Source organism: Desulforhopalus sp. IMCC35007 (genome assembly GCF_005116575.1).
GTDB lineage: Bacteria > Desulfobacterota > Desulfobulbia > Desulfobulbales > Desulfocapsaceae > Desulforhopalus_A.
In genome coordinates this window covers 1-115,343 of record NZ_SWCN01000015.1, presented here as the reverse complement: position 1 = coordinate 115,343, position 115,343 = coordinate 1, and the positions used below count along the sequence as shown (strand labels likewise).

Annotated in this window: 101 protein-coding genes and 1 pseudogene (1 of these 102 running past the window's edge); 84 read left to right on the top strand and 18 right to left on the bottom strand. The window is 52.7% G+C overall.

All coding sequences use genetic code 11. The features are described from left to right. The 53 genes from FCL48_RS15975 to FCL48_RS15720 form a co-directional block, all read left to right on the top strand. A protein-coding gene (locus tag FCL48_RS15975; RefSeq protein WP_027182228.1) for an HK97-fold major capsid protein crosses the window boundary here: on the top strand, positions 1-153 show its 3' end. The gene continues 711 nt to the left of window position 1, outside the view; 153 of the gene's 864 nt are visible here — the last part of the coding sequence; the start codon falls outside the window, past its left edge; it ends in the stop codon at positions 151-153. An 18-nt stretch (positions 154-171) separates the two neighbouring features. Continuing rightward, positions 172-531: a hypothetical protein gene (locus tag FCL48_RS15970; RefSeq protein WP_136873436.1), complete on the top strand. Its 360-nt coding sequence runs from the start codon at positions 172-174 to the stop codon at positions 529-531. Further along, on the top strand, positions 518-982 hold the full coding sequence (locus tag FCL48_RS15965; RefSeq protein ID WP_015721246.1) for a hypothetical protein: 465 nt from the start codon (positions 518-520) through the stop codon (positions 980-982). Before FCL48_RS15970 ends, FCL48_RS15965 begins: the two co-directional genes overlap by 14 nt. Next, on the top strand, positions 969-1,328 hold the full coding sequence (locus FCL48_RS15960; protein WP_136873434.1) for a hypothetical protein: 360 nt from the start codon (positions 969-971) through the stop codon (positions 1,326-1,328). Before FCL48_RS15965 ends, FCL48_RS15960 begins: the two co-directional genes overlap by 14 nt. After that, positions 1,318-1,803, top strand: a complete 486-nt coding sequence (locus FCL48_RS15955) for a hypothetical protein (protein ID WP_136873432.1) — start codon at positions 1,318-1,320, stop codon at positions 1,801-1,803. Before FCL48_RS15960 ends, FCL48_RS15955 begins: the two co-directional genes overlap by 11 nt. Before the next feature lie 59 nt (positions 1,804-1,862). Further along, on the top strand, positions 1,863-2,411 hold the full coding sequence (locus FCL48_RS15950) for a hypothetical protein (protein ID WP_136873430.1): 549 nt from the start codon (positions 1,863-1,865) through the stop codon (positions 2,409-2,411). Between the two features lie 12 nt (positions 2,412-2,423). After that, positions 2,424-2,681 carry a hypothetical protein gene (locus FCL48_RS15945; RefSeq protein WP_136873428.1) on the top strand — a complete coding sequence of 86 codons (258 nt, stop codon included), beginning with the start codon at positions 2,424-2,426 and terminating at the stop codon, positions 2,679-2,681. A gap of 2 nt (positions 2,682-2,683) precedes the next feature. Beyond that, positions 2,684-4,213, top strand: a complete 1,530-nt coding sequence (locus FCL48_RS15940; protein WP_136873426.1) for a phage tail sheath C-terminal domain-containing protein — start codon at positions 2,684-2,686, stop codon at positions 4,211-4,213. Between the two features lie 15 nt (positions 4,214-4,228). Then, a complete protein-coding gene (locus tag FCL48_RS15935; protein WP_013219051.1) occupies positions 4,229-4,690 on the top strand; it encodes a phage tail protein in 462 nt (153 codons plus the stop codon). A gap of 15 nt (positions 4,691-4,705) precedes the next feature. Further along, the gene (locus FCL48_RS15930; protein WP_136873424.1) at positions 4,706-5,383 is read left to right on the top strand and encodes a hypothetical protein; all 678 of its coding nucleotides are present in this window, start codon (positions 4,706-4,708) and stop codon (positions 5,381-5,383) included. Between the two features lie 143 nt (positions 5,384-5,526). Further along, on the top strand, positions 5,527-9,162 hold the full coding sequence (locus FCL48_RS15925) for a phage tail tape measure protein (RefSeq protein ID WP_136873422.1): 3,636 nt from the start codon (positions 5,527-5,529) through the stop codon (positions 9,160-9,162). An 8-nt stretch (positions 9,163-9,170) separates the two neighbouring features. Next, positions 9,171-9,482: a DUF4406 domain-containing protein gene (locus tag FCL48_RS15920; protein ID WP_136873420.1), complete on the top strand. Its 312-nt coding sequence runs from the start codon at positions 9,171-9,173 to the stop codon at positions 9,480-9,482. Between the two features lie 3 nt (positions 9,483-9,485). Continuing rightward, entirely contained in the window at positions 9,486-9,956 is a 471-nt protein-coding gene (locus tag FCL48_RS15915; protein ID WP_011366981.1) for a hypothetical protein, read from the top strand. Next, positions 9,953-10,243: a hypothetical protein gene (locus FCL48_RS15910; protein WP_136873418.1), complete on the top strand. Its 291-nt coding sequence runs from the start codon at positions 9,953-9,955 to the stop codon at positions 10,241-10,243. Before FCL48_RS15915 ends, FCL48_RS15910 begins: the two co-directional genes overlap by 4 nt. Before the next feature lie 66 nt (positions 10,244-10,309). After that, positions 10,310-11,593: a phage late control D family protein gene (locus FCL48_RS15905; RefSeq protein ID WP_136873416.1), complete on the top strand. Its 1,284-nt coding sequence runs from the start codon at positions 10,310-10,312 to the stop codon at positions 11,591-11,593. Beyond that, a complete protein-coding gene (locus FCL48_RS15900; protein WP_136873414.1) occupies positions 11,586-11,960 on the top strand; it encodes a D-Ala-D-Ala carboxypeptidase family metallohydrolase in 375 nt (124 codons plus the stop codon). The genes FCL48_RS15905 and FCL48_RS15900 overlap by 8 nt, the downstream gene beginning before the upstream one ends. After that, complete coding sequence (locus FCL48_RS15895) at positions 11,957-12,376, top strand: DUF1353 domain-containing protein (RefSeq protein ID WP_136873412.1); 420 nt, start codon at positions 11,957-11,959, stop codon at positions 12,374-12,376. The genes FCL48_RS15900 and FCL48_RS15895 overlap by 4 nt, the downstream gene beginning before the upstream one ends. Then, positions 12,369-13,418: a phage baseplate assembly protein V gene (locus FCL48_RS15890; RefSeq protein ID WP_136873410.1), complete on the top strand. Its 1,050-nt coding sequence runs from the start codon at positions 12,369-12,371 to the stop codon at positions 13,416-13,418. The genes FCL48_RS15895 and FCL48_RS15890 overlap by 8 nt, the downstream gene beginning before the upstream one ends. 12 nt (positions 13,419-13,430) lie before the next feature. Next, on the top strand, positions 13,431-13,805 hold the full coding sequence (locus FCL48_RS15885) for a hypothetical protein (protein WP_136873408.1): 375 nt from the start codon (positions 13,431-13,433) through the stop codon (positions 13,803-13,805). Then, on the top strand, positions 13,802-14,065 hold the full coding sequence (locus FCL48_RS15880) for a PAAR domain-containing protein (RefSeq protein WP_011366988.1): 264 nt from the start codon (positions 13,802-13,804) through the stop codon (positions 14,063-14,065). The genes FCL48_RS15885 and FCL48_RS15880 overlap by 4 nt, the downstream gene beginning before the upstream one ends. A 10-nt stretch (positions 14,066-14,075) precedes the next feature. Next, positions 14,076-14,384, top strand: a complete 309-nt coding sequence (locus tag FCL48_RS15875; protein WP_049675259.1) for a hypothetical protein — start codon at positions 14,076-14,078, stop codon at positions 14,382-14,384. Further along, positions 14,381-15,391: a hypothetical protein gene (locus tag FCL48_RS25500; protein WP_136873406.1), complete on the top strand. Its 1,011-nt coding sequence runs from the start codon at positions 14,381-14,383 to the stop codon at positions 15,389-15,391. Before FCL48_RS15875 ends, FCL48_RS25500 begins: the two co-directional genes overlap by 4 nt. 12 nt (positions 15,392-15,403) lie before the next feature. Beyond that, entirely contained in the window at positions 15,404-16,294 is an 891-nt protein-coding gene (locus tag FCL48_RS15865) for a hypothetical protein (RefSeq protein ID WP_136873404.1), read from the top strand. Beyond that, positions 16,294-17,211: a GPW/gp25 family protein gene (locus tag FCL48_RS15860; RefSeq protein WP_136873402.1), complete on the top strand. Its 918-nt coding sequence runs from the start codon at positions 16,294-16,296 to the stop codon at positions 17,209-17,211. Before FCL48_RS15865 ends, FCL48_RS15860 begins: the two co-directional genes overlap by 1 nt. Before the next feature lie 99 nt (positions 17,212-17,310). After that, positions 17,311-18,720 (top strand): baseplate J/gp47 family protein, encoded by a 1,410-nt coding sequence (locus FCL48_RS15855; protein ID WP_136873400.1) that lies wholly within the window; start codon positions 17,311-17,313, stop codon positions 18,718-18,720. Next, positions 18,720-20,294, top strand: coding sequence for a phage tail protein (locus tag FCL48_RS15850; protein WP_136873398.1), 1,575 nt, complete (start codon positions 18,720-18,722; stop codon positions 20,292-20,294). Before FCL48_RS15855 ends, FCL48_RS15850 begins: the two co-directional genes overlap by 1 nt. A 10-nt stretch (positions 20,295-20,304) precedes the next feature. After that, positions 20,305-20,898, top strand: a complete 594-nt coding sequence (locus tag FCL48_RS15845; protein WP_136873396.1) for a hypothetical protein — start codon at positions 20,305-20,307, stop codon at positions 20,896-20,898. 10 nt (positions 20,899-20,908) lie between these two features. Beyond that, positions 20,909-21,898: a hypothetical protein gene (locus tag FCL48_RS15840; protein WP_136873394.1), complete on the top strand. Its 990-nt coding sequence runs from the start codon at positions 20,909-20,911 to the stop codon at positions 21,896-21,898. Positions 21,899-21,902: 4 nt separating this feature from the next. Beyond that, entirely contained in the window at positions 21,903-22,034 is a 132-nt protein-coding gene (locus FCL48_RS25680; RefSeq protein ID WP_256374292.1) for a hypothetical protein, read from the top strand. Further along, the gene (locus tag FCL48_RS15835; protein ID WP_136873392.1) at positions 22,021-22,482 is read left to right on the top strand and encodes a hypothetical protein; all 462 of its coding nucleotides are present in this window, start codon (positions 22,021-22,023) and stop codon (positions 22,480-22,482) included. The genes FCL48_RS25680 and FCL48_RS15835 overlap by 14 nt, the downstream gene beginning before the upstream one ends. Positions 22,483-22,494: 12 nt before the next feature. After that, positions 22,495-23,028 carry a hypothetical protein gene (locus FCL48_RS15830; protein WP_136873390.1) on the top strand — a complete coding sequence of 178 codons (534 nt, stop codon included), beginning with the start codon at positions 22,495-22,497 and terminating at the stop codon, positions 23,026-23,028. A gap of 15 nt (positions 23,029-23,043) precedes the next feature. Continuing rightward, positions 23,044-26,592 (top strand): DUF4815 domain-containing protein, encoded by a 3,549-nt coding sequence (locus tag FCL48_RS15825; protein WP_136873388.1) that lies wholly within the window; start codon positions 23,044-23,046, stop codon positions 26,590-26,592. A 12-nt stretch (positions 26,593-26,604) separates the two neighbouring features. Next, on the top strand, positions 26,605-26,862 hold the full coding sequence (locus tag FCL48_RS15820) for a hypothetical protein (RefSeq protein WP_022993020.1): 258 nt from the start codon (positions 26,605-26,607) through the stop codon (positions 26,860-26,862). Positions 26,863-27,111: 249 nt separating this feature from the next. Continuing rightward, the gene (locus FCL48_RS15815; protein ID WP_136873386.1) at positions 27,112-28,071 is read left to right on the top strand and encodes an amidoligase family protein; all 960 of its coding nucleotides are present in this window, start codon (positions 27,112-27,114) and stop codon (positions 28,069-28,071) included. An 11-nt stretch (positions 28,072-28,082) separates the two neighbouring features. Next, a complete protein-coding gene (locus FCL48_RS15810) occupies positions 28,083-28,604 on the top strand; it encodes a DUF5049 domain-containing protein (protein ID WP_136873384.1) in 522 nt (173 codons plus the stop codon). Beyond that, a complete protein-coding gene (locus FCL48_RS15805) occupies positions 28,589-29,386 on the top strand; it encodes a glucosamine 6-phosphate synthetase (protein ID WP_136873382.1) in 798 nt (265 codons plus the stop codon). The genes FCL48_RS15810 and FCL48_RS15805 overlap by 16 nt, the downstream gene beginning before the upstream one ends. Beyond that, on the top strand, positions 29,383-29,910 hold the full coding sequence (locus FCL48_RS15800) for a gamma-glutamylcyclotransferase (protein ID WP_136873380.1): 528 nt from the start codon (positions 29,383-29,385) through the stop codon (positions 29,908-29,910). Before FCL48_RS15805 ends, FCL48_RS15800 begins: the two co-directional genes overlap by 4 nt. Positions 29,911-30,067: 157 nt before the next feature. Next, on the top strand, positions 30,068-30,271 hold the full coding sequence (locus FCL48_RS15795; RefSeq protein WP_091778023.1) for a helix-turn-helix domain-containing protein: 204 nt from the start codon (positions 30,068-30,070) through the stop codon (positions 30,269-30,271). A 6-nt stretch (positions 30,272-30,277) separates the two neighbouring features. Beyond that, entirely contained in the window at positions 30,278-30,892 is a 615-nt protein-coding gene (locus FCL48_RS15790) for a DUF1819 family protein (protein WP_136873378.1), read from the top strand. 17 nt (positions 30,893-30,909) lie between these two features. Further along, positions 30,910-31,500, top strand: coding sequence for a DUF1788 domain-containing protein (locus FCL48_RS15785; RefSeq protein ID WP_136873491.1), 591 nt, complete (start codon positions 30,910-30,912; stop codon positions 31,498-31,500). Positions 31,501-31,514: 14 nt separating this feature from the next. Beyond that, a complete protein-coding gene (gene brxC / locus FCL48_RS15780) occupies positions 31,515-35,063 on the top strand; it encodes a BREX system P-loop protein BrxC (protein WP_169309248.1) in 3,549 nt (1,182 codons plus the stop codon). Then, positions 35,060-36,124 carry an ATP/GTP-binding protein gene (locus FCL48_RS15775; RefSeq protein WP_136873374.1) on the top strand — a complete coding sequence of 355 codons (1,065 nt, stop codon included), beginning with the start codon at positions 35,060-35,062 and terminating at the stop codon, positions 36,122-36,124. Before brxC ends, FCL48_RS15775 begins: the two co-directional genes overlap by 4 nt. After that, complete coding sequence (locus FCL48_RS15770) at positions 36,121-36,660, top strand: hypothetical protein (RefSeq protein WP_136873372.1); 540 nt, start codon at positions 36,121-36,123, stop codon at positions 36,658-36,660. Before FCL48_RS15775 ends, FCL48_RS15770 begins: the two co-directional genes overlap by 4 nt. Positions 36,661-36,664: 4 nt before the next feature. Beyond that, complete coding sequence (gene pglX, locus FCL48_RS15765) at positions 36,665-40,204, top strand: BREX-1 system adenine-specific DNA-methyltransferase PglX (RefSeq protein ID WP_136873370.1); 3,540 nt, start codon at positions 36,665-36,667, stop codon at positions 40,202-40,204. A gap of 12 nt (positions 40,205-40,216) precedes the next feature. Beyond that, positions 40,217-42,715 (top strand): BREX-1 system phosphatase PglZ type A, encoded by a 2,499-nt coding sequence (gene pglZ / locus FCL48_RS15760; RefSeq protein ID WP_136873368.1) that lies wholly within the window; start codon positions 40,217-40,219, stop codon positions 42,713-42,715. Positions 42,716-42,729: 14 nt separating this feature from the next. Next, on the top strand, positions 42,730-44,799 hold the full coding sequence (brxL, locus tag FCL48_RS15755; protein ID WP_136873366.1) for a BREX system Lon protease-like protein BrxL: 2,070 nt from the start codon (positions 42,730-42,732) through the stop codon (positions 44,797-44,799). Position 44,800: 1 nt separating this feature from the next. Further along, positions 44,801-47,377, top strand: a complete 2,577-nt coding sequence (locus FCL48_RS15750) for an AAA family ATPase (protein WP_136873364.1) — start codon at positions 44,801-44,803, stop codon at positions 47,375-47,377. 4 nt (positions 47,378-47,381) lie between these two features. Then, positions 47,382-48,623, top strand: coding sequence for an exonuclease SbcCD subunit D C-terminal domain-containing protein (locus FCL48_RS15745; protein WP_136873362.1), 1,242 nt, complete (start codon positions 47,382-47,384; stop codon positions 48,621-48,623). Between the two features lie 11 nt (positions 48,624-48,634). Further along, positions 48,635-51,910, top strand: a complete 3,276-nt coding sequence (locus tag FCL48_RS15740) for an AAA family ATPase (RefSeq protein ID WP_136873360.1) — start codon at positions 48,635-48,637, stop codon at positions 51,908-51,910. Between the two features lie 7 nt (positions 51,911-51,917). Next, the gene (locus FCL48_RS15735) at positions 51,918-53,072 is read left to right on the top strand and encodes a hypothetical protein (RefSeq protein ID WP_136873358.1); all 1,155 of its coding nucleotides are present in this window, start codon (positions 51,918-51,920) and stop codon (positions 53,070-53,072) included. 13 nt (positions 53,073-53,085) lie between these two features. Then, positions 53,086-53,319 (top strand): DUF2188 domain-containing protein, encoded by a 234-nt coding sequence (locus tag FCL48_RS15730; protein WP_136873356.1) that lies wholly within the window; start codon positions 53,086-53,088, stop codon positions 53,317-53,319. Positions 53,320-54,085: 766 nt separating this feature from the next. Next, positions 54,086-55,255, top strand: a complete 1,170-nt coding sequence (locus FCL48_RS15725) for a Fic family protein (protein WP_136873354.1) — start codon at positions 54,086-54,088, stop codon at positions 55,253-55,255. 439 nt (positions 55,256-55,694) lie between these two features. After that, complete coding sequence (locus FCL48_RS15720; protein ID WP_136873352.1) at positions 55,695-56,876, top strand: tyrosine-type recombinase/integrase; 1,182 nt, start codon at positions 55,695-55,697, stop codon at positions 56,874-56,876. Between the two features lie 246 nt (positions 56,877-57,122). Here the strand turns inward: FCL48_RS15720 and FCL48_RS15715 are convergent, their stop codons facing one another. After that, complete coding sequence (locus tag FCL48_RS15715) at positions 57,123-58,151, bottom strand: transposase (protein ID WP_136873350.1); 1,029 nt, start codon at positions 58,149-58,151, stop codon at positions 57,123-57,125. A gap of 602 nt (positions 58,152-58,753) precedes the next feature. Between FCL48_RS15715 and FCL48_RS15710 the strand changes: the two genes are divergently transcribed. From FCL48_RS15710 to FCL48_RS15645, 14 genes are all read left to right on the top strand, one after another. After that, a complete protein-coding gene (locus FCL48_RS15710) occupies positions 58,754-59,302 on the top strand; it encodes a cupin domain-containing protein (RefSeq protein WP_136873348.1) in 549 nt (182 codons plus the stop codon). Between the two features lie 459 nt (positions 59,303-59,761). Beyond that, entirely contained in the window at positions 59,762-61,264 is a 1,503-nt protein-coding gene (locus FCL48_RS15705) for a CoA-acylating methylmalonate-semialdehyde dehydrogenase (RefSeq protein ID WP_136873346.1), read from the top strand. Between the two features lie 40 nt (positions 61,265-61,304). Next, on the top strand, positions 61,305-62,678 hold the full coding sequence (locus tag FCL48_RS15700; RefSeq protein WP_136873344.1) for an aspartate aminotransferase family protein: 1,374 nt from the start codon (positions 61,305-61,307) through the stop codon (positions 62,676-62,678). Between the two features lie 441 nt (positions 62,679-63,119). After that, complete coding sequence (gene xsc / locus FCL48_RS15695) at positions 63,120-64,898, top strand: sulfoacetaldehyde acetyltransferase (protein ID WP_136873489.1); 1,779 nt, start codon at positions 63,120-63,122, stop codon at positions 64,896-64,898. A gap of 186 nt (positions 64,899-65,084) precedes the next feature. Further along, the gene (locus tag FCL48_RS15690; RefSeq protein WP_136873342.1) at positions 65,085-66,479 is read left to right on the top strand and encodes an aspartate aminotransferase family protein; all 1,395 of its coding nucleotides are present in this window, start codon (positions 65,085-65,087) and stop codon (positions 66,477-66,479) included. 105 nt (positions 66,480-66,584) lie between these two features. After that, complete coding sequence (gene ald, locus FCL48_RS15685; RefSeq protein ID WP_136873340.1) at positions 66,585-67,697, top strand: alanine dehydrogenase; 1,113 nt, start codon at positions 66,585-66,587, stop codon at positions 67,695-67,697. Positions 67,698-67,790: 93 nt separating this feature from the next. Then, on the top strand, positions 67,791-68,501 hold the full coding sequence (locus FCL48_RS15680; protein WP_136873338.1) for a GntR family transcriptional regulator: 711 nt from the start codon (positions 67,791-67,793) through the stop codon (positions 68,499-68,501). Between the two features lie 138 nt (positions 68,502-68,639). Beyond that, on the top strand, positions 68,640-69,323 hold the full coding sequence (locus tag FCL48_RS15675) for a GntR family transcriptional regulator (protein ID WP_136873335.1): 684 nt from the start codon (positions 68,640-68,642) through the stop codon (positions 69,321-69,323). A gap of 979 nt (positions 69,324-70,302) precedes the next feature. Beyond that, positions 70,303-71,610 carry a TRAP transporter large permease subunit gene (locus FCL48_RS15670; RefSeq protein ID WP_136873333.1) on the top strand — a complete coding sequence of 436 codons (1,308 nt, stop codon included), beginning with the start codon at positions 70,303-70,305 and terminating at the stop codon, positions 71,608-71,610. Between the two features lie 73 nt (positions 71,611-71,683). Then, positions 71,684-72,193 (top strand): TRAP transporter small permease subunit, encoded by a 510-nt coding sequence (locus FCL48_RS15665; protein WP_169309247.1) that lies wholly within the window; start codon positions 71,684-71,686, stop codon positions 72,191-72,193. 129 nt (positions 72,194-72,322) lie between these two features. Continuing rightward, on the top strand, positions 72,323-73,375 hold the full coding sequence (locus tag FCL48_RS15660; protein WP_136873329.1) for a TRAP transporter substrate-binding protein: 1,053 nt from the start codon (positions 72,323-72,325) through the stop codon (positions 73,373-73,375). 376 nt (positions 73,376-73,751) lie between these two features. After that, complete coding sequence (locus FCL48_RS15655; RefSeq protein WP_136873327.1) at positions 73,752-75,290, top strand: aldehyde dehydrogenase family protein; 1,539 nt, start codon at positions 73,752-73,754, stop codon at positions 75,288-75,290. Between the two features lie 220 nt (positions 75,291-75,510). Next, positions 75,511-76,170: a GntR family transcriptional regulator gene (locus FCL48_RS15650; protein WP_136873325.1), complete on the top strand. Its 660-nt coding sequence runs from the start codon at positions 75,511-75,513 to the stop codon at positions 76,168-76,170. Between the two features lie 313 nt (positions 76,171-76,483). Then, complete coding sequence (locus FCL48_RS15645; protein WP_136873323.1) at positions 76,484-77,389, top strand: multidrug DMT transporter permease; 906 nt, start codon at positions 76,484-76,486, stop codon at positions 77,387-77,389. Positions 77,390-77,511: 122 nt separating this feature from the next. Here FCL48_RS15645 and FCL48_RS15640 read toward each other — a convergent pair whose 3' ends face one another. From FCL48_RS15640 to FCL48_RS15610, 7 genes are all read right to left on the bottom strand, one after another. After that, positions 77,512-77,874: a hypothetical protein gene (locus FCL48_RS15640; protein WP_136873321.1), complete on the bottom strand. Its 363-nt coding sequence runs from the start codon at positions 77,872-77,874 to the stop codon at positions 77,512-77,514. A 106-nt stretch (positions 77,875-77,980) separates the two neighbouring features. Beyond that, the gene (locus tag FCL48_RS15635; protein WP_136873319.1) at positions 77,981-78,610 is read right to left on the bottom strand and encodes a hypothetical protein; all 630 of its coding nucleotides are present in this window, start codon (positions 78,608-78,610) and stop codon (positions 77,981-77,983) included. Next, positions 78,607-79,497 (bottom strand): site-specific integrase, encoded by an 891-nt coding sequence (locus tag FCL48_RS15630; RefSeq protein ID WP_136873317.1) that lies wholly within the window; start codon positions 79,495-79,497, stop codon positions 78,607-78,609. The genes FCL48_RS15635 and FCL48_RS15630 overlap by 4 nt, the downstream gene beginning before the upstream one ends. 57 nt (positions 79,498-79,554) lie before the next feature. Next, positions 79,555-80,040 carry a hypothetical protein gene (locus FCL48_RS15625; protein ID WP_136873315.1) on the bottom strand — a complete coding sequence of 162 codons (486 nt, stop codon included), beginning with the start codon at positions 80,038-80,040 and terminating at the stop codon, positions 79,555-79,557. Positions 80,041-80,063: 23 nt separating this feature from the next. Continuing rightward, positions 80,064-81,047: a phage replisome organizer N-terminal domain-containing protein gene (locus FCL48_RS15620; protein WP_136873314.1), complete on the bottom strand. Its 984-nt coding sequence runs from the start codon at positions 81,045-81,047 to the stop codon at positions 80,064-80,066. A gap of 5 nt (positions 81,048-81,052) precedes the next feature. Then, positions 81,053-81,328: an AlpA family transcriptional regulator gene (locus FCL48_RS25920; protein ID WP_136873312.1), complete on the bottom strand. Its 276-nt coding sequence runs from the start codon at positions 81,326-81,328 to the stop codon at positions 81,053-81,055. 72 nt (positions 81,329-81,400) lie between these two features. Further along, the gene (locus FCL48_RS15610; protein WP_136873310.1) at positions 81,401-81,670 is read right to left on the bottom strand and encodes a hypothetical protein; all 270 of its coding nucleotides are present in this window, start codon (positions 81,668-81,670) and stop codon (positions 81,401-81,403) included. 1,386 nt (positions 81,671-83,056) lie between these two features. Here FCL48_RS15610 and FCL48_RS15605 point away from each other — a divergent pair. From FCL48_RS15605 to FCL48_RS15585, 5 genes are all read left to right on the top strand, one after another. Continuing rightward, the gene (locus FCL48_RS15605) at positions 83,057-84,223 is read left to right on the top strand and encodes a Fic family protein (RefSeq protein WP_136873308.1); all 1,167 of its coding nucleotides are present in this window, start codon (positions 83,057-83,059) and stop codon (positions 84,221-84,223) included. Between the two features lie 957 nt (positions 84,224-85,180). Further along, a complete protein-coding gene (locus FCL48_RS15600) occupies positions 85,181-86,170 on the top strand; it encodes a MarR family transcriptional regulator (RefSeq protein WP_136873307.1) in 990 nt (329 codons plus the stop codon). Continuing rightward, positions 86,164-86,928, top strand: a complete 765-nt coding sequence (locus tag FCL48_RS15595; RefSeq protein ID WP_136873306.1) for a hypothetical protein — start codon at positions 86,164-86,166, stop codon at positions 86,926-86,928. The genes FCL48_RS15600 and FCL48_RS15595 overlap by 7 nt, the downstream gene beginning before the upstream one ends. A gap of 584 nt (positions 86,929-87,512) precedes the next feature. Continuing rightward, positions 87,513-87,761 (top strand): helix-turn-helix domain-containing protein, encoded by a 249-nt coding sequence (locus FCL48_RS15590; protein ID WP_136873305.1) that lies wholly within the window; start codon positions 87,513-87,515, stop codon positions 87,759-87,761. Beyond that, positions 87,761-89,068 (top strand): type II toxin-antitoxin system HipA family toxin, encoded by a 1,308-nt coding sequence (locus FCL48_RS15585; RefSeq protein WP_136873304.1) that lies wholly within the window; start codon positions 87,761-87,763, stop codon positions 89,066-89,068. Before FCL48_RS15590 ends, FCL48_RS15585 begins: the two co-directional genes overlap by 1 nt. 135 nt (positions 89,069-89,203) lie before the next feature. Here FCL48_RS15585 and FCL48_RS15580 read toward each other — a convergent pair whose 3' ends face one another. After that, positions 89,204-90,535 carry an alpha/beta hydrolase gene (locus FCL48_RS15580; RefSeq protein WP_136873302.1) on the bottom strand — a complete coding sequence of 444 codons (1,332 nt, stop codon included), beginning with the start codon at positions 90,533-90,535 and terminating at the stop codon, positions 89,204-89,206. 3 nt (positions 90,536-90,538) lie between these two features. Next, complete coding sequence (locus tag FCL48_RS15575) at positions 90,539-93,043, bottom strand: CHAT domain-containing protein (RefSeq protein ID WP_169309246.1); 2,505 nt, start codon at positions 93,041-93,043, stop codon at positions 90,539-90,541. Between the two features lie 535 nt (positions 93,044-93,578). On the opposite strand from FCL48_RS15575, the gene FCL48_RS15570 reads away from it, so the two are divergent. The 10 genes from FCL48_RS15570 to FCL48_RS15525 all read left to right on the top strand — a co-directional run bounded on the left by FCL48_RS15570 (position 93,579) and on the right by FCL48_RS15525 (position 104,927). Next, positions 93,579-95,216, top strand: a complete 1,638-nt coding sequence (locus tag FCL48_RS15570; protein ID WP_136873298.1) for an FGGY-family carbohydrate kinase — start codon at positions 93,579-93,581, stop codon at positions 95,214-95,216. A gap of 112 nt (positions 95,217-95,328) precedes the next feature. Beyond that, on the top strand, positions 95,329-96,102 hold the full coding sequence (locus FCL48_RS15565) for a DeoR/GlpR family DNA-binding transcription regulator (protein WP_136873296.1): 774 nt from the start codon (positions 95,329-95,331) through the stop codon (positions 96,100-96,102). A gap of 107 nt (positions 96,103-96,209) precedes the next feature. After that, positions 96,210-96,893, top strand: coding sequence for a deoxyribose-phosphate aldolase (deoC, locus tag FCL48_RS15560; protein ID WP_136873294.1), 684 nt, complete (start codon positions 96,210-96,212; stop codon positions 96,891-96,893). Positions 96,894-97,018: 125 nt separating this feature from the next. Continuing rightward, positions 97,019-98,059: an autoinducer 2 ABC transporter substrate-binding protein gene (locus FCL48_RS15555; RefSeq protein WP_136873292.1), complete on the top strand. Its 1,041-nt coding sequence runs from the start codon at positions 97,019-97,021 to the stop codon at positions 98,057-98,059. A 183-nt stretch (positions 98,060-98,242) separates the two neighbouring features. Beyond that, positions 98,243-99,742, top strand: a complete 1,500-nt coding sequence (locus FCL48_RS15550) for a sugar ABC transporter ATP-binding protein (protein ID WP_136873290.1) — start codon at positions 98,243-98,245, stop codon at positions 99,740-99,742. 4 nt (positions 99,743-99,746) lie between these two features. Beyond that, positions 99,747-100,724: an ABC transporter permease gene (locus FCL48_RS15545; protein WP_136873288.1), complete on the top strand. Its 978-nt coding sequence runs from the start codon at positions 99,747-99,749 to the stop codon at positions 100,722-100,724. Next, on the top strand, positions 100,711-101,730 hold the full coding sequence (locus tag FCL48_RS15540) for an ABC transporter permease (RefSeq protein ID WP_136873286.1): 1,020 nt from the start codon (positions 100,711-100,713) through the stop codon (positions 101,728-101,730). The genes FCL48_RS15545 and FCL48_RS15540 overlap by 14 nt, the downstream gene beginning before the upstream one ends. Before the next feature lie 22 nt (positions 101,731-101,752). Then, entirely contained in the window at positions 101,753-102,835 is a 1,083-nt protein-coding gene (locus tag FCL48_RS15535; protein ID WP_136873284.1) for an aldose 1-epimerase family protein, read from the top strand. An 8-nt stretch (positions 102,836-102,843) separates the two neighbouring features. Further along, on the top strand, positions 102,844-103,764 hold the full coding sequence (rbsK, locus tag FCL48_RS15530; RefSeq protein WP_136873282.1) for a ribokinase: 921 nt from the start codon (positions 102,844-102,846) through the stop codon (positions 103,762-103,764). Between the two features lie 932 nt (positions 103,765-104,696). After that, positions 104,697-104,927 (top strand): hypothetical protein, encoded by a 231-nt coding sequence (locus FCL48_RS15525; RefSeq protein ID WP_136873280.1) that lies wholly within the window; start codon positions 104,697-104,699, stop codon positions 104,925-104,927. Positions 104,928-105,415: 488 nt separating this feature from the next. On the opposite strand, the gene FCL48_RS15520 is transcribed toward FCL48_RS15525, so the two are convergent. The 7 genes from FCL48_RS15520 to FCL48_RS15490 all read right to left on the bottom strand — a co-directional run bounded on the left by FCL48_RS15520 (position 105,416) and on the right by FCL48_RS15490 (position 112,342). Continuing rightward, on the bottom strand, positions 105,416-106,729 hold the full coding sequence (locus tag FCL48_RS15520) for a multiheme c-type cytochrome (RefSeq protein WP_136873278.1): 1,314 nt from the start codon (positions 106,727-106,729) through the stop codon (positions 105,416-105,418). Next, the gene (locus tag FCL48_RS15515) at positions 106,726-107,253 is read right to left on the bottom strand and encodes a NapC/NirT family cytochrome c (protein WP_136873277.1); all 528 of its coding nucleotides are present in this window, start codon (positions 107,251-107,253) and stop codon (positions 106,726-106,728) included. Before FCL48_RS15515 ends, FCL48_RS15520 begins: the two co-directional genes overlap by 4 nt. Positions 107,254-107,687: 434 nt before the next feature. Beyond that, on the bottom strand, positions 107,688-108,572 hold the full coding sequence (locus FCL48_RS15510) for a 4Fe-4S binding protein (protein ID WP_136873275.1): 885 nt from the start codon (positions 108,570-108,572) through the stop codon (positions 107,688-107,690). Further along, positions 108,569-109,162, bottom strand: coding sequence for a 4Fe-4S dicluster domain-containing protein (locus tag FCL48_RS15505; RefSeq protein ID WP_136873273.1), 594 nt, complete (start codon positions 109,160-109,162; stop codon positions 108,569-108,571). The genes FCL48_RS15510 and FCL48_RS15505 overlap by 4 nt, the downstream gene beginning before the upstream one ends. Next, entirely contained in the window at positions 109,162-109,473 is a 312-nt protein-coding gene (locus FCL48_RS15500) for a chaperone NapD (RefSeq protein WP_136873271.1), read from the bottom strand. The genes FCL48_RS15505 and FCL48_RS15500 overlap by 1 nt, the downstream gene beginning before the upstream one ends. A 69-nt stretch (positions 109,474-109,542) precedes the next feature. After that, a complete protein-coding gene (locus FCL48_RS15495) occupies positions 109,543-111,930 on the bottom strand; it encodes a molybdopterin oxidoreductase family protein (RefSeq protein ID WP_136873269.1) in 2,388 nt (795 codons plus the stop codon). A 37-nt stretch (positions 111,931-111,967) separates the two neighbouring features. Then, complete coding sequence (locus FCL48_RS15490; protein WP_240744861.1) at positions 111,968-112,342, bottom strand: multiheme C-type cytochrome; 375 nt, start codon at positions 112,340-112,342, stop codon at positions 111,968-111,970. Positions 112,343-112,922: 580 nt separating this feature from the next. Between FCL48_RS15490 and FCL48_RS15485 the strand changes: the two genes are divergently transcribed. After that, positions 112,923-114,518, top strand: coding sequence for an ATP-binding protein (locus FCL48_RS15485; RefSeq protein ID WP_136873267.1), 1,596 nt, complete (start codon positions 112,923-112,925; stop codon positions 114,516-114,518). Between the two features lie 22 nt (positions 114,519-114,540). After that, a complete protein-coding gene (locus tag FCL48_RS15480; RefSeq protein WP_136873265.1) occupies positions 114,541-115,221 on the top strand; it encodes a sigma-54 dependent transcriptional regulator in 681 nt (226 codons plus the stop codon). Here FCL48_RS15480 and FCL48_RS25490 read toward each other — a convergent pair. Then, positions 115,222-115,343: pseudogene (locus FCL48_RS25490) on the bottom strand (IS1595 family transposase); the annotation flags it as partial.

The following is a 115,343-nucleotide window of genomic DNA, read 5'->3' as shown; positions in this document are numbered from 1 at the left end:
GAAGAGGTCGGAAAGATGCCGGTGCGCGAAAACCTGAAGACGGAGTCCATCGATCAGAAGACCCGCTTCAAGACCGGCTGGCTGGTGTGGTCCGAAATCGGCCAGGGCATTACCCGCCCTGACATCATGGCCAAGGTCAAATTGGTTCCGTAATCCGGGAGGTGACGTGAGATGAATCGAATCAAGAACATCCGTCCCGGCGTTCTGGTGATCCCCGACGCCGGGCTGAAACTCAAGCCCGGCCAGGTGGTCGAGGTGGAACGCCTTACCAAGCAGATCCAGGCGGCGCTCAAGAATGGCCGCCTGGCTATGGCCGACAAACCGAAGCAGGAACCGCTCGCCCCTCCAGAGCCCGACCAGGACGCGGAACCGGTGGACCTGAGCAAACTCTCCGCCACCGACGCCATCTCCAGGGTCAACGAGGAAGCCAATCCGGAAACCCTCAAAGGCTACATGGACACCGAGAAACGCCGCACGGTGATCGACGCGCTCAAGAGCCGTTTGGAGGGTCTGCAAGGTGTTGCTGAGTGACCTGATCGCCGACCTGCGGCTCGACTTGTCCGATCCGGGCGCATCTCTCTTCGAAGACCAGACTCTGGAGAGATGCGTCCGGAAGGCCGTTTTTCGGGTCGGCCGTGACCTCGACCAATCGCTGACGATCACGGCCGGAGAGATCACCCCCGATCCCACCGGCGAGGTCCGCGAGCTCCTGGTGATCATGGCGCAGATCCACGCCTGCCAGGTCATGCGTTCGGCCACCGCCAACGCCTTCTCCTTTTCCAGCGGCGACAAGCGGGTGGACAAAACCGGCCAGCCCGGCCACTGGGCCAAGCTCGAGGCCGATCTGCTCGCCGACTACCGGCAGCGGCTCACCGAGCTGCGTCCGGCCACCCAGCTCGATCAGGAAGCCTACATCCTGACTCCGAGCGGTCTTACGCCGGTCATCTACGAACAAGGGATCGATCTCGATGTTGTTGAATGACCGGGAACGCGCCGAAGCCGTGGCCGACGTCGCCCGGCTGATCCTCTCCTCGGGCCAGACTGCACGCGTCCTGCGCGTGGTTCCCGGCGAGCGGCTCTACGGCACCGACGATGCCGAATACACGGAAATCTGCGTCATCCCCCTCGAACTGAACGAAACCCCGCCGGAGGAGCTGAGCGGCAAGATCGATGCGCTCGCCTGCGTCCTTCCGGATGCCGACGTCCAGGGTGAAGACCGCCTGGCCACCGACAGGGAAACCTATCGCATACAGAGTGTGGAGGAAGAACACTTCTTCGGCACCGTCACTCACAAGAACCTGCAACTGGTGAAGCTCAATGGGCGTTAGGCGAACCGGTGACTGGGACAAGGCCCGCGCCAAGCTGACCACCGGCATGGGGCCACGCCTGGCCACGGCCCTGCGTCAGGCCACGATCCGCAACGCCCTTTTTCTGGTGCGCGAGATCCAGCGGGGGATTCGCTCCCAGGCCCCGGGCGGGCAGGCCTTCTTGAAGCTCGCCGCAAGCACCATCGAGCGCAAAGGCTCCAGCAAGGCGCTCATCGACACCGGCTTTCTCGTCAACGCCATCACCCAGAAGATCATGGCCGACAAGGCGTTCGTCGGCCTGCTGCGCGGCACCGTTAACAAGGACGGGGAAGACATGGTGAACATCGGTGCCGTCATGGAGTACGGGGCCACCATCAAACATCCGAACGGCGCGACCATCGTCATCCCCGCCAGACCCTTTCTGCATCCGGTGATGGAGAAGTACCGCGAACAGATCCTCCAGAACTATCGCGAGGCGATCCGCTCCGCGCTTTGAGCCTCCGACACATCGCCAGCGCTTCCGGTAAGTAACCAGGCAGAAAACGGAGGCGTCCTTTGAGCACGATACAGACCGTCACAGAAACACTGATCCGCCTGGCCAAGCAGGCCATCCACCCGGACACCGTGCTGGTGTTCCCGGATGACCTGTTTGAGATCCAGCGTACCCCTAGCGTCATCCTCCAGGGGCCGAAGCTGGCGGAGGACCGTTTCCGCCGCAGCCAGAGCCGCCTGTTCGAGAAGAATGTCGCGGAGCTGAGTTTCGAGGAGTGCCGGTTTCCCCGTCTCTATCACCTCGATTTCGACCTGGTGGTGACCGTGGACCGGGAGGCCGAACTGCTCGGTTTTCACGAATCGGTGTCGCGGTTCCTCCAGCTTTACCCGGAGATCGCCATCGCCGACCAGGGCAGCCTGAACCTCACCGAACTGGTTCCTCTGGGCGGCCTGGCCCGGGTGAACCTCTCCAACCTCCGGCAAAGCTCCGGACGCATCCGCATCGAATCCTGCCCGGTGTACGACGGCGACCTGCGCGACGGTCGGCTGATCCGGGACCGAACCTTCCAGTTTCACGGCGACGTGACAGAGCAACGAACCATTCAACCGTAAAGGAGAACTACCGTGATCGAGATCAGAAACCTGCAGTTCCAACCCCTGACGTTCAACCTCTCCGGCCAGGGAACCCTTCACCTTGGGCCGCGAGAACGCAAGAGCATCGCCCGCAAGGACCTCTCCGCCGAGCTCAAGACCGCCGGAAAACGCGGCCTGGTGCGCATCACCGACCTGACCGGCGGCGTGGAACCGGAGCCGGAAAAGCCCACGGCAACCGATGACACCGCAGCCGATGAGGCCAAGACCACCAGCAAGCGGAGGAAATAACCATGCCGACCTATCTATCGCCCGGTATTTACACCCGGGAAACGGACTTCAGTTTCTATGTGAAGCAGATCTCGACCTCGTCGGCCGCCATGGTCGGGGTGGCCGAGAAAGGTCCAATCAACAAGCCCGTGCTGGTGACGAGCTGGGAGCAGTTCATCAACCGTTTCGGCTCCTATATCAACGAGAGCTATCTGGCCTACGCCGCCCGGGCGTTTTTCGACAACGGCGGCTCGGTCCTCTACGTCACCCGCATCGCCCATCTCACCGACTCCACCGACCGGGACACCCTGACGGCGCTCAAATCTTCCATCGTGCTGCAGAACCGGGAGGCGACGCCCACCGACGCCCTGCGGATCGAGGCCGTGAACGAAGGCGTCTGGGGCGACCGGCTCTCCGTCTCCATTGAGGACGGCTCCCTCGATCCGGCAAACCATTTCAACCTGGTGGTCCGGCATAAAGGCGATGTGGTCGAGGTGTTCAAGGATCTGAGCATGGACGAGACGCTGCCGAACCACGTGGAGCTGGCGATCAACGACCGTTCGGATTTCATCCTGGTCCAGGATCTGGCAGCAGCGTCGGGAACGCCCGGCGACCGTCCGGCATTGGGCGTGTTCACACTCGGCGGCGGTGACAACGGACTGACCGACCTGGCCGATGCGGACTTCATCGGCGATCCCTCGCAGCATACCGGCCTCTATGGCTTTGACGAGATCGACGCCCTGAACCTGCTGATGGTTCCCGGCGTCACCACGGTGCCGGTAATCAACGCCGGAATCGCCTATGCCGAAGGGCGCAAGGATCTGCTGTTCATCGCCGACACGCCCATGCATCTGGAGCCGCTCGAGGCGGTCGATTTCCGCAAGGGACAAGGGATGTACAGCCACGCGGCCTTCAACTCCTCCTACGCGGCGCTCTATTACCCCTGGTTGGAGATCAGCGATCCGGTCAACTCGCGCAAGAAGCTGGTGCCGCCCTGCGGCGCGGTGGCGGGTTGCATCGCCCGCAGCGACCAGAAGACCAACGTCTGGAACGCGCCCGCCGGTATCGACCGGGGCCGCATCTTCAATACGCTCTCCCTGGCCTACAAGACCAGCCGTGGCGAGCGCGATGTGCTCTATCCGGAAGGGATCAACGTCATCGCCGTGTTCCCCGACACCGGCATCAACATCTGGGGCCAGAAGACGCTGCAAAGCCAGCCCTCGGCCGTGGATCGCATCAACGTCCGCCGCCTGATGATGTACATGGAGGAAGCCATCTCGGAATCCTCCCGCTTCGTGGTGTTCGAGCCGAACCATCCCCAGACCTGGCGTGCCCTCGGCCGCCTGATCAATCCCTTTCTGCAGGACATCAAGGACAAGGGCGGCCTCTACGACTTCGCCTTCCAGTGCGACGAAGAGACCAACACCCCGGCGGTCATCGACCGCAACGAAATGGTGGCCCGCGTGTTCGTCAAGCCGACCAAGACGGCGGAGTTCATCGAGCTGAACTTCATCCTGACCAGCACCGGCGCGGACTTCAAAGAAATCATCTAACGGGAGAACACGGCTATGAGAAGCGGAAATATGCCCAAAAGCCTTTATCAGAACTGGCAGTTCGCCATCGAGGTAAACGGCTTCGACGTGGCCCTGTTCCACAAGGGACAGGAGCCCAAAACCGAATTCGAGGAAGTGGCCTTCGCCCCGGCCGGTTCGATGTTCGACCAAAAGGTGGCGGGACGGGTCAAGTTCGAGGACATCACCCTCGAGAAAGGCGCACTGCAGGACGGCTCCGACGAGGCTGCCCGCGAATGGATCAAGAAACAGGTGGACGTGAACGCCGTCACCGGCGGCCTTCCCGCCGACTACATGCGCGACATCGACGTTGTCCGCTACGACCGCACCGGAAACGAGACCCGCCGCTGGACCCTGCATGGGGCCTGGGTGAAAGCGCTCGAATACGACGAGCTCGAAGGCGGCAACACCGAGAACACCATCGAGAAGCTCACCATCTGCTTCCAATACTGGACCTAAACCGGAGGATCGACCATGTACAGCTTTGAACTGCCAAGCGGCACTGAACTCGAGCTCCGGGAAATGACCGGGGCCGAAGAGGAACTGCTCACCAACCAGCGCCTGATCCGCTCCGGAGAGGCGATCAACCAGGTGCTCCGCAACTGTTTCGTCCGGCTGGGCGAGAAGACCGATCCCGATCTCGCCGAGGTGATGAACCTGCTCTCGGGTGACCGGCTGTTCGCCCTGGTCCGCCTGCGCCAGATTTCCCTGGGGGACGAGGTGGAGCTGGAGCTGAGCTGCCCGAACAGCGCCTGCCGCATGACCAACTTTGTGACCATCAATCTCGAGGATCTCAAGGTCACCCCCTACGGCGAGGAGCGGGAGTTCTCCTTCAAGCTGCCCGGCTCGAAGAAAACCGTGCGCTTCGGATATCTCGATGGCCACAAGGAAAAGCGTCTGGCCAGCCTGCGCGAGCCCAACATCACCTCGGCCATGCTCATCCGCGTCCTCGACATCGACGGCAAGGCTCCCTCCAAGAAGAGCCTGGCGGAAATGTCGATGCGCGACCGCAACGCGCTGCGGCAGGAGATGTCGCGGGTCGACGCGGGAATCGACACCTCGGTCGAGACCGAATGCGATGGCTGCGGCACCAAGATCCGCACTCGCCTGGAGGCCGAACCGGCTTTTTTGTTCCCTGGAGTTCGCTTGTAAGCGACGCATTCTTTCTCGCTTACGGCGGACTGCACTGGGGCTGGTCGGAAACCCGCTCGCTGCCGCTCAGGGTCCGGCGTCAGTTCGTCGAGGCCCTCGAGCGGCAGCTTGATTTTGAACGTGAGCAAACGGAACGGCGATAGATGAACGGCGATCTCGGACTGGGCATAGTGGTATCGATGAAGGATGCGTTCTCGCAGAACGCGCAGCGCATCCGTGGCTCCATGATGGACCTCGATTCCACCGTCGCGGATGCCAGCGAGCGGATGACCCGCAACCTGGACCGCATCCAGCAAGGCACCATGATGCTGGGGGCGGGTCTGGCCCTGATGGCCATGCCCGCCGCCCTGGTCGCCTCCACCGCCGCGACCCAGAAGGCCCTGGGAGAGCTGGCGTCCTTGGGCGTGCAGGATCTCCGTGCCATCGAGGACGCCGCCGAATCCTTCACCAACCAATGGTCCGGTGCCGACAAGGCCGCCTTCATCACCGCCACCTACGACGTGAAATCGGCCCTGTCCAACCTCAGCGACGAGGCGGTGGGCGTCTTCACCTCCATGGCCGCCATGACCGCCAAGGCGACCAAGGCCACCACCCAGGAGATGGTCGGCACCTTCACCACGGCCTACGGGATCTTCAAGCCCATCATGGCCGACATGAACGACATGGAATGGGCGACCGCCTTTTCCGGAGCCATGGCGCAGACCGTGGCCTCGTTCAAGACCAACGGCACCCAGATGGCCGACGCCATCAAGAACATCGGCGCGGTGGCGGCGGCGAGCAACATTCCCCTGAATGAGCAGCTCGCCGTGCTTGGCCAGCTTCAGACCACCATGCCCGGCTCCGAGGCGGGCACGTTGTACAAGGCGTTCATCATGAAGGCGGCCGAGGCCGGTGACGAGCTTGGCCTGTCCTTCACCGACACCAGTGGCCGTCTCAAGGGCGTGGTTCCCATCCTGCAGGAGATCAAGCGCCAGTTCCCCGATCTCTCCAACGCCGCCGCCCAGGTGAAGCTGAAGAAGGCCTTCGGCTCCGACGAGGCGGTCAAGTTCCTGCTGCAGATGTCGGCGGGCATGGAGAGCCTCGAAGGCAATATCCAGTCGGTGGGCCGGGCCATGAAGACCGGCACGGCGGTCACCGAACAGATGGCCGACGCCATGAACCAGGACATCGGAGCCCGGTTCCTGCTCCTGCGCCAGCAGGTGGCCAACCTCAGCGAAATCCTGGGACGCACTCTGCTACCGGTGGTCACGCCGGTGATCAACGGCGTCTCCCGCTTCATTCTGTTCCTGCAACGCATGGCCAAATCGATGCCGGGCGTGACCCGGGTGGTCCTTGGACTATCCATGGCCCTCGGCACCATTCTGGTCGTTGCCGGAGCCGTCACCGCAGCCGTGGGCATGGTGGGACTCATGCTTCCAGCCATCAAGGCCGGGTTCGTGGCCATCAGCGCCGCGCTCGCCGGGGTGGGTTCGGCGGTCGCGACCTACTTTCTGCCCGTCACCGCGATCATCGCGGGCGTGATCCTCTCGGTGTATCTGCTCAAACGCGCATGGGAAACCAACTTCGGCGGCATTCAGGAGATCATCACCGGGGCCTGGAACAAGGTCTCGCTGGTCTTCCGGGGGATCAGAGAGCTGGTGGGTTCGCTCAGCGGCGGCGTTGGGCAGATGTCGGCCGAACTGGCCCAAAAGCTCGAATCCGCCGGACTGCTGGGCTTCGTGGTCACCGTCTTCAAGGCCTATTACCGCGTTCGTGAGGCCATGGCCGGATTGTGGGGCGCGTTCTCCCATGCCTTTGGCCGCATCCGCGCCATCCTCGAACCGACCGTCCGCACCCTGATGAGCGCCTATGCGGCACTGGCCAGCGCGGTCTTTTCAGTGGTGGAGATCTTCGGCGTGGCGGCCAGCGCCACCGACGGGTCGTCCTGGCGCACCTTCGGCACGGTTATCGGCACCGTCGCCGGTGTGCTTCTGCAGGGGCTGGCATTCGCGCTGAAGATCGTGGCCTGGAACCTGTCGCTCATCGTCCGAGCCCTGGCGGTGGTGGTGCGCAGCGTGGTCTGGGTCGGCAAGATCATCGTCGGGTCCCTGATCGGAGCGGCCAAGTTCATCTACAAGTTCCTGCTGCCTGTGCGCATGATCGGCGAGGCCTTCGTGGCCGCCGGGAAGATCGTCTATGCGGTCTGGCAGGTGCTGACCGGCGACATCTCCCTGCTGGACGGTCTCAAGGCCATTGGCGGCGCGGTCTACGATTTTCTTGCCACCCCGTTCCGCTGGGCGCGGGATGTGGTGGTCGGGGTCTGGAATTTCATTTCCGGCATCTTCACCTCCATCGGACGCCTGGTGGCCGACGCCGCCGGACAGATCGGCCAGGCGATTCTGAATCTGCCGATCATCAGCACCCTGCGGGAGATGTTTGCCACCGTGCGTTCCTTCTTCGCCGGGGACACCACCTTCTTCGAGGCGGGCAAGAAGCTGCTCGTCACCTTGGGCGAAGGAATCTGGTCGGCGGTGACCTATCCCTTCACCATGCTCAAAAACGCTCTCGGCAAGCTGCGCAATCTACTGCCGTTCTCCGACGCCCGCGAGGGACCACTCGCCAGCCTGACCGCTTCCGGCTCCGCGTTGCTCAAGACCCTCGCCGATGGCATGAGCCTTACCCAGTCGCTGCCCGCGAAAGTGTTCGGCTTCGCCGCTCGCGGGATTCTCTCGGCCGCTGCGGGAGCCTGGCAGCAGATCAAATCGGCGGGCGGAAACCTCATGGACGCCGCCTCAGCTCCCTTCCGCATGGCCGGAAAACTCTGGGACGGTCTGACCTCCGGGGCTCAAAGCGTCGCGGCCAAGGCCGGTGCCATCTTCGGCGGTCTCAAACAATCCCTGTTTGGCGACACGCCTGAGCTGGCAATCACGCCGCCCCAGGTCAATGCCTGGGACGCGCTGGCCACGGGAGCCGTCACTGTCCGCGACCGGATCGTTGCCACGCTATCGGCCGTGCCCGGCGCTGTCGGTCGAATCTTTACCAGCGCCGGTGCCGAGGGGCAGTCCCTCTGGCAGCGGCTTTCCGGCGGCGCGAGCGCGGCCATTCAGGCGATCAAGGATAGAAGCGCCGGGATCGCCAACGGTTTGCTCTCCTCCGCTCGCGCCATGCTGGGAATCCAGACTCCGATTCCGCAGGTGGCCGAACAGAAGCAACCGTTCAAGGCCGCGCAGCCCGCCGAATCGATTGGACAACGCATCATCGAAAGCGTGCTCAGTCTGGTGCCGCGTCTGGACGAACGCCTGGTGCCCAAGGCCCTGAGCGCCATGCTGATGCTCCAGCCAGTCATGTCCACGGCCGCGCCACCCCCACAACCGATGAACGGCACCGTGCAGACCGTCGCGGCGGCCGTCGAGCCGGTAAGTAAGAGCTACATCCAGCCGTTTGCGCTGGAACCGGCACCGGAAATCGGAAGTGCTTCTCTGGCTCCGGCCGGGATTGAACGGCCCAAGACGGCCGCACCGACTCCGATAGCGAAGCCCCTGCAATCGGGACTCGCCGAGACGGTGCCTTCCGAGCGGTTGATCGCTCCGGCCCGCATCGCTCCAGCGACACCCATGCGCGGAGAGGAAGCCGGTCCGGGTCTGCGCGAACTGCTGGAATCGCTGCTCTCGCGGCTCGATGGTCTGGCCGACCGCCCGGTGGAACTGAGCGTGACCACCAACATCGATGGCCGGAAGGTGGCCGAGGCCGTCTACAAGGATCTTCGGGAGCGGAAGATCAGAAACTACGAAACCCTTTGAGAGGACCGATGAAACGCATCTTTGTCTGCAGCCCGTTCGCGGGCGACATAGCCCGAAACGTCAGGGTCGCCGAGGCGCTTTGCCGTCGGGTTATGAGAAGCGGTCACGCGCCGTTCGCGCCGCATCTGCTGTATCCGACCTTCACCGACGACAGTGTTTCCGAGCAGCGGGAGACGGGCATCGCCTGCGGCCTGGCCTACATGGAATGTTGCGACGAGGTATGGGCGTTCACCGGCAACGGCATTTCCAACGGCATGCGGCGGGAACTCGACCGGGCCGGACAACTGGGCAAGCCGATCCTCGAGATCGCCGAGGTGTAAGCAATGGCCTGGGATCAACAGCCCATCAAGGGATATCTGGTGGACGCCGACACGGGGGAGCGGCTCGAATTCCAGTACAACCCCAACTCCATCAGCGACGAGAAGTCGACCGACTACGCGACGATCAAGATCCCCGGCATGAGCCACCCGCGCTACCAATACGTCGCCGGGGAACCGCGCCGGATCGCCTTCAAGGTCGAGCTGTTCAAGGGGCCGGTCAAACAGAAGGTCGACTGGCTCCGCTCGCTGCAATATCCGGAACACGCCGGAACCATGCTCAAGAACGCACCGCACCGCGTACTGCTCATCTTCGGCGATCTCTACCCGGGCGTGACCTGCATCGTCCGGCAGGTGAAGGCGCGTTTCTTCGGCCTGTTCGACCGGGACAACCTGCTGCCGCAACGGGCCGAGGTGGACATCGTCCTCGAAGAATATGTGGACCGTTCCATCAACTGGTCGGAGGTACGTTCATGATCGGCCGTGATTCCCGCTACGCCCACAGCATTCTCTACCGGGACAGCGACGGCACCTCCGTCGGCATGCGCCAGCGCATCGACACCACCCCCAGACACGACGACCGCCTGCACACCGTGGTCGAGGGCGACCGTCCGGATCTGCTCGCGCACCGCTATCTGGGCGACGCCCGGCTCTGGTGGATCATCTGCGACTACAACGATCTCTTTTTTCCATTGGCGCTCGATCCAGGTCTGGCGCTGCGCATTCCCTCCCGCGAACACGTCCAGATGCGCCTGCTCGACTGAAGCGTCCGACACCTCGCCATGCCTTCCGGTAAGTAAGCAGGGAACTGCGAACCACCGGAGAAACGCATGGATCTGGATACCTTCAAACCGACATTTCTGATTCAGATCGAGGGGCAAGACCTCTCGAAGGACATCACCCAGGAGATCACCTCGTTCGTCTTCACCGACAACGAGGAGGAACTGGATGTCCTCGAACTGTCGGTAACCGACCGCAACCTGCAGTTCGTCGACGATCCGCTGTTCCAGGAAGGCAACGAGATCGTGGCCCGCTTCGGCTACGTGGGGAACCTCTCTCCGCGCAAGAAGGCGGTCATCAAAGACATCGATTACGACTTCCCGGAAAACGGCGATCCGACCATCCGCATCAAGGCCTACGACAAGGGCTTCAAACTCGCGGGCAAGGAGAACCAGAAGGTCTGGCAGAAACCCGCTCCCGGCATCCTCTATTCGGAAATCGCCGAACAGATTGCCGACGCCAACGGCCTCACCCCGGTGGTCACGGCCACCAAGGGGACCCATCTCCGCGTCACCCAGAGCAACATCTCGGACGCCCAGTTCCTCAAGGAGCTCGCGGAAAAGGCCCGCGACCGCGATGGCGACGGCGTGAGCGGCTATGTCTTCTACATCCAGGATGACGAACTCCATTTCCATCCCCGCGAGCTCGACCAGACGCCGCTTCTGACCCTCGAATATTTCACCGACACCAAGGGCCTGCTGCGCTCGTTCCGCCCCAGCACCCAATCCCAGGGAGCCAAGGGCGCGGGTGTCGAGACCAAGACGGTCGGCATCGATCCGCGCAAGAAGGACGTGGTCGAGCACAAGGCCAACAACGCCAGTACGCCCGAGCGGACGGCCCTGGGCAAGCAGACTTATCTGGTCGACGGCAACACCGGCGAAGGCAGCTTCAAGGAACAGGAGACGGGGCAGATCGTGCCCAGCTTCGACCGTTCCGAAGGCTTTCACGAAGAGCCGCGCCAGGAACCCGCCCAGGACAGCGCCGAAGGCAAATTCCGCGAGGCCGAGCTGCGGCAGGTCGAGGCGGACGCGGCCACCATCGGTATTCCCCAGCTACGCGCCAAGAAGAACGTCGAGATCAAGGGCGTGGGACGGAAGTTTTCCGGCATCTATTACTGCCACTCGGTGCGCCACAGCATCAGCGGCGCTGGCTATCTCTGCGAACTCAAACTCAAGAAGAACGCTCTCGGCAAGGGCGCGGGCGACAAGTCCGCCGAGTCCCAGGGCAAACCCAACGACAAGGAGGCCCCGCCCACGCCGCAAAACGAGCCGCCAGCCATGGTGACCATCGACGCGGACTCCGGCGCGGTCACACAAGGAGGCGGCAATGGGTGATCTCAGCAAGAATTTCAACCGTTCGGAATTCGCCTGCAAAGGCACGAACTGCTGCGGCCATTCGGCTGCGGTCCATCCCGACCTGGTCGACTCCCTGCAGACGCTGCGCGACCACATCGGCAAACCGCTGTCCATCACCAGCGGCTTTCGCTGCAACAGGCACAACAAGGCGGTGGGCGGCGCGGAGCAGAGTTTCCACACGCTGGGCATGGCTGCCGACGTGATTTGTCCCGCAGGCGTTTCGCCCGAGGAACTGGCAGTCATCGCCGAGGAGATTCCGCTCTTCAGCGAGGGCGGCATCGGCGTCTACGCCTCCTGGGTCCATCTCGACGTGCGACAGTCGGGCAAGGCGAGGTGGCGGTCATGAGCGCCGAAACCAAGACCCTGTTTTCGGGCACCGCGCTGGGACTGTCCGGGCCTCTTCGGGTGGAGATCCTGCCCAATGGAATGACCGCGAGGCTGACCCAGCCGTTCCGTGTCCGCACCGGCGCTGGCCGCATCATCGAAGTGCCCGCCGGGTTCGAGACCGACTTCGCCTCGGTGCCGCGCCTGTTCTGGCGCGTGGTGCCGCCTTGGGGACGATATTCCCCGGCGGCCGTCGTTCACGACTACCTCTACCACACCGGCAAGGTCTCGCGGCTTGCGGCCGACCGCCTCTTTCTCGAACTGATGGCGGCCCTGGGCGTGCCCCTGTGGAAACGCCAGCTCATGTATTGGGCGGTTCGCCTGGGCGGCTGGCTGGCCTGGGACGCCAGTCGAAAGCGGGAGGCGGAGCATGCTTGAAACCCGCGACCGTCAATCCGAAGAGCGCTACCGCAACCGCTGGTACGGCAAGTACCGGGCCTTCGTGCGCGACAACAACGACCCCGAACGCCTCGGCCGGGTCCGCCTGGAAATCCCCGCCGTGCTCGGCAGCGGGCGGGAGAACTGGTCCGAATGGGCCGCGCCCTGTTTTCCCTACGGCGGCAACGATGACACCGGCATGTTCCTGATCCCCGAGGAAGGAGCTTCGGTCTGGGCCGAGTTCGAGGGCGGCGTCGTTCAGTATCCGATCTGGATCGGGGTCTGGTTGGCCAGGAGCAATCCCGGCGAGCAGCCCGAGGAATCCAAGCGCACCTGCGCGAATGCCTTCTGCCATGACTGCGAGGACAAGGTCGAGCATCAGGCCAACCGGCATGACGATCTCGAACACAAGAAGTACCACGGCCATCCGCCGTATTACTGCCCGCGCCTGAAGGTCCTGCTCAAGACCGAAACCGGCCACACCATCCTGGCCGATGACCGCGACGGCGACGAGCTGCTGCGGATCATCGACCGCGCCGGACAGATCCTCACCATGGAAGGGAAGGTGAAGCCGGAAATGCAGAGCGGCAACGCCCTGCGGCGCGGCACGAAGGACGCCGAGAAAGGCGACCAGCTCGACATCGCCTCGCAGATCGTCGGCTCCCGCGCCCGCATCCAGCTCACCGACCTCTGTCGCCAGCAGGTGATCCTCGAAGCCTGGCAGGACAAGGAGAAGGTCCACATCCTCTCGTGCGACAAGGGCCGCTCCCGCTGGCAGAAGATCCTCATCGATACCACTAAGGGCCGGGAGAAGGTTCACATCTGGGGACTCAACGGCACTCAGGAAATTCTCGTCGATTCCACCGCCGCCGCCGAACAGATCCGGCTCACCGACAAGGCCGGTCAGGTGGTGCGCATGAACGCCACGCCCGGTCAGGAGAGCATCAGCGCCACCGACAAGTCCGGCAGCCTCGTGTTCATGGATGGGGTGGCCGGAAACATCATCATTCGCTCGACGAACACTGTCTTGATCAACACCTGAAGGAAGCATCGCATGGGAGAAAGAACAACAACGCCCTCCGGACTTTCGGCCAGCGAGGAATTGCTGGCCCGGACCTTCGATCATTGGCGGGAGGAATTCCGCAGCATCCTCGAAAGTCACCGCCGGGAAATCCAGGATCGTCTCGAGAAGATCGAGCGCGAAATCGAGAAGAGATCGGACAAGGAAAACGTCGAGGTGCTGGTCCGCTCGATCTATTCCGATCTGCACCGGCACGCCGAGGAGATCGACCGGCTGCATGCCCGGGTCGGCTCCAAGATGGGGACCGAGACCATGTGGAAGATCGTCGGCCTAGTATTGACCATCGGCAGCACCATCGGCGGACTCGTCGGCTTTCTGATCCATCTGTTGCTGAAGGTGAACCCATGAGCTCCCAGGCGCGACTCGGCGACATCAGCAGTCACGGCGGCGTCATCATCACCGGGGCGAGCCGGACGCTGGACAACGGCATGCCGGTCGCCCGCATGGGTGATCTGCACGTCTGTCCCATCCCTGGGCATGGCGTGACGCCCATTGTGACCGGCAGCTTCGACACCATCACCGAAGGATTGCCCAACGCCCGCATCGGCGACATCACCGCCTGCGGAGCCATCATCGTCACCGGCAGTCCCGACACCATCGACAACTGAGGGGGCCGCCATGAACAATCTCGAACAGCCGCAGGAACCGCAATACTGGGATGTCTTCCCGAAACTGATCCGGGTCTCGCGATCCCCATTCGTCCAGCGCATTCCGCTCTCGATCCGTGGTCTACCCGAAGCGCCGGTGTTCGAATCGTCCAATCCCGACGTGGCCAGTGTCGATGAGGACGGCAATGTCGAGTGCGGCTTCGTTCCCGGGGCGGCCATGATCCTGGTCTGGGATTCGCCCGAGCGGCTCAGCCTGCGTCACGTCCAGGTCGAGGTCTATGGCGGCGGCGTCTCCGCACCGGTGGAGGTTCCTTCATGACGGATACCGCGTCAGCCTATAACCACTGGGAGGTACAGCCTCGCTCCATTCGGCTCTCCGCTGGCGAGTTCGAGCAACGGGTTCCGCTCTCCCTGCGCGGCGACGTGGACGCCCCGGTCTTTGCCTCCAGCAACCCGGAGGTCGCGGAGATCGGGCCGGACGGTGTCGTTCGCTGCGGCTGGACCATCGGCAATGCCGTGCTCATGGTCTGGCGATCCTCGGTCCGGGACAGCCTCCGTCATGTACTGGTGGAGGTTCGCGATCCGTCCTGGTTCGCCGACCATCCGGACTTTGCCAGCGGAGCATCGGTCTTCCTCAGCGGCATGGTGGTCAACGCCCTCAACACCAGCGGTGTCGGCAACGCGCTGATCGAATTCCGCCGCTCGGAAACCGGCCCGGCGGCGTTCCAGACCTTTGCCAACGCCTATGGCAGGTTCGAGCTGTCCGTGCCCGAGGGATTCTATTACGTGGAGGTCACCGCGCCGGGATACATCGCCTGGCATGGCTGGGTGAACGCCGACCCCAACACCTCCGGCGACATCCAGATCGTTCTCTCGCCCGAACTCGACGGCCAGGTCGCCCGCATCGTGTTGCAGTGGGGGCTCAACCCCCGGGATCTTGATTCCCATCTCACCGGACCGACGCCATCGGGCGACCGCTTCCATGTGTTCTATTCCCACACCATCGAAAACGAGGCGGCGGAATTGGACGTGGACGACACCAGTTCCTACGGGCCGGAGACCATCACCATCCATCGGCTCATCCCCGGCGTCTACCGTTACGCGGTCCACGACTACACCAACCGCAACGCCAATCCGAGTACCGGCCTGGCGCAGTCCGGAGCATCGGTGAAGGTATTCCTGAGCGATGGCCGTGAGCAGACCTTTACCGTTCCCAACGCCCCGGGCACGGTCTGGACTGTCTTCGAAATCGACGGCACGACCGGGACAGTGACGCCGGTCAACGCCATGAGCTATCAATCCCAACCCGCCAACGTCGGCATGTAACGGAGGCTGTCCATGATTTCCGAAGAACCCGCCGACTTGCAGGCCACCATCGAACAGACCGATTCCGGAGAACAGCAGTATGTGCTACGGGCGCTCTGCGATCACCTGTCCGGCATCCGTGAGGAGCTTTCCGGCATCCGCACGCTGCTGGAGGCCAGTCACGCCGCCTCGGAGGCGATGCGTGGCCAGGCCCAGGCCTATCTTGAGGCCCAGCAGGCCAGGACCCAGGAGTACCTGGAACAGGTACAGATCGAGCCGGAGCCCGATTTTTATCCCTTTGTCGAACTGCCTGTGGGCACCGAACCCCGGGATCTGCCGGATGGCAACCGGCTCTTCACCTTGCCGGACGGCATGATCCTGCGGACCACGGACGACCAGCGCATCTGCGTTATCGACGGAGGAGAACAGCAGGTCATCACCCCCGGACCCGGCACGGCCACCGAGGTCGCCCCGGGACGCCTTTACACCCTGGTCGAGTCCTATCTGCGCTCGACCCAGGAGGCAGCCGGTATCAGCGGACTGCCTGCCGGAATCGAGCCGACCGCCATGGGCGCGGAACGCTTCGCGGTGGATCTACCCGAGGGCATCCGCCTCGACGTCGATCACCGGAAGCGTTTCATCACCCTGATCAACCCGGCCGGACCTATCGACATCATCGGTATCGGCCGCATCGAGGGCATCGGCGAAACCATCGCTGCCCGTCTACTCTCCGGCGGAGCCAAGGGATTCCAGTGCGGCCAGTCCGGCCACGGTGGGCTGATCGAGGCGGACGGCACCATCCATCTGGGGCTCAAGAGCGGACTGGATCTGGTGATCCGGTTCCAGGGAGAACCTATCGACGACGACGCACCGGAAAATGGCTGCTCGGGACAGTGCGGCATCGACTGCGAGGAGCGTACCTGATGAGCTACGATTTCCTCGGCAAGGGATTGCGCTACCCGTTCCGGTTTCAGTCGGTATCCGGCGGCACCCAGATCTCGACCGCCACCTCGCGGGAGCACGAGCATATCCGCGAAAGCATCCTGCAGATCCTCGGCACCCGGATCGGCGAACGTTTCATGAATCCGGAGTTTGGCTCCCGGCTGAAGGATCTGGTGTTCGAACAGAACGACGAGGTGCTCAAGGGCCTGCTGCGCCATTACGTGATCGACGCCATCAAGCGCTGGGAAAAGCGGGTGATCATCACGGAGGTGCGCTTCGACGACCGGCCGCTGAACATCGACGGAAACCTGCTGCTGGTGCATATCGCCTACCGGGTGATCCAGAGCCAGGTGGACGGCAACCTGGTCTATCCCTTCTACAGAGAAGACCCGAACAATCCCGCGCCCAGCTATCCCCAGCCGGAACCCGAGCCTGAGCCGCCGCCGGTGCGCAGCGTGCGCCTGTCGCCGGACGTGCGCTCGCTGTTCAATCTGCTCTGGTTCGACGCAGCCGAGATGAGCCCCGATCCAGATGATTCCTTCATCTGGCCAGCCGGGGAATACGAAGTCGCCTACATCGAGGGAGCCTATCAGGACCGCAACGGCAAGTGGATCGTCAGCGATCCGGGTGACAACCACGGCCATTACCTGACGTTCGAGGGAGCGCCAGAAACGGAAGCGCCCCAGGCCGAGCACGCCCTCTATCTGGCCGCGAGCGGTCTGGGCTTCGACACCCAGAGCCAGGCGGAAGACAACGCCGCTGGCACCGTTCACCGGATCACCACCCTGGAGCCGGGCCGCATCGGTCTGTTCTATTTCGAGGGCAAGAAGGAATCCCACTACCTCAACAACACCTCCGGGCAGCCCAATCCCGTCTGGCAACTGCGCGGCCCGCTCTGAGGCATCCCGCCTCCGACACATCCAGGCCCCTTCCGGTAAGTAACCGGCGTGGCGAGAGCATCAGGCGCTCTCGCATAACCGCCGAAAACCGGAGAGAACATGGGCCGCGCAAGCATCGGATACATCAACAAGGATTACGAATCGATCCGCCAGGAGCTGCTGGCGAAGATCCCGCAGCTCACCGACCGCTGGACCGATTTCAACCACTCCGATCTCGGCGTCGTCCTGCTCGATCTGTTCTGCGGCGTGGGCGACATGCTGGCCTACTACCTGGACGCCCAGGCGGCGGAGGCCTTTCTGCCCACGGCCCGCCAGCGCCAGAACGTCATCAACCTCTGCAAGCTCATCGGCTACCGGCTGGACTCGCCGGTGGCCTCCACCACCACGCTGCGCTTCCGGCTCTCCGCCCCGCTCGGCAAGGATCTGACCATTCCGGCGGGGACGGCCTGCCGCGCCTTGCTGAGTGACTGCGAAGCGGATTTCGAGACGGTCGAGGACGGCCTGATCCCACGAAGCGTGCTCTCGGTGGATATTCCGGGTCGGCAAGGCGTGCGCCGCACCGAGACCTTCACGTCGACGGGACTGCCATTCCAGCGCATCCGCCTGACCGGCGACGTCATCGCCCAGGGCACCATCACCGTTAAGGTGGGGGACGACGCCTGGAGCGAGGTCGATCACTTCCAGGACAGCCTGGCCGACAGCCGCCATTTCATGGCAGATCTCGACGCCCTCGACATCTCCACGCTGATTTTCGGCGATGGACAAAGCGGCGCTGTACCCGCTCAGGGAAGCGCCATCGCCGTCAGCTATCTGCAGACCATCGGGGACCAGGGAAATCTCGGTCCGAACCGGATCACTCAACTGCTGAGCCCGATCTACCTCGACGGAGGCCAGGTTCCCCTGACCGTAACCAATCCTGTGCCCGCCACCGGCGGCGCTTCGCGGGAAGCCCTCGAACACGCCCGCCGACAGGCACCGGCGGAGCTGCGCAGTCTCTGGAAAGCCGTCACCCTGGAGGATTACCAGGCGCTCGCCGAAGGTTACCCCGGCGTCGCCAAGGCCAAGGTGCTCGACACCAATGCCTGCCAGAACATCCGCTATTACAACGTCCAACTGGCCATCGCCCCCAATGGCGGCGGCATGCCCTCGGCGCTGCTCAAGCGAGACCTCGCAGAGTTTCTTGAACGCCGCAAGGTCATCACAGTCGAGATCAACCTGTTCGATCCGATCTATCGGCCCGTTTCCATCGACGCCGAGGTCTACATTTGGCCCGGTGAACCGCTGGAAAACGTGCGCAGCCGCATCGAAGCCGCGCTCACCGATTTCTTTTCTTTCGACCGGGTCTCCTTCGGCCAGACCATCCACTTCTCCGACCTGGTGGCCCTGATCGATGGCGTGCGCGGCGTCAGCCACATGCATCTCTACGCGCCCCAGCAGGACATCGAGCTGCGCCACGGCGAAATTCCGGTTCTCGGCAGCGTCAACCTCGATCTGCGGAGGGCCGGTTGATGTCGGATTGGTTCAAGGACAATCTGCTCGGCCTGCTGCCGCCGCTTTACGAGCACAACGACGAGGCCGGTGACCTGCGCACATTTCTGAGCCTTCCAGCCGGAACGCTGGACGAGCTCAAGCAGGCCATCGACGACTTCCCGACCATCTTCGATGTGGATCATTGCGACGAGCGCTTTCTGCCGCTGCTGGCAAGGCTCGTCGGCCTCGAAGTGGACGGCACCTGTTCGCCAGACTGCCAGCGCCGCCGCGTGCGGGAGGCGGTCGAAATCTATCGCCGCAAGGGCACCATTCCGGCCATCGAACGCGACTTTAACGCGCTCGGTTGGCAGGGGGAACTCCAGGAAACCTTCCGCTCGGCTCTGCGTCTCAATGCCCGCTCCAGACTCAGCAGCGCCAAGCTACCTGGGCTGGTGTTCAGCCTCGGCGTGTTTCGCGTGCTGTGTCTCAACCAGACCGAGGGACTGCGCGACGCCCTGGTGTTTCACCACCCGGCGGGCACGCGCTGTTTCTGGCTCCAGTTCCTCCTGGAATGGATCGAAGGCGGCGCGATGCTCGACTTCGGGCATGCCAACGCCGTGCGCCGGATCGTGCTGGCGTTTCTCGACGAGACCTTCGTCCTCGGACGTTCCTCGCTCGGTTCCTGCCGTCACCTGACCAACAAGCAGAGGGCCTGGGAGCTGCTGCAGCTCACCAGCACCACGGAGATGATCCCGGAGATCGACCGGGCCGCCGTGAAGGTCTCCCGTTTTCACGGCCGCCAGAACCGGATGCGCCTGAACCACAAGGCCCTCAACGACTGGCGGCTGCCGTACACCCGTGTCGGCGAGGACCGGGTTTCCTTCTGCACGCCCATCTACACCGGCCGCGATTTCGAAGGGGATGTGCTGGAAAGCGGTTTCGGGCTGGGCGAGAGCCATCTCAACCGCAAGCCGCTGACCCATGGCGAGACCGCGCTGCGCTACTGCTTCCGGCAGAAGGATTTCTTTTTCGACACGCAGGCGGAACCGGTCGAGCGGGCGGAGGCCAAGTACGACCTGCGCCTGCCCCTGGAATCCCGACACCGCCTCTGCTTCCAGCTCGGCCGCGCCAGGCTCAACGCTGGTCTCGACCTCACCGCCAACCAGGGCGGCACCAGCAATTTGCTGCTCGCCTCCACCGCTGGCTGCGACGCGGACGTCACCTTGGCCGTCGACCGGATCGACCGATGGCGGCGGAGAGGGCCTGTGTTCCAGCTCAACGCGAACACCCTGAACACCCGGTATCTGAGCAATGCGAATCTGACCGGCGAACGGGCCTCGCTTGAAGTCTACGTGGACACGGGCTCTCTCCAGCGCCATCGGGTCGAGACCATGAAGCTGGGCGCGAGTCCGCTCAACACCACCGGCCTGCGTCTCTCCGTGGACCGGACCCGCCCCATGCGCGTCAGCCGCATGCGCCTCAACCAGGCCGGATTCCGCTGGTCGCGGCCTTCCTACCGCTGGCTGTTCCGTCAGCAGGATCTGCACGCACCGACGCAGGCCGGGTTCGAGGCCGCCACCAATAACTATCGTGCCACCCAGTGGCCCACCTGAAGGAGAACCCATGGCGATTCACCTCTATCTTGACGAAGCGCTGACCCAGCAGATTTCCGAGGGGGATTTCAGCAGCCCCGAGGCCGAGAGCTACAACGGCACCGACGGCGACATCAAGGATCGGCAACTCTACGTCGCCAACGAGCAGACCAGCCTCGCCTCGGCCATCGACGCGGCGCAGCCCTCCATTGCCCTGGCCGAACCGCGCTTTGCCGACGGCGAACTCATCATCATCGACGGCGAGCAGATGCTCGTCGAAAGCGGCGGCGGCACCGCCAATCTCACCGTTCAGCGGGGCGTGGCCAACACCGCTCCGGCCGCGCACGACGCCGGGACGACTGTCTATTCAGGCTACGACTACACCGGACTGGTGCTCGATCCCATCGACGAAACCGGCACCGACGAAGCGGTCTGGTACCGATTGGCCCTGACCCAGGCCGGACTCGACACCGCCACCCAGGGCGCACCGCTGAATCTCGGCGACAAGGCCTTCCAGCAGACGCTGTCTTTCTGGCGGCGCTGCACCGTGCTCCCGGGCACGCCGGTGCAAAACAAACTCGACATCAAGCTGCGCCTGACCGGCACGGAAAACCCGATTCTCTAAGGAGGCCGCCATGGCATACCACAGCATTCAAGGACTCGCCCACGGTCGGCTCGACCTGCTCAATCAACTGCGGACCTTTCTGGTGACCACCACCGGATGGACCCTGCACGACGATCAGTCGGCCGACCCGCAGCCGTATTTCGTCTTCAAATCGCACGGGGAATCCGGAGCTGAGGACGTCTATCTGCAGTTCCGTATCAGCACCACCTCCGGGCGGATTCACGTCGCCGCATTCCAGTATTGGAACGCGACCGCCCACACCGGCATCAACGAGGCTTCGCACACCAGTTACACCTATCTGCGGGTGGAGGACAGCGCCGACTTCATCTTCTGGCTGTTCGCCGATCTGGACCACGTCTTGGTGGTGACCAAGCTCGTCTCCACCTACTACGGCCATTACAGCGGACTGCTGAAACGCTTCTGGTCCGGGGCCGTCGCGCTCACGCAGGCGGCGGTCACCGCCGGAAGCGGCGTGGTGCTTCAGGTCAACGACGCCACCGTGGTCACCCCCGGACAGGACTATGTGATCAAGGACGACGCGGGCATCGAACGTGTGCAGGTGAGCGCCATCGACACCGCCGCCACGCCGAACACCATTACCGTCGAGACCCTCGTTCGGGATTACGCCTCGGGGGCCAAGATCGGTGAGGACCCGCAGCCGGTCATAAACAGTTACTACAACGCGCCGGGCACTTTCTACGCCGTGAACAAGTTCGACGGCTGGACTTCCGCCTCCGGCCAGCAGGGCCGCTGCGGCGCGGCAAATGGCGGTCTCCAGGGCGAAACCGATCCGGAGATGCGCTACGGCACCACCATCCTTTTTCCCTGGCTCGCCTCGATGTCCGGTTCCGCTGCCTACCAGGAACTGCGCGGCGAACTCATCGAGATCTTCTCCGTGGGCGGCGGCAACGTCGCCTCGGAAGACACCATTCAAATCGGAGCAGACAGCTACCGCGTGTTCAACCTGACCACCGGCGGCTGGTGCGCGGTGAAGGAGTAACGCCATGGCAATGCATAGCGGAAAGCTCAAACCCATCAGCACGATCACCGGCCAGCGTAGTCCGGAAACGCTTATGTCCATGAACCGTGGCCAGGCAATCAAGCTCAGCGGGAGGATTCGCCGTGGCCGTGCATAAGGGACAACTGGCATCCATCACCACCCGCAGAGGCACGCGGCTGCCGGAACTGCTCTCCATTGGAGCGGCGCAACCCGGAGCGCTCTTCGAGCTGTTTTCCGGGGCTCCGGCTAGGCGCACGGTGATGGTCCGGGCCGACAGCGCAGTACGGGTCGCCCATCGGCTCGAACGTCGGTCCGACCTCGCGCTTCGCGTGAACAACCACCTGAACCGGAACACCGACCTGTGGCTTGTCGTCCATGGCCGTCTGGGCGTCGATGCCGACACGGCGGTGCGGGTGACGCGCCCCTGGCTGCGGAGCATCGACACCAGCGTCCGTACATCCGGCGCACACATCAGCCTATCGGACACCGTTCAGCGCATCGCGATCCCGGCCGGGCTGCTGGCCGACACGCGCCAGATCCTGTTCGCGGTGCTCATCGATCAAGACCACGAAATTCAGACCTAAAGGAGAACAGCAATGGCACTGGGACTCATCGTCAAAACCGGCCGGATACTGACGGCCAAACTCCTCCTCGGCCAGGCCGTGGACGGCATCACCCACTGCGCCATCGGCGACGGGGATGCCAGCTTTACCGACCCGCAGAATCCGCCCGCGCCGGACATCGGCCAGACCGGGCTCAGAAACGAACGCGCCCGCAAGCGCTACTACAAGCGGACCTTCCTCAAGGAGGACGCCGAAGGGGCGCTCCTGGTCAACGGCGTGCGCTACCTGGAAACCGGCGAGGAGACCAACACCATCGGCATCTTCTTTCGCTTCGACGAGGCCGAGGCCAACGGTGTCACCATCCGCGAATACGGCTTCTTCGGCGGCGATGTGCAGTACGTGCAAAGCGTCACCGGGGATCTCGCCATGGGCGGCGTGTTTCATCAGGACACCAACCCGACCGGCGAGGTGCTGCGCCCGGGCTACCTGTACGAGGTGAAGAACATTCCCGACTTCAACAAGATTTCCGACACCCGCGTGGAGCTGGTCGGGATCATCAAGATCTAACTGGAGGATTCAAACATGAGCATCTCACGCGAGACATTCGACCCGACCAAAAACTACAAGCGCATCCGTTACCATCAGGATCGCGACCTGCTGGATTCCGAACTCAACGAGCAGCAGGACATCATCAACCTGGAGCGGCGCAAGATCGCCGACATCCTGTTCAAGGAAGGCTCCATCATCATGGGCCTCGAGGTCAGCGCGGCCACCAACGTCCTGACCCTGGCCCCGGGCGTGGTCTACATCGACGGCCATCTGGAACAGGTGAGCGGCGCGACCCTGACCTATGATCCGGCCACCACCAGCGGGGCCGATTACGTCTATGTGGAACTGCTGAAGTACAACTACGGCTACACCCAGGACCCGGCCCTGATCAATCCGGCCACCGGCGAGCCCACCGCCGAACGGGAAAAATGGGTTCTCTCTCTCAAGGCGACGGATACCAGCGGCCAGACGCTGCCCAACAACGTGGCCGAGCGTCGGGTGATCCCGATCTACAAGTTCGACCGCGAGAGCGGAGACGTCACGCCCACGGTGCAGGAGAAGTCCAACCTCTACCTGCGGGATCTGTTGGGCACGCTGCCGGGCAGTCGGATCACCGTCTCCTCGATCACCGAGGATCAGCTCTCATTCGCCGCCGCCGAGGGGCTCAATTCCCTGATTCAGAATCTCGCCGAGCGCACCTTCGACCAGGCAGGAAGCTATCTGGTGCGGGGTTTCGACACCTTCATCGGCGGGGTCGACGACGACAGCGTGGAGGCGATCACCAACGCCGGACGCGCCTACATCCAGGGTTTCCGGCATCAGCGCGATCTGCCCACCTCGACCCTGGTGCCCAAATCCATCGCCACCAAGTCGGTGCGCGGCGAGCAGAAGACCTTCGACATCAACAAGCGCCGCTATCCGGTCAACTCCACGCCGCTCAAGGAGACGACCCAGGTGGAGGCCATCGTCGAGATTACCCGCAACGTCACTCGCGGCTCGGTGGGCGGCGGCGAAGACCTGCTCGACCCCAATCCCGTCGTGGACATCCTCGAGGTCAGCCAGGGAGCGACCATCTTCCAAGAGGGCGTGGACTGGCAGCAGTCGGGCAACCATGTCGACTGGCTCGGCTCCGGTAACGAACCGGCCATCGGCACCACCTACACGGTGCGCTGGACCTACACCAAGCAGATGGTCAAGGGCACCGACTACGTGGACAGCGGCTGGTTCGGACAGGCCAACCATCCGGCGGCCGGAAACTATTTCTATCTGGTGACCGCCTACAACGCCACCGGCGAGACGGCCTTCAACGCCGCTGCGGTCGTGGCCCGGGCCACCACCGCCGGGGAGATGAACAAGCTCTCCTGGCTACCGGTCAGCGGCGCGACCGGCTATCGCGTCTACCGGGCCGCCACCAACGGCGCACGCACCGACTACAAGCGACTGATGGAAGTGGGCAGCGAGGCGCTCTCCTACGTCGACGACGGTGTCGAGGAGATCGGCACCGCTTCGCCTCCCGCCACCAACACGGCCGGACTCACCATGTCGCCGGTGCAGCTCGAGCTGGGCAACCTCAACGTGATCAACTTCGGGCGAGGCAGCCTCGGCGACCAGCCGGTGAACGGCTCCAACTGCAGCCTGGACTACGACTATTACCTCGGCCGTCGCGACATCGTTTACGCCACCACAACCGAAATCAAACGGCTGGAAGGGGCTCCGGCCGATTTCCCGAAGCTGCCCATCGTGCCGGAAAACGCCCTGGGGCTGTGCAGCATCGACTGCCCGCCCAACTCCACCGACATGGAGATCCGCAACTTCGGCCTGACCCGCATCACCATGGACCAGATCCACGACATCATTCAGGACGTGGAGGACTTGAAGTACAACGATGCCCAGTACCAGATGAACAACGAACTGCAGAACCGGGACGCCCAGACCAAGAAAGGCATCTACTCGGACGACTTCTCGAACACCACCCAGTCGGACATCTACCACGCCGAATGGGACGCCCGGGTGAACGAGATCGCCCGCTTCGTCGCTCCGGACCGCATTCCGCACTCCACTGTGCTCTCGGTCGATCAGGCGGGCAGCAACGCCAGCTTCTTCGGCAGCCTGGTGCTGCTGCCGGGCAACGAGACCGTGCTGGTGGAGCAGAACGATTGGTCCGAGGAGCGCAACATCAACCCCTACGCGGTGTTCGACAAGCCCCCGGCCATGCTGCAGATCACGCCCAACCTCGGGCGGCGCGGCCAGACCGGCATTGCCGTCACCGGCATCAACTTCACCCCGAGCAAGTCCGGCATCGTGCTGCGCTGCGACGGCCAAGTGATGGCCAGCAACCTGATCAGCGACGAGGCCGGTCGGGTCAGCGCCTCCTTCACCATTCCGACCAACGCCCGCAACGGCAACCGGATCGTGGAGATGGCCGACGGCGTCTACTCGGCACGCGCCAGCTTGCAGATCAACGATCCGCTGGTCATCACCCGTATCGAGCGCATCATCGAGAACCGCATCATCCGCGTGCCCGTGGTGCAGGTGGTCTGGCGCACCCAGACCATCTTCGTACCCCGCGATCCCCTGGCCCAGACCTTCAGTTTCACCCAAAATCAGGTGATCTCCAGCATCGGACTGCAGTTCACCGCCAGGGACCCGAGCATCCCGGTCACGGTGCAGATTCGCGGCGTCACCACCGGTCTGCCCAACGGTGTGGTGTTCGCCGAGAAAGTGCTGGCCCCGAACGAGATCAGTCTGAGCGGCGAGACCCGTATTCGCTTCGACGACCCGTTCTACGCAGAGGCCAACACCAGCTATTCCGTGGTGCTGCTGACCAACAGCACCAATTACAAGGTGCGCACCGCCACCCTCGGCAAGATGGGCCGCTGGGGCATCATCACCCGCCAGACCTACATGGAAGGCGTGCTGCTGGAGAGCTCCAATGCCGAGACCTGGACGCCGCTCAACGGCTCCGACCTGGCGATGAAGATCTACGGCTACAACTTCCAGTCCGAGGGGATGATTCGCTTCCAGCCGATCACCGGCGTGCAGTTCTCCGACATCAACCTCGACGAATACTCGGCCATCCCCCAGGGCACCGGCCTCGACTGGGAATACTCCACCGACGGCGGCGTGACCTGGGATGCCATGGTTCCCGCCGAGGAGGAACGGCTGCCCAACCTCGCCACCCGGGTCCAGATCCGCGTGCGTCTGAGCAGCTCGCTTTCCAACGACACCCCGGCCATCAACTTCCGCGACGTCAACCTGGTGGGCTACCTCAACAAGACCACCGGGGCCTACCTGACCCGCGAGAATGAGCTGACCCAGGGGGTGGAATCGACCAAGGCCTATGTGCAGATGCAAATCCCCAGCGGCACCACCCTGCAATGGTTCGCCAGCAACGACGGCGGCCTGACCTGGGAGGCGATGACCATCCAGGAGACCCGGCCCATCGACGAGAACTGGACCGAGTACACCCTGGTGCGAACCTTCACCGACAACACCGGCAACAAGGTCCGCTACAAGGCCGAGATGACCGGCACGCCGCTGATCTACCCGCGCATCCATTCGCTGGGCGCGACCCTGAGCTAAGGAGGCACGGCCATGATCGTTCGACGCAAAGGCGGCCTGACCGAGTTCATCCCCACGCCGCAGGAGAAGCGCGACGGCCTGATCCGCGACCACGCCCTGGGACTGCTGGAGAACCTGCACCAGCGCCTGGCGCGGCTGGAACGGGCATCAAAGCTCCCGACCGACGAAGCGGAAGCCTTCACGGCGCTGCTGGCGCGGATGCGGGCCGATGAGTCGCGCAACCTCGAGCTGCACGCCAGCCTGATCACCTCTGACACCGCCTCCGGCTGACCGGCTCACTGCCACCGCCAACATAGAAACCCCGGATACGGCCAGCCCGTTCCGGGGTTTCTGCCGCCTGTGCGCCGCCCAATCCATCCAAGCTCGCAAGTTATTGAAAATAAACGTGTTAAATGTCGTCTTCGGCTGTTCTTCTACTTGATTTGTGTCCGGAAAGAAGCATTCATTCATGGTGTAAGCGGAGGCTAAAAAGCCTTGCCTGACAACGACTTAGAAGCGCCATGAACGACGGAGGCACGCATGAACCTGAAAGAGATCCACTACGGGATCGAGATCGAGACCGTAAAACGCACCCGGGAGCAGATCGCCTGGGCCATCCACTCGGTGGTGGGCGGCACGGTCCGCCATGTCGGCATCCCCAGCAGCTATGACCCCTGGGAGGTCGAGGACCTGCGCGGCCGCGTCTGGAAGGTGGTGGGGGACGCCTCCCTGACCAGCGTCCCGGCCCATCTGCGGGCCGAGGTGGTCAGCCCGGTGCTCGGCTACGACGACATCCCGCAACTGCAGGAGGTGGTCCGGGCCATCCGCCGCGCCGGAGGCAAGATCAACAGCCAGTGCGGCATTCACATCCATATCGACGCCGCGCCCTTCGACGGCAGACACCTGGGTAACCTGGCCAAGATCATCTACAAGCAGGAGCCGCTGATCCTCCACGCCCTCGGCATCAGCCGCGACCGTCTCAACCGCTACACCCGGCCGGTCAGCGACGAGCTGATCCAGCGCATCGAACAGCATCGCCCCCGCACCAAGGACCAGCTCAACCGCATCTGGTACGGCTACCACAACCGCCAGCCCCAGCACTACGACAACAGCCGCTACCACGGAGTCAACCTGCACAACGTCTGGTACCGGGGCACGGTGGAGTTCCGCTGGTTCGAGGCGACCCTCCACGCGGGGCGGATCAAGGCCTACCTGCAATTCTGCCTCGCCGTCGCCGCCAAGGCGCTCAACGGCCGGGCCGCCTCCAGCCGCAAGCGGGACTTCGACCCACAAAGCGCCAAGTACGACTTCCGGGTCTTCCTGCTCCACCTCGGCCTGATCGGCGACGAGTTCAAGACCGCCCGCAAGCATCTGATGGCCAACATGCCCGGCGACGCAGCCTTCAAGAACGGACGCCCCAAACCGCAGGAGGTCCTTCCGGACGAAACAACCGCCACTCTCACCAACGAGGCCGGGCAAGTTCCCGGCCTCACTGTTTAAGGAGGTGCCCCATGAAGATTCTGATCCGCTCCACCACACTGGACGGCGAACCGATTCCCGGCAGCGGGGAAACCCTGCAAGCCGACGACTGCCTCGAAGTTGTCGAGCTGATGCGCGGCCAGACGCCATTTACCGCCAGCCGAGCGCCCCGGGATTACATGACCGAGGTGCTCTCCGGCATCGAAGGCGGGCCGACCCAGCCATTGCCGGAGGATGTCGCCGCTGCGGCCGCCGAGTTTCTCACCCGTCTGGCGCGGCACGGCCTGATCGAGTTTCTGCCCGACGACAAGGCCAGCGATCCCTGGCCGGAACGCTTCCTCGAAGCCCTGGAGACGGTGCGGCTCTCCGGGCGCACCAACATGCTCGACCACCCGGAGGTGACCCGGCTGACCGCCGAGATGGGCTACCCGGAGGTGGCCGAGTGGCTGGCGGACCACCGGCGCGAATACGCGGCCTTCGTCCTCGAAGGGACGAGACCGCTCGGCAAGAACTTCGGCGGCAAGGAGGACCCGGCTCCATGTGCGGACAAGTAGGCATCATCTTCGGCCGCAAGCGCAGACGGCCCGACGAGCGGGATTACCTGCGCGAGGTCTTTATCCGCATGCTGCTGCACAGCGAGGAGCGCGGGCCGCACGCCTCCGGTCTGGCCTGGCTCAAGACCGACGGCAGCCACCGCATCTTCAAGCGGCCGATGCGGGCGCACGAGCTGGTGTACGAGAAGCCTTTTCAGGAGCTGCTCGGGCAGGTCGACAACGAGACCACCGTTCTCATGGGCCACACCCGCTGGCGCACCCGGGGCAACGAGTTCAACAACCGCAACAACCATCCCATCCGGGCCGGAATCGTCATCGGCACCCACAACGGCACCATCTACAACGCCGACTATCTGTTCCGCCGTCTCGGGCTGCCGCGCTACGCCGAGGTGGACAGCGAGCTGATCTTCCGCCTGGCCGACCGCTTCGCGCCCGAAGGCCCCATCGACCAGGATGGCCTGAAAAAGGCGCTCGCCCTCTGTCGCGGCCAGATGAGCGCCGTGCTGGCCTCACGGCTCGACCCCGGCACCATCACCGTACTCAAGGGCAACAAGCCGCTCTGCCTGCGCATCCACCGCCAGCACCGGGTGGTGCTTTACGCCTCGGACGACGCCTTTATCGACTTTGCCGTGGCCAACGAGAAGGGCTGGCGCGAGCTGGAGGTGCCGCCCATGACCATGCTCACCATCCACCACGAGGATGTGCGGTCCATCGAGAATAGCGAATTCCGCTTCATACCCCAGGAGCGCAAAGGGACACTGCCCGAAGGAGTGGATGCATGAACATTGGAGAATCCTCGAAGCTGAACACAAACCCGGAAGACACTCCCGAGACCATCCTCCGGCTCTTTGTCTACGGCACCTTGAAACGGGGCTACTGGAACCATCAACGCTTCTGCCACCAGGCCCGCAGCATCGAACCGGCCGTGGTCTGGGGCAGGCTCTACCACCTCCACGCCGGATTCCCGGCGCTCGAGGTGCCGGAAGGGCTGATCATCGCCCGGGGCACTGCCGATCCACTGGCCGACGCCCGCAGACAGCAGGAGATCGGCACACCGCGCTTCGGCCGCCCAACCGGCGACTGGGATCTGATCCATGGGGAACTGGTGACCTTCACCGACCCGCAGCGCGACCTGCCGCCCATCGACCGGCTGGAAGGCTTTCGGCCCGGCGGGCACAGCATGTATCAGCGGGTGATGGTGGCGGTGCTGTGCGGGCGCACCTCGATTACGGCTTGGACCTACCGGATGCCGCGCATAGACACCGGGAATAGGCTCGGAACAGGCGTCTGGCATCGACCTTGTTAGCAAACAATCGGCTCTAATCGGTAAAGATCGTTTGACATCCGGCGGCCAAATCGTATATTTTCAAGTGATTTAATCGGGAGAACTCCGCCTGTTTTCCCTTACTTCGCCTCTGGCGAGCGCATGGCTTAACCCCAATCGCCCACGAGGAGCTTGAGAAATGGCCGAGATGGAAGACCGCTGGTTATCGATAAGTGAGATCTGCAAGTACCTCGGGGTCAGCAATGACACCGTGTACAAGTGGATTGATAAACATGAAATGCCCGCGCATCGCATGGGCCGCCTCTGGAAGTTCAAGAAGGATGAGGTGGACGAATGGGTAAAGGCCGGTGGCGCTGCCGAGCATTACAAAAAGGAATCCTGACCAAGAATGAGTAACGATAGATACAGCATGTCATTTACAACGGGCAGTCTCTTCCACCGCGAATCGGTGGAGCTGGCCGCGCTGTATCTTGATCTTGGCGACTGGAACTCTGTTCGAGACAAGGTCGTTGCAGAAAATTTATTGCAGACCAGAACGCTGAATACGCTCAAACGAGTCTGCCGCGAGGTCATCTCTCGGCTGCGGACGTTGAGCCCAGGCGAACTTGATTTCTTTGTTGAGGGCAGCCACCAAGAGCAAGCCTATCTCCTGTGGCTCGCTGTTTGCCGCCGATACAGATTCATCGCCGATTTTGCCGTCGAAGTGCTTCGAGAGCGCTACATCACACTGAAAAGTGATCTGACCCACGAGGATTTCGATTCCTTCTTCAACCGGAAATCCGAGTGGCATTTGGAATTGGATGAGATCACCCCGGCAACGCGAGGCAAATTGCGGCAGGTACTGTTCAAGATGCTTCGCGAGGCTGATCTTCTAACTGCCAACAACATGATACACGCAGCCATGCTCAGTCCGAGACTATTGGATCTGATCCATCAAGGCAGCCACAGGGATGTTTTGCACTTCCCTGCATTTGAAACCGATCTGAAGGGGATGAAGCGGTGACAGCAGATATAGCCAGAATGCCGATGCAGGACAGATTTCAGCATCTCTTTGCAGTGATCTCGGGCCAGCGTTTTCTCAATAAGCAAGGACTCGGCAACGAGGTCCCGTTCTTTATCTGCCCTTACAAGCCTGAAGAGTCCGTTGAAATGGAGCGGCTCCAGCGTCAGCTGGTTAATCGCCTTGAGCAGGCCGGTGTCCGGATTCTGGAAATCAATCTGTATGACCTTTCGATAGAAATTCTCAAAGAGCGTGACATCTGGGAGCAGATTGTCGAAATGGAGGATTCCGTCTCCAAAGAGCAGCTCAAGGAATTGTTGCAAGGCGTGCTGGACCCCGAAGCGCATCTTGTTCCTGCGATTGCGGCCAAGCTGGCGAGCACCGATTTCGAGGTTCTTTTTCTGTCCGGCGTTGGCGAGGTGTTCCCCTATATCCGTTCGCACAACGTCTTGAACAATTTGCAGAGCACGGCGAAAGAAAAGCCGACCGTCATGTTTTTCCCGGGAGCCTACACCCACTCCCTGGAGTCCGGAGCATCGCTTGATCTCTTCGGAAGGCTGCATGACGACAAGTACTACCGGGCATTCAACATCTTTCACTGCGAAGCATAAACGAGGGAAGCGTGATGACTCTTAAGACCATTTTTAACAAGCCAGTTGATCGCCCGATTGAAGGGGTCATCAAAGCTGACGATGAAGCCAGCCTTCGCCTCGAGATTGAAGAGTACGTTCTGACCAACGAAGTCGAGAAGCGGCTTGAGTCCTTTCTGGATGCCTACAACAACTATGAAGGTGCCAATGGCGTTTGGGTTTCCGGCTTCTTCGGGTCCGGTAAATCCCACCTGTTGAAGATGCTGGCGCTCTTGCTCGAAAACCGGCAGATCGACGGTGCCTCTGCACTTGACCTGTTCCTTCCCAAGTGTGGCGACAACGAGATCCTGCGTGGTGATCTCAAGCGAGCCGTCGCCATCCCGTCGAAAAGCATTCTGTTCAACATCGACCAGAAAGCGGATGTCATCAGCAAGACCCAGATCGATGCGCTCCTCGCTGTCTTCGTCAAGGTCTTTGATGAAATGTGCGGTTACTACGGCAAGCAGGGGCACATCGCCCAATTCGAGCGCGACCTCGACAGCCGTGGCCTCTATGAACAGTTCAAATCGGCCTATGAATCCACTGCGGGCAGAACATGGCAAAAGGGCCGCGAGCAGGCCCTGCTTGAAGCGAAAAACATTGCCAAAGCCTATGCCCAGGCAACCGGTGGCGACGAGGCATCGGCCATGGGGATACTCGATAAGTACCGCAGCCAGTACCGTGTCTCCATCGAGGATTTTGCCGAACAGGTGCATGCCTATATCGAGCGGCAATCGCCTGATTTCCGTCTGAACTTCTTTGTCGATGAGGTGGGTCAGTACATCGCTGAAAACGTCAAGCTGATGACCAACCTCCAGACCATCGCCGAGAGCATGGCCACCAAATGCCGAGGCCGTGCATGGGTCATCGTGACCGCCCAGGAGGACATGGGAACAGTTGTCGGCGAGATGGGCAAACAGCAAGGCAACGACTTCTCAAAAATTCAGGCCCGGTTCGCCAATCGCATGAAGTTGACCAGCGCCGACGTGGCTGAGGTTATCCAGAAGCGTCTGCTGATGAAAACCGAAGAAGGCGTTCGTCTACTCTCGGATATCTATCACGCGCAGTCCAACAATTTTAAGACCCTGTTCGACTTTGCCGACGGCTCGCAAACCTACCGGAACTATCAGGATCGGGATCACTTCATTCACAGCTATCCGTTCATCCCGTACCAGTTCGCGCTGTTCCAGTCGGCGATTCAGAATCTGTCGCAGCACAACGCCTTCGAAGGCAAGCACAGCTCGGTGGGCGAACGCTCCATGCTTGGGGTATTCCAGCAGGTTGCGATCCAGATCGGGGGGCATGAAATCGGTCAGCTGGCGACCTTCGACCTGATGTTTGAAGGCATTCGCACCGCGCTGAAGTCCAATATCCAACGGGCCATCATCCAGGCCGAAAACCATCTGGATGGCCCCTTCGCGATCCGGCTGTTGAAAACGCTCTTCCTGGTCAAATACGTCAAGGAATTCAAGCCGACTCTTCGCAACCTGTGCGTCCTGATGCTGGACGGCTTCAACCAGGATCTGCCCGCGTTGAGAAAACGGGTCGAAGAAGCCCTCAGCCTCCTTGAACAGCAGACCTACGTGCAGCGCAATGGCGAACTGTATGAATACCTGACCGATGAGGAAAAAGACGTCGAGCAGGAGATCAAGAACACCGAGGTGGAGTCGTCAGACGTTGCCGCCGAGCTTGAGAAGATCGTTTTCGACCATGTCATCAAGCACCGGAAGATCCGCTACGACGAGAATGGCCAGGACTACCCGTTCTCCAGAAAGCTCGATGACCGTTTGCACGGGCGCGAGTACGAGCTGGCCATCCATGTCATCAGTCCGTTCCATGAAAACGCCGAAAGCGAGTCCATCCTGCGGATGCAGAGCATGGGTCGGGACGAACTGCTGGTCCTGATGCCAGCGGATGAACGGCTCGTTCGCGACATCCTCATGTACAAGCGGACGGAGAAATACATCCGTCAGAACATCTCGATTACGCAACAGGAGGCGGTCAAACGCATCCTGACCGACAAGGGCTTTCAGAACCGGGAACGGTATGCCGAACTGCAGCAGCGCGTTCAAAGCCTGATGGGCAAGGCCAAGCTGTTCGTGGCAGGAGGCGACATCGAGATCGGTTCCGAGGATGCGCAGACCCGGGTGTTGCGCGGATTCCACGAGCTCATTTCCCGTGCCTATCCGAACCTTCGCATGCTGCGCGGCATCACCTACACCGAGAATGACATCGCCAAATGTCTTAAACACTCGCAGCAGGGGTTGTTCGGCAACGACGCCACCTCCCTGGCCGAGTCCGAGCAGGAGCTTCTGGCGTTCATTCAGAGCAACAACCGGGGGGGCGTGCGTACCACGCTGAAAAACCTGCTGGAGAAATTCGAGCGCAAACCCTACGGCTGGTACTACGCCGCCGTTCTTTGCACCCTGGCCAACCTGTGCGCACGCGGCAAGGTCGAAGTTCGCACCGACGGCAATCTGCTGGAAGAGGACGAACTGGAACGGGCGCTGCGGAACACCCATGGTCACGGCAATGTGGTGCTGGAACCCCAGGTCGAATTTACCGCATCGCAGGTCCGTGCCCTCAAGGAATTCTTTGAGGACTTCTTCGATGCCCCGCCCCGCTCCAGTGAAGCGAAGGCGCTCGGCAAGGAGACCGGAACCGCGCTCCAGGATCTCATGCATCAGCTCAATCCGCTGGCGGCCCAGGCATCCCAGTATCCTTTCCTGAATGCGCTGACGCCGGTGCTTGAGAAGCTCAAGGAGCTGACCGGCAAGCCCTACACCTGGTATCTGACCGAGCTTACCCGCCAGGAGGACGCGCTGCTCGATATGAAGGAAAGCGTCATCGATCCTGTCCGCAAATTCATGAGCGGCCCGCAGAAAGGCATTTTCGATAACGCCCGCAAGTTCGTTCAAAGCCAGGAGCCCAACTTCGCCTACATCGATGGCGATGAATCCGCTCAGGTAGTCGCCAGCCTGACCGATCCTGAATGCTTCAAGGGCAACCGCATGCAGCAGGTGAAGACGCAAGTTGAAACCCTGCAAGAGAAGGTCACTGCCCAGATCGAGGCCGAGATTGCCAAGGCCAAGGAAACGGTCGCCGCCCTCAAAGGCCGCCTCTGCGGCATGGCCGAATTCAGCGCACTGAACGGCGAACAGCAGGAGCAGGTCACCCGGCCGTTCAACGAATTCGACTCAGGCATAGAGCGCCAGAAACTGATCGCCGTCATCCGCGACACCCTGCGCCGGTTTGAGGAAAGCGACTACCAGCGGCTGCTTTCGCAGATGACCTCCTGGGCGCAACCGGCACCGGCACCCGAGCCTGCGCCGGAACCCGGTAAAACCGCCACGCCGGATGCAGGTACGAAACCCACGCCACCCGTCAAGCCGGAACCGCGCATTGAGTACGTGCCCAGCCGCTCGGTGAAGGTCTCTTTCGACAAAGCCTGGTTGGCCGACGAGACCGACGTGGAACGATACCTGGAATCCATGCGCGAGGCGCTGCTGGATGAAATCCGCAAAGGAAAAAGGATTCAAATATGATCGAGCGTCTTGAACTGAGAAACCTCACGGTCTTCACCGGCCTGACACTGGAGCTCTCGCCAAAAATCAACGTAATCATTGGCGAGAACGGCACCGGCAAAACGCATCTGCTCAAGGCGGCCTATGGGCTGTGCGCCGGTGCGCCCCTGTTTAAGAACAAGCCCGATACCGGTGACGATGAACTCGAAGCGGCGCTGACCGCCAAGCTGTTGCGCCTTTTCATGCCCCTGGACGACAAGCTCGGCAAGATGCATCGCCAGGGCGCGACCGACCAGGCCTATCTGTCGGCGAAGTTCGCCGGGGGGCAGAAGATCGCCGCGACCTTCTTCAACAACTCCAAGGCGCTGGCCGTTCAGGATCGCGCCAACTACGAGAAGTACCAGGCCGAGGCGGTATTCATCCCGACCAAGGAAGTCCTCTCGTTCATGAAGGGGTTCAACAGCCTGTACGAGAAATACGGGCTCTCCTTTGACCAGACCTACCAGGATATCTGCCTGCTGCTGGATCTCCCCGAGGTCCGCCCGGAAACCCTGCACGAAAAGTCCAAATGGGCCATGGCCGAGATCGAAGGCATCTGCGGCGGCCGCTTCGTTTTCTATGGCGGCGGCAAGGTCACCTTCAAGACCGAGACTGCTGAATACTCCGCCAACTCCATGGCCGAAGGCTTCCGCAAGGCGGGGATACTCTCACGCCTACTCGAAACCGGCGCGATCCAGCCCGGTGTCAGTGGCCCGCTGTTCTGGGACGAGCCTGAATCCAACCTGAACCCCAAGCTGATGAAGCTGCTCGTGCAGATCCTGCTGGAGCTGTCACGCAACGGCCAGCAGATCATTCTGGCGACCCACGACTATGTGCTGCTCAAGTGGTTCGATCTGCTTATGGACAAGGGCAAGGATGACCACGTGCGCTTTCATAGCCTGTACCGTGACGCGGACACCTCCGAGATCAAAGTCGCCTCCACCGAGGACTATCTGAAAATCACGCCGAATCCGATTGACGAGGCCTTTGGCTTTCTCATCAACCAGGAGATCGAAAACGACATGGGAGGCCTCGGTAAATGAAGATCGTTGAGGCTGACGGTTTCGAATTCCGTTTTGAGGATGCCCTGGACGCATTCGTCTTCGACGAGACGGACAGCACCAAACCTACATTCCACGGAGCGCCCATGAAAGGCGTCGACATCGTCGCCGAGTTCGCTGAGGCCTATGTCTACGTGGAACTGAAGGACTATGACGACCCGTCGATTTATGACGTCCTCGGCGCGGCAAACGATGACGAGACAAGCTCGCGGCAAGCCAGCTTCAAGTGGTTGAAGAACTACCTGAAATACAAGTTCCGGGATTCTTACCTCTACCGGCATGCCGAGCAGAAGGTGGATAAGCCGGTTCACTACGTCTGCCTGATCACCTTTGACAACGCCTTGAACAGCCGGATGCAGAAATCCCTGAAACAGGAGCTGCCGGTGGGCAGAGCATCACGCCGCTGGGTCCAGGCCCTGGCTACAAGCTGTCATGTCGTCAACCTGGATAAATGGAATGAAAACTTCCCCAAGTGGCCGGTCACCCGCCTGGCCGCTGCAGCAGCCGGAGGAGCCTGAATAGATGGAAACCGCAAAACTAAAAAAATTCGCCCAGTTCGCCCGGCGCACTCTGCTGGAGCAGGTCTCCGCCAAGCTGAAACTGGTGCTGGCTGAAAACAGCGCCGCCCGGCGGGAAAGCACCGAGGCGATCAAGAAGCTCGAAGAGGCGATCAAAAACCACGGCAAGGAACAGGTCATCGAGCGGGTGGCCTACATCTGGTTCAATCGCTTCTGCGCCCTGCGCTTCATGGACGTGAACCGTTACACCCGTATCGGCGTGGTGTCGCCCTCCGAGGGGCAGTTCCAGCCCGAGATTCTGGCTGAGGCCAAGATGGGCCACATCGACGAAGAGATGGTCCACGACAAGGTCCGGCAGCAGATCTTCGCCCTGCTCGATGGCAAAGCGCCCAGCCGCGACCCGCAGGGTGAGGCCTACCGCCTGCTGGTGGTGGCCGCCTGCAACTTCTGGAACAAGGCCATGCCGTTCCTGTTCCAGCGCATTGACGACTACACCGAACTGCTCATGCCCGACGACCTGCTTTCGGGAAACTCCATCCTCGCCTACACTCGCGAGGCGATGACGCCGGATGCCTGCGAGGATGTCGAGGTGATCGGCTGGCTCTACCAGTTCTACATCTCCGAGAAGAAGGACGAGGTGTTCGATGGTCTGAAGAAAAACAAGAAGATCACGCCCGAGAACATTCCCGCCGCCACCCAGCTCTTCACCCCACACTGGATCGTGCGCTACCTGGTGGAAAACTCCCTCGGCCGACTGTGGCTGCTCAATCGTCCCGGCTCGAAGCTGGCCGGGCAGATGGACTACTACATCAAGCCCGAACAGGCGGAAACCGACTTCCTGCGCATCGCCAAGCCGGAAGAGGTCAAGATCTGCGACCCGGCCTGCGGCTCCGGCCACATGCTCTCCTATGCATTTGATCTGCTCTACGCCATCTACGAGGAGGAAGGCTACGAGCCCGCCGAGATCCCGGAGAAGATCCTCACGAATAACCTCTACGGCATCGAGATCGACGAACGCGCCGGGGAACTGGCGGCCTTTGCACTGACCATGAAGGCCCGCTCAAAGCAGCGCCGCTTCTTCAGCAAGGGCGTCAAGCCGAACATCTGCGTGCTGGAAAATGTCCACTTCGACGGCAATGAGTTGAAGGACTACATGGATTTTGTCGGCCGTGACCTGTTCACCGCGCCGCTGCAAACCACCCTGCGCCAGTTCGAAGAGGCCGACAATTTCGGCTCCCTGATCCGTCCGGATGTCACCGACGTGGACGGCATGCTCAGGATTCTGGAGTCAAAGAACGTCTCCGGGCAGCTGTTTATCAGCATGACCCATCAGAAGGTGCTGCAAGCCCTGCGGCAGGCTGATTACCTGAGTCCCAAATACCATGTGGTGATTGCCAATCCGCCGTATAAGAAAAAGGCGGATTTAAACGACAATCTTCAAGGCTGGCTTGAAAGCTCCTTTGTTGACGGCAAGTACGACTTATACCAAGCCTTTATCCTCCGAAACGCCAAACTTGCTGTTGGTGATGGGTATGTGGCGATGATCACTATGCAAGGCTGGATGTTCGCACCAAGGTACGAGGCGATCCGTTCTAATATCCTGACTAATTGCAGCATCCTTTCTATGGCGCAATTAGGTGAAAGGGCTTTTGACTCTATCGGTGGAGAGGTTGTTTCAACGACTGCGTTTGTCTTGTCAAATAATCGAAGCCCAAGCCTAAAAGGCCAATTTGTAAGATTAACTGAAGGAAAAAATGAAGATGAGAAGAACCAGGCTTTATTAAGCGCCGCTAAAAATCCTAATAGCGACATCAGATTCTCTGCTAGCGACGATGATTTTCTAATAATCCCTGGGCAACCTCTAGTTTTTTGGGCCTCAGAACAAGTCCGTTTAGCATTTCATAATTACCCCACCATCTCTGAATACATTGTGACTCGTGAGGGACTCACGACTGGCAGCAATGCTCTATTTCTTCGTGAATGGCACGAAGTATCCCAGAGCGAAGTGGCATATGGAATGGACAACGAAGCTTCAGCTCAAGAGTCGAATAAGAGGTGGTTTCCCTATGTCAAGGGTGGTGGATCACGCCGATGGTATGGAAACTTTGAACACTTTGTTAATTGGTATGATGATGGAGTCGAACTAAAGAATTTCAAGGATGAAAAAACAGGGCGGATCAGGTCCCATAACTACAATGGTATTTATGGGTTTAGAGCAGGGTTTACTTGGTCTGGTATTTCCAGCAATGACTTTGCTGTTAGAGATGTTCCGGTCGGTTTCATGTTCGATGCCAAAGGCCCGATGGGGTTTGTAAACAGCTCTGTTTCTTGTGAAGTAATTGAAGCATTTCTAAACAGCAAGGTGTCGAGTAGTTTCCTGCGAATGCTAGCGCCAACCCTGGATTTCAAATTAACGCATGTGCTTAGCTTGCCATTAAAGCAGGTTGACGACCCTGAACTTTCAGTTCGTACAAAGAAAAGCGTGTATTTGGCAAAAGTAGATTGGGACTCCTTTGAAACCTCATGGGACTTCATCAGCACGCCTTTACTTAATCCTGACTGCCGCCAACCAACCCTGAAAGCTACCTACCAGAAGCTCCGAGCACATTGGCGGGAGATGACGCTGGAGATGCAGCGGCTGGAGGAAGAGAACAACCGCATCTTTATTGACGCCTACGGTCTGCAAGATGAGCTGGATGAAAAGGTTGACCTCAGCCAAATAACTCTGACCTGCAACCCGCACTACCGCTACGGTAACGACAAGAGCGAGGGCGAGTTGGAGGCACTGCTGCTGGCCGACACCATGCGCGAGCTGGTTTCCTACGCCGTCGGCTGCATGTTTGGCCGCTATGCACTGGACAAGCCGGGGCTGATCCTGGCCAACCAGGGCGAGACCATCGAGGACTACCTGAAGCGGGTTCCTGAGCCCAGCTTCCCGGCCGATGACGACAACGTCATCCCCATGCTCGACGGCGACTGGTTCACCGACGACATCGCCGAGCGCTTCCGCAAGTTCCTGCGCGTGGCCTTTGGCGAGGAGCACTACGAGGTCAACCTCAAGTTCGTCGAAAAGGCGCTGGGCAAGAATGGCAAGGCCCGCGATATCCGCGATTACTTCCTCAAGGATTTCTACATCGATCATGTGAAGCGCTACAAGAAGCGACCTATCTACTGGCTGTTCTCCAGCCCCAAAGGCAGCTTCAACGCGCTGATCTACATGCACCGCTACCGCCCGGATACAGTCAGCGTGGTGCTCAACGACTACCTACGCGAGTTCCGCACCAAGCTCACCTCGCACAAGAACCACCTGGAGGCAGTCAGCATCAGCGCCAGCAGCAGCCAGGGCGAGAAGACCAAGGCCCTGAAGGAGATCGAGAAGATCACCAAGATGATCGCCGAGATGGAAGAGTACGAACGCGATGTGCTTTACCCGCTGGCCACCGAGCAGGTGGAGATCGACCTCGACGACGGCGTGAAGGTCAACTACCCCAAACTTGGCGCGGCCTTGAAGAAGATCGTCGGCCTGGATGCGAAAGAGGATTAAGGAGCGCCATTGATGGAAAACCGCATAGCCCAGGCCCTGACTAAACTCTTCGACCGGCACCGGATCGTCTTCTGGTACGACGCCAAGCTGGAGTTGCGCGACGACTTTGAGGCGCTTCAGCTGCCCGGTGTCGAGAAGCTGGAGCTGACCAACAACGAGTACGGCATCAAGTACAGGCTGCTGCGCGAGCAACCGGAACAGAAATTCCTGCTCTACCGCGAAGGGCCTCAGCCCGCAGATCTGGATAACTGGCTGCTGGATGTACAACTGGCCCACGGCGAATTCCGCACCGATCAGGTGGCCATCTGGCTGTCCGAACTGGAGCTCGGCCTGGAGTTCACGGATGTGGTGCAGGCCCATGCGGAGTTCTTTCAGGCGATCAAGCGCAAGGACGCCCTGAAGAAACTGCTGAAAGCCGACGACACCGCCGGACAGATTCGCCTGAAGATGCTGGCGGTATGCACCGGCAGCGAGCCGCGCATGGATGCGGTGGTGGAAAACCTGCTGCAGGAGCTGGCCGACGGTCGCGACGAGAAGATCAAGCTGGTTGGCCGGTGCAGCCTGGACGGTTTCCTCTGGGAACAGATGACCCGCTGCTATGGCTACAAGTCTGACGAGCCGGGCATCCGCGACTTCGCCATCGAGCTGTTCAAGTCCTGCTACGCCATGGGCACCGACGGCCAGGTGAAACTGACAGGCGACGCCCTGGTGTTTCTCAAGCGCTGGAAGGATAGCCGTCAGTTCGAAGGCGGCTTTGAGACTCTCTCGGGGGAATGCGCCGAGGTCCTTGGCATTGAGCAGGATCTGACCAAGCGGGATTTCCGCGAGTTGATCGAGCTGGACTACTTCCGCCTGATCGACCAGAAGATCATCAGCGACCTGGTGCGGGCGGTGGCAGCCCGCACGGCCTCCAGCGGTGACGTGGCGATCTGGGTTCGCCAGCGGCGGCAAGGCCACTGGTATCGCGAATACCGGCATTTGTACGAGGCGGTCGATTACGCCGCCCAGTTTACCCATGCCCTGGGTGAGGCCAAGCTCGCCATGGACAGTCTGGCCGAAGGCGTGCAGCGCTACAGCCGTTTCTGGTATCTGCTCGATCAGCTCTACCGCAAGTTCACCTACCATGTGCGCATGTCGGGACAGGCGTCGCTGATGGGCAGCCTGACCGATCAGGTCGAAAACCTCTACTCCAACAACTACCTGTTGAAGCTGGGCGACCGTTTCCAGACCTTCGTGGATGCGGCATCGAAGTGGGAAGCCTTCCCAGTACGCAAGCAGAAGGAGTTTTTCGAGCACTGGGTCCGGCCGTTCCTGCGCAAGGACAACAAGGTCTGCGTGATCATCTCCGACGCCATGCGCTACGAGATCGGCGATGAGTTGCTGAGCCTGATCCGCCAGGAGGATCGTTACAGCGCAGAACTGGAACCGGCGCTTTCGATGCTGCCCAGCTACACCCAGCTCGGTATGGCGGCGCTTCTGCCCAACAAGGCACTGGCAATTGCCGACAACGAAACCGGCACCGTGCTGGTGGATGGCCAAAGTTCCCAGGGAACGGCCAACCGCATCAAGATCCTTGGCCAGGCAATCAGTCAACGGGCTACCGCCTGTAAGGCCGACGAGCTGATGGCCATGAAGGGTGATGACTGCCGGGCGCTGGTGCGCGACCATGACGTGATCTACGTCTACCACAACCGCATCGACGCCACCGGCGACAAGCGGGAATCCGAGGAGCGGGTTTTCGAGGCAGTGGAAGAAACCCTGCAGGAGCTGATTCGGCTGATCAAGAAGCTGACCGGTGCCAACGCCAACAACTTGCTGGTGACCTCGGACCATGGCTTCATCTACCAGAACCGCGCCATCGACGAGAGCGACTTTTCCGGGGTCGATGCCGAGGGTGAACAGATTCTGTTCCGGGACCGCCGCTTCGTGCTCGGCAAGGGGCTTGCCGAGGCATCCAGCCTGCACAAGTTCACCCCCGAGCAACTTGGCCTGGCCGGTGAAGTGGAGGTGCAGATTCCCAAGTCGATCAACCGCCTGCGCCTGAAGGGCTCCGGTAGCCGCTTTGTGCATGGCGGCGCATCGTTGCAGGAGGTGGTGATCCCGGTGCTCAAGATCAACAAGAAGCGCCAGAGTGATGTCACTGCCGTCGAGGTGGACATCCTGCGCGGAGCCAGCTCGGTGATTACCTCCGGGCAACTGGCGGTGACCATGTACCAGGCCGGACCTGTGACGGACAAGATCCAGCCGCGAGTGCTGCGGGCTGGCATCTACACCGAGGCAGGCGACCTGATCTCCGACAGCCACGACCTGACCTTTGATCTGAGCTCGGACAATCCCCGGGAGCGGGAGCTGCAGGTGCGCTTCGTGCTGACCCGCAAGGCCGACGAGGCCAATGGCCAGGAGGTCATTCTACGGCTGGAGGAAAAACACGCCGGGACTTCACATTACAAGGAATACAAGTCGCTCCGCTACCTGATGCGGCGCTCATTTACCAGCGACTTCGACTTTTAAAGGACGGGTGACCGATGAACGAACTTGACCAGAAAATCAACACACACTTCCCGGGACTTGTTGTCCGCAAGGATCTCGTCAAGACGGTCAAGGGCAACGCCATCGTTCCCTCCTACGTGCTGGAATACTTGCTGGGCCAGTATTGCGCCACCAGCGATGAGCCGACCATTCAGACCGGTATCGAGACGGTCAAGGAGATCCTTGCCAAGCATTATGTGCACCGGAATGAAGCCGGATTGGTCCGCTCGAACATCAAGGAAAAGGGGCGCTACAAGGTCATCGACAAGATCAATGTCGATCTGAACGACAAGAAGGATGTCTATCAGGCGCAGTTCTCCAACTTAGGGCTAAAAGAGGTTCTTGTTGATTCCGGAACGGTAAAAAAACACCCCAAGCTCCTGGTCGGCGGCGTGTGGTGCATCGCTGATCTGGAATATGAGTTTACCGAAGACAAAAGCGCCAGCCCTTGGATCTTGTCGACCCTCAAGCCGATCCAGCTCTCCCATTTCGATTTCGACGGCTATGTTGAGGCCCGCAAACAATTCACCACCGACGAGTGGATCGACCTGCTGGTGCAAAGCATCGGCTTCAACCCGGAGATGTTCGGCAAGCGCAGCAAGCTGACCCAACTGGTCCGCCTGATCCCGTTTTGCGAACGTAACTACAACCTGATTGAACTTGGCCCCAAGGGAACCGGCAAATCCCACATCTACTCGGAGTTCTCGCCCCACGGCATCCTGATCTCCGGCGGCGAGGTCACGGTTCCCAAGCTGTTCGTAAACAACTCTTCCGGAAAGATCGGTCTGGTCGGTTACTGGGACTGCGTTGCCTTCGATGAGTTTGCCGGAAAGCAAAAGCGCGTCGACAAGGCCCTGGTTGATATCATGAAAAACTACATGGCCAACAAGTCCTTCTCGCGAGGCGTCGAGACGCTGGGCGCGGAGGCCTCCATGGTGTTCGTGGGCAATACCCAGCACACCGTGCCCTACATGCTCAAGCACTCCGACCTGTTTTGCGAACTGCCCGACAAGTTCTACGACTCCGCGTTTCTGGACCGCGTCCATTTCTACATCCCCGGCTGGGAGGTCGACATCATCCGGGGCGAGATGTTCTCCAGCGGTTACGGTTTCGTGGTGGACTACCTGGCCGAGATCCTTCGCTCGCTGCGCAATCACGATTACTCGGACCGCTACAAGGAGCACTTCTCCCTCTCCTCCGATATCTCGACGCGGGACCGCGATGGTATCAACAAGACGTTCTCCGGCCTGATGAAAATCCTTTTCCCGCACGGTGGGTCAACCAAGGAAGAGGTCGAGGAGCTGCTGCGGTTCGCGATTGAAGGCCGCAAGCGCGTCAAAGATCAGCTGATGCGCATCGACTCCACCTACGGCAACGTCCGCTTTACCTATCAAGACACTGATGGCCGGGCCAAGCCTGTCACCACCCTCGAAGAAGAGGAATACCCCGGCTACTACCACAAGACCATCGCCGAGGGTGAAGACGGGGAAATCTTGGAAGCTGCGCAAGCGGACTCGCCCCAAGGTCCATCCGAACCCCTGGCTCCGGCCGAGCCTGTCCTCAAGGAAAAACACCTCACATTCCAGGAGAACCAGAAGGGTCTTTCGTTCGATACGCTGCTCGGCCCCTACCTCAAGGGCGCGACCGTGATCACGGTCACTGACCCGTATATCCGCCTGTTCTACCAGGTGCGCAACTTCATGGAATTTTTGGAGACCGTGGTCAAGCACAAGGCCCCGGATGAGGAAGTGTCCGTGCATCTGGTGACGACGGAAGACGAGTTCAAAGGCGAACAGCAGAAGGACAACTTCGAGAAGATGAAGGAGTCCGCAGGCAGCGTGGGCGTGAACTTCACCTGGGAGTTCGACGGCACTGGCACGATCCACGCCCGCCACATCGTGACCGACCACGGCTGGAAAATCTCCCTGGATCGCGGCCTCGACATCTTCCAGCACTACGAGATGAACGATGCCTTCACCTTCGCCAATCGCCTGCAGCAATACCGCCCATGCAAGGCGTTCGAGGTGACGTTCATTAAACACAAGCGGGAAGCTGAGGGGGAATAATATGAGCGGGATATCGGCATCACTGACCAAATGGTTTTCAGAGCGCCCCCAGTGGCTCCAGATCGCGGCTACTCGGCTACTCCAACAATCTGAGCTTACCGACAAAGATGTCTCTGAGCTCGCAACCCTATGCCAGCAGGAAGCCGAAGGTAATCTGCCCAAAACGACCTGTTCCTTTCCTGCTACCGCGTTCTCCCCGGGCGCAGCAGGCTCCCTGCGTTTGTGTTCAATCAGTGATGTCGAAGGAGTAAACGCCCTTGCTCCGAAAAAGCCACTTGAGTTTGGCAAGGGCAATATCACGATTGTTTATGGCAACAATGGGTCAGGCAAATCCGGTTACGTCAGACTCCTCAAACATGTATGCGGAGCCCGCGAGACGGGTACCCTCCACCGCAATGTCTATAAGCCCGGCTCTGCCGTACAGAAAGCCTGCATTTCGTTTGAGCAGGACGGCATTCCAAAAAGTCATACGTGGTCGGGACAAGGGATCTGCGATGACCTCAACAGTGTTGATATTTTCGACACTTCCTTTGGCAAGGTGTTTGTCAGCAGCGAAGACGAGGTGAGCTACGAGCCGCCGGTTCTATCGTTTTTCAGCTCGCTCATCCTCGCATGCGAAAAGGTCGCATCGGCCCTGGATGCCGAGACCAACCGGCACCAGTCCAAAAAGCCGAATATCCCGACTGACAAGAAGGTAACTCCTGAAGGCATCTGGTACGAAGCCATCAGCGCCAAAACCAGCACCCAGGACATCGACAAGCATTGCACATTTGGCAGCGCTGACGAGACCGAGATGCAAACGCTGCAGCAGCGACTTGACCAAAAGGCACCCGCAGAAGAAGCGAAGCGGCTGAGAAATCAGAAACAGCACATCGACACTCTGGTCCAGGATGCCCAAAAGTATCTGGAGCAATTATCGGACGAGAATTACCGGCGGATCATCGCTGCCAAGAAGAAGTCGATCCTTAAAAAGACTGCGGCAGATACGGCGGCGCAAAAGGTGTTCTCCGGCAGCGAGCTGGAAGGCATCGGCTCTGATGTCTGGAAAGAGCTATGGGAAGCGGCCCGGAACTACTCCGTATCGGCTGCCTACAAAGAGGCCGAGTACCCGAATGTTGCTGATGGCTCCCGTTGTGTCCTATGCCACCAGACCTTGACCCAGGAGGCCAAGGAGCGGTTGATCTCCTTCGAAAACTTCGTGAAGGGCGAAATGCAGAAAGCCGCAACGGATGCGGCCAAGGAATACGATACCGCCAATCAAACTATCGAGGCGCTACCGACATCGGATACGCTGAAGACACGTATCGATGCGGCTGGCATTCCACAGGATGAAGTCGCCAGCCAGGTGACGGATTTCTTTGCTCAATTACAGGCCAGAAAAGACCTGCTCCCTGGGATCGATTCCGAAGAAGCCATTCCCAATCCGCTACTCTCACCGAAATGGATCGAAGAAGCCAACGCCCGCTCGAAGAGCCTCGGTGAACTCGCGGCAAAATATGACGAAGACGCCAAAAGCGACAATCGAGAGGAGATCAAGAAAAAGCTAAACAGCCTGCAGGCCAGAAAGTGGTTGTCTGAGCACCGCGCCGCTATTGATGAAGAAGTCACCCGATTGAAGCTACTGAACCAGATTCAGGAGGCCAAGAAGTCGACCAACACCAAAGCCCTGTCCCAGAAGAAAGGGGAGCTGGCAGAAGCCTTGATCACGGATGCGTTCGTGCAAAGATTCAACGCGGAGCTCAAGGCCCTTGGCGCGTCTCAGGTGAAGGTTGAGCTCGTGAAATCAAAAGTCTCCAAGGGCCGAGTCCTTCATAAGCTCCAGCTTCGAGGTGCCTCTCAGAGTGGTCTCGCCGATGTCCTGAGCGAGGGAGAAAATCGGATCGTTTCCATTGCGGCATTTTTGGCCGACGTCACAGGCAAAAGCAACCAGGCCCCGTTTGTCTTCGACGATCCAATATCCTCGCTTGACCAAAGCTATGAGGAGGCCGTGGTTCAAAGGCTGATCGAGTTGTCTCAGGACAAGCAGGTCATTGTCTTTACTCACCGCCTGTCCCTGTTGGGAACGGTCAGGCATTTTGCCGAGAAGAAGTCCGTAAAGCCCGATGTGGTAAGCGTCCGCTCTGCTGACTGGGGTACCGGAGAGCCAGCTCCCATTCCACTTTCACAGAGTGACATCAAAACCGCCCTGAACACTCTCATGAATCAGCGGTACCAGGACGCAAAGAAGGCGAGTGAAAACGGCGAATTCGAACATGCCGAAATCTTGCTGAAGTCGATATGTAGCGATTTCAGGGCATTGGTGGAGCGTTCTATTGAAAATGATCTGCTGTGCGGAGTGGTTCAACGATTCCAGCGTCCAGTCCATACGTTGAAGCTCAAGGATCTGGCTAAGTTGAAAGACGCGGATTGCAATCTCCTTGATTCGCTCATGACCAAATACTCCGGGTTCGAACACTCACAGCCAGCAGAATCACCAGTGGAGCTGCCGAAGCCAGACGATCTTCTGGGCGACATGACTTCGCTAAAAAACTGGCGTGAAGAATACGCGAAGCGCCCCGCCTCTGCGGTGGCCGGGTAACAGTATGAAAGTTCTTCACACATCCGACTGGCACATTGGGCGCACTCTTTATGGCAGAAAACGCTACGAGGAGTTCGGAGCTTTTCTGACCTGGCTGGCTGATACGATTCAGCAGAATGAAATTGATGCACTGCTCGTGGCAGGAGATATCTTTGACACCAGCGCTCCGAGCAATCGCGCCCAAGAGCTCTATTACCGTTTCCTATGCCGGGTGGCCGCCTCATGCTGTCGGCATGTTGTTGTCGTCGCGGGCAACCACGATTCACCGTCCTTTCTCAATGCTCCCAAGGAGCTGCTCAAAGCCCTTGATGTCCATGTGGTCGGTAGTAGCACGGAATCCCCGGAAGACGAAGTGCTTGTGCTCCGCAATGATCAGGACACTCCGGAATTGATTGTCTGTGCCGTGCCCTACCTTCGCGACCGGGATATCCGCGTGGCGGAAGCAGGTGAGAGCGTCGAGGACAAGGAGCGGAAATTGATTGACGGCATCCGCACTCATTACGCCACCGTCGCCGCCTTGGCCGAACAGAAGCGCGAGGAACTCGGGGCCAATATTCCCATCGTTGGCACGGGGCATCTGTTCACCGCTGGCGGACAAACCGTCGATGGTGATGGCGTGCGCGAACTCTATGTCGGCTCCTTGGCTCACGTGACGGCCGGGATTTTTCCAGCCTGCTTCAACTATCTGGCGCTTGGTCACCTCCACATCCCGCAAGAGGTGAACGGCTCCAAAACCATACGCTACAGCGGCTCACCACTGCCCATGGGGTTCGGAGAGGCAAAACAGCAGAAGAGCGTTTGCCAGGTTGAGTTCCACAGCACGGCTGCATCGGTACAGCTGATCGACGTACCGGTGTTTCAGAAACTCGAGCGCGTCAAGGGTGACTGGGACGGCATCTCAAGCCGCATCCTTGAATTGACGGCAACGGACGACCCCAATCGATCAAGGGCCTGGCTCGAAGTCATTTACGACGGTATTGAGGTCATTGGCGACCTGCGTGAGCGCCTGGAGGCAGCTATTTCCGGCACCCAAATGGAAATTCTCCGGATAAAGAACAACCGCATCATCGACCGCGTTCTGGGGCAAATCCATGAAGAGGAAACGCTCGACGATCTGAACGTGAACGACGTGTTCGAACGATGCCTCGCCGTCCATGACGTGCCCGAAGAGCAGCGGCCGGAGCTGCTTCGGGCCTACCAGGAAACGGTCTCGTCTCTCTATGAAGACGATGTGCAGGCGGAATAGAGAGGCTGTCGATGAGAATCCTGCAGGTACGCTTCAAGAATCTGAACTCACTGGTCGGCGAATGGCAAATCGACCTGATGCATCCGGCCTTCGCGTCTGACGGCATCTTCGCCATCACCGGCCCCACCGGCGCGGGGAAGACCACCATCCTCGATGCTATATGCCTCGCCCTTTATGGGCGGACGCCTCGCCTGAACAAGGTCACCAAGAGCGGAAACGAAATCATGTCCCGCCAGACCGGCGAATGTTTTGCCGAGGTGACCTTCGAAACCCAGACCGGGCGTTACCGCTGTCACTGGAGCCAACACCGGGCACGCAAGAAGCCGGATGGCGAACTCCAGGCCCCGAAACACGAAATTGCCAATGCCGATTCCGGCGAAATCTTTGAATCCAAGATCAGAGGTGTAGCCGACCAGATCGAGTCGGCTACCGGCATGGACTTTGATCGTTTCACCCGATCCATGTTGCTGGCCCAGGGCGGCTTTGCCGCGTTCCTTCAGGCGGCACCGGATGATCGTGCTCCGATTCTGGAGCAGATAACGGGCACAGAGATCTACAGCCAGATATCCATCCGTGTCCATGAGCGCCAACGTGAGGAGCGGGAAAAACTGAACCTGCTCCAGGCTGAAACGGCAGGTATCGTGATTCTTGACCCGGAGCAGGAACAAGAGATCGGGCAGGCACTCGAGACAAAGCAGAAGGAAGAGACAGACCTTGCCGCCAAATCCGCTGACACCGGGAAGGCCATTGCCTGGCTCACTACCATCGATGGGCTGAAGAAGGAAATCATCAACCTGGCCGATGAAGCGAGCAAGCTGCAGGGCGATATCGAGGCATTCAAACCGGACCGTGAAAAGCTGGACCGAGCTTTGAGCGCCGCCTCACTGGACGGCGCATACGCAACGCTCACCGCCACCCGCAAACAACAGGCGGATGATAGAGCAGGCTTGAAAGCTGAGGAAGAGGCTCTTCCTGGACTGGAATCCTCCGCCAAGGAACAGGCCGAAGTACTGAAATCGGCTGAGCAACAAACCGCTCGGGCAAAAGAAGAGCTGAAAGCGGCCACGCCTACATTGCAGAAGGTTCGCTCCCTGGATCAGAAACTTGCCGATCAGAAAAAAGCTGTTTCGGAAGGTGATGAGGGCTGCAAGAAGGATGCGGCCAAGATTGACGCTGACAAAAAAGTCCGGCTTGATGAGCAGGTAAAGCGATCTACGGCCCATGAGACGCTGGAGCTTGTAGGCGGCTACCTCAAGGAGAATGCACAAGATGAATGGCTGATCGGCGGTCTGGCTGGCGTTGAAGAACAGATCGGCGGCCTGCTCTCCAAACAAAATGAAATCGTTCAAAAGGAGGCCGCTCAAGAAACGGCCACGACGGCTCTGGAACTGGCGGCAAAATCACTCGAGGACGGTCAGAAGCAATCCGGCATCCGGAAGCAGGAGTTGGAGGACGCCTCAAAACAGTTTCAGCAGGCGAAGGATGCTTTGAGCCAGCTACTGGGGGACCGCTTGTTGCGGGAATATCGCACCGAGAAGGAAACTCTGCTGCGAGAAATGGCCTTCCTGACGAAAATTGCGGAGCTTGAAGATCATCGGGCAAAACTGGAAGACGGCAAGCCTTGTCCACTCTGTGGCGCGACCGAACACCCCTTCGCGGAAGGGAATGTACCCGCCCCCGATGAAACCGAACAAAAGATCGACGCACTGACCAGACTGATTTGCAAAGCCGAGGATCAGGAAGCCGCCATCAAGAAACTCGAAGAAGCAGAAAGCCTTGCCCGCAAGAACCTGACGGAGGCTGAAAAGCTGGAGTCAGCAGCGGCTAATGACAAGAAGGCTGCCGAGAAAGCCCTGGCCGAGGTGAAGGACGGCCTGGTGAAACTCCGTGCCGATTTTGCCGAACGTAGACAGGCTGTTACTACCAAGCTCCAGCCGCTTGGTATTGCGGACATCCCTGAAACCGACATTTCATCACTGATCGAAACCCTCAAGGCGCGGCTGAAGGCGTGGCAGGCCCAGGTCAAGAAAAAGGCGGACATCGAAAAACAAATTTCCGACATCGACAGCGAGGTGAAGCGGCTGGATGCGGTTATCGAAACTCAAAGCACTGCCCTGACCGAAAAGCTGGAACGCCTGGAGACCTTGAAAAAGGAACTCGTCGCTGGAAGTGATGAGCGCAATGCACTGTACGGCGACAAGAATCCGGACGATGAGGAGCGCCGGTTAAACAAGGCGATTTCGGATGCCGAAGGTGCCGAAAAACAAGCCAGAGACCGGCACAATGAGCTCCAACAAAAATGGAATACCGCGAAGGCCCATGTCGAATCTCTGAAGAAACGCATCGACCTACGAGAGCCGGAACTGAGAGGTCTTGAAACCGAATTCTCCGCAGCGCTCGCGCCTGTTGGCTTTTCAAATGAAGAACAGTTCCTGGCGGCCATACTGCCCACTGAAGCTCGGGCTGAGCTGACAGCCACGGCCAAGGATCTGGATGAGCGTCAAACGGATCTGAAGGCCAGACAGAAGGATCGGGAAACGCGCCTGGCCACGGAAATGGCCCGCAAGCTCACCGACAAGTTGCTGGAAGAGCTCGATCCCCAATTCAAGGAACAAGAGGAGGCCCTGAAAGAGCTACGGGACATCATTGCCGGTCTGAAACACAAGTTGAGTGAAAATGCGGCTGCAAAAGAGCGGATAAAAGAAAAGCAGACAGCTATCGAAGCTCAGAAAAAAGAGTGCCGCAGGTGGGAAAACCTGCACGAATTGATCGGCTCGGCAGACGGCAAGAAATACCGCAATTTTGCCCAGGGGCTGACCTTCGAAATGATGATTGGTCACGCCAACCGGCAATTGCAGAAAATGACCGACCGCTACTTGCTGGCTCGTGACGATGCTCAGCCCCTGGAGCTCAACGTCGTCGACAACTATCAGGCTGGGGAGATTCGATCCACGAAGAACCTTTCCGGCGGCGAGAGCTTCATCGTCAGCCTGTCCCTGGCGCTGGGGTTGTCTCATATGGCCAGCAAGAATGTCCGGGTGGATTCGCTGTTCCTGGATGAAGGCTTCGGCACCCTGGACGAGGAAGCCCTCGACACCGCGTTGGAAACCCTCGCAGGCTTGCAGCAGGACGGCAAGCTGATCGGCGTTATTTCACACGTACCGGCCTTGAAGGAACGAATCAGTACGCAGATCCAGGTAACGCCTCAAACCGGTGGCAGAAGCCAGATATCCGGGCCTGGATGCGGCAGGCTGGGCGCTACAGAGTTGGCCGTAGAAACAGGTTGAATTGAAGATGTCGGACGATCTCAAAACAGCAAAAACCGCTCTCGCCAAGCTCCATCAGGACATGGAGGCCATTAACAGGCTGGCCAAGGCGCCCTATCTGAGTGTGATAGAGCAGATGGAGCGAACGCTGGAACCGATCCGTCGTCAGCAGTTGGAAATCACCCGCGCTCTCGAAATGGCTGGAGCAGCGACCCGGATACAGGAAATCGTCGGTGCTAATCAACACTGGCAGGAGTTGATAAAGCAGGCATCCGCGACAAGTCGCATTGCCGAGAGTCTTTCGGCCGCGCATCAGTCATGGCTTGATACGATCAAACCTATCCAGCACGACTTCTCGCACCTTTCCCAGCTTCAGGCATCCGCCAAGCTCGCTCTGTGTGATACATCCTTGCGGCTTGCCGCCACGGAACGGCTCATGGCGGGCATCGATTTCGAGGCGATAAGGGGTCGTTTCCAGATCGAGATGCCGGTCATCTCGGGACTGGAGAGTTCGATAGCCCATGTGGCAGCCTCGTATGGGAATTTGGCAGAGTCACTGCGGGAGATCTCGGACATCACGCGGCTGCCAGCCTTCGTTTTACCTGGGGCCACCCGCGAGATCTATACCACCAGCTTCGCGCTCGAAACCCTTCGCCCCTGGGATGAACGGGATGAGGACGAGGCCGAAACGGAAATTCAGTTTGTCGCCGAAGCTGAGTTGGAAACATCGGGCTGCATCGCTCTTCTGCAGCAGGTCGATCCAGGGCTCGCTCGGCCGTACATCGGCGCTCGTGATGCCCTGTATGGTAACAATGCCGACCGGGCAAGGCACATTCTGAGCTCGCTCAGGGAGTTGTGGAACCATCTGCTCAGGCGATTGGCACCCGATGATCTCGTCGCCGCGTGGATTCCTGGGGTGTCCAATCAGAAGGACCTGCTGCATGACGGCAAGCCAACTCGTCGAGCCAGGGTACTTTATGTCTGCCGGGAGCTGAACAACGAGCCGCTGACCGACTTCCTGATGCACGATACTCGGGCGCTGGTGAAGCTGATCGAGCTATTCAATCGGGTTCACGAGTTGGAGACTGCGCTGACCGATGAACAGCTCAGGGCCATTCTCATCAGGACCGATTCGTGGCTTATGTACATACTGCAAATCTCGTCGGGAAATTTTCACAAGTAGACAGGAGGCAACCATGTCAAAGAAACCAGGATCACATCATGTAGTCCCGAACGCCGATGGCGGCTGGGACGTCAAGAAAGACGGTGCGACCCGTAGCAGCGGCCACTTCGATAAGAAGCAGGAGGCCGTTGATGCCGGGCGCAAGATCAGCCAGAACCAAGGCACCGAGTTCTACATCCACGGCAAGGACGGGAAGATCCAGAACAAGGACAGCCACGGGAACGATCCATATCCGCCGAAGGGGTGATGCCCGGGCCAATTCGATTCCCGTTTTTGGAACCGAACCGGCGTCCGAAAACCGGATTCGAAGTTGTTGCGGTTCAGCGCCAGGTATCCGGTTTTACTGCAAACCCGTCACCCTCGTCCGGTGCCGGGAAATCAGGGGAGAAATTCGTTTCTCTGGTCGGGTTGTCGGGAAGTGGTTGTGTGAGATGACTTCGGCGTTTATTATCAAGGAGTTACGAGGAGCGCGGGCTTTGAGACTGTTTTGCGGTAGGTCGTCGTTCCCTCCGATTCTGCCGGTCTGAGAGCTAACGCAAATCGGACTCACCTCGAAACCGCAAAAATTATTCACCCGGATTTCCCGCGTTTCCGACCTTCCGCTGAAGCCGCCTCTCGTCGAAACACCGAATTTTCAATGGGTTGAGCATCAAGAACGGTTCAAGACGAGTTCGAGAGATTTTTCGGTGGAACAGAGAAAACGCACGTCCGAAAGCGACCCCGAAAAGGAAGCGGGGTTGAAACGGCATTTCCCGCCCCCGGAGAATGCCCAATCCGGGCAGCGGACCGAAACCCTTTGATAACAGGGGCTTTCCGGCAACCGAAAAATCGGAGCCGTGGTTGTTACTTTTTTCCGCTTTAGCATATGCGTCGCAACGTCGAACGCTCGTCTGAGGAAATCGAAGTGGCCGTTCAGGAAATCCGCTTGATTTTTCCTTCCCGGTTCTTTATTTTAGGATATGCTGTGAAAATAAAATAAAGACGAACCTTATTTTAGGTTCGAGGCAGGCAGGATGAAGCGAGAACTCCAAGGTAGATACGTGACCATATCGACGGTGGGTGAGAAGGCCCAGGCCTTCGTGCCCGCGCCGCTACCGCCACGTCCACCCATCGACTGGACGCCGGAGCTGCGCAGCAAGTTCGACCAGGCGCTGCTGGCGCTCGGGCGTCTGGACAGCGTCTCGACCTTGCTGCCGGACACCTCGCTGTTCCTGTACATGTATGTCCGCAAGGAGGCAGTGCTCTCCTCCATGATCGAGGGAACCCAGTCATCCCTGTCGGATCTGCTGCTGTTCGAGCTGGATCAGGAGCCCGGCGTCCCGCTGGATGACGTGCGGGAGGTTAGCAACTATGTTGCGGCCCTCGACCATGGTCTGCGCCTGCTGGAGGAAGGGCTGCCACTGTCGCTGCGGCTGTTCCGCGAGATCCATGGCGTTCTGCTGACCAAGGGACGTGGCAGCAATCAGACCCCGGGCGAGTTTCGGCGCAGCCAGAACTGGATCGGCGGCACCCGGCCGGGCAACGCGGCTTTCGTTCCGCCTCCTGCCGAAGAGGTGCTGGAGTGCATGAGCAAGCTGGAGCTCTTCCTCCATGACCAGCCGGAGCCGACCCAAGTGCTTCTCAAGGCGGCGCTGGCCCATGTGCAGTTCGAGACGATCCACCCATTTTTGGACGGTAACGGCCGTCTAGGGCGTCTGCTGATCGCGCTGCTCCTGTGCGAGCAGAAGGTGCTGCGGGAGCCTATGCTCTACCTCAGCCTCTACTTCAAGACGCACCGCCAGTATTACTACGAGTTGCTCAACAACGTGCGCATGACCGGCGACTGGGAAGCCTGGCTCGACTTCTTTGCCGAGGCCGTGATCGTCACTGCCACCCAGGCGGTCGAGACAGCACAGCAGCTTCTCGACCTGTCCAACCAGGATCGCGACAAGATCAGCGGCCTTGGACGAGCGGCGGCATCCACCCTGCAGGTCCACCGGGCACTCATGGAGCATCCCATCGCCACCTCAGGCTCGCTGGTGGAAAAGACCGGCATCACCCCAGCCACGGTCAACAAGGCACTCGGCCACCTGGAACAGCTCGGCATCGTCAAGGAGCTGACTGCCCAGAAGCGTAACCGCCTGTTCAGCTACGCGGGCTATATCGAGATCATGAGTCGCGGCACGGAGCTGCCGGGTAGGTAGGCCAGTTCGATTCCGGTTTTCGGAATCGAACCGGATGTACGGAGAAACAGGACAGGGTTGTGGCGAGGCCCTTGGTATCCGATTATGCTGCAAACCCAGCATCCTCGTCCGGAGCTTGGAAATCGGGAGAGAAAAGTTGCTTCCCGGGCGGGAACTTGGGGCGTGACTCGGCTTCCTATGTGAAGCCCTTTGTTTTCAATGTGTTACGTGGTGGTTTGCGATCGGAGACTGGGTTGCGGTCGAGAGCTGTTCCCTCCACCAATTGGTAGTTTAAAGAAGTCCAGTAAAGACCAAAACCCCGAGAGCCAGTAAGGCTTTCGGGGTTTTTCTGTTTTATAGGGTGTAACAAAATCCATTGACATCTGACGGTATGTGACGGTAGATTTGACGGTATTCTATGATACCGTCAAGTCAAATACCGTCAAAGGGGGATACCGTCATGTCACTCACTGATACCGCCATCCGTAATGCGAAGGCCAAAGATAAGCCCTATAAATTATCTGATGGGAGAGGTTTGTACCTGTTGATAAATAAACAAGGAAAATATTTTCGATGGGATTATCGATTTGGTGGAAAAAGGAAAACTTTCTCTTTTGGGATTTACCCTGATGTCAAACTCAAAGAGGTTCGAGAGAGACATGAAGACCTAAGGCGACTTTTGGCTCGGGATATAGACCCTATGGAGTATAAAAAAGAAATTAAAGTCAAAATCCAGAATGAGGCTTTGCATTCTTTTGAGGCTGTAGCACGCGAATGGTTTGTGAAAAACAAACCGGTGTGGACGAAAAAGCATGCACAAACCATAATCAGTCGTCTTGAGAATAATATTTTCCCTTGGCTGGGGAATACTGAAGTTTTTGATATTTCTGCACCAATGCTGCTTGAAACATTGAGGAGGATAGAAGACAGAGGAGCTATAGAAACGGCCCATCGTGTTAAACAGATCTGTGGTCAAATCTTTAGGTATGCAATAGCAACCGGAAAGGCTGAGCGTGATCCGACTGCTGATCTTAAAGGTGCTCTGCCCCCGACTCGGGCAAAAAGTATGGCGACAATCACCGATCCAAAGAAAATTGGTGGGTTAATGAGGGTGATAGCTGGTTATGAAGGAAATTTAATAACCAGATGTGCCTTAAAGTTGGCTCCACTAGTTTTTGTACGTCCCGGAGAATTGCGGCATGCAGAGTGGGATGAAATAGATCTGGATGTAGCGCAATGGAAAATTCCTGCCGATAAAATGAAAATGCGGCAAGTGCATATAGTCCCCCTTTCAAAACAGGCACTCGCTGTTCTTGTTGAAATAAGTGGTCTTACCGGTACCGGAAAGTTCGTCTTTCCGAGCCTGCGAAGTGGAAGTCGGCCGATGAGTAATAACACTATTAACGCAGCGCTACGAAGAATGGGATACGATAAGGATGAGTTGACGGGCCATGGGTTTAGGTCGATGGCATCGACGCTTTTACATGAAAATGGTTGGCAGACAGATGTTATTGAACGTCAGCTGGCCCATGCAGAAGGGAACAGTGTGAAGGCGGCATATAACCATGCTCAGCACTTACCGGAGCGTAGAAAAATGATGCAATGGTGGGCGGACTATTTGGACGATTTGAAGAATATGTAAACCCCTTTGGTAAGGGTCTGGTAGAGAGCTTGGAACGGAAGCATTTAAACCGGTTTATTGTTGATTGAGTTTCGACGAATCGAATTAGCTTTTCACGACTATATGCCTCTTTGCACTCATCAGCTTTTGTGAGAGATAAAAATGGTTGTAGCAGGGAAAAACTGTCTTTAATAAAAGGGCCAAGTATAATTTTACCAAGTAAATGGTTTCCCTCCGAGATTCAAATACCATCTGTGTTACCGGCGATTAAGCCGTTGCCAGCTTCAATCTGGCAAGAACAAGAAGATTATACGATACTATGTTGCTCCATACATACTGTTTTAAACCTTGCCAACCAGACCAACTGCACCTGCTAAGGCCATATTCTGTCTTCCGGTTGCCTTTGACAATAATATCGGTATGCGTTTCAAAAAAGGAGACAACCTTTTCCGAAGCAGGTACTTTTTCATTATGGATTACTCGGCGCTCAGTTTGATCGATAACTTTTTTCAAAAGATTGAAGGCTCTCGCCAGTTTCTCGGCAAGATTACGGGCTCGAAACATGTCTAAAACAACGTTCCCTTCGTAAGAAAAAAGCTCTTCGGCGGCTGGTTCTGCATAACCACACACCTTCGAAGCATACAGCAACATGTCTTTGTAGGCGGCGTCTCGAGTTGTTTTCTTTTTGGTGTTTTGAATTTTAAACAATCGTTTCTTTACAACTCTGCGATGGTCCGAGAAAAAATAAAGTGGTTTCGGCGAAAATTCTTTCTCCTCGAAGAGCCAACGGGTGATGACTCGAACGCCATCCCAGAGTAGAGTTGAATCGCTCGGCGAGTGGATATCTGATTCAACGACAGTTGAATCAAGCCGGATCTTCCGACCATTCCCGAGCTTTTCATCATTGGCGTAAGCAACGATAAAATGATGGATAGCGACCCAGGTATCTTCGCTGAGGGGCTTGATATTGCTTTGCAGGACTGATTTGCTGGGGTATTGACCCATTTTAAATTTAACAAAAGCTCGAAAAGAGAGCGAATCAGCAAGATAATATTCCAGGTCATCGTAGGTCAGTTCGCGGAGTTGCTTTAAGATAGCGCAACGTAAAACTTGTTCAGCGGTCATGCCATTTCTTCCTGTGTCCGTCCTACGGCCTTTTGTGAGATCTGCAAAAGCCAGGTTTAAGATCTCAGGATTGGCCTCAAGAATAATGGACATCTGTTCAAGTTCTTTTGGTCCAGGATTTTTACCGAGGACTTCGAAGATTGTCCTTTGTGGATTCCGTTTTTTGCGCATATTGACATTTTCCCCCTATGAACTATTTGAACCATTTCAGTAGGTTGCTATATGCATCTTACAACAGTTTACAAAAATATCGACGTTTTTAACGACTTTCATGTGTGATTTCTGACTCTTATGGTTTCAGGATGGAAACTAGGTAGGATTTCTCCGGAGGAGTACGTTTTCCGTCTTGGGAAGTCCCGAACCGGCCTGTACAATGCTGGAGCTCATTATGTAATCGATACTATGAAAGAACTTCCAATTCTTATTGAAAACATAAACAGACGACTGACAGTCGGTGATAAGCCTTAGAATACCTGATTTTAGGCTTGTTGATGATCAAAATAGTAGACAGTGATTTTTTCAAGATTAACTCCCCACTCATTCATCACATCTGTCTGTAACAAGGCGTATTTATTGACGGGCAACAAAAGTAGATATTACACAAGCTCCGGTCACGGACTAAGTTGATATTGTCTTTTTACATTGCCTGATCTCCGCTCATTGCCTATACTTCTCTTAACACATGGGTAGAATATTAAACAATTGCCCCGTTTAACCATCATATGGCAAAACAATAATAAACCACAAGAAGAGTTGGTGCAGGAGATAGAGCAATGGATATAGATGCAGGACAGCGGTTACGAGCAATCAGGGAGATGTACGGGCTTTCTCAGCGGTCTCTAGCCAAAAAAGCTGGAGTAACCAATGGGATTATTTCCATGATCGAGCAAAACCGAAACAGCCCGTCGCTTGCCACTCTCAAAAAAATACTCGATGCTATACCGATCTCCTTTTCTGATTTTTTCACCATCGATTTTGATGAAAAAAATCAGATTGTTTATAGAGCGGAGGAACTTCTGGAGATTGGCAGTTCTGGTTTCTCATTTCGACAGGTAGGACGAGATCTGAAAGAAAAAGCTATGCAGATTCTTCACGAACGCATTGCCCCTGGGGCAGACAGTGGCTCGGAAATGCTGCGGCATGAGTCCGAAGAGGGCGGAGTCGTCCTACGCGGCATTTTGGAGCTTACTGTGGGCGGTGAGGTGTACACTCTTGGTGCTGGTGATGCTTACTATTTTGATAGTCGTATCCCCCATCGATTCCGCAATCTTGGTGAGGAGACTGTAGAGATGGTAAGCTCCTGTTCACCTCCAACCCTCTAGGTTTGTTTCTTGTGGGTTGGTCCCACCTTGGTGCTCATTCTCTCTTATGGTCACCGGACTCTGCAATTCTGAAGGGAATATTTTATTCTGACCCACTGATCTTATAAGCTCCTCTTTTCACAAACCGAAAATCCTGTAATTTCCTCTTTTTAGCCGTGCTTGTCCTGGTATCGGCAAGCACTGTGTCAAGTTGTGTTTAGCTCTTCATTTTATGCCAATTATAAGAGTAAAAGTGCTTAGTGCTGTTTAATATATGTGCACACATCCTTACAAATGGCTCGTTACACTAAATGTAAATGCCAAGATGTGCTTGTGAATATTTCGGTTGTCTAATTTATTAAACGCTGCTAGAGTGAAATCAGAGTCCATTACAGGGCCTGGAAATATAGTGATCAATGAACTCGAAATTAATTCGCAGATGCAAATTGCCATGTGAGAACATGACCCAGTGGAGGGAAAATGAAAAGTATTGTCGGACATTTAATAAATGGTGAGCTCGTGCCCGATAACGGAGATCGTCTGCAGGATGTCTATAACCCTGCAACTGGCGAGGTAGCTAAACAGGTCGCTCTGGCATCAAAAGCCACGGTTGAAAAGGCTATTGCTGCAGCTGATGCTGCATTTCCCGCCTGGAGAAACACCTCACCTGCCAAGCGATGCCAGGTCATGTTCAGACTTAAGGTTCTCCTCGAGGAACACAGTGAGACCATCTGCAATATGATTACGGACGAGCATGGAAAAGTGCACCATGACGCCATGGGAGAATTGACCCGCGCAATCGAGAACGTGGAATTTGCCTGTGGTGCTCCCCAATTGTTAAAAGGAGAACATAGCAAGAACGTGGGAACGGCCATTGATTCCTGGAGCGAGTTCCAGCCTCTTGGTGTTGTCGCCGGAATTACTCCTTTCAATTTTCCAGCAATGGTACCTTTCTGGATGTGGCCGTTGGCTATAGTCTGCGGTAACACTTTTGTACTCAAACCCTCCGAGAGAACACCTTCTGCATCACTTTTCATGGCTCAACTCGCCCTTGAAGCTGGGTTGCCGGCAGGAGTGCTCAATGTGGTGATGGGAGACAAGGAGGCGGTGGATACCCTGCTTAACGACAAGCGGGTTCAGGCTGTAAGTTTCGTCGGTTCAACACCTATTGCCGAATATATCTATACAACGGCTACGGCCAACGGCAAGCGGGTCCAAGCCCTTGGTGGAGCAAAAAACCACGCCATTCTCATGCCCGATGCCGATATGGATAATGCGGTCAGTGCAATTATGGGTGCCGCCTATGGCTCCTGCGGTGAACGTTGCATGGCGCTTCCCGTAGTAGTAGCTGTAGGGGATGAGGCAGGGGATGCCGTTGTGGAAAAACTGAAAGCCGAGCTGTCGACGATGAAGGTTGGGCCTGGTCGCGACAACAACAACGACATGGGTCCATTGGTCAACAAGGCCCATTTTGAGAAAGTGAAGGGATATGTAGATAAGGGAGTTGAAGAAGGGGCAATACTTGTCGTCGATGGCCGTGACACGGTTATCAAAGGATACGAGAACGGATTCTTTCTGGCGGGTTGTCTGTTCGACCATGTTACAGCTGAGATGAAAATATATAAAGATGAAATTTTCGGTCCGGTGCTCTGCATAGTGCGAGTCAAGAGCCAGCAGGAGGCCATGGACCTGATCAATGATCATGAGTACGGTAACGGAACCTGTATTTTCACCCGCGATGGGGAGTCAGCACGTTACTTCACTGATAATATCAAGGTGGGCATGGTCGGGGTGAACATACCGCTGCCTGTGCCTGTTTCGTACCAGAGTTTTGGTGGTTGGAAGCGCTCTCTTTTTGGCGACCTGTCAATGTATGGGCCGGATGGTGTCCGTTTCTGGACCCGACGCAAAACCATTACCCAGAGGTGGCCTTCGTCGCAAATCAGGGAAGGAGCCAAATTCTCCTTTCCCAGCAATAATTGACAACTCTTTCCTCAATTTCCCCTAACATCAAGGATATGAAATGACGACTCAAATTGGAAAATTGGTTGAAAAAGACAAGGCCCATTTGTGGCATCATATCACCCAGCATGCCAACTTTAAAAATAATGATCCCCTGATAATTACTGAAGGTAAAGGGATGCGGGTATGGGATATAAACGGCAAGGAGTATCTTGACGCACTTTCAGGCGGCGTCTGGAGTGTCAATGTCGGCTATGGCGAAAAACGCATTGTCGATGCCGTCAGCGAGCAGATCATGAAAATGTGCTATTTTTCTGGAACAGTAGGTACTATACCAAGTGTGGAATTAGCCGAATCCATAGTAAAAAAAATGGACGGTTTAAGTCGTGTGTATCTCTCTCCCTCAGGATCCGAAGCCAATGAAAAGGCTTTCAAAATGGTTCGCCAGCGTGCGGCGTTGAAATTTGACGGCCAAAAATATAAGATCCTTTACCGGGACCGTGACTATCACGGTACGACCATAACTGCGCTTAGTGCCGGTGGGCAGGAGGAACGGAAAATGCAGTATGGTCCGTACACCCCTGGTTTTGTCGAGTTTGAACATTGCTGCTGCTATCGCTGCCCATTCGACAAAAAATATGGTTCTTGTTCGATCGAATGTGCAAAGACAGTTGAAGAAACCATTCTGCGCGAAGGTCCCGAAAACGTCGGAGGAGTGATCATCGAACCGATTACCGCTGGTGGCGGCATTATCGCCCCAGTAAAAGAATATATGCCGATGGTTCGAGAAATTTGCGACAAATACGATGTCTGGCTCATTATTGACGAGGTTGTCTGCGGTCTGGGCAGAACCGGTAAATGGTTCGGCTACCAGCATTATGGTATCATTCCAGATATCGTAACCACAGCAAAAGGTCTTGCCAGCTCGTATGCCCCCCTCGCTGCAACCATTACTACAGAAGAAGTATTCAACGAGTTTGTCAACGACCCGTCCGATCTTGCATCCTATTTCCGCGATATCAGCACCTACGGAGGATGTGCTGGATCGGCAGCTGCCGGTATGGCAAATATCAAGGTCATTGAAGATGATAACCTGGTGGAGAACAGCAGGATTGTTGGGGATTACTTCCTGGAACAGCTCAAAGAAAAACTCGGCTCCCATAAAAATGTTGGTGATATTCGTGGAGTTGGTCTTTTTGCCGGTGTGGAGCTGGTCGTCGACCGTGGGACAAAGGAGGCGATGTCAGAGAAAACACTGGCAGAAATCGTTGGTCATTGTATGAAAAACGGCGTTATCATCGGTCGGACAAACCGAAGTCTACCCAAATTAAATAACACCCTGACATTTTGCCCCGCGCTCATAGCGACAAAGGCCGATATTGATCAAATAGTAAAATCAACTATGGAGGGGATGGCAGCAGTACTGGGCGAGTAGGTTTTCACCCAGACAGAAATTCCCTGAGTAAGTACATTCATAACTAGCCGCCACGACAGATTAAAACCTGTTTGGCGGCTTTTTTTGTGGCGATACGCTTAATTTTTTCACCGTCGACGATCTGACGAAAATTGGGCTTTTAAAACCCTGAGCTTGCAAACCGCCATATGTAGATTATGTACGCGTTCTTTGCACTTCATTAGCCCTTCGTTATGCTTATGTTGCTATAAAATCGGTTTTTTAGGATTTTTGATGAGTTCACTGGAACTGTAGAAAAAGTGAGATGGAAAAAGAATAGGTATGGAGGAAATCTATTGACACGTGTCTGGTGTCTGGTGTATCAGATATTTTATAGATAGTTCGGATGCACCTGCGGACTCATGCAGGTAATTCTCCCTGAACAGGGAATACAAAATACAAATGGAGAAAATAATGGCTAAAATGAAGATGACCACAGAAGAGGCGTTCATCAAAGTTCTTCAGATGCACGGTATTGAGCATGCATTCGGTATCATTGGATCGGCAATGATGCCTATATCCGATCTGTTTCCTAAAGCGGGAATAACTTTCTGGGATTGTGCCCACGAAGGTAATGCAGGTATGATGTCTGACGGATATACCCGTGCCACCGGTAAGATGTCCATGATGATTGCTCAGAACGGCCCTGGTATCACCAACTTCGTCACCCCTGTAAAAACGGCGTACTGGAACCACACACCCCTCCTGCTGGTGACCCCACAAGCTGCCAACATGGCCATGGGCCAGGGCGGTTTCCAGGAAGTTCCTCAGATGGCGGCATTTGAGGACATGGTTGCCTACCAAGAGGAAGTACGTCACCCTGCACGCATTGCTGAAGTACTCAACCGTGTAATCATTAAAGCCAAGCGAGCTTCTGCCCCTGCCCAGATTAACGTCCCCCGTGATTTCTGGACTCAGGTTATTGAAATTGAACTTCCGACCATGATCGAATTCGAATTACCAGCCGGTGGTTCTGGTGCCATTGCCAAAGCAGCTGAACTTCTTTCCAAGGCAAAATTCCCGGTCATTCTAAGCGGTGGTGGTGTAGTTATTGGCGGTGCCATTGAGGATACTAAAGCACTGGCCGAACGCCTTGATGCCCCGGTCTGTTGTGGATATCAGCACAACGACTCCTTCCCCGGAAGCCACTCACTACACACTGGCACCCTTGGTTACAATGGTTCCAGGGCTGCTATGGAGCTCATCTCTAAAGCTGATGTTGTTCTTGCCCTCGGTACCCGTCTCAACCCTTTCTCTACCCTGCCCGGCTACGGCATGGAATACTGGCCAGGGAATGCAGATGTCATTCAAGTTGACATCAACCCCGATCGGATAGGTCTGACGAAGAAACTTACCTTGGGTATCGTGGGTGATTCAAAGAAGGTTGCTCAGTCAATCCTCGCACAACTCTCTGCCACCGCAGGAGATGCTGACCGCGAAGAGAGAAAGGGTGTTATCGCCAAGACCAAGGCCGATTGGGCCGCCGATCTTGCAAAAATGGATCATGAAAATGATGACCCGGGTACCAACTGGAACGCACGTGCCCAGAAAGCAGACCCAAACAAAATCACCTCCCGTATGGCATGGCGTGCAATCGTCAAGGCACTGCCCGAGGATGTCATTATTTCTGGTGATATTGGAAACAGTTGTGCCCTCGGTGCCGCTTACCCAACCTTCGAGAAAGGTCGCAAATACCTGGCTCCAGGCATGTTCGGACCTTGCGGCTATGGCTTCCCTGCTATCTGTGGTGCTAAAATTGGTCAGCCCGACGTCCCGGTTGTCGGTTTTGCAGGCGATGGTGCGTTTGGTATTTCAATGAACGAAATGGTCTCCTGCGGTCGCGACTCCTGGCCACCAGTAACCATGGTTATCTTCCGCAATTACCACTGGGGTGCAGAAAAGCGTAACACCACACTCTGGTACAATGATAATTTTGTAGGCACTGAGTTGGACCGCAACGTGTCCTATGCAGGTATCGCCAAAGCATGCGGTGTTGAAGGTGTTCAGGTGTGGTCCATGGACGAACTGACCGAAACCCTCAAATCCGCTGTTAAGGCACAGATGGAAAATGGTAAGACCACCTTTATCGAGGTTATGACCAACATGGAACTTGGCGAGCCTTTCCGTCGTGATGCCATGAAGAAACCTGAGATCGTGGCAGGAATTAATATCGATGACATGTGCCCTCAAAAAGGAGCATAACACTCTCACTATCCCCAGGGCAGTGATACAAGCCGCCCTGCTACATTTAGCTTGCAATATATAGCCGTAGCTCCTGCACTAGTTGCGGTGAGCATTTCAATCAAAACGGAACTCAACCAGCCAGGTCCTGGCAATAACCATTGCAGGTATCTGGTTGGTTTATGTCAACTAAGAGGAATAGAGGTCATGGGAAATACAAAATGGCTTGAATACGATGCGGATGAAATGGTTAAGGGCGACAAGGATTTTCTTTGGCATCACTTGAAGCCGCACAAGGTCTTTGAATCCAGCGAGCAGATGGTCGTTGTAAAGGGTGAGGGTATTACCCTTACCGATATTCGGGGCCGTCAATTTACTGATATGACCTCAGGTGGAGTATGGTCTGTCATGGTCGGGTATGGTCGTGAATCGATCGCCAAAGCCGTTTATGATCAATTGGTTGAAATGCCCTATTTTGCGGGTGTTTTTGGTAATGTTCCTGCTATCAAGTTTGCAAAGAAACTCCTCGAGAAACTGCCCCGTATGGGCAAGGTGTATTTCTCCAACAGCGGCTCTGAGGCCAATGAAAAGGCGTTTAAGATCGTCCGCCAGGCTTCGCGCATTGCTCCCGAACGTGCAGGCAAGTACAAGATTCTTTACCGAGACCGGGACTACCATGGCACCACCATTGCTGCCATGAGTGCCACCGGCCAGATTCAGCGGAGAAAGGATTTTGGTCCGTTCCTCGATGGTTTTGCAGAATTCCCGCATTGCTGTTGTTACCGCTGTCCGTTTGACAAGACGTATCCGGAGTGTAACATCGATTGTGCCCATGCGATTGAGGATGTAATCGCTAAGGAGGGTGCAGATACCATTGGAGGCCTGATCGTCGAGCCTATCACCGCGGGTGGTGGGATCATACCGCCTGTAAAAGAATATTATTCTATCGTCCAGGATATTTGCAAAAAACACGATATCTGGCTAATCATGGATGAGGTTGTGTGTGGGTTTGCCAGGACCGGTAAATTCTGGGGGCATGAGCATTATGATGTTGACCCGGATATCGTGACCATGGCGAAAGGCCTTGCAAGTTCTTACGAGCCACTGTCTGCAACGGTTGTTAAGCAGGAAATCTACGACCTCTTCATCAACGATCCCAGTGATCCTGGAACACGACTCAACTACTTCCGCGATATCTCCACCTATGGAGGTTGTGCCGGTCCAATGGCCGCAGCCCTGGAGTCAACCAGGATCATCGAGGAAGAAAATTTAATGGAAAACAGCGCGGAAGTCGGCGCCTATCTCCTGGAAAAACTCTTAGAACTCAAAGAACTCCCCATTGTCGGAGATGTACGCGGCGTTGGCTTGTTCTGTGGTATTGAATTCGTTCGAGACAAAAAGACCAAGGAGCCGGTATCCGAAGCGGAGATGGCCACTATTATGGGTAATGTTATGGCCGAGAGAGTCATTGTTGGTAGAACCAACTCAAGCTTTGATGGCTTAAACACCGTAATGAACTTTGCCCCTTCTCTGATCATCACCAAAAAACAGGTTGATCAAGTTGTAATCGCCGTTCGTAATGCGATTGAAAAAGGCATTTAACTGGCGGTCCAGTTAACACTCCAATGATTATAGCTGAGTAATGCCGTCGTCTAGATCGAACGGCGGCAGCAAGAATATTATTCCAGAGTCCCTCGGAGAGAAAAGATGAAAGTAGGAATTTTAAAGGAAATCAAGGTGCTAGAAAACCGTGTATGTATGGTTCCTTCTGGTGTTGTTACTATGATTGCTAACGGACATGAGGTAATTGTTGAAAACAATGCCGGAGCCGGCGCAGGATTCCCCAATGATGATTATATTGCTGCAGGTGCTACAATTGTAGAGACTCCTGCCGAAGTTTATGGATCTTGCGATATGGTTATGCATGTCAAGGAACCCCAGCCTTCTGAATACGATCTCATTCGGGAAGGACAGATCGTATTCACCTACCTTCACCTGGCAGCTGATGAACAGCAGACGAAGGCGCTGATGAAGGCTAAGTCCATTAACATTGCCTACGAAACCATTGAAAAAAGTGACGGTTCCCTTCCGCTGCTTGTACCTATGTCTGAGGTAGCCGGTCGTATGGCTGCCCAGGAAGGTGCAAAGTATCTCGAAATGCCTCAGGGCGGACGCGGCATTCTACTTGGCGGAGTTAAAGGTGTTGCTCCTGCAACTGTCGTTGTAATTGGTGGTGGTGTGGTTGGTCTCAATGCTGCAAAAATGGCTGCCGGTCTTGGTGCTCAGGTATACATTCTTGACACCAACCTCGAGCGGCTGGCGTATCTGGATGATGTTATGCCGGCTAATGTCTTCCCTATTATGTCCAATCCCGCTATACTGAGAGAATATGTAACCAGGGCGGACCTGGTTATCGGTGCTGTCCTTATCCCTGGTGCCAAGGCTCCTAAGCTGATCACCCGCGATATGCTCAAAGACATGAAAAATGGTTCCGTCATAGTCGATGTGGCTATCGACCAGGGAGGTTGCATTGAGACTTCAAAGGCGACCACTCATGCCGAGCCTACATATGTGGTTGATGGTGTTGTACACTACTGCGTTGCCAATATGCCAGGTGCCGTTGCCCGTACATCCACCATTGCCCTTACTAATGCTACCCTTTCATACGCTGTTGAAATCGCTAATAAGGGCTGGAAGAAAGCTATGCAGGAGAATGAGGAAATCAAGCTCGGGGCCAACGTGATTGACGGTCAGATCACCTACAAGGCAGTTTCCGAAGCATTTAATCTCGGCTACACACCTGTGGACAATTTTCTCTAATAGAGCTACTCTATAACCGACAAGATGTTTACCCGATCACATAATGCGATTGGGTAAACATAATAGTATACACTTAATCTATGGGCAGGTCGGATGAGGAGTGCATTTGAATTTTCATCTCTTAGCGAACAGGTATACTTATATCTGCGCAGGCAACTCAGTGAAGGTCTACTGTTACCGGGTGAAACAATCCATCTCGAGAAGCTTGCAGCCCAACTTGGTATAAGTAAAACGCCGCTTAGGGATGCTCTTATCCAGCTTGAAAGTGATGGTTTTGTAACAATTCTTCCCCGTCGGGGAATAATGATCAACAAATTATCCAAGGAAGACATCAGGGAAGCCTACGAGGCAGTTGGCTTGATAGAATCCTTCATTATCTCAGAAGCTATAGCAAAAATAACACCTGATCATATTCAACGTCTTGAGGAGTTGAACGCAAAAATGAGCAGTGATCTCTCCCAAGACCATCTAAAAGATATCTACGATGATAATCTTGACTTTCATTGTGTCTACACCGATCTCTCAGACAACAGTTTTCTGAAAAAATTTCTGTCGCTGACTAAGCTGCGTTTAGACGATTTTAGGCGGCGGGCTTATGTCAGAAGATGGGGTGAGAAGAATTGCCATGAACACGCTATCCTTATAGATCTGATCAAGAAGAAGGATTGCTTCGGTTCGGCGACATACCTGCAGGAGGTGCATTGGTCGTTTGCTGCGGAAAAGCCCTTTGTTGAAAAGATTCTTCTCTCAGAAGATCTCGCGAATTCCAAAACACAGGATCTGGGAAATACAATCAAACAATAATCTATCTTGTGCCTTCTTGTTGTCCATATAGTTACGTTAAAAAACCTGTGCATATATAATCTCCCGAATATTCTTGACAGCTTTGCCGGGGAGTGTAAGCTATATGGTTTGCATAATTGAACTATAAACACTAAATAAATGTCAGGTAAAAAACATATTATGGTCGGAACGCTTGAATATTCTTCTCTGAGCGAGCACGTATACCTTCATCTGCGGCGGGAGATGAACAATGGAACCCTTACTCCCGGATCCACGATCAATATCAGCAAGATCGCAGAGGAGCTTGGTATTAGTAAAACGCCCTTGCGTGATGCCCTGATCCATCTGGAATGCGAAGGATTCGTAACCATTCTTCCCCGCAAGGGAGTGCTCGTCAACAAACTGTCTATCGAGGATGTGAGAAAAGCATATGATGCCATCGGGCTTATAGAGGCATTTGTCATACGCAAATCCATCGACAAAATCACCTCAGCCCATATTGAAAAGCTTGAAGCAATAAACCAGAAGATGACAAACGAGATTCAGGCAGGTGACTTCACAAACCTTTTTGAAAGTAATCTGGAGTTTCATAACACCTATCTTGAGATTTCAGACAACGACATGCTCAAGAAGTTAATTCTGCCGATCAAGCACCGCCTCTACGATTTCCCAAGGCATAACTTCATTCCAGAATGGGAGTTGAGAAATGGCGAAGAACACACTCAGTTTATTGAATGTTTGAAAAAAAAGGATGGGAAAGGGGCCGCATATATCTTGCAGGACATTCACTGGTCGTTTGATGTCCAAAAAGAGTTTATTTTCCCGTTTTACAAAGTGAGTTGACTGTTTTTTTATTTATCTCCTCTTTTAAAGATAGGGCTGGGAACTCAAACCTTGCCCTTTCTTGACTTCTACCGCTATTTCACTGACTTTTTTCGCGAAACAGCTGTCAATTTTCTCGGCATTGGTTCTCAATTGCTGAACATCCCGTCATTTACAATGATTGGTACGGTGAGATTTTTTCTGATAACATATCTGTAACATTCCCCCAATAAAGCTCATTCTGGCCTAACTATTTTGTAATACTATTTCAAGAGACATTGCCTATCTTACGAGGTGGCTTGTTAAATTGTCACCGAACACCCGCAGTTGAGAGGCTTAAACGATAAATGGCATGATGCTTGCTTAATTAAGCGGACTGGTGGTTAACCTGGTTTCAAACAGCAAAGTATTTTACCTTCGCACTTGTTTGTAGATTGAGTGAAAAACGTCGTACGGCATGTTGAATTATCTACTTCGATTGCATAGTTCTACAAAACTACCAGTTAACATACCAAGTGAGATATACTTATATGTGTTTAATATCTCTTTGAATATACGGTGTATTAATGCTTTTAGAGGTTGAAATGAGAGTTCAAGATTACTCTTGACACGCACTATGATATCTGATATATCATGGATCAGATCGTAGGATTTAACGTAATCTTAATGTATCGCTTGACCCTTGGAGAAAATTTCAGCAATGATTATCCACCTGCTCATATCATCTTTTTCCCCACTCTTATTCCAAGTGTCTTCTATTCTCGACCTTTTTTTATACCGCTATTCTATAATTCATAGAACAAATCCGCCGCTTTTAAAAGTCTAGGATCTGTGCCCTATGTATGATCTAAGCAAAGGAAAAACCATGACGGACGATATGAAAAACCTCGGTCATTGTTTTCTTTGCTATTTTGATATCAGGTTATTGAGGTATTCCATTGTAGGAGTCCTAAAATGTTTTTGAATCAAGATAATTGATGAAGTCTAGAGAGGAGAGACCGTGAGTATTGAGTTAATGACCTTACTGTATTTCAGTTGCCTGTTTTTCGGGCTTTTTCTCGGGTTACCGGTAGCCCTGGGACTAGGCGGGACAGCTGTTCTATTCGCTGCTATCTTTGAGCCCCGCTCCCTCTTGGCGATCCCCAGCGCTTTTTATTATACGCCCTGGAATGGTGTACTGGTAACGGTACCACTCTTTCTTTTTATGGGAAGCCTCATCCGCTTCTCCGGTATTGCAGAGGCCGCATATGACGCCGTCTATAAACTGATCGGCCACATCGCCGGCGGCCTTGCCATGGGAACAGTGATGGTCTGTACCATTTTTGCTGCCATCACAGGTATTACACCTCCTGCCACAATCACCATGGGCCAGATCGCGTACCCGTCAATGATGAAATACAACTACGATAAGGCCATCGCCATTGGCTCGATCGGAGCTGGTGGTGCACTGGGTGCACTGATTCCTCCAAGTGTACCTTTTATTTTTTATGGCCTGCTGGCCAAGGTCTCCATCGGTGGACTGTTTCTTGGCGGACTCATTCCTGGTCTGATGCTAGCCTCTTTTTATATTATCTACATCGGAATCCGTTGTAAAATGCAGCCACACATTGGGCCTGCATTGCCAGCTGATGAGAGCTTCTCCGTGAGGGAAAAAATGCTGGCGCTCATGGGGATCTGGCCGTTCCTTCTCCTGATAGTCATGGTACTTGGCGCAATTTGGGGGGGTGTTGCAACTCCGTCTGAGGCCGCTGCTTTCGGTGCAACAGGTGCTCTTGTTATCAATATCATCTACCGTAAGCTGACGTGGCAGGTAATGAGAAATTCCCTTGAAACCACAGTTAAGCTTACCGGTATGGGGCTCTGGATCCTGATTGGCGCCAATATCTATCTCAATATCTTCAACTCTCTTGGGTGCCAGGAGCTTGTAACTTCACTCGTTCTCGGTATGCCTGGTGGCGAGCACGGAATCCTGTTAATGATGATGTTCATAATTCTGCTGCTCGGAACTGTTATGGACGACTGGGCTATCATCATGCTCTGCACCCCGCTTTATATTCCGATTATAAATGAGCTGGGTGTCGATAAGCTGTGGTTTGGTGTGCTTTTCATCGTTAATATTCAGATTGCATACCTGACGCCACCTTTCGGTTTTGTTCTTTTCTGGCTGAAAAGCGTCCTGCCACCCGATGTCAGCATGGGGGATGTTTACAAATCTGTGGGGCCGTTTATTCTGCTCCAGCTACTAGGTCTGACGCTCGTATTCTTGTTCCCTGAGATTGCGACTTGGCTACCTTCCAAATTGAACTAGCGAACAGATTAGATACAGAAAATTAACAAACTATCAACGAACCGCTTGAGAGGATAAAATGAGAATTTGGGCTATGATACAAAAAGTGATCGACATGATCTCTGAACTGTTTGGACGGATAGGCTGGATACTCCTGCTCTACTGTATGTTTCTTGGAATTACGGACGTTTTTCTGCGCTACGTCCTTGATTCACCTTCACAATGGATTTCAACGACTGTACAGGTAGCGATGGTTATGATGGCCTGTGTCGGAGGTGTTTACGCCTTAAATGACAACGCCTTTGTTAAACTGGATTTGTTCTACGCTAATTTTTCTGACAGGAAAAAAGCTATTTGTGACATTATTACCGTTGTGTTTACATTTATGTTTCTGATCGCTCTTGTATGGAAGGGATATCATGCGGCAGTTATGTCAGTTAAATTAAAGCAGGTAACACCGACAAGTATACCTATACCGATTTACCCGCTGAAGATATTTATTCCCATCTCCGGTGTTGTTATGATGCTGGTGGTGTTAAAAAAACTGGTGAACGATATCATTACTGTTGTAAGGGGGAAAGCCCCCCAAGTTGACGTGAAATAGCGTCGTCCATAACAGGTTGTAAGCAGCCCGGGCTTGCCGGGTATTTAGAATAGTAAAGAAAATGAAATCACATGGTTGTGGTTTCTGTCTTACCCAACTCTAACCCAAGATATTTAGGAGGGGACTGTAATGAAGAAATTTACGATGGGACTGGCTACCATAGCTCTAGGTTGCTCCATGCTCGTAGCAGGTTCTGCAATAGCTGCCGAACAATACGGTAAGCCGACCAAAGTGACCGAATGGATTTTTCAGCCATGCTTTGATTCTTCCGACGCTGGCTGGGGCAATGGGGTTGTGCCCTGGATCAAGGCCGTTGAAGAAGCTACAGAAGGTACCGTAAAGATTAAACTTGAGCCTGCTGGAGCCATCACTTCAGGATCAGAGGCTTTTGGTGCCGCCGCTGCCGGGATGATTGATGGTTACGCCGGTTGGGCCACCGTTTACGGGGGTGATATGCCTGAAGGTATGCTGGCATTTGGTATGGCTATGGGCGCTGACAACTATCGAGACGCCTGGGCTGCAATGTTTGGTGATCCTAAGTACAGAATTGGCGAAATTGTTAAGAAAGCAGCCAATGATCGTAACCTGCAGTGGGTAGGTTGGACCAGCCAGGGGCCGAATGCCATGTTCACAAAATTCCCGGTGCACAAATGGGAAGATCTTACAGGTAAGAAAATGCGCGCAGGTGGTCCCCAAGCTTTGTTTCATGCTGCAATGGGCGGTGCTCCTGTTTCCATGGGCGGCGGAGATATTTATACAGCAATTAAGCTCGGTACAATTGACGGTACCTACTGGGATACCGGTGGTATCGATGACATGGCATTCCAAGAAGTCATTAAGTATGCGACTATGCCCGGCTGGTGCCCCTCTCAGCATCAGGAAATATATGTTAACCTTGATAAATGGAAAGCACTGAACCAGTGGCAGAGAGATAAAATTAACAGCATATTTGAGTCAACCTATTTCGAGACCTCCAGACTCCATGCAGTAGGCGTCAAGGACGCTCTTGATATCCTTGTGAAAGCTGGTGGCGAAGTTATTACCATGTCAGATGAAGAAGTAGCCAGAATGCGTGAAAAGGCGATCAAGGAAGTTTGGCCGGCAGTGGCCGAGAAATCTGAAGGTAACGCCAAAGGTGTTGCACTCTGGAAAGAATTTCTACAGGATATCGGTGAATTGTAGGCCGACTGTATTTTTCTTTCGTAGTTGATAGCAATATAAGCGCGTCCGATTTCTCAAAAGGATTGGACGCGCTGTTTTTACGAAAAATTAGTAAAAGTTCATCGTACAATCCAGGGTTAGGGGGTAATAATCTGCCCGGATGAAAGCCTGTTCTATGATCTGGTTTCATCGGTCGTGATATGGCATTTTGTTGAAAGAAGTATTTTAGTGGGATGCGAATATGCAAACGTATTATTGCTTAACACAAGGAGTTAAAAAACATCAATGCAACTAATGTCCTAGTATCCTAGTTGACTGTTGATGAGAACTCAATCAGAATTACAAGGGTCTTGGAAGACAAAAGGGCCGATAAAATCATCTAGAGGAGTTAAAAGGCATGAGCAATGTGAATTTTACCAGAATCAAGAACTTCATCAATGGCGAGTGGGTTGAGGAAAAGGGTGTAGAGTATGTTCCTCTTTATAACCCTTCCACCGGTATAGAGATCGGCGATGTACCACTCTCTTCGGAAGAAACCTCTCTGGCAGCCGTAGATTCAGCGTATGCCGCTTATGATGGTTGGAGAAAATTTTCTGTAAGCAAACGGATGGGGTATCTATTCGCCATGCGGCAGGCCATGGTAGATAAAGAAGAGGAACTTGCAGTTTCAATCGCTGTAGATCAGGCTAAACACATAAGTGAGGCCCGCGGTGAAATCCGAAGGGTTATCGAAATTTTTGAGGCAGCTTGCTCCATTCCCACCCTGATGCAGGGGGAATTCCTCGAAGGGATTGCCCATAATATCAGCGGACGTGTGGTCAAACAGTCACTGGGTGTGTTCGGAGGCGTGGCCCCGTTCAACTTTCCCGCCCTCGTTTTTGGCTGGTTTGTCCCTTATGCCATCGGCGTAGGAAATACATTTATCTATAAACCTTCAACCCAGTCGCCACTATTCATGCAGAAGATGGGGAACATCTTCAATGAAATCGGCTTGCCTCCTGGAGTTATCAACATAGTACACGGTAACCGCTCTATCCCTGGAACATGGTATGAGAATCCTAAGATGAGCGGTGTATGTCTCGTTGGTTCAACACCTACGGCCAAAAAGATGGCTGAAGCCTGCGGTCGCGGCGGAAAGCGCTCTATGCTTCTTGGTGGTGCCAAAAATTTTCTGGTAGCCATGGAAGATCTCAACTGGGATGTATTCATCGAAAACTTCAAGCATTCCTGTTATGGCTCAGCTGGTCAGCGTTGTCTTGCTGGTTCCATAGTTGCGGCAGTCCCAGAAATCTATGACGAATTGATTGCGCGGGTTCTCAAGGCTTCTGAAGAGATCACCATCGGTGATGCCATGAATCCGAATATCTATATGGGCCCGGTCATTTCTGCTAAGGCCAAGGCAAATATAGAAAATTATATCGAAATCGGCATTGACCAGGGCTCAAAACTGTTGCTTGATGGTCGGAATCCTGAGGTCCCCGAAGCTAACAGGAACGGCTATTTTGTTGGGCCTACAGTATTTGCAGACGTGACCCCATGTAGGAGAATTGCCAAAGAGGAAATTTTCGGGCCGGTGGTTTCCATTATGAAGATCCGAGATCTCGATGATGCCCTCCAACTGATCCGAGAACAGAAATTTGGCAACGGGGCGTGCATCTTTACCCAGAACCAGTATTACACCGAAAAATTTATTTCTGAGGCCAATGTCGGCATGGTCGGTGTGAATGTCGGTATCTGTGCACCTCATCCTTATCTGCCTTTTGGTGGAATCAAAGATTCCCACCTCGGTACCGATAAGGTCCAGGGAAAAGACGGTATTGACTTCTTCACTCAAAACAAAGTTGCAACAATTCGGGTCGCCCCCCCTGAAGGCGTGACTGAGGATGGTGCCAAAAAGGCCGTAGACAAATCTGTTCGCAGCTGTGTCGCCTCTTAACTTAGAATATCTCAACGTGTTTTTAAAACAAGCCTTAAATATCCCGCAGGCAGACCGCTACCTGTCTACGGGATATATCTTAACATGGATGTGAGGTCGCGATTTACAGGTCTTGCTGGTTATTTTTTAGCGGTGAGCAGGAGTGCGAGAAAAATTCTCTATTTCAATAATCATACGTACGTCATTTACAGTCAAACAACTTAATACGGGGGAGAACGGAATGCTCAGCGGAGCACGATCAGGCCACCAGCTGCTCAGGGAGCAGGTTTATACTTATTTACAGGAACAGATGCGTGTTGGTGCTTTGGAGCCCGGAGCTGCAATTAAGGTCAGTAAATTGATCACTGAACTTGGTATCAGTCGGACTCCATTGCGGGAAGCCTTACTTATTCTTCAAGAGCAGGGCTTTGTAGTCATCAAGCCTCAACGTGGGGTGGTAATCAATGCTATTTCCCTAGGTGACGTAAAGGACATTTACGAAATTCTCGGTGGAATTGAGTCGAGAGTGTTTCTTTCTGTCTTTGACAAAATTGGCCAAAAAGAGATAACCCGCCTCGAAGAGTTCAACAAAGAAATTGCACACGCCATCACTGTCAATGATATAGCCAGGCATAACCTGGCCAATATCCAATTCCATGATGTATTCCTGCAGCTTTCAGAAAATGTGCGACTTCTTAAATATGTTGGAAATCTCAAAATGCAGCTTTATGATTTTCCCCGCCGGAACTATGGCAAACAGTGGAATGAGCAAAACCTTGATGAGCATAGGAAGTTTCTTCAGCTGATCCAGAATGGTTGCTCTCTGGCTGCGGCAGATTACCTCAGGGATGTCCACTGGGAATTCAAGTATCCAGATTCGTTCACCATTATACCAAGTTAAAAGGACTTGAAGGCGCTTGGTACCTTTTCCTTTTTCGGTAATCAGCCTGAGATAATTGCCATTGCATTAGGCACACAACGGCAAATCAGTATAGAAAGGTAATACATCAATAGCCTTAGGCAGCTCTAAACAAATGTATGCATTGATAATACAAAGAATTAGCTGACGACAGGATAGTTCCATCCATAGTAAACGGACAATGGTGAATTTTAAGTAGTAATCTTTCCTTTGAATCATACGATTCATGTTGTAATTAGTCGGCTCTATTTAAGATTGGAATGGTGTTTTTCCCTTAACTACTAATGGTTACCTCATGACTGTAACTGCCATGATTCTAGTGATTATTTCTGCATGTATGCATGCCAGTTGGAATCTATTTTCAAAGAGACAATCTCCGACTATCGGGTTTTTCCAGCTTGCCACATTGGGGACTGTAGTCTGGTTTTCACCCATATTTATTATTACAACCGATCTTGTGGCTGAAATTACATTTTCTCTTTGGACCATTTTGCTTGTCGCAGGTTTTTTTCAAGCTATCTATTACACTGGCCTTGCCAGTGCTTATGCGCGTGGTGCGCTTTCAATTGCCTATCCACTTGCCCGGTCATTCCCTCTACTTATTCTTATGGCACTTACGCTCATCACTGGCCGTGGAAGCGATCTGTCCACATTGGCTGTAATAGGTTTTATTGCTATTGTAACAGGAGCGCTTCTACTGCCTATGAATAGTTTCGCCGATTTTAGGTTGGTAAACTATTTCAATTCCTCCTCTGCCTTTGCAATTCTTGCCGCCATAGGTACCGCTGGGTACTCATTTGTAGATGATATCGGTATGAACCAGCTTAAACTTGTACCCAACGAAGCGGAAGGTTGGGTCCGTGCAATGCTATATCTTGTTTTGGAATGCATATTCACAGCCTTCTGGTTGCAAATACTCATGCAGTTCACTAAAAAGTCCACCGCCCACTTTCTCTCCAGCTGGCGTAGTCTGCTCAAACCTGCGCTCTTGGCAGGATTTGCTATCGGGGCGACCTATGGGATTATATTGCTTGCCATGACGCATTCTAAAAATGTGAGCTATGTTGTAGGGTTACGCCAACTTTCGATACCAATTGGCACAATAATGGGTGTGCTTATTCTTAAAGAAAAAGGGTCCGCTCCTCGATTTTTTGGAGTGGGGGTTCTCTTTATTGGTCTCGTTCTTGTTGCAATAGGATAAATAAAGCACCATATTGGCTTAGCCTCTATTACTCGAGATATGGGGAGAGGTTTTTTAAAAAAAGAGGGATCCCGTGGCAAAGTTAACGGAGTATATCATTGCCTTATTTGACCTTTAGGAAGTCAATAATACCCTGACCAGAGAAAAGTATTTTTTACACCATATGGTTCCAGAATCAATGAAAGAGATTTTGTGCGGATACGTAATAGTGTAGTTTTTTCTGTTGAGAGAATGGGCCCTTCAAAAATGCTCGTCGGAGCGGAAGAAATATCTTGGGCGGATTTCAGCACTGCTCCTTTTTTTTGCTGAAGGAGAATCGTCTGATTTCGCGTCGCGTTAGATTGCCAAGCAGTCAGCTTTTGCTGCCGTGGCCGATGGTCATCGCCACCGCGAGAAGTCACCTTCCCGATTCGCCCCCAAATTTCAGCGTGGGACTGTTCACCGCTGCTATGCGCTGCAACATCTGTGCAGACGTTATAGGTCAAGATTTGCCATGTAGGCTGGCTCTATGGGCCGATCCGTGTGTCATCAAGGACAAAGCGTCACGGTACGCGGTTATATCTAAATATTAATTCAGGCTATTGGTCTCGGTCAATAGTTATTCTTCGCTCGATGGTTAGACTTGTTCGTCAATCTCCTTATTTTCGCTTTTGCCTTTATCAGTTCTTTTTCAGCAGATGCTGCTTTTTGCCATAAATCTTCATTGACCTGGGCTTGCTCTTTGGCAGACTGCCTCATGATAAAAAGATCACCTCGCATCCTCTTTACTTCTTTTTTCAATTGATGTGACTCAGTTTTTAAAGCGTAGGTATTTCTTATCATTGCCTCGGCACTGCACTCCTTTACAATTAGATCAATTCTATGTCTCTGGTATTCGCTCTTAGCTTTTTCCAACGCTTTTTTGATTGCAGCTTGACGACCGGCAAGCTCACTGAGGGGCCAACCGACCATAACACCAAACAACAAACCCAGAGCGACGTATTGCCACGCCATCCAGATTCCAGACCAACCAATTTTTAACATTTTAATTGGTAAAAACATTTCATCTTGCTGACCTGCTGATAGGGCAAGAGAAATTAATGTTGGAGTGGGGGATGGTTCAACTGATGACACTTGAAAAATTCCAAAAGGGAGGATTGTTCCCCAGAATAGGATTGTAAATCCGGCTATTATTGATGCTGCTGCAAAAAATCTGATTAACCATGGGCTTAAACATTTCATCTGAGATATGCCTCTGTCGTTTTCTTGTCGAAATGACCCACTTCCTGAGCGACTGTTTTTCTTGCTTGATCGTATTGCATCCCGCTTCGCTGCAGCTCTTTCATCCGGTTCTGGGCATAACTGTGCCGGAGGCCATGTGCTCCATTGGAAAAACCAAGTTCCCTTTTGCTTGCCGCAGAAAAACTCTGGCTCCATGTTTGGCCACCACCAACATCGTATCGTTGAGTATAGTTTACTCCTCTATCTGTTACCTGGCGTGGTTCGACAAGCCGCTTTTCCTCCAGCCGAGATGCCAGCTGTTTCGTCAATATGATCTCGCGTATCAGGCCACCCTTACCTTCTACGGTGTATAGCACACCTGTCCTGCCACTGAACCGGTCTGTGCTCCACTGACGATGGTTAGAAGCCTGACGTTCTCCAGCCGGACGGAGTGTCAGTAGCTCATGGGCTCGCAGGCCGGCATAACTCGCAATTTCTGTAGCCAAACTGTTACGCTCAGTTTGAGCGGAGGCTATCCGGTCAACCTGTACAGGGGTATAGCTCCGGGTGGATAGAATGGTCTCTTTCTCACTCTTCACAACTTCAAGGGGAATCCCCAAATGCAACTGAATGGCCTGGCGGTCAAGGTCAAGGGTTTTCTGGGCGACTGTTTCCGCCCGACTGGCAAGGTACTCTTGAGCCTCTTTCTCAGTTGCACTTTGAAGATCACCCTGGCGATTAGCCTGTAGGTACTCAGCAAAACCCTTGAGTGCCTGTTCATAGCCCCGTGCTGTCCCAACACTGTGGATATACCCGTCGTTTTGATGGTCATGCCTGCCACTCCCTAAGTTTATCTTCTGCGAAATGGCGTACTCGGCCTGCGCTCTTGTGGATCGAAATCTTGGCAAATTTGTCCTCTATCATTTTCGGCTATGATGAATTTTGTTCAGTTCTTCCTCATCTGCTTATTCTCGTTCTTGAAGTTTTTTGAGATAGCGATCGATGGAACTGCGGTTGATCTTGCACCGGTGACTGACTCGCAACCACTCGGCAAGGTCGGCGCAGGAAGCACCAGCCCGTTTCATTGCCAACAATTCACTTTGATACCTATCGAGGCGGCTCTTGCGGAAAAGTTTCCGTCTTGCCTCTGCTCGGCGTGAGCGAATGCGTTCGACTTCCGCTTGCGCGTCAAATGTCTCGTTTTCATGGCTCATATAATTGCCCTCCATGCATTGTCGCGTCAAACGCGACAATGCCGCGTAGATAGTTGTTCCGCGCTGTGTCTGCCTATGCTGACACAGCGCGGAAATTAAGTTTGTATTCAAGCCCAAAAGGAATATGCAGAAACTGAACAGGCTCTGATTTGCATACGGCGACACCCAATTTCCGCCCTCGCGCAGTAGCGCGAGAATCTTTGCGGAAGTCTCTCCGCAGAGATTCCTCTTCTTCACAACACTCTCACCTTGCATCAATTCTACATAATTTTCTCATGACTGCAGGATGCCTCCTGGAAAGCCAGCAATTTGGCCATGATCATTGTTATCGTCATGGATGGCCGTATGCTGTCAGGAAAGCTGGCAAGAGCTTTCTTCTGGTACTCTTCATGTTGCTCTGATGATAACGAATTCCACAACGTGTCCATGGCTTCATTTTTTGCTTTTTCCTTCGCTCTTAATGAGGCTTTTTCCATACTGTCTATCTTTTTACGGGACAGTTCTTCTTTTGCTATTGCCATTCGTTTCTCATATGGCACATACCAATCCGGCAGCACTAGTGATGCGCACAGGGAATGGAGATAACCTCCAGGGTTGTGCTTATCTTCCCGGTTCCGTCGCCACGTCTCGGCCGCAATATCTGCGGCTTGCAGGAGCTGTTCCGAACCGTGCCTCTTTTCCAGGCACTCCAGTTCCTGATTTGAGATCTTTGCTATAGATGTACCCGACAACAACAATCGGGCTTTCTCTGTTGTTGTCTTTTCTTCTCTACTCTTGTCTTGTCTGTTCTCCTGCGTGACGTCACGTGACATGATAACGTTATTGTCACGTGACACTTTATTGGGGGAAGGTAGAGATCGCAATCTTTCCCGCTCTTTTTCCCTGTGCCGTTGTTGCCGAAGCCGATCCTTTTCCCGGCGAGCCTCTAGCTTGTCTTCACTCTGGTATTTTCTCCAGTTTTTAATAAAGATCGCACCGTCTTTACTGTCGATCATATCCAGGTTGGAAAAGATTGAAAGTCCGAGCTGAACAGTTGGTAGTGGAATATCCGTTATCATGCTCAAGGTTTCTACCGTGTATGAAAGACTGTCTGATATGAGCAAATAACCTCCTCGGTTGCATTTACCCGCTTCGGTGAGTAGCAATAGCCATAAAAGGACAAGAGTATTGCCCTCTGGACTTTTTCGGATCATTTTGATTTTTCGATGATCCAGGATATTGCACATGATTTTTATCCAGTCCATCGTTGTCACTCAGTATCAGTTGTATCTTGTTCATTCTCATGTTTGATTACCTGGCTCCTGGATATGAGATTTAGAATATCCTCTACCCGCCAGGCTGTGGTGCGGGGACCGAGTTTTATTGGTTTGGGGAAACGTCCAGATTTTACTCCTGCCCACCAGGTACTTTTTGAAACCGGAATGATTGCAGGGATTGGTGGATTAGTTTTTGAGTTGCCGATTATGTGTGATAGTCGTACAAAACCGGATGCTGGTAAGATATTTGATGTCGGGATGGATTTCATATAATGACCTCTTGATAGGTTCAGATTAAGGAAATGCTAACCTCATGAATTGTCCGTGGATTTGTAGCCGGGTTATTGTTCAAGACCGTATGGATTATCTGGGAATTCTTTTGTTTCACAGACAAGTTCTGGCCCGACTTGTCCTGTCTCGATCCTGTTCAGTTCGTGCCCTATGTTGTCCAGCTGGATATTGAACCACTCCTCGAAATCATTGCTGAAATTGATGACAAGGCCAAGATTTTTGGCCCGAACCTGGTAGGATGTATAACGTTCATGCAGCTCACAAGACATGGTGAACTGTATTCGGTGACGTCTCTTATTTTTCTTTGTAATTAATGCCATGTCGTTCGTCTCCTGTTGGAACTGGTTGGAGATTCCCAATCTAATATTCAGCAGACATTGCCGGTATCAGTCTTGATCCGAATGGCGGGGGGTGATAATAACGCGTATTGGGGCTAAGGCATGTGCGGTTAAGTACTTAATCCGCAGAGTGTGATCAGACAGCGTAGAGTCTTTTCCTGCATGCGGATGACTTGTTGGCTGTTTGATGTGAGTTGATGTCCCCTGGATACAGTTTCCCTGTTCGCTGCGTACCTGTACCGTAAGAGTAATCTATAAAGATTACTCTACAGTACAGGCCCCAACGGGAAGACTATATTTCGGAGACTTTTAGATACCCGATCCGATGTCACTACGAAAAAGGGTAAGAGTTACTCTGCCCCCATGCGGGGAGGTGACGAGTATTATTTCCGAGAGTTGCATCCGCCCCAAGTCACATTGTATACCGGATGTCTGGGTAGCTCTGTCATCTTTAAAGATACCAGGTGAGCAGCTTTAATTCCCTCCCAGCCAGCATGGCGGCTAAGGACGGTGGATTCGTATACCTTGATTGTGTCCGATACGAATCTTGTCATCACGTTCGCTTTGGCGGGACAGCGCTAAAGACAAATCGCGGACCAGATGTTCTTCTGTTGCCCGAAGGATCCAGTCTTGTCAAAATGTCCACCATCTGAAGGCTGGGCATCGCCGTTTCAGATTGAATGTCATGTCTTTTATAAGTCTCTTAATTTCTATGGGCCTTTGACCCCGCCAAATCGAACGGAATCACTATATACGACAATATTACACCGAGATGGACCAAAACGTCAAGGGTGAAATTTTACTTTTGTTTATAAATAACAGCATCTTGAGTGCTCCACTCTGCCGGCTGATCGCCGACCACTTGCCACCAGTGCGGAGGCAAATGATCTTGTTTTGTTTGGTGTAACAATTCACCAACACTAACACCAGTAAATGATCAACCAATTGTCCAGTTTTTAGTATGAAAAACTGGACAATTGAAATTTGTAGTGATGTTCTGTTTATTGCGTTTTCGACATGGAGTGTTGTTGATGTTGTCCAGAAAGAGTTCATTGTTCTTAATAGCACTCTGATGAAGAAGCGACACTCTATCTACGTAATTGCCTTGTGACGAGTGGTGGTGCGATATCTTACTGTAAAGACTATATTTATGGCAAAAGAAAGATAATTTGGATGTGTGACATGGGTACAAGAACCATTAAGATATATTCATATCTCTGGGGAGAATAATCTCCATCAATCTCAACACCTATTTAAGGAAGTGTACAATTCAGGAGCGGCACTTGACAATAGATACCCGTTTGGCTATTTTAGATTAAGGCATAAACTGAAATAAGAAAACTGTTGATTCAAAAAGTGAAATAAGAAATGAAACGAGACCTGCAAGGCCATTACATTGCTATTTCAACAGTTGGGGAAACAGCAGAAGCTTTTATTCCAGCACAGTTGCCGCCAATACCGCCGATTGAATGGTCATCTGAACTCAGGGAAAAGTTTGATCAAGCTCTGCTGGCCCTTGGACGTCTTGACAGTGTATCAGTCTTGCTCCCGGAGACATCACTTTTCCTTTATATGTATGTGCGCAAGGAAGCAGTTCTTTCTTCAATGATTGAGGGAACCCAATCATCCTTATCTGATTTGCTGTTGTTTGAATTTGAACATCAGCCGGGAGTGCCACTGGATGATGTTCAGGAGGTAAGTAACTATGTGGCAGCTCTCAACCACGGGTTCAATAGGTTGAGTTCAGGTTTTCCGCTTTCACTTCGTTTGCTGAAAGAGATCCATAGTGTGTTGCTGTCGAAGGGGCGGGGTAAAGAATGTGATCCCGGCGAGTTCCGCAGAAGTCAGAACTGGATTGGCGGAAGCCGCCCCGTTACAGCTGCATTTGTTCCACCGCCTCCCGATCATGTTCAGGATTGTATGGGCAAGCTTGAGCTTTTTCTGCATGACCAGCCAGAAAGGACACCGGTTCTGATCAAAGCGGCATTGGCGCACGTTCAGTTTGAAACCATTCACCCCTTTCTTGATGGTAACGGGCGGTTGGGGCGTTTGATTATTACTCTTTTGCTCTGCTCCGAGAAGGTTCTCAAAGAACCGATGCTCTACTTAAGCTTGTATTTCAAGACGCACCGTCAACGGTACTATGAACTGTTAAATGAAGTTCGGCGGACTGGCGACTGGGAGTCCTGGCTTGATTTTTTTGCCGATGCCGTGATCCATACAGCAACTCAGGCGGTGGAAACCGCTCAACGGCTGATGACACTTTCGGCCGAAGATGGGCAACAGATTAACGGGTTAAAACGTATTTCCGGTTCTGCTCACCTCATTCATAAAGCGATGCTGGAACGTCCAATAGCTTCACCGAACTGGATACAGGAAAAGACGCAGTTGTCACCTGCCACCGTCAATGCCTGCTTGCGTGAACTGGAACGAATTGGCATCGTTAAAGAGGTTACTGGACAGAAGCGAAACCGTCTTTATTCTTACTTGGAATATATTAGGATTATGAATGAAGGCACTGAGTTGCCGACCTGATTGTGACGTTGATGTAATGGCTACCAGCTCTTTGGTGATGAGTTGAATAGTGTCATTGAACAGTTAAATGAGGGATTGGTTGCTTAACCCCGGTAAACGGAAAACAAGCCGGGATAAGTGCCTTGGTAAGTATATTGACGTTAATAATGTTAAAGGTACTATCCCTTATCTTGTTTCTTATGAAAGACATTCAAAGGTAAGGCACTAATATGCAATATAAACACGGTGAAATAGTATTTTATCAGGCCGACGATGGTGGAAGTTCTTTCGAGGTAAGCCTTTATAAAGAATCTGTCTGACTTTCTCTTAACCAGATGGTGGAACTGTTTGGTTGCGATAAGTCATTTGTTTCCAGATATTTGAATAATATTTTCAAATCTGGTGAGCTGAAGCGTGATGCAGTTGTTGCAAAAAATGCAACAACTGCCGCTAATGGAAAGACGTACCAGGTGGACTACAAAGAGAAGGGAAGAGCAGCAAAACGCAAGCGACAATTCTGCCGATAAAAAGATAGCATAATATCTGGCTTTAATTACGAAAGCGTAATTAAGAACCAAGCCAAACTAACGATGACATTCTGAATGGCAAGAAAAAATACAATGCCTGCTAATTCCAGACTAACGTCTAGATAGTTCGGTAATTGAATTTAGATGAGTTGTAAGAATGGAAGAATAAGATAGAAAAAAATCGTAACTTTATAGATAAGAAAGCAGCTTTTTATATAAAGAAAGTAGACATTAGTATTGTGTGATAAACCAAATATCAACTTGGGAAAAGACCGTGGCAAGGATGTGGAATCTGCACCATGGTATCATCTCTTTAAAGGTGACCGCATTATTGATCATCACCTCACACGGTCCGATAAAAAGATGTTAAAGTAATTCAGTAACATAAAAATTGCACAGTAACATTGAGTGTGTTACTGTGCAAAAAACATGTTATTGATAGGAGCGTCTAATGCGAAGTCTGGCACACAACTTTGAAAGCTATCTTTTAGAAAACTTGGGTATCTCATCTTCTCTTGAGCCGTGGTCGAAGGAGAATGGGCTCCCCATGTTTTTACGGAACCTGTATCGTTTTTACACCTGTAAGCTGCTTGAGCAACCCTTTCTGGTCATGGCTGCACGGGATGAAGATGAGGTTACTCCGGTAACCATACGCAAACACATCGAGCGGGTAGGAAAGATATGGCAGCATGAGGTCATTTATCTGCACCCTATACTTTCTAGTTATAACCGTAAGCGGCTTATTGAACATAAGATCTCGTTTGTGGTGCCTGGTAACCAGATGTATCTGCCGCTTCTTGGTATGGATCTGCGTGAGCATATTCGCAGCATACGTATAGCAAAGAAAAAATTCAGTCCTTCCACACAGGCTGTTATCCTTTCAATCCTTTATAATTGGAAAGAAAGAGGGATAACCCCTTCACAGCTGGCAAAAGATCTTAACTACACAAAAATGACCATGACCAGGGCTTTTGATGAAATTGAAGCTGCTGATCTGGTCGATGTGAGTATGGAGTGGCGTGAACGAGTCTTACGCTTTGATGGGGATAGAAAAAGCTTATGGGAAAAAGCATTCCATCAACTACGGACACCCACCAGTCAACGCGTCAAAGTCTTAGGGTTTCACAATTACGGTAACTTTCCCATGCTGCTTGCGGGTGAATCCGCATTAGCACGTTCCAGTATGTTGGTGGAACCTCAGAATCGCATCTATGCTGTGAGCGCTGAAACATGGAAGGCCATGCAGTTGTATGAAGGAATGATCAAGCTGGCAATTCATGAACTGAATTCAATAGAGATTGAAATTTGGAAATATCCTCCAGAACTGTTTGCTAGTAATGACACTGTAGATCCATTCTCACTTTTCTTAAGCCTCAACGATACTAAAGATGAGCGGGTTGAAATGGCTCTTGAAGAGTTGCAGGAGAAATTCCCATGGTAAGAGGACTCGATAGGTTTAAAGCACACTTTGAAGGGTATGAAGCTAACTATGTTTTAATTGGTGGTACTGCCGCCTCGCTTGCCATGGATGAAGCAGGTTTGCAGTTTAGAGCCACAGCTGATCTTGATATTGTTTTATGTGTAGAGGCTCTTGACCTTGATTTTGTCAGAAAGTTTTGGGAGTTTGTTCAGGCAGGTAACTACCAAAATAGACAAAAGAGCATTAGAGAGAGGCAGTTTTATCGATTTTACGATCCGGAAGATCATAGATTTCCGGAAATGTTGGAACTCTTTTCTAAAAGGCCTGATGCATTGGCTTATGAAGGTGAAGGACATCTCACCCCAATACCTATGGGTGAGGAGGTCTCAAGCCTCTCAGCCATCTTATTGGATGAATCGTATTATGAATTTCTTCATGCAGGAAAGCAGGAGTTAGATGGATTGTCTGTCCTTGGCCCAGAATATATTATCCCGTTGAAAGCTCGTGCCTGGTTAGATTTGACAGCCAGGAAGGAGCAGGGGGATAGCGTCGATTCTCGAGATATAAAAAAGCATAAGAATGATGTCTTCAGGTTGTACCTGATTGTATCTCAAGACACCAGAGTAGAAATGTCAGATCAGGTTATTGCTGATATGTCGCGATTTGTTTTAGCTATGGCGGCTGAAACTATTGATTTAAGACAACTTGGTCACCGGCGGGGTACCCCTGAGCAAGTACTTGAAAACTTGAGGAGTATTTATGGTCTGGCAGGTAAGTAAGGAAATTGAGTTACCACATTTAAAAGCTTGAATCGATATTAAATCTGATTTTTTATTGAGTAAATCTAAGCACAATAGAATTGAGAAAAGAGAGCTAATGGCAAAGAAGATAAGTGGTGCCGAGTACCAACTAGCAAAAATATTCAGCTAAGATTTTGATTATGTTATTCCGTCCTACCAACATCCATATGCCTGAACCGTAGATCAGGCATATGAACTCTTCGATGATTTATATGATTTTTTCGAAACCGGAACCTGAAGACCTGCTTTCTGGTTATGAATAGAGCATTTCGAAGAGCAACTTACCCCTCACAACTGAAAATATATTTCTCAAAATATCCCATCTGAAAAAAGTCAGGTAATTATCTATTCATATTTTACGACATAAGCGACTGTCCAGTTTTTAGTGTGAAAAACTAGACAATTGAAGTTGGTGCTGTTGCTCTGTTTATTATGAATATAGCGTATATCATAAGGTATAAGGTGGAGAGATTCTCGAAGTTACATGTCTTTAAAGACATATTCTGTTTTTATTGCTTTTTCGACATGGAATGTTAATATATCGAAAAAGACAAGGAGTTGATATGCAAATGTTACTCGTTTCACCTAAGGATATAGGTGTTGCACTGCGGACTCTTCGTAAGGAGAAGGGGTTGAGCCAGAAAGAGTTGGGTCAAAGAGTTGGGCTTGATCAAAAAAAGATATCGTTGCTTGAAAACGGTAACGCGAACTGCAGAGTTGACAGTCTGTTTCGTTTGCTCTCTGCCCTGGAGCTGGGCGTTGTTTTGCAATCGAAATCTAACTCTTCTACTTCAAATCAGGATGACTGGTAATGTCCTCAAAAAAGAATGTTTCACTGCAAATATTGATGAATGGGTATTTGGTTGGTCGCTTGCATTCTTCAGCTCAAGGAGTTTTGAGTTTTAATTATGAAAAATCATGGCTTGATTTTGACAATCGAAGACTTTTATCTCTTTCATTGCCTCTAAGCAGTCAAAGCTACAGTGGCGTTATTGTCGAAAATTACTTTGATAATCTCCTTCCTGATAGCCTGGCAATTCGTAGCAGGTTGCAGGCGCGTGTGGGAGCTGAGACGACCCGGTGTTTTGATTTACTTTCTTACATTGGTAGAGATTGTGTAGGGGCGTTGCAGCTGGTGGCAGAAGGAGCCCCTGTTGATATTCGAAAAATAACAGCGACGCCTTTATCCGATGTTGAGATTTCAGATATACTTCAGAGTTATCGAACCATGCCTTTGGGCGTGAATATTGAGGAAGATTTTCGAATATCAGTAGCAGGAGCCCAGGAAAAGACAGCATTCTTAAAACAGGATAATCGTTGGTATAGGCCAAGCGGCGCGACACCAACCAGCCATATTTTTAAATTACCCATAGGCGAACTGGGAAACACCGGTATCGATCTTGGGGATAGTGTCGAGAACGAATGGATCTGCCTGCAGTTACTTGCTGAATTTGGAGTACCGGTAGCAAGTAGCGAAATAATGCAGTTTGGTGAGCAAAGGGTGCTCGTTGTTGAGCGTTTTGATCGTCGTTGGGCAAAAGATGGATCCTGGCTCATGAGATTACCACAGGAAGATATGTGTCAGGTTACAGGTGTGTCCGGTAACTTGAAGTATGAAAACGATGGTGGCCCGGGCATGCGTACGATTATGGATATCTTGCTGGGGTCTGAGCGTAGTTATGAGGATCGTCGGGTATTCATGATGGCCCAACTGCTTTTTTGGATGTTGGCTGCCATTGACGGTCATGCTAAAAATTTCAGTATCTTTCATCTGAGAGGTGGTGTGTTTCGTATGACTCCTCTTTACGATGTTATTTCGGTTCATCCATTGGTTGCAAACGGGCGGTTGGCAAGTCAGCGTGTACATATGGCGATGGCGGTACAATCGAAAAATCGACATTACCGCAGAGATAGGATAGTTCGTAGACATTGGCTAGAAGCGGCAAGGAAATGCCGCTTTTCTGTTGACGAGATGGATAAAATTATTGAGGAATGCTGTGATTCAGTTGATGGTGCAATAGAGCGTGTTGCCGCTCGAATTCCAGGTGGGTTTCCAGAAGTGATAGCAAAAGCCATTTTTAACGGTTTACGGTCATCGCGAGATAGTTTGGTACGATAAGTAAAAAGCGATATGGTTGATTAAATATCCAAGGGTTAACCCCATAAATAAATCTGTTGATTTTATCTAAAAGCATTATATCACAAAATCATTTCCAATATCTGAACATGAAAGATAGGTATTTTCTCTGTTCCTTTATTTTGGGAAAAGCCAGTATTTTTTATCTGCAGAAGAGTGTAGTCCCCGGGATGCTGCTCCCAAACCATTGCGGATCAGGTTCCCGAGGTCGGTTATTACGCTCCGTTTCTCAGCAAAATATCCATGGCCAAGGCTGAGCAGGCTCGTATTCAGTTCTGACGCATCGATAGTTTCCAATCCGTCAAAATTGTAAAGTTCTCCATTGGAGATACCAATCCGTCGGGCTTTGTGCAGTAGCGACGAAATCTGCAACGCCCGGTCAGATCTGGAGACATATGAACTATATCTTCCGGCCTTTTCTCTGATCTTCGGAAACTTCTGTTCAAAGACCTCCACGTAAACATCACCGGCAACAAAGACAATCTGGTTCAGCTTGCTGTTCGGCCAATCCGATCCTGCTAACCCCAATAGCATTACGCGGTTTCCCATACTGTGAGCAACCACATGCACCTTTGCCCATGGGCCCTCTTCAAGCCCCTTGAGAAACCTGTTAAAGCAATCTGCAGCGAGAAAGGCTCGCTCCTCATCTGCGGGATATCCCATAGTTCTGCCAAGAGACGGCCAACTGTAGAGGATGATTCTCCCCTTAAATTCCATGTCATAGGCAAACTGGGCTGCACGACGGGCTGCCTCTTCAAATGTGACGTTGTATCCATGTAGAAAGACGAGCAAGTCAGATGCGGTATTTGCATCAGCAACCAACTTTTGGCTGAACGCTCCCTGGTCAAGGGTCTCAATCTCACTAAGTACCATATACCGTCGTGGATCGTTCTTGTCGTAGAAGAACTGCCACCAGGGCCGCTGCTCTACCTGACCGATCCTATGTCTATTCACAGGTATCGTTACGCTGGCGTTACCATAGATGATGGTATCCTGGTGGTCCCCTGTGAAATATCCTTTTTCTTTGGTCGTGGTTTTACGATTGGTCGCGAAGTACACCTCAACCTGGCATGGGGAGGTCTCACCGGCAATGGTCCGGCCAAGATCAATACCAGATGCTATGGTTGACTGTGAGACTGTCGCAGCATACTCAGGTGTTGAGACGGTTGTGGCAAAGTTGCTGCGGGTCCTGCATTCTGTTTCATCAATTCTTGCGCGTGCAATCAGCTCCTCCACATAACTGTAGGCCGGTGTCTCTTCAACCAGGTCAAGTAGATCCTCGAGCAACAGGGCGATGTCATCTGGAGAGACCGCAGAACTCAATTTTCCTGCAATTACTGTCAATTCTTTGCTTAGGGACTTGCCCGCCGGCCCAAGGCGAACCTGTATCCCATCCCAGTTATTTAGCAATGCATCAAGTATTGAAAACTGCTCAAGAAGGTCTTTCATGATTCACTCCTTACCGGAAATGGTGAATGCAGCCCAAAAATAGGGTTCTGCAAATGGACAAGCCTCACTTGATTCTACCCGCAGTGCTGTGCGGAGTCTTGCGGCTGTAGGACCGGCTGGCGGTGGGGCATCTTTTAATTCACCGAGTAGACGACGCAACTCCTTTGCAGTCACTTGGCGTAACCATATTTGCGCTTCCCGTAATGCCCGAGCCGGAGACATATCTCCCTTAGACAGTTCCCAGTAGAAACGGCTTACCAGTAGTGCAGTTGCCTGATCATCCACTGGCCAGAGGGTCGAGAGTACAGTGCTGGAGCCGCCGTGTAAAAATGCTGCTGGAAAACCCAATGATTCATCAGGAGTCGATGTGACTCGAGCCATGCCGGTTTCGCAAGCGGACAGGACAACCATGGCTGGAGCATCGGATTGAAGTATTGGCATCAGATCTCTTAATGAGAGCCGGGAATTGTGTGCAAGCAGTAATGACGAATCGAGAGGATGATTCAGATCGAAAAGGGCATGGCTTGAAAAATGTACAACCTTCTTACCTGCAATTGATGCAGATACAGCCTCTGTAGTGGCCTCCTCTCCGTGAAGCAGTTGGACGCTTTTCCTGGACCTGATGCGCATTACCCAGGCGCATTCTATCTCGCTGTATTCCAAGTCTCCCATGGGATTAGAAACCATGAGCATGTCATCACAGTCGTTCTTTGCAGGTGCGTGTTTCAATAACAGTGCCCGTACCGAGGGCGCATAGCGAAGGGTGAACTCATCCAGCAGCCAGAATCTTCCCTCATCGGTGTTTGTCTTTTTCCAGGCTGCATGCATTGGGAATACATTGCTGCCACCCTGGGGAAACCAGACCAATTCTGCCCCGGATGTAATACCGAGCTGGCTCAACTGGTCAAGGATCGGTACCCAGAATTCTTCATAGAGCAAGCCGGCAGTTTCATCAATGTGTTTTCTCCACGCATCAGGCTGGGAGTTGCGAAAGCAGTAGGCATGCAGCCAGCCCCCTAGTTGCAGCCCATCAACATTCCCGCGTTGCAATTCCATCACCCTATTCTTTCCGAACTGTGGTAACCAGACGATTTCTGTCCTCTTTTCGACAACCACGACTACAGCACCTGGAGTTGCAGCGAAATTTTCGAAGAGCAACGCACCATTGGAAGGAACAAGACTGTATAACTCTGCCATAGACCACGGTTGAATATCTTTACTCCAGAAGCGATCCTTTCCTAAGTCTAGCTCAAGCAGTGCTTCTTCCACCTGTCCCAGCTTCAGCAGGCACCAACACAGCAATGCAGAAGAGTCCCGGAATTCCCATATCCGCTCCATCCTCGCGGATATGGTTTCAGCACTGCCAAGTCCGTGCTCGGCCTCTGTCAGTGCCTCCTTAAGTAGACCTGCAGCATCGGCAAAATGTTCAACCACAAGGAGCCCCTCGGCCGCCGCTTGGAGAATTATCCGTCTGCTGCGGATATGTTCTTCGCTTGAAAAGGACCTGATTGCATTACGGGCATGGGTTAATAGCTCATCAGCACGCTCATGTTGGCCGAGCTTAATAAGCCCGAGGAGGAGCATAGAACGTTGGGATTCGATGTTCCCAAAATAGGTGTGGTGTGTAGGCTGGGACATATCGATCAGACTGGCGGCTTCTTCGCAGTGCTTGAGCCCCTGCAGCAGGTCTTCAGTTCTACCATGTTTTTTCGAAACCGAGAGTATCCTTACTCTACCGAGCAGTGCAACTATCTTCAGTGTGACGTCAAATTCATCTGTCCAGGCATCAAGGGCTTTACGATTGAACTGTTCTGCGAAAAACAGGTCTTCCTCAGGGTCTTCCCCTAAACGAAAGAGATAGCATTCACTCAGGTAGAGGTGTGTTCGTATCCAGGTCGGGTTGATGCTGTTGCCAAGCGCGGCAAGTGCTTTGAGGTGGAATTTGAATCTCTTTTCCAGGGCGGTGTAAAAGTTTGCATCCGGCTCCTCTTCCATAGCTATGCCTAACTCGTTTTGGACCCTTGCCCATCGAACCGGATCTTCTTCCTTTGGAATACTCGTTGCGTCGATTTCAAGGTACTCAAGTCTTTTTTTCCAGTTTTGCCAGGGATCACCGGCAATGCGGAACTGATAAAGAACAGCCAGCCAAACAGCGACATCCGGGTAAAGGGTGACAGCAGCCTCCAGGTGTGAGATCGCTTCTTCCTGCGCATCTGAGCCCAGGTTCCCCTGATGTATCATGAGTATGCCGATAGCCCTGTGACAGTCAGCCAGTAACTCCTGGTCCTCCTTTGGATCTAAGAAATCAATGGATTCCCTATAAGCTGCCAGAGCTGCTGAGGGATCGACTTCTTCGGAAACCTGTGCATACCTATAGCGAAAAGCAGCCCATTTTTTTGGCTGAGCCTCCCTGTCTATCAACCCTGCCCCTTCCTCCATAAGCTCACGAATGCGCACAGAATCACATTCTGGATCAAGAGTTTCATATTCGGCTAATAGGGATTTCAACCGTGTTTGCGAATCACCGTGTGTCATAGCATTAAAAAGAGATGAACCAACATAGGGATATAACTATTTACCCCAGAAAATTACTCCATTCTGCTCGTCTCGGATGACTGATACAGCTTTCTTACACTTAAAAGTTCCGTTCTTCCTTTAAGTATTGCTGCATAGCCTGAGTATATTTTCTCATATTCAGAAACTTTAAGTCAAATTCAATTATTTGTTGAAACTTATGAGACCATAAAAAAAATGGCAGGTTTTATCTCAGCACTATCGCTGCAAATACCAGCTTGAGTGGTCTCTGAACTCAGGTAAAAGTTTGATCAAGCTCTGCCGACTCTAATCTTCTCATCTGTTCAGGTTTCAGAGGGGCACCTGATAACTGACACAGGAGGGGATAGGTTTTTAGATCGATTATGCTTACCATTGCTGTTTAGGTGGCTCACATTGTCACGATTCACCTAGCTAGGTACCAGTGAGTGGATTCTGTTCCCGGTTGATGCCTCTATTTTCAATAAAACTTAAGTACATGGATAATAATATGACTGCAGTAATTGGTATTGATGTTGGTACAGGCAGTGTACGGGCCGGTGTCTTTGATCTTTCAGGAAAGATGCTTGGAGTTGCCAGCCGAGATATCCAAACATGGAAAACTGGATCTGATTTTGTCGAGCAATCTTCAGATAACATATGGCAGGCCGTTTGTGAGGCAGTCCAAGGTGCGATGTCTTCTAGCGGTCTTCTGGCAAGCGACATTAAGGGGGTCGGTTTTGACGCGACCTGCTCTCTTGTGGCCGTTGACGAGGAAGGACGCCCCGTCACCGTCAGCCCAAGTCGAGACGATGCACGAAATATCATTGTTTGGATGGATCACCGAGCAACGCCCCAGGCAATGAAAATTAACAGTTCCCCACACAGGGTGCTCCAGTATGTTGGCGGCACAATATCCCCGGAAATGGAAACCCCAAAATTGCTTTGGCTGAAAGAAAACATGCCGGAGACCTGGGCGCGCACAGCCCATTTTTTCGATCTCCCCGACTTTCTTACCTGGCGAGCAAGTGGCCAAACCTCACGTTCTCTTTGCTCCACCGTCTGTAAATGGACTTATCTTGGGCATGAACAACAATGGGACAGGGAATATTTCGAGTCCATTGGCCTTGGTGATTTAGCCCAGGAAGATTTCACCCGTATTGGTACTGACATTCGTCCCATGGGAAGCCCCGTAACAGGAGGACTTTCGCTGCAGGCAGCAACGGAACTTGGTCTCTTGCAAGGCACACCTACGGCAACTTCTATTATTGATGCCCATGCCGGTGCTCTCGGAATTATTGGCGCGTCTCTTGATAATCAGCCAGTAACACAAGACATCCTCGAAACTCGCATGGCCCTCATCTGCGGTACCTCCAGTTGCCATATGGTGGTCTCTCAACAGGCCCATAATATCGCAGGGGTATGGGGCCCATATTTCTCGGCCATGGTTCCCGGGATGTGGCTCAATGAAGGCGGCCAATCCACCACTGGTGCTCTTATCGATCATATAATTTTTAGCCACGCTCGTGGACAGGAGGCTAAAAAACAGGCTGAATCCGAGGGAAAATCTATCTATCAATTTCTCAATGAAAGGCTTAATATTCTCACGACAGGGCTATCTTTCCCCGCTCTACTTACCAAAAACCGGCATATCCTACCGTACTTCCATGGCAATAGATCTCCCCGGGCCAACCCCCTGCTGCGAGGCACTGTTGCAGGGCTGTGCATGGAAAACAGTATTGACGACCTCGCCGTTTCTTACCTGGCCACCATCCAGGCAATTGCCTACGGCACAAAGCACATAATTGAGAGTATGAACCAATCGGGGTATACCATACAAACCATCTTCGCCTGTGGAGGAGACTGTAAGAATTCTGTCTTCTTACGTGAACATGCCGATATTCTTAACTGTCAAATAGTTCTTGCCAAGGAACCGGAAGCCGTTCTGCTTGGGGCTGCGACCTTGGCAACTGTTGCAGCCGGAATCCAGCCAAATATTTTTGCTGCAATGTCCGCTATGAACCATGCTGGCGCGGTTATTCAACCTGCGATGGGAACGCAACATTATCACCTGCAGAAGTATGCTGTCTTTAAGCGCATGCATGATGATCTTGTTGCATATCAAGCTCTCATGACAACGGCAGGCTAGTTTCCATAATAGCCATCTTGTATTGATAATTTAGCAACAAAAAACTTGGCTTTTCCTTGTTTTTGTGAGATATTGAACAAATTATTGATGGAATTCTATCGGTGAGGGGAATTTGTCTCAAACAAAAGAAAAGCGAAAAAACAATCTAGTCGATCTCCTCAGTCAGGAGGAGATGATTCATCTCACTGAAATATCGCGACTTTTAGGTGTATCTGAGATGACATGTAGACGCTATATCTCAGAGCTGAGCCCTACAGTACGTCTTATTGGCTCCCACGCCATGCTTCAGCGGGACACCGCAACTCACGAGCAACACACCTATCTTGTAGATATTGAGACTGACCGCAATAGAGACAAGAAACAAAGCATTGGTAGAGCTGCAGCCGCTCTTATAGAAGAAAATGATGTTATCTTTATCGATTGCGGAACCACCACTCCCTTTATTGCCCATTACATTGACAACAACATAAATTTCAAGGGAATTTGCTGTTCTCTTAATATTTTCACCCTGCTCAATAGGAAGAAAAAAGGCAAAATACTCTTAACAGGTGGAGCCTTTCACGAGAAAACTCAAGTTTTCACCTGTCCACAAGCAATTGATATGATAAGACAACTTCGTATTACTAAGGCATTCATCTCTGCAGCCGGAATTAGCAGGCAACTCGGACTTACCTGCTTTAATCAATATGAAATCGAACTCAAACGTGAAGTGATGAAGGTCTCGCAGCATGTGTATATCGTAGCAGACAGCAGTAAATTTGATCAAGTGAAAATGGCATATTTCGCTGATGTAGCTCAGGTCGACACTGTTATTACCAATGACGATCTTTCCCATGCCGATGCCTCATGGCTGCGTCAATTGGATATTAATTTGATCACAATTTAACTAAAAATTGCCTTCAATGTTGACAGCAATCACTAGCTTTTAATATTTATGACCTGAAAATGTTAAAATAATAACAAATTCTCCTGAATTTTTCTAAAGGAAAGTATATGAATTCAACAATTAGCCCAAAAGAAGTTGCCTCGTACATCGACCACACTCTGCTTAAGCCTGAGGCAAGCCCCGAGGCCATTCGCACCCTGTGTGCAGAAGCCAGAGAATATTCTTTCAAGACTGTCTGTGTTAATTCAGGCTACGTGCCTCTCTGCGTTGAAGAGTTAAAAGGCAGTAATGTTGGGATTTGCTCTGTGGTAGGTTTTCCGCTTGGAGCAATGCTGAGTGACGCAAAAGCCTATGAAGCAAAACTTGCGGTGACCTCCGGTGCCAGCGAAATTGACATGGTCATCAACATAGGTCTCATGAAGGCAGGAGAACTCAATGCGGTCCGAGCAGACATTGAAACAGTCTTTACTGCCTGTGGGAAGGTCCCTCTCAAGGTGATCATCGAAACAGGCCTTCTCACCGACGAAGAAAAAAAGAGTGCTTGTCAGATATGTAAAGAAGTTGGTGTTGCCTTTGTTAAAACCTCCACAGGTTTTGGCCATGGTGGTGCAACAGTTGCCGACATAAAACTTATGCGATCCGTTGTTGGTACCAGTTGCAGCATTAAAGCATCTGGGGGGGTACGAAACCTCGACGACGCCCGCGCCGTAATAGCAGCAGGTGCTGACAGGATTGGGGCAAGCTCTGGTATAGCAATAGTCACTGGAGAAGAGGCGTCTTCTTCATATTAACCCAAGTAAACAGTAGAAGAAGCAAAAAGTTCATTTCTATTCAATACGTTGGAATGAGCTTTTTATAACTAAACGTCATTACGTCATTGGCGTTTATTCTTAAAAAGACCAAACAAGGAGTAATCATGAAAAAGCTTCTCATTAGTCTCATAACATTATTTTTCGCATCAAGCGCTTATGCGGAACCTGTTGTTAACACACAAAACCTTATTAAGGGGATCAACAAGGCCGATACAAAGAAAGAATTTGTTATCGCTACAGTTGTTAAAGTAGATGGCATTGCATGGTTTGATCGTATGCGGGATGGTATCGAACAGTTTAAAAAAGATACCGGTCACGATACCTGGATGCTTGGCCCCAGTCAGGCAGATGCTGCCTCTCAGGTTCAGATCGTTGAAAACCTCATTGCTCAGGGTGTTGATGCTATCTGTGTTGTTCCTTTTTCAGTAGAGGCTCTGGAACCCGTATTGAAAAAAGCACGAGAGCGCGGCATCGTCGTTATCGCCCATGAAGCTTCTAATCTTACAAACGTTGATTACACAATCGAAGCCTTTGATAACTTTGCCTACGGTGAAGAGTTGATGCGCCATCTTGGCAAATCCATGGGCGGAACCGGAAGCTATGTTGCAACCGTTGGCAGCCTCACCTCTAAGTCTCAAAATGAATGGATTGACGGAGCAGAGTCTTACCAGAAAGCAAACTTCCCTGATATGAAGCTTGTGACCAATCGTCTCGAAACTTACGACGATGCCAACACCGATTACAACAAACTCAAAGAAACGCTGCTTACCTACCCGGACCTCAAAGGTATCGTTGGTGGTCCAATGCCTACCTCTGCTGGCGCTGGTAAACTCATCATGGAAAAAGGCCTGAAAGGAAAACTCTTTTTTGCAGGAACCGGTCTTGTTTCTGTTGCTGGCGAGTACTTGAAAGAAGGTGCTATTGAGTACATTCAATTTTGGGATCCAGCTGTTGCAGGATACGCCATGAACACTCTTGCTGTTATGGTTCTCTCCAAAAGATCTGATGAAATTAAGGCCGGTCTTAACCTTGGTATTGACGGATATACTGACTTGATTGCTCCGAATGCCGACAGACCAAACCTGCTCTACGGAGCTGGCTGGGTAGGTGTAACCAAGGAAAATATGGACAAGTATAACTTCTAAACCCAAAATACACGGGAAAGAAGTCGGGATTCTTGCAAGTGCCCCCTAGAAGAGTACTCCTGAGGGGGCCTAAGAACCGTGGAGACCATTTGAAACTTCTCGTTTCAACCTATTCTCCGGAGTTGTTACTTTTACGACAGGCATTCAGGAGTAAGGCACTGCGTGTGCCATAAGGTTATTGGCATGAATAAAAAAGAAGATTTCATCTCTCTTGAGCATGTGCATAAGAATTTTGCTGGTGTGCATGCACTCAAAGATCTTTCCCTTTCTATTAAAAAGGGGGAGATTCACTGCCTCGCCGGGGAAAATGGTTCGGGTAAATCGACTCTTATCAAGGTCATTTCCGGTATCCATGTGCCAAGCGAAGGTGTGATTCGAATCGGTGACAAAATTCTTAATCGCCTCACTCCAAAGCAGGCAATTGCTCTCGGAGTGCAGGTGATTTATCAGGACTTTTCCCTCTTTGCCAACCTCACGGTTGCAGAAAATTTAGCACTCAATACCAATCTTGCCCAAAATAAAAAATTGGTCAGTTGGAAAAAAGTCTACCAACTTGCCCGAGAGGCAATGGACAGATTGCAAATTGATATTGATCTTAAGCGAGAGGTTGGAACTCTTCCTGTTGCCCAAAAACAACTTATTGCGATCGCCAGGGCTTTAATGTTTAACGCTCGCCTCATTATTATGGATGAGCCGACGACAGCCCTTACGGGCAAAGAAGTACAGGTGCTCTTTGACATTGTTAGGCAGATTCAAAAAGAAGGTATATCCGTGCTTTTTGTCAGCCATAAAATGCGAGAAATGCTTGAAATTAGCGAGAAAATTACTGTGATCAGAAACGGTAGTAAGGTCGCTGAAGGACCTACCACCGATTTTGATGAAAAACTTCTCACCTATCATATGACAGGCCAGGAGTTTACAGATGAAAAATATATAATCACTACCGAGTCCAACGAGACACCACGTCTCCAGCTTGGAAACTATTGCGGCAACGGATTTCAAAATATCGACCTCTGTCTGCACAAAAAAGAGGTGATCGGGATAACAGGTCTGCTTGGTTCCGGCCGTACTGAATTCGCCAAAGCGCTCTTTGGTATGCAAGCAGATACCACAGGAACATTGCGTATAGACGGCGAGCCAGTTCAGCTCTCATCTATTACAGATGCCATTAAACATGGTATCGCCTATGTTCCTGAAGATCGTCTCAGTGAAGGGCTTTTTCTCTCACAATCCATCAAGAGAAATATTCTTGCCACCACCCTCGATTCAATAGGAAACAAGTTTTTTCTGGACAAAATAATTCTTACTGAGCGGGCTACGCAGACGGTGGATGAAATCGGAATCAAAACTGACAATACGGACAATGCGGTGAACACCCTGTCCGGTGGCAATCAGCAAAAGGTTGTGCTTGGTAAATGGTTACTCACCCATGCAAAAATTCTAATTTTAAACGGGCCGACGGTAGGTGTTGACATAGGCTCGAAGTCTGAGATCCATAAACGAATCCGAAACATCGCCCGGGAAGGTGACCTCGCTGTTATTATGTTTTCCGACGATATTAATGAACTCGTCCATAACTGCAATCGCATTATTATTATGCATAAGAGCAAATTTGTAGAGGAAATTCCTGCAAGTGATGCTGAGGAAAATGACATCAATAACCGCCTGAAGGAGCTCGCATAAGATTATGAAGTTTTATCTCCGTTCAGAATTTATTATCGGCTCAGTATTGTTCATGGCAATGTTGATTATCGGCACTATCAACCCTGCGTTCTGGAACCTTGACAATATTTTCAATCTCTTGCGCAATAATATTGTTATCGGAATCATGGCAATGGGAGTGTTACTGATCCTCATCTCGGGAGGAATTGATGTATCTTTTCCGGCTTTTGCCGTGGCGAGTGCCTACATCACTGTTAAACTCGTTGTCCTTTGGCAGCTGCCTGGTGTACTCCTGCCAATCCTGATATCAATTTTTTTTGGTGCTCTTTTTGGCCTAATCAACGCCTTTTTTGTCGCCAAATTTAAAATGATTCCTCTGATTGTCACTCTGGGAACGGGCGGAATGGTGCGCGGGTTCCTTCTCGGTTTTGTTGGTACCAGCATGATCAATATCAATAAAATGCCCAAACCCCTCATTGAACTCTCCAAGTTTGAAGTAATCAGCGGGGTCAATGCAGATGGAACCCAATATGGTCTGACCGTATTGGTATTATTTTATGTTTTCACCGCCCTTGCCATCCACTTTCTCTTAAAATACACCATGCTTGGCCGAAGTATTTATGCACTCGGAGGTGATCCGGTGTCCACCGAACGGGCTGGATTCAATATTCCCGGTATTCAAACTTTCATCTATTGTCTGGCTGGGGCTCTCGCTGGTTTTGCGGGAATCCTTCACAACTCTCTCATCTGGCTTTCGAATCCTCGAGATATGATGGGCTTTGAACTGGATGTTATCGCGGCGGTGGTACTCGGTGGTGCCAGCATCTTTGGAGGTAAGGGCACTGTGTTGGGAACCGTGCTTGGGGTTTTCATGCTGGTTTTAGTGAAGAACAGCCTCATTATAATGAAGGTTGATACCACCTGGCAAAGGGTGGTTGTCGGCATCATTATCATCGCAGCTACGGCAATAACAGCATACAGGGATAAAAATGCCAATGCATAGAAACTCACAACCTAACATTCGAGACTTTCTTAACAGAAACAGTAATCTTCTCCAGCTTATCGCGATTACCGCACTGATCTTTATTGTAATGAGTGCGCTGAACCCGGCTAAGTTCTTGAGATATTATAATTTTGACTCAATTGCCTTTTCCTTCCCCGAGCTTGGCCTTCTCTCCATCGCCATGATGATTGCCATGCTCACAGGCGGCATCGATCTTTCTGTGGTAGGTATTGCCAATTTTACTGCAATTCTCGCAGGAAAGCTCTTCCAGGCTGCTCTTGTAGGAAAAGACCTCCCGCCGTCTGCCACCCTGATGTATGTACTTCTGGGGATTGTCATTGTCCTTGTGGTGGGGACTTTGGCTGGAATGTTTAATGGATTTCTTATAACAAAGGTTGGGATTACTCCAATTCTTGCAACCATGGGAACGGGGCAACTCTTCGTCGGTCTCTCTTTGGTGATCACTGGAGGACCAGCTATTGTAGGTTTTCCTGAGATGTGGTCCATGATAGGTAACGAAAAAATTCTAGGTATAGCTGTTCCCTGCTGGATATTTCTCATCATTGCCAGCTCCATTGCTTACATACTGAACAAAACAAGCTTTGGTATCAAGCTGATGCTTATCGGTACTAATGCCAAAGCCGCAGTCTATTCTGGCATCGACAAAAACAGTATTATACTTAAAAGTTATATGCTTACCGGTGTTCTCTCTGCAATTACCGGCATTATCATGTCCGGACGCACCAATGCGGCAAAATCAGACTATGGTTCTTCCTATGTACTGCAAGCTGTACTCGTGGCAGTGCTTGCTGGAACCAATCCTGCCGGCGGCTATGGTACTGTTTTTGGCGTCTTTATTGCCGTTATCGGCCTCATGTTTCTGTCTAGCGGCCTCATGATTATGCGTTTCAGCAATTTCCTGGTGGACTTTATCTGGGGGGCATTCCTGCTCCTTATCATGGTGGTCAACTATTATAACAACCGGCGACAAGCTGCTCGAAAATAACTCTTTCGTACCGGAGCCTACTATGCACGGAAAAATTGTTCTCAAAAAAGGATACTTTACAGAAGTACGTCACCGCATCTATGAATCGGGTGAATTCTTTGCCGAAACATGGCGCTACCCCAGTGGAGTTGAAGCTCTCACTCTCGGTAACTCTCGAGGCCATATTACAGTATTACCGTATATGGGCCAGATGGTTTGGGATGCCGTCTTTGATGGTGTTGATCTTACCATGAAGAACATGTTCAGCCAGCCCCTGCCTGCTTCAACCATCGTTGAAACCTATGGCTGCTACCTCTATCACAGCGGCCTCCTGCGCAATGGTTGCCCAGGTCCTGAGGATAACCATCCTCTCCACGGCGAGATGCCCTGCGCGTCTATGGACAGTGCAGAGATTATTTTTGGCAGCGATGCAGATGGTCTCTATTGTGGCATTGCAGGCAGCTTTGAGTATGTGATGGGATTTGGCGATCACTACCGGGCGGAGCCCTCTCTTCGTCTTCGAGCAGGCAGTGGACTTTTTGATGTACGGATGGCGGTGACCAATCTCGGCGGTGCTGAGATGGAACTGATGTATATGTGTCATATGAACCCACTCTTTCAAAGAGACGCTGAAATCCTTCAACCGATGGCGTATAGCATAGAGAATGTTATCACCAGGACTTCAATACCTGATCACGTTAAACCCACTCCTGAATGGCTGGAATTTTTGAATAAGGTTGCAGATAACCCGGGTGAAATGGCACAACTGACTGAAGAGGAAAAATACAATCCAGAATTTGTCTTTTTTCTGCGTAATCCTGGTATTGATGCGTCAGGGCAGATACATTTTTTGTTAAAACTTAAGGATGGTAGTAGTTGTTATTGTGGCTATTCTCCTAAGGAGTTTGACCACGCCGTCCGCTGGGTTATGGCAAATCCAGACCAACAGGTTGCCGCATTTGTCCTGCCAGGTACCTGTGAACCTGAGGGCTACAGTGCAGAAAAAGCCAAGGGCAATATCAAGATACTGCAACCTGGCCAATGCCGGGAATTCCATGTCCGTACCGGTCTTTTGGCCCAGGCCGAGAGCCTTGGCATGGAAGAGATTATTCAATCATTATCATAGGTAAAGATATGAAAAAAATAGCCGTTATAGGTAGTAACATGGTCGACCTTGTCACGTATACCGATCGTATGCCTATACAAGGAGAAACTCTTGAAGCGGGCAATTTTGACCTCGGTTTTGGTGGTAAGGGTGCAAATCAAGCCATTGCCGCTGCAAAACTTGGGGCTGAAGTGTTGATGCTGTCCAAGGTTGGGGACGATATGTTTGGCCCGAATACCAAGGAAAACTTTATCAACAACGGTATTGATGCACGCTACGTAGAAACAGCACCTGGGATTTCAAGCGGGGTTGCTCCCATCTTCGTTGACTCAAGCGGGCAAAACGGTATCCTCATTATTAAAGGTGCAAATAATCACCTTAGCTGCGCCGATGTTGACCGTGCCATTGACGATATCCGTGCCTGTGATCTCATTGTTACGCAGCTGGAAATTTCACTTGAGACCGTTTACCACGTCATCGAACTTGGTGTGCGCGAGAACATTCCTGTGCTTCTCAATCCAGCCCCTGCGGTTGCAGGACTTGATATGGATAAGATACGCCTGCTTGATATGCTCGTCCCCAACGAGACCGAGCTTGCGATCCTCACCGGCCTTCCTGTGGATACAGAAGAGCAGATTGCAGCTGCAGCAAAATATCTGGTTGGCCAAGGGGTCAAGAAAGTTATCGTTACCATGGGAAGTAAGGGTGCCCTTCTTGTTACAGCAGGGGAGATGACCCTTATACCTTGTCCTGAGGTTGACGCCAAAGATACCAGCGGAGCAGGGGATGCATTTATTGGTTGTTTTGCTAAACACTATGTGGAAAACGGAGAGCTTATTCCTGCAGTGCAACAGGCGGTTACCTATGCATCCCTTTCAACGACCAAACCTGGCACCCAAAAATCCTATGCCGATATCGACCAGTTCGATGCATATAAGAAATCCCTCTGATGTTCAGCCTTTCCCTCTTCAGGTGACCTCTCTGACTTGAAGAGGTCTTAAGAGCACGAGCCCCGCAGAAAACCACCTCCAAATGGACGACATCTTGAATTTGGAGGTGGAGGTGTAACCCTTTACTTTTATCGTATATTTTTATTTGAAGAAGGTCCTGCCTGGGTAGAAGAACGTCACATACCAATAATTCTGTATAGTGAGGAAGTTGCTAAGCTCTAGTATCTTAAGGAGGGCTTGCCTCTTTAATGGATGGTGTTTGGACAGCCGCGCGAAGAAGAACTAATGTTCAGCTTGATCAAGAATTGTAATTTTGAGTTTTCGAATTTGGATGCTTGGCTAATTTTTCTAAAGTCACCTACAATATGTCAGGATGATAATAAGAAAGATGAATGATATAGGCATGAAAAACGACGGTATTTATGACGGTATCATATGTGCTCTTGTTTTTTAAAGTATAATATATACGGAGTGTTAGGCTCTTTTTTAGATGGACGCCGCCTCCACCAAGTTTTTGTAATAACGAGATAAATCGATAGTATTTAGTTTCGAGACCCGTTTTTATCCACTTCTGCTATCCACAAGATAGCAAAAGAGAGGTTAAAAATGGGTTTTGTTGTTTCTGCTGCACCCGCTTATTTGTACCAGAGTCCTTCTGGTTACATCATCCGATGAAGACTACCGAGCGATCTTAAAGAGATTGTAGGTAAACATGAGTTTAGGTATTCTCTCCGTGCTGGGGTGCTCGGTATAAAAATAACCGAAAATATACTTCTTTTATTTTTCCAGGATAGTCTGGTATTACATCTCAAGAGTTGGCAGGCTATCTGATTCGAAGTTTTGACCAGATCCAATGAGGTTTAGAAGAAATTATAGTAATATCAAAAGTTAACTGAAGATGCTCAAAGGAAATTTTACATCAACGTGACCTTATGAAAATACTAAAAGTATGTTTTGTCATCTTGCAGATGGCTGTTTTCTTACTCACAATATCCTGTTCAAACTCTGAAGATTCCAGCAAAAAGAGTGTTCTGAAAGAAAAACAGGATAAAGTCGCAGAAAAGATGACGACCTCTATAAAAGACCCCATGGAAAAAGCTCAAATGGTGAACAAACTCATGGATGATCGTAATCAGCAAATTGAAGAAGGAGCGAAGGAGTGAAGTACAATCTCCGGTTTTTTCCGAGATGGCGTGTGAATACCAATATTTCTAGGTAGGTTGGGGGGGACTCCCATCTCCAGCAATTGCTTTTAAACAAGCCGATTCTGTTGCCGACTTCGCCCCCCTATCAGGTTTATCAGAAATTAAATGGTCGGGTAGGTTTGACCGCTCAACATCTTTTAATATGTGCAAGTTTCACCAGCCGACCAATCAAGAAATTGAAAGCATCAGCTCTGATGTGAATTGTCGTAAGGCGGCAACGAGGCCTCAAAAAAATGGTGGATAACGGATCTGTGGTTTTTCTTACTGATGAAATGAGGGGGAGAATAATTGAGGAAGACTGTGATTCTACTGCTCGCATTCCAGACAGATTCCCCAATCCAATAGCGCAGGCTATCTTTGCGGGTTTACAGTCATCACGAGACAGTTTGCTGCGGTGAGTGAAAATCAATCCGGGGATTTCAAAGAAATCCCCGGAATAATCAATACTACTCTTCTATTTTGCCGGTCTTCAGGCGTTTTTCTGCAATTGCTTTCAACTCATACAGATCCTGCTGCACTTCAAAAACTCCATGCCAATGGGCATAATCGGGTCCACCCATTGCAGCACCCTGACGCATACGACGACCTTCGTGATGCCAGAGGTGATAGAAAATTTTCTGGAATTCATCATCCCAAGGATTTGCCTTGAGCAACTTCTTCTCGGCGAGGTCATTCTTTAAAGCCAGTGCAGGTTCCCAGTAACCTTCATTATAGAGCTCGATATGGGTGTCTGCCTGCTCAAAGAAATTATCTGTGTGCAGTGAAGTATGGCAGTTGCTACAGACAGTCTTCATCTTCTTACGGCCTTCAATACCTTCACCGGTAAGTGGGCTTAAAGGATCGGGAGAGTTACGAACAGCTGATTTTGTTGCCCAGAGATTCCAGTGGAGTCTCTCAGAGATATTATGGGTAGTCTGCAGTTCTCCGATGCCGCTCATATGACAAACAGCACAGGTAGGTGCACGGTAATCACCGGGCTCCCAGGCGTCTGGGGCACTGGTATAGTTCCAATCACCGCCCTCTGCATTATAAATGTGACCATGTTTGCTGTTGTTATAGATTTCGATATCTGGATGATCTGGCCCAAGGTGACATGATGCACAGGCGGCTGGCTTTCTTGCTTCAGCAATACTGAAGGAGTGCCTGGTATGACAAACGACACAGTTACCAACAGAACCATCAGGATAGGTTGAACCGACACCGGAGTTTGGCCAGCTGTCTTTGGTAGGTCTGCCGTCAGCACCGAGCTTCACATCCGCGCCATGGCATTGCATACAGCCTGTCATGTCAGCAGAATTTTTAAATTTTTCGATTCCCTGGCCTTCATGTGTGGCAATAAGACTGGTCATGGCGTCAAAGTTCAATCCATCTGGTGAATGGTATTGAATGCTGGCACGTGCATGGCCGCTTTTGCTGAACTGATCCACCTCAGCAGAGTGGCATCTACCACAGGTCTTAGGAGTCACAACGACAGTCATATAAATCTCGGTTCCCTTAACACCGGGACAGCTCTGGGATGCCATCGGAGAACCTTTGTCAACGCCATGACAGTCAATACAGGATACATTTACGTGGCCATGGCGACTGTTCTTCCAGTCAGCGACAATCCCCGGCTGCTTTTCTGCATGACACTCTATACATTTTTTTCCTTCATCAGTCAGGCCCCGCTCAACCTTGAGCGTCCTTACATCGCTTTCCATTGCAATGGCTGATGAAAAAGACCCGGCCATAAAGGCCACCACCAACATTAATCGTATCATTCTGCCTCCCTCTTGGTTTGTGTAACCAGAAAATCTTTGATATTCTTGTGACCTACATTTTCATGACATTTCACACAGGATGGAACCTTTCCCGATAAAAAGTCTTTATGCGCTAAATAAGCTTTAGGAATTTCATACTTGACAACACTGAGATCGTGACACTTGACACACCCGGAGGTGTAGGTAAATTCTTGCCTGTGCTCAAGATTACCGACCCAGTCAAACGAATCAGCCCAGAAGAGTTCTCCCAGGACGTCTTTTGCACCTGTATATGCCTTTGCGGTCACATAACCGAAAACATTGTCATGGGGAAGATGGCAGTCTGCACATTTTGCCTTAAAACCATGCTTATTCATCCCTCCGTGAATATCTTCAGCGTAGGAACGAGCAACCCCTTTCATGGAGTGGCATGAAGAACAAAACTCAACACCGGACGTATGTTCAATCATTTCGGCGCTGCCAAGCGATATAACAAGGCCTAGAATAACCCCGAATGACAACACTAGAAAAAAAATCTTCTTCATGGATCTCCCTGAAAATTGATGGAATAGAGAAGCAAAACACGATTAATTAGGCGCGAAAATAGCCGCTTTTTACCTGTCGACTCTGGTCTTGACTCATCTCAACGTTTTATTTCTTATTTTGTACCTTGCAGAGGTGTTTTCCCATTTTTGGGCAAGAGGTTTAGCTGTTTCCAGATACTTATCCTGCGTATCCCGGCTTATTACCAAGCTACCAGGCGTGGTTCTTGTGACTTAAGTATTTCATCAGTAGCAACTTTCATTCCAAAAAAACTATGACCTGTTTACCTGGATTTATTGGGTGTTGCGCTCCCGTTAGTTACCGGATGGTAACAAAGGGGGAGAGGCGCGATACCTTATGGTAACACTTCATTTTCATATTACGGTAGCAGATAGATCTTTATATAGCTTGTGTTCTGACACGCATCAATAACTATTCATCTGTTTGTTTTTCCTGGACAAACCCCCTTCTCTTCCCAGCAAAAGTGCAGGGCATCGTGGCGACAGCTATCAAGACATTCGCCACAGTTCCAGCAGTAGGCGGATGTTCCTTCGCCAACGTTTGGCAAAAGGCCCATGGGGCAGACTTTTTCACACTTTCCGCAGTTGGTACAGCTCGTCGGGTCAACATGCACCTGCAGACGCCTTTTCTTGCCGATAAAGGCAAGCAGTGCACCAAGGGGACAGAAGGTTCGACAGTAGAACCGCCGAGTAAATAGTTCCAGTGCCAGAATCAGCAGGAGTATTACTCCTTCAAGGGCAACTGTATGAAAAAAGGCCAGCATCATTATTTCTCGCCCAACCAACCCTGGCGGAGAGAGGAACACAAAAAATGGAGCGCCAAAGATCATGCTCAATACCAACTCCGCTATCAGAGTAAACCAAAGTGCTTTTTTCGTAATGAGCAGTGTGTTTTTTAAATATTTTTTTTGGCTGATCAACTTCCTCAGCCGATCAAATATCTCAAGAATAAAGGACACTGGACATAGCCAGGAGCAAAAGACCCTGCCTAAAGAGAGTGCGATGAGAACAGGCACCACCATACCAATAAGTGATGGAAGATACAACGATTTCGTAAGAAGCAGACTCTCCAGGCCTTCCAGCGGGGATACGAACCAGAGGTTGCCCAGGGCAAAAGACTGGTACCAGCCCTGGATAAAATTGATATGCCAATAGTAGTTGAGAACTGGGTTTATAAAAATGAGCAAAAAAGCACCGGTGAGAACAGTCAATCGTAACCGGCCATAGTGGTTCTTCTGTCTGCCCGGGAGGTGCTGACCATCTGTCTTTTTAGCTCCAAGAGTGGTCTCGGCGGTTTTCATCCGGTCACCTTTGCTCTGGCATACAGCGGTTCAATATTTATCGCCTTTCTATCTTCTGCTACCGTAACCGGACAGGCGTTTGTGCAGATACCACAACCGGTACAGGCAGATTCATCGATCACAGGTCGCAGTTGATCAAGACGAATCGCTTTGTCCGCATAAGGGCATTTATCGTAACAGGTTCGGCAGAGTATCGTGCCAATCCAGGCGGCACAATGAAAGCGATTGATAACCGCGAGCCCCATCCGGGTTTCTTCCTGCTGAATGCGCCTAAGGCTACCGGTGGGACAGACGTCAACACACTTCATACAGAGATAACAGGGTATGTTTTCTGCTTCAATAAGCGGGGTTCCGGCATGGATACCGGCACGGATGTCGAGCATGGTAATTGAACGATACGGACAGACCTCCACACAGCGTCCGCAACGTATACATTTGGCAGGGAAAATTTCTTCGGGTACAGCACCTGGTGGCCGTAACCTGTTGGTTGTTACCGGTGACTGCAGGAGCTTTGCACCAGCAGGTCCCGGGAGAAGCGGCAGACAGGTCAGCCCTGCCGCAAGGATCTTGAGAAAGGAGCGTCGTTCCACTATCGGTTACTTTCGTCAGGTAAAGGTTTTCGGAAACCAAACGGTTTCTCCAGCTTTTCTCCACTGGCCATACGCTCCGCCTCATCTTCGGTGTTAAGATATGTCAGGCCCACATGGAGGACATTCCGGTCCTTGCTGATGCGGTCTATAATTTTTTCCATTTCCTCTGATGATTGTGTTTCCAATACTGCTACGATGTTGCCTTTTTCATCGTGGCCATGAACTTCCACTTCGGGGATGGTGGCGAGGCAACATAAAACCTCTTTTTTTTCGGTAACTCGGCTGGATATGACAACGCCGCTAATAGGCATGCTTACTCCTGTGGATTTTTCCCTTGAATGGTGCAGCAGTCCTGAATTTCACTGCTGCACCAGGTTGTGTTATACAATATAAGGCTGAAGAGGCTGTGGTCCGGAAGCACGTTTTACCTGAACTGCACATATTTTGAATTCCGGTTCTTTAGAGCCTGGATCAATAGCATCCTTTGTTACCTTGTTGATCATTCGATCCGGATGCTGGTCATGCCAATAGGCAAAGACCATACCTTCAACCGGTCCCTCGTAGACCTTGGCCGGTAGCAGATTAACCCCGCGTCGTGATTTGATTTCTACCATGTCTCCAGGTTTTATGCCCAGACGTTCTGCATCCTTTGGGTTCACCTCAATGTAGGCATAGGGGTTGGCTCTCAGCAGTTCGGGAATGCGGCCGGTCATAGACATGGTATGCCAATGGTCGATGATCCTGCCCGTTGAGAGATAAAACGGATAGTCCGCATCCGGGATTTCTTCCGGATCAGCCTGTTCACGTTGCCAGATCCACAGGGTCCGATCAGGATGTGCGGGACCATAGAACTGGTATGGAAGATCATTTTTAGATTCGGTGGTTGCCATCGGATCACGACCTTTGACGAATTTTTTCACCGTCCCGCCGGTAAGGGCGTATTCTTCAGTCGGGGCAGGCCACTGGACACCGTCGGCCATTTTTTCAAGCACCGCATAGCTTGCACCACGCAGATCGTTGTCCCTGTTGGCGGTCAATTTCTGGGTGTATTCCTCCCAGATTGCTTTGGGCAATTCGTAACCTTCCTCTAACCCCTCAAACGGCTTAATGCACTGGGTGATTACTGGGTCATTCATCTTTTCAGCGAGTTTTTTCGCCCACTCCCGGATAATCCAGACTTCGGGCATTGCTTCCCCTGGAGAGTCTATGGCTTTTCTGGTCAGCTGAGACCTGCGCTCGGTACAGCCGTAGACACCGGATTTTTCAAAGTGAAAGGAGGCTGGCAGTACCAGGTTGGATTTTTCGGTGGTGAGGGTTGGAAAGATATCGGTGGTAACTATGAAGACATCTTCCCTATCCATTCCTTTGTTGTAAAGATTGCAGTTTGGCAGACTCTGGACAGGGCTGGTGCAGTTCACCCAGATGGCTTTGATTTTTCCCTCATTGATTGCCGAAAACATGGCCATGGTGTGCAGGCCCGGTTTTTCTGGAATACGACCTTCGGGAACCCCCCAGGCGGCCTCAACCTGACGGCGCATCTTTTCAACCTCCACAGGCCGATGGCCAGGGAGAATATGGCATAAGCCGCCACCTTCCCGGACCCCGCCACAGGCATTGGGCTGGCCGGTGAGGGAGAGACTGTCGGCCCCGTCTTTGAGGAGCTGGCCGGTGATAATATGCAGGTTATGCACCAGATTATTGGCCCAGACCCCTTGCTTACGCTGGTTAAGGCCCATGGTCCAGAGACTGACGGTACCTTCTGACTTGGCAAACCATCGGGCTATTGTTCTGATATCATCAGCCTTAAAGGTTCCCCCGCAGGCTTTAGCTGCCATTTCAGGTGTGTATTTGGCAAGCCCGGCTCTGAATTCCTCAAGAGTGATCTGTTCTGCTTTGTCTTTTCGAAACGTCGCATAGTTTTTGATGAATTCTTCGTCGTAGAGTTTTTCTTCGAAAATGACATGGGCCATGGCATTGAGAAGGGCCAGATCGGTGCCAGGTTTGAACTGCAAGTGCATATCAGCGATTCTGGATGTCTGAGAAATCCTGGGGTCAATGTTGATCACCTTGACCGTATCAGGATTATCGAGCTTTCGGCGCATGATCCTCCGAAACAGAACCGGATGTGCTTCAGCAGTATTTGAGCCAATAATGAAAAAACAGTGGGCGTTTTCAAAATCGGCGTATCCACCGATGGGCTCATCCGCACCAAATGAGGTGAGGTAGCCGCCAACCGCACTGGCCATACAAAGTCTTGGGTTGCCTTCAACATTATTGGACTGCAGGCCACCTCGCATAATTTTTTGGAAGAAGTAGGTCTCTTCGGTCTGTGATTGTCCAGAGCCATAATAGGCAACGGCGTCACCGCCTCCTGCCTTATGTGCCTTGGCAAACTGATCGGCTGCAATATCCAAGGCCTTGTCCCAGGAAATTTCCTGAAATTTGTCGGTCTTTTTTTCCCGATACAGTGGCTTGGTCAAGCGGTCGGGATGCCGCATACATTTCCAGAAATGCATGCCTTTCATACAGACGTAACCGTAATTGGTGCGCGATTCCGAGACTCCGCGAAGCCCCATCGGCACACCATTTTTTACGCCAAGTTCCACTCTGCAGCCAACCCCGCACAGACGGCAGCTGCCACGGTGCCAGATAATTCCCTCATCAGCTTTTGCAAGGTTTATCGAATTTATGGGGAGATTCATGCCTACGTAGGATGCGGCTGAAAGTGCAGCCGCTTTTTTTATGAATTCACGCCTTGTTTGTGTCATTGTCTTCTCCTCCTTCTCTGTCAGTTCAATGGGTTATTTATTTCTTTTCCTTAAATGAATGAGGAACATGACACTCCCAGCAAGGTTTGTCCTTGGAACATTTTTCCATCATGTCGAGATGACAGGTCGCACAGTTTTCCCTGCTTGGTGTTACGACAAAATCTCCAAAGGTGCCGTGACACTGGTAACATTTGACCATGGCAATCCCGTGCAGTGAGTTGAACCACTCTTTTTCAACTTCAGGCGTTGCTTCCCGGTGACAGTCGGCACAGGGTGTGAGCATCTCCTGTTCGGATAACTCCGGATGCATGACTTTCGCTGTGTCAGCTGCAATTGCCAGCGTGGACAGCAGTAACATCCCGAGAATTGCGAGGGTAAGACCCGCATAACGTACCTGTCTCTGTTTTTTCACATTCGACCTCCGTAGATGATATACCAAACTTTTTCTCTATCTCAGCCTTCATGCAATAGAAGACGGCCGAAAGAGAAAAAACCAAACTACTAACCATCCTGTTATAATTGCAAACTCTATTCCATTATAAATATTTATAAATATCAATACATTAAGCAGCAAGCCTGACAAAATATGTTACCATTGGGTGACACTTGCTTAAGTCTTGTGTTACCTGGGGGTAACGGGCATAATCTGTAGGTGGTGGATAAAAAGATGGAAGAAACAAGAGAGAATCTGATGAGGTTGTTCCTTGACCTGGCCAGCCAGTCAGGTGTGCTGCACTTGTCAGCATCTGCACCTTCAGCCTTTTCTTCTGTTACGCCACTGGTTTTTATATTAGGATCTTCGAAAAAGGGTTTCGGTTTCACTATTTTTAATCCAGGCCCTTTCAGGCAGAGCCGCGCAGTCACTTGCCATTTCCTTGAGATCAGGTGACAGACATGGAACGAAAATTGCTCAGCATGAATAGGTGGGATTGCCTTTCTCATCTTATGTAACAACCGGCTTGTTCAGATATTTTCTTGAGGATACGTATTCAATGACCTGGAGTTTTCCTGCACAGATTTCCTTACGGACAAAATTTATAATTTTCATTGGTGCAATTATCTCGGCATTTTATCTGTATATGCTCTACCGGACCTCTGCCTTTGACGAAAAGATGATCTTCAAACAGGCGGAACAGCAGGCTCGGATGTTGTACAAACAGATTCTTCTCACCAGGCAGTGGGCATCAGATCATAATGGTCTGTTTATCCTGGAAAAAAAGGGTACAGAAGCCAACCCGTACCTTGAGCTTCCCACCGTGAGCGATGCACTCGGGCACACCTATTTTTTGCGTAATCCGGCGATGATCACCCGGGAACTCTCTTTTTATGCTAAACGCGATGGGCTTGGCTATTTCCGCGTCACCAGTCTCAATCCGATAAATCCAGAAAACACCCCGGATCAATTTGAAAAGAACTCCCTTCTTGCATTTACCAAAGGTACCGAAGAGGTTATCGATATCAGTAATTCCGATATGGGTCGGGTGGTACGCTTTATTGCCCCTTTACGGGTTGCCGAATCGTGCCTGGGCTGTCACGGTCAGCATGGATACCATCTCAATGATATTAGGGGCGCTCTTTCCATCAGTATCCCTATTGATTGGGCTGATGATCTTATTAAAAGAAATAGCCGAGCTCTTTTTTTGATAGGTGCTGTGAGTATATTTTTCGTTACAGTGGCCCTTTTTCTGATGTTTGAATCACTGATTGTCCAGCGGATAAGACGACTTACCCAGGCAATGGACAGCTTCCCGGAGGATCCACCCGAGAAATTTTTACTGCCGTCGTTGTTCAGGGACGAACTAGACAGTGTAAGCGATAACTTCGTGCTCTTTTGTGATCGCTTGAAAAGATCCCAGGATGAGCTCCTTAAAGCAAAGGCACAATCGCATCTTAACGAAAAAATGGCCTCGCTGGGTATTCTTTCAGCGGGCATAGCCCATGAGATAAACAACCCTTTGGGTGGCATGCTGAACTGTGTCAAATCAATGCGAGAAAACCCGGAAGACCGTAAACTGACAGAACGGTATCTGCCTCTACTCGACAAAGGACTCCGGCAGATTGAAATGATCATGCGCCAACTGCTCAATTACGGCAGGACCGAACCGTTGAAAGTCGGAAAAACCGACCTGCTGAGTCTCATCAGCGAATGTACCCAGTTGCTCTCCTATAAGCTGAAAAATATAGTGCTGGACACCAATATTCTCATATCCAGTAATTATTTACTGGATGCTGAAGCCCTGAAACAGATTATTATCAACGTTGGTTTAAATGCTATTCAGGCCATGCCGGACGGCGGGAAACTTATCATTGAATGCAGGGAACAGGGGGAGGAGCTCGTTTTCACCTTTCAGGACACGGGCGTTGGTATAGCAGAAAACAACCTGCCTTTTATCTTTGACCCGTTTTACACCACCAAAGGGGTGGGTGAGGGGACTGGACTTGGCCTTGCCGTCACATACTCCCTGGTCCAGCGTATGGGTGGTCAAATCAAGGTTGAGAGTAGTCCCGGCAAGGGCACAGTTTTTACTATTACGATCCCAAAGAACAAAGAGATAGATTATATCCCTGAACCCGGTATAAAGACTTAATAATTCTAAAAAAGAGACAACTATGCCTAAGATCCTCCTTGCCGAAGATGACGAAATCATGCGGATTTCCATATACGATTCGTTGAGAAAACACGGGTGGCAGGTAGATGAAGCATCGGACGGCCTCAAGGCTATGGCCCTGTTTGAAAAACAACAGTACCATCTGATCATATCTGATATCCGTATGCCCGGTCTTGATGGCCTCACTTTGTTGCAAAATGTGCACCGACAAAGTCCTGAAACCGATGTGATTATCATGACTGCCTATGGCTCGGTCGATGATGCCATCGGCTGCCTGCGCCAGGGAGCCAGCGATTATATACTCAAGCCTTTTAACCTCGATGACCTCATAATACGGGTTACCCGTATCTTTGAAACCCAGGCGGTAAAGGCAAAATGTGAACTTCTTGAAGCGACCTGCCTTCGCGAGCATGATCGCCAGTTATTTGGGAAATCCCCGGCAATGCAGCAGGTTTATTCCCTTATTGAGCAGGCAGCACCCACCAATGCCACGATTCTCATTACCGGTGAGTCGGGAACCGGCAAAGAGCTTGCCGCCCGGGCAATACACAAAGCCAGTAACCGGCATGATAAGCCGTTTGTTTCCATTAATTGTGCTGCAATTCCCGACGGCCTTGTGGAATCGGAGCTTTTTGGTCATGAAAAAGGGGCCTTTACCGGAGCTGATCAAAAAAGAATCTGATTACCACCGAACTTCAGCCATTTTCAACAGTCGGTATGGCATCGGTGGAGTTTTTAAACAGTATTTGAGGAGGGAAGCAACCATATCTGCCAACTTAAATCTACGGTTAAAGCGATAACAAT

Bases quoted from the DNA above. Each gene is read 5' to 3' on its own strand.
- FCL48_RS15970 (WP_136873436.1), top strand. From the start codon at position 172: ATGAATCGAATCAAGAACATCCGTCCCGGCGTTCTGGTGATCCCCGAC.
- FCL48_RS15960 (WP_136873434.1), top strand. From the start codon at position 969: ATGTTGTTGAATGACCGGGAACGCGCCGAAGCCGTGGCCGACGTCGCC.
- FCL48_RS15955 (WP_136873432.1), top strand. From the start codon at position 1,318: ATGGGCGTTAGGCGAACCGGTGACTGGGACAAGGCCCGCGCCAAGCTG.
- FCL48_RS15940 (WP_136873426.1), top strand. From the start codon at position 2,684: ATGCCGACCTATCTATCGCCCGGTATTTACACCCGGGAAACGGACTTC.
- FCL48_RS15935 (WP_013219051.1), top strand. From the start codon at position 4,229: ATGAGAAGCGGAAATATGCCCAAAAGCCTTTATCAGAACTGGCAGTTC.
- FCL48_RS15930 (WP_136873424.1), top strand. From the start codon at position 4,706: ATGTACAGCTTTGAACTGCCAAGCGGCACTGAACTCGAGCTCCGGGAA.
- FCL48_RS15925 (WP_136873422.1), top strand. From the start codon at position 5,527: ATGAACGGCGATCTCGGACTGGGCATAGTGGTATCGATGAAGGATGCG.
- FCL48_RS15920 (WP_136873420.1), top strand. From the start codon at position 9,171: ATGAAACGCATCTTTGTCTGCAGCCCGTTCGCGGGCGACATAGCCCGA.
- FCL48_RS15915 (WP_011366981.1), top strand. From the start codon at position 9,486: ATGGCCTGGGATCAACAGCCCATCAAGGGATATCTGGTGGACGCCGAC.
- FCL48_RS15910 (WP_136873418.1), top strand. From the start codon at position 9,953: ATGATCGGCCGTGATTCCCGCTACGCCCACAGCATTCTCTACCGGGAC.
- FCL48_RS15905 (WP_136873416.1), top strand. From the start codon at position 10,310: ATGGATCTGGATACCTTCAAACCGACATTTCTGATTCAGATCGAGGGG.
- FCL48_RS15900 (WP_136873414.1), top strand. From the start codon at position 11,586: ATGGGTGATCTCAGCAAGAATTTCAACCGTTCGGAATTCGCCTGCAAA.
- FCL48_RS15895 (WP_136873412.1), top strand. From the start codon at position 11,957: ATGAGCGCCGAAACCAAGACCCTGTTTTCGGGCACCGCGCTGGGACTG.
- FCL48_RS15890 (WP_136873410.1), top strand. From the start codon at position 12,369: ATGCTTGAAACCCGCGACCGTCAATCCGAAGAGCGCTACCGCAACCGC.
- FCL48_RS15885 (WP_136873408.1), top strand. From the start codon at position 13,431: ATGGGAGAAAGAACAACAACGCCCTCCGGACTTTCGGCCAGCGAGGAA.
- FCL48_RS15880 (WP_011366988.1), top strand. From the start codon at position 13,802: ATGAGCTCCCAGGCGCGACTCGGCGACATCAGCAGTCACGGCGGCGTC.
- FCL48_RS15875 (WP_049675259.1), top strand. From the start codon at position 14,076: ATGAACAATCTCGAACAGCCGCAGGAACCGCAATACTGGGATGTCTTC.
- FCL48_RS25500 (WP_136873406.1), top strand. From the start codon at position 14,381: ATGACGGATACCGCGTCAGCCTATAACCACTGGGAGGTACAGCCTCGC.
- FCL48_RS15865 (WP_136873404.1), top strand. From the start codon at position 15,404: ATGATTTCCGAAGAACCCGCCGACTTGCAGGCCACCATCGAACAGACC.
- FCL48_RS15860 (WP_136873402.1), top strand. From the start codon at position 16,294: ATGAGCTACGATTTCCTCGGCAAGGGATTGCGCTACCCGTTCCGGTTT.
- FCL48_RS15855 (WP_136873400.1), top strand. From the start codon at position 17,311: ATGGGCCGCGCAAGCATCGGATACATCAACAAGGATTACGAATCGATC.
- FCL48_RS15850 (WP_136873398.1), top strand. From the start codon at position 18,720: ATGTCGGATTGGTTCAAGGACAATCTGCTCGGCCTGCTGCCGCCGCTT.
- FCL48_RS15845 (WP_136873396.1), top strand. From the start codon at position 20,305: ATGGCGATTCACCTCTATCTTGACGAAGCGCTGACCCAGCAGATTTCC.
- FCL48_RS15840 (WP_136873394.1), top strand. From the start codon at position 20,909: ATGGCATACCACAGCATTCAAGGACTCGCCCACGGTCGGCTCGACCTG.
- FCL48_RS25680 (WP_256374292.1), top strand. From the start codon at position 21,903: ATGGCAATGCATAGCGGAAAGCTCAAACCCATCAGCACGATCACCGGC.
- FCL48_RS15830 (WP_136873390.1), top strand. From the start codon at position 22,495: ATGGCACTGGGACTCATCGTCAAAACCGGCCGGATACTGACGGCCAAA.
- FCL48_RS15825 (WP_136873388.1), top strand. From the start codon at position 23,044: ATGAGCATCTCACGCGAGACATTCGACCCGACCAAAAACTACAAGCGC.
- FCL48_RS15820 (WP_022993020.1), top strand. From the start codon at position 26,605: ATGATCGTTCGACGCAAAGGCGGCCTGACCGAGTTCATCCCCACGCCG.
- FCL48_RS15815 (WP_136873386.1), top strand. From the start codon at position 27,112: ATGAACCTGAAAGAGATCCACTACGGGATCGAGATCGAGACCGTAAAA.
- FCL48_RS15810 (WP_136873384.1), top strand. From the start codon at position 28,083: ATGAAGATTCTGATCCGCTCCACCACACTGGACGGCGAACCGATTCCC.
- FCL48_RS15805 (WP_136873382.1), top strand. From the start codon at position 28,589: ATGTGCGGACAAGTAGGCATCATCTTCGGCCGCAAGCGCAGACGGCCC.
- FCL48_RS15800 (WP_136873380.1), top strand. From the start codon at position 29,383: ATGAACATTGGAGAATCCTCGAAGCTGAACACAAACCCGGAAGACACT.
- FCL48_RS15795 (WP_091778023.1), top strand. From the start codon at position 30,068: ATGGCCGAGATGGAAGACCGCTGGTTATCGATAAGTGAGATCTGCAAG.
- FCL48_RS15790 (WP_136873378.1), top strand. From the start codon at position 30,278: ATGAGTAACGATAGATACAGCATGTCATTTACAACGGGCAGTCTCTTC.
- FCL48_RS15785 (WP_136873491.1), top strand. From the start codon at position 30,910: ATGCCGATGCAGGACAGATTTCAGCATCTCTTTGCAGTGATCTCGGGC.
- brxC (WP_169309248.1), top strand. From the start codon at position 31,515: ATGACTCTTAAGACCATTTTTAACAAGCCAGTTGATCGCCCGATTGAA.
- FCL48_RS15775 (WP_136873374.1), top strand. From the start codon at position 35,060: ATGATCGAGCGTCTTGAACTGAGAAACCTCACGGTCTTCACCGGCCTG.
- FCL48_RS15770 (WP_136873372.1), top strand. From the start codon at position 36,121: ATGAAGATCGTTGAGGCTGACGGTTTCGAATTCCGTTTTGAGGATGCC.
- pglX (WP_136873370.1), top strand. From the start codon at position 36,665: ATGGAAACCGCAAAACTAAAAAAATTCGCCCAGTTCGCCCGGCGCACT.
- pglZ (WP_136873368.1), top strand. From the start codon at position 40,217: ATGGAAAACCGCATAGCCCAGGCCCTGACTAAACTCTTCGACCGGCAC.
- brxL (WP_136873366.1), top strand. From the start codon at position 42,730: ATGAACGAACTTGACCAGAAAATCAACACACACTTCCCGGGACTTGTT.
- FCL48_RS15750 (WP_136873364.1), top strand. From the start codon at position 44,801: ATGAGCGGGATATCGGCATCACTGACCAAATGGTTTTCAGAGCGCCCC.
- FCL48_RS15745 (WP_136873362.1), top strand. From the start codon at position 47,382: ATGAAAGTTCTTCACACATCCGACTGGCACATTGGGCGCACTCTTTAT.
- FCL48_RS15740 (WP_136873360.1), top strand. From the start codon at position 48,635: ATGAGAATCCTGCAGGTACGCTTCAAGAATCTGAACTCACTGGTCGGC.
- FCL48_RS15735 (WP_136873358.1), top strand. From the start codon at position 51,918: ATGTCGGACGATCTCAAAACAGCAAAAACCGCTCTCGCCAAGCTCCAT.
- FCL48_RS15730 (WP_136873356.1), top strand. From the start codon at position 53,086: ATGTCAAAGAAACCAGGATCACATCATGTAGTCCCGAACGCCGATGGC.
- FCL48_RS15725 (WP_136873354.1), top strand. From the start codon at position 54,086: ATGAAGCGAGAACTCCAAGGTAGATACGTGACCATATCGACGGTGGGT.
- FCL48_RS15720 (WP_136873352.1), top strand. From the start codon at position 55,695: ATGTCACTCACTGATACCGCCATCCGTAATGCGAAGGCCAAAGATAAG.
- FCL48_RS15715 (WP_136873350.1), bottom strand. From the start codon at position 58,151: ATGCGCAAAAAACGGAATCCACAAAGGACAATCTTCGAAGTCCTCGGT.
- FCL48_RS15710 (WP_136873348.1), top strand. From the start codon at position 58,754: ATGGATATAGATGCAGGACAGCGGTTACGAGCAATCAGGGAGATGTAC.
- FCL48_RS15705 (WP_136873346.1), top strand. From the start codon at position 59,762: ATGAAAAGTATTGTCGGACATTTAATAAATGGTGAGCTCGTGCCCGAT.
- FCL48_RS15700 (WP_136873344.1), top strand. From the start codon at position 61,305: ATGACGACTCAAATTGGAAAATTGGTTGAAAAAGACAAGGCCCATTTG.
- xsc (WP_136873489.1), top strand. From the start codon at position 63,120: ATGAAGATGACCACAGAAGAGGCGTTCATCAAAGTTCTTCAGATGCAC.
- FCL48_RS15690 (WP_136873342.1), top strand. From the start codon at position 65,085: ATGGGAAATACAAAATGGCTTGAATACGATGCGGATGAAATGGTTAAG.
- ald (WP_136873340.1), top strand. From the start codon at position 66,585: ATGAAAGTAGGAATTTTAAAGGAAATCAAGGTGCTAGAAAACCGTGTA.
- FCL48_RS15680 (WP_136873338.1), top strand. From the start codon at position 67,791: ATGAGGAGTGCATTTGAATTTTCATCTCTTAGCGAACAGGTATACTTA.
- FCL48_RS15675 (WP_136873335.1), top strand. From the start codon at position 68,640: ATGTCAGGTAAAAAACATATTATGGTCGGAACGCTTGAATATTCTTCT.
- FCL48_RS15665 (WP_169309247.1), top strand. From the start codon at position 71,684: ATGATACAAAAAGTGATCGACATGATCTCTGAACTGTTTGGACGGATA.
- FCL48_RS15660 (WP_136873329.1), top strand. From the start codon at position 72,323: ATGAAGAAATTTACGATGGGACTGGCTACCATAGCTCTAGGTTGCTCC.
- FCL48_RS15655 (WP_136873327.1), top strand. From the start codon at position 73,752: ATGAGCAATGTGAATTTTACCAGAATCAAGAACTTCATCAATGGCGAG.
- FCL48_RS15650 (WP_136873325.1), top strand. From the start codon at position 75,511: ATGCTCAGCGGAGCACGATCAGGCCACCAGCTGCTCAGGGAGCAGGTT.
- FCL48_RS15645 (WP_136873323.1), top strand. From the start codon at position 76,484: ATGACTGTAACTGCCATGATTCTAGTGATTATTTCTGCATGTATGCAT.
- FCL48_RS15635 (WP_136873319.1), bottom strand. From the start codon at position 78,610: ATGAAATGTTTAAGCCCATGGTTAATCAGATTTTTTGCAGCAGCATCA.
- FCL48_RS15620 (WP_136873314.1), bottom strand. From the start codon at position 81,047: ATGGACTGGATAAAAATCATGTGCAATATCCTGGATCATCGAAAAATC.
- FCL48_RS25920 (WP_136873312.1), bottom strand. From the start codon at position 81,328: ATGAAATCCATCCCGACATCAAATATCTTACCAGCATCCGGTTTTGTA.
- FCL48_RS15610 (WP_136873310.1), bottom strand. From the start codon at position 81,670: ATGGCATTAATTACAAAGAAAAATAAGAGACGTCACCGAATACAGTTC.
- FCL48_RS15605 (WP_136873308.1), top strand. From the start codon at position 83,057: ATGAAACGAGACCTGCAAGGCCATTACATTGCTATTTCAACAGTTGGG.
- FCL48_RS15600 (WP_136873307.1), top strand. From the start codon at position 85,181: ATGCGAAGTCTGGCACACAACTTTGAAAGCTATCTTTTAGAAAACTTG.
- FCL48_RS15595 (WP_136873306.1), top strand. From the start codon at position 86,164: ATGGTAAGAGGACTCGATAGGTTTAAAGCACACTTTGAAGGGTATGAA.
- FCL48_RS15590 (WP_136873305.1), top strand. From the start codon at position 87,513: ATGCAAATGTTACTCGTTTCACCTAAGGATATAGGTGTTGCACTGCGG.
- FCL48_RS15585 (WP_136873304.1), top strand. From the start codon at position 87,761: ATGTCCTCAAAAAAGAATGTTTCACTGCAAATATTGATGAATGGGTAT.
- FCL48_RS15580 (WP_136873302.1), bottom strand. From the start codon at position 90,535: ATGAAAGACCTTCTTGAGCAGTTTTCAATACTTGATGCATTGCTAAAT.
- FCL48_RS15570 (WP_136873298.1), top strand. From the start codon at position 93,579: ATGACTGCAGTAATTGGTATTGATGTTGGTACAGGCAGTGTACGGGCC.
- deoC (WP_136873294.1), top strand. From the start codon at position 96,210: ATGAATTCAACAATTAGCCCAAAAGAAGTTGCCTCGTACATCGACCAC.
- FCL48_RS15555 (WP_136873292.1), top strand. From the start codon at position 97,019: ATGAAAAAGCTTCTCATTAGTCTCATAACATTATTTTTCGCATCAAGC.
- FCL48_RS15550 (WP_136873290.1), top strand. From the start codon at position 98,243: ATGAATAAAAAAGAAGATTTCATCTCTCTTGAGCATGTGCATAAGAAT.
- FCL48_RS15545 (WP_136873288.1), top strand. From the start codon at position 99,747: ATGAAGTTTTATCTCCGTTCAGAATTTATTATCGGCTCAGTATTGTTC.
- FCL48_RS15540 (WP_136873286.1), top strand. From the start codon at position 100,711: ATGCCAATGCATAGAAACTCACAACCTAACATTCGAGACTTTCTTAAC.
- FCL48_RS15535 (WP_136873284.1), top strand. From the start codon at position 101,753: ATGCACGGAAAAATTGTTCTCAAAAAAGGATACTTTACAGAAGTACGT.
- rbsK (WP_136873282.1), top strand. From the start codon at position 102,844: ATGAAAAAAATAGCCGTTATAGGTAGTAACATGGTCGACCTTGTCACG.
- FCL48_RS15525 (WP_136873280.1), top strand. From the start codon at position 104,697: ATGAAAATACTAAAAGTATGTTTTGTCATCTTGCAGATGGCTGTTTTC.
- FCL48_RS15520 (WP_136873278.1), bottom strand. From the start codon at position 106,729: ATGATACGATTAATGTTGGTGGTGGCCTTTATGGCCGGGTCTTTTTCA.
- FCL48_RS15515 (WP_136873277.1), bottom strand. From the start codon at position 107,253: ATGAAGAAGATTTTTTTTCTAGTGTTGTCATTCGGGGTTATTCTAGGC.
- FCL48_RS15510 (WP_136873275.1), bottom strand. From the start codon at position 108,572: ATGAAAACCGCCGAGACCACTCTTGGAGCTAAAAAGACAGATGGTCAG.
- FCL48_RS15500 (WP_136873271.1), bottom strand. From the start codon at position 109,473: ATGCCTATTAGCGGCGTTGTCATATCCAGCCGAGTTACCGAAAAAAAA.
- FCL48_RS15495 (WP_136873269.1), bottom strand. From the start codon at position 111,930: ATGACACAAACAAGGCGTGAATTCATAAAAAAAGCGGCTGCACTTTCA.
- FCL48_RS15485 (WP_136873267.1), top strand. From the start codon at position 112,923: ATGACCTGGAGTTTTCCTGCACAGATTTCCTTACGGACAAAATTTATA.
- FCL48_RS15480 (WP_136873265.1), top strand. From the start codon at position 114,541: ATGCCTAAGATCCTCCTTGCCGAAGATGACGAAATCATGCGGATTTCC.